Raw genomic sequence first — 115,343 nt, forward strand, 5'->3', positions numbered from 1 at the left:
TACTCACATGCGCATATTCAAGAAGTAGAACGCGCCGCAGACGACTATGCAGTGCGTCACGGTATGGGTGAATATATCCTAAAGACAAAGGAGTTCATTTTAAATCACACGAGCCTGTCTGAGAAATATAAAAAGCACATGCGCAAATTCTACCTATCTCCTGAAGAGATTTTAGAGCTAATTAATCGCTATGGGGAAACTGGTGAAACTCCAAGTAAAGAAGAACTGGCACCGCAGCCGAATAGTCATTAGATTTTTCACTAAGCAATTGAAACTACACTAAGCGAAGCCGTCCTGCGACGGCTTGACTACATCTTCTAACGTTGATTGATTTTATAAAATATAATAAGTAAAGCATTTAAGGATGAGATTCTGTTTTTCAACGGAATTGAGCTTAAAGACCTTTTACAAACTCTTCCCAAGCTTTAAACTTCTCTTCGTCCATTACTTTTTCCATTTTTACCTGACCACCTTTTTTCTTGTTGTGATCGTTCCATTTTGCAAATGTTTCTGGTTGCACTTTGTGAACTTGCACACCTTTTAAAGCTTTAGTTCTGGCTACTTTATAATTCTTATTAGCTTCTTGTAAGGACAGATCTAGCGCGTCAGCAAGTTCTTTTTCTGAAGTTTCTGTTTCTGTACCTAGATACCAAACGTGTTGAAAGTCGCCATCGATTTTCTTTGCAGAGACCGTGAATTCTTTAATACTGGTATTGAATTTTTCTTGTAGGTCTGTTATTGCCGTTTCCATTTTCAGAACAGATAATTGGCTACCTACTACGTTTAAGAAAAACTTAGTTCTACCAGTTATTTTAATTTCGGCTCTTTCTACGTCTGTAAATTTTATTGTATCACCTATTAAGTAACGCCATGCACCAGATACTGTCGATATGATTAAAGCATAATCGACCTCTGGTTCTACCTCAGCCATGGTTAGAACTGGCGCATCATTAGAAATGCTACCATCTTGCTCTACGTATTCTGGTTGAAAAGGCACAAATTCAAAATAAATACCACCATCGGTAATCAACTGCATAGAACTAGATTCTGGACGTTGTTGACAGGCTATAAAACCTTCACTAGCCAGATAGGTATCTACTATCTGTACAGGCTTTGAAAATAATTTTTCAAAACTCGAGCGATAAGGTTCAAATGCTACACCTCCAGAAGTATAAACCGACAGATTAGGCCATATTTCATGAATAGAATCTACCTTGTGATAATCCATTACTTTTCTAAGCATCATTTCTAACCATGATGGAATACCACTCAACATACCTATATCCCAATTTTTAGCTTCTTCTGCTATTCTTTGAACTCGCTCATCCCAATCGTCTATGGAAGATATTTCTTTTCCAGGTCTGTAAAATGAATCTAAAAACTCTGGAATATTACTCGCAGATATTCCACTAATTTCACCAATTGTAAACCCATTTTCTTCACTCAAATCTGTAGAACTACCTAGTGCTAGGACTTCACTCTCAAATACATCTGTGGGCAAATTGAAATTAGTCAATGCGCTTACCTGTCTGGTTCCTGCAGCTTTTATGGCCGCAATCATCTCATCTGTGACTGGAATAGTTTTAGATTTTTTACCTGTGGTACCACTAGATCTTGCAAGAAATTTTGGGATTCCTGGCCATGTAATATTGGGTTTCCCTTCTTTCATGTGTGACCACCATTGCTCGTCCATTTTATGATAGTCGTAAAACGGTACCGCTTCCGCGAAAGCGTGCTCCATATCATCTCCTTCTAGAATACTATCAAAGTCATAATACAAACCAAAGGAGGTATTCTTTGCGGTCTTTAATAAGTTTTCTAAGACCTTACGTTGCGCTGCGACATGGTCTGACGTCGCCGTAATAGTCTCGTGAAAATTTAATGCTGTCTTAATAATAGGACCTAAAAGCGCCATGGAATAGTAGTTTATTCCAAAAATAATATTTTACACCTCAGTTCTAGGTTAAGATTGTGGTAAGATTTTATGTACAAACAGTAATGGAAATTGAATTACCTGAACCTACTAAGCAAGAAATAGCAACATTTAAAGCACTTCAATTTTAATGATACTTTGTAAAGATCTTTGTAGCCTCATTATAACTGCTTTCAAAGGACATCGCGTTCACATTAGAATCTGCTTTTACAGCATTAAAATAACTCACCATTTTCTCTGTAGGCATGTTACCTGTAAGCTCATCCTTTGCCATAGGGCAACCGCCAAAACCTTGAATCGCACCATCAAAACGACGACAACCAGCTTTATAAGCAGCGTCTACTTTTTCATACCACGTAGTAGGTGTGGTATGTAAATGTGCACCAAATTCTATTTCAGGATATTTAGGAATCAAGTTAGAGAACAAATAAGTAATCGTCTCAGGATCTGAACTACCTATGGTATCAGAAAGCGATAAAATCTTAACGCCCATCTTGTATAATTTCTCTGTCCACTCTCCTACTATCTCCACATTCCATGGATCTCCATAAGGATTACCAAAGCCCATCGAGATATAAACTACTAATTCTTTATCGTGCTTTTGTGCGAGATCAATAACCTCTTGCAACAACTCCACACTTTGTGCAATTGTTTTATGAGTATTACGCATCTGGAAATTCTCTGAAATAGAGAATGGATAACCCAAATATTGAATCTCTGGATGTTCACATGCTGCTTTTGCGCCACGTAGATTTGCAATAATAGCAAGCAATTTAGATTCTGTTTTAGAAAGGTCTAGTTTTGAAAGAACCTCAGCCGTATCGACTAGTTGTGGTATTGCTTTTGGAGAAACAAAACTACCAAAATCTATGGTGTCAAAACCACATCGCAATAAGGACTGAAGGTATTGCACCTTCAAATCTGTAGGAATCATTTCTTTAATTCCTTGCATTGCGTCACGCGGACATTCTATGATTTTTACCTTTTCCATTGGGCTGCAAATATAAGGTTACGCAAAGGTTTGCGAAAATGATTTCTACCCCTTATTTAAAAGTCAAAAAGCCTCTTATAAAAAGAGGCTTTAAGATTAAAGTAAAATTTAAGGGGAAAATTACTTTTAAAATATTTTAATAAAATTCAAGTCTAACTTATCACTGTTTGTTAATCAGAATTCAAATATGAAAAATAATCATCACATAAATATCACAAAAGCACATATTTGATTACAACAACCCTTTTTAAGATATAAATAAACTCAACAAATCGGCAACATCTTCTTGTTTTTCTATATAGTATCGTGCTGCAGAATTAACACGTCCTACTTTAACAGTAACAGCATCTTCTGGTAGATCTTGGAACATAAATTCATCAGTCCAGTCATCTCCTATTGCAAATATAAAATCCTTTTCTGAACTTAATATATGATTAGTTGCTGCTTTACCTTTATGAACATTCATACTTTTTACTTCAATGACTTTGTTGCCATAAAGAACACTTAAGCCACGGTTAATACTTAATTCTTTAATAACATTAGAGAGTTCTGTTGCTCGTTGTTCACCTAAATCAGGATCTGCTTTGCGGTAGTGCCATGCTAAAGAATATTTCTTTTTTTCAATGAATGTCCCAGGAGTACGGTCCACATATTTTTGAAGAATAGGTTCGATAGTAGGAAACCAATCTATATTCATGGCCTCAGTTAGAAACCATTTGTTATCAATTACATTTTTCTTAAGAACCCCATGCTCAGCAATAAGAACTACCGGAATATCCTTAAACCATTCTCCCAAAGTATCTGCATCGCGGCCACTTATGATGACCACTTCAGTACGTGGTAAATTATTTAAACTACGTACTAAGTTTAAAATTTTCTCATCAGGAGATGCTTCATTAGGATCATTCACAAATCCTCTTAATGTCCCATCATAATCTAAAAAAAAGATTCTATTCTTAGATTCTTTATACCGGTGTAATATTTTTTCCTTGCGATTAGAATTTAACAATTTAGTCTTTACTAACTCTTCGGTTCTTTTAATTGATTTAAGCTTGTTCATAAAATCTTCTGCCCACTTCTCTACATTATAGCGTTTAAGGCGGCTTTGCATATATTTATTACGCTTTTTCTGCTCACTTACAGGCATCTCTATAGCTTCCTTAATAGTGTTTGCAATCAATTCCATATCATTAGGATTAATGAGTAACGCCTCATTCATTTCCTTTGCGGCACCTGCCATCTCACTTAGAATTAATACACCTGTCTGATCAGTGCGACAGGCAACATATTCTTTAGCAACTAAGTTCATTCCGTCTCGTATAGGTGTTATAAGTGCTACCTCACAAGAAGTATAAAGATCTATTAAATTTGTAAAAGGCATGGATCGATAAAAGTACCATATAGGTGTCCAGCTTACTGTGGCAAATTTTCCATTAATTCGCCCTACTAGCTCGTCTATTTCTTTTTTCAATCGTTTATATTGCTTTACGTTTGAACGACTAGGAACAGCTAGCATAACTAGTCTCACTTTTTCGATGTATTCAGGATATTTCTCTAGAAAACGCTCATAAGCCTTGATACGGTTTGCTATACCTTTTGTATAATCCAATCGATCTATAGAAAGAATCATTTTAGCCTCAGGAGTTTCTTCTTGATGGTGGTATAACCTACGCTGTAGCTCACTTTGTGTTGTGTCTGTTTGTTGTTGATTCGCTTTCGCGAAAGACGAAAACTTTTCATAATCGATACCCATAGGAAAAGAATCTACCGTCACCACACGATCTGCCAGAGTGATACTGTTAAAGCTAGTGGGGTAGCCCAAGATCCTACTTACCGAACTTAAAAAATGTCGCTCATAATCATAAGTATGAAATCCTATAAGATCGGCACCTAGAAGACCATTTAAAATCTGCTCACGCCATGGAATTGTTCTAAAAACTTCAAACGACGGAAATGGGATATGTAAAAAGAAACCGACAGATACATCAGGACGTTTTTCTTTTATAAGTTGAGGCAATAACATAAGCTGATAATCATGTACCCAAACGGTATCACCTTCTTCAAGATTTTCTAATACTACTTGCGCAAATTTTTCGTTTACCCTTTTGTAAGATTCCCAATAATCGTTACTAAATTTTGCGTATTCCATAAAATAATGAAACATGGGCCATATGGTATGATTGCTAAATCCATAGTAAAAACCGTCGAAGTCATCTTGAGACAATGTTACAGAGGCACATTGCTGCTCCTTAACCACCTTTTCCACAGCATCTTCCAGCTGGGAATCAACCTCTTCCTGTATAAGACCATTCCATCCTATCCATATACCATTACTCTCTTTATGGACAGATTTAAGCCCTGTAGCTAGCCCGCCTACGCTAGGAGAAGAGGAAACTTTACCATTTTCAATGTGTAATTGCAAGGGTAATCTATTAGAAACAATTAAGGTTTTTAACATAAAGATATATTCTTTAGTTTGAATTATTGATTAATCCTTAAATTTCGAGAAAATCTGTTTGTTCCAAAGAAAAATTTACGATTATTATGAATAATTTAAATTATGGTATTATAGGTAACTGTCAAAGTGCAGCCCTAATTTCTGAGAAAGGATCCATTGACTGGTGTTGCCTACCCATATTTGATTCTGCATCTGTATTTGCAAAATTATTAGATGATAAAAAGGGTGGATCTCTTAGTTTTAAATTAACTGATGATTATCGTATATCTCAAGAATACCTTTGGCAAACAAATATTTTAAGTACTACTTATGATAATGGTGTCGACGCCTTTCAAGTAATTGATTTTATGCCGCGCTATCAGCAAAAAGACGGTAGTTATTATACGCCGCCAGATATTATAAGATTTATAAGACTCTTAAAAGGAAAGCCACAATTCTCTATTCAATATGATCCACGTCTAGAATACGGTTCTAGTAAAGTATTTACCACAATTGAGGAAGAATATATCTATAGCCAGACTAAGGACGGTAAATATGATTCTTTGTTCTTATATAGTGATCTAAATTATGAGGATATTGTCAACCAGAAAACTATAACTCTAACCAGTAACGCCTATTTACTGGTGAGTTATCATGAAAAATTAAGTCAACAAAGCATAGATAGATGTTATCTAAAATTCCAGCGTACTAAAACTTACTGGATGGACTGGAGTGAAAAAACGACTAGTTACCCTATATATCAAAACGAAATTATACGCAGTGCTCTTACACTCAAGGTGCTTTCATACGAAAAATCTGGTGCTGTCCTTGCTGCGGCTACAACGAGTTTGCCAGAAACCATAGGTGAGGTAAGAAACTGGGATTACCGCTTTTGTTGGATACGTGATGCATCCATGGTAATTAAAGTAATTGCAGATCTAGGTCACCCATTAAGTGCACGTAAATTTTTACAATTTGTTATAGATACTATACCAGATAAGGATGAAAAAATTCAAATCATGTATGGAATTAATGGTGAGCGTGACCTGACAGAAAGCTTCTTAGATCATCTTGATGGCTATAAGAATTCAAAGCCTGTACGTATAGGTAATGCTGCTTATATACAGAAGCAAAATGATATTTATGGAATTTTAATGGAGGTGATTTACCGCCAGTTCGTAGAATTTGAAACCACTCTAGAAAACCGTGAAGAATTATGGACCATTATCAAAGGAATCACTAAAATAGTAGAAGAACACTGGCAAGAACCAGACAAAGGTATATGGGAATTGCGTACAGAAGATAGACATTTTACCTTTTCAAAATTACTTTGTTGGGTAGCCATAGATAGGGCTATTAAAGTAGGTGTGATATTAGGTCGTAAAGAACCTTTAGAAGACTGGAAAAAACTACGATCAGAAATCTATGAAGACATTTACCAAAATTCTTGGAGTGAAGAAGTACAAGCTTATACTCAATCTTATGGCTCAAAAGATTTAGATGCATCCACATTACTAATGGAACAGTATGGATTTATTAAAGCCACAGATTCTCGTTTTATAAGTACCGTCCAAGCAACAGAAAAAGAATTGTGCCGAGATGGATTAATGTATAGATATAAGAATCAAGATGACTTTGGAGAGCCTTCTTCCAGCTTTACTATTTGCTCATTTTGGTTTATCGATAGTCTTAATAAAATAGGGGAAACTAAGAAAGCTCGTATGTATTTTGACCAGTTGTTATCTTATAGTAATCATTTGGGGTTATTTAGTGAAGATATTGATTTTGAAACTAAAAGACTCCTAGGTAATTTCCCACAAGCTTACTCACATCTTGCTCTTATAGAAACGGCTATCAACTTTTCAAAAACCTTGAAAAATGACTAGACTAAAAATAGCCTTGAAAAAATAGTTTATCAGCAATTTAATCAAGGAATCAAAATAGCAATCGCGATACCTATAAAAACTACAATTTGTATCCATTTCATGGCTGGGGTAAACCATGTGGAAGTTTTTATAAAACTTGCTGCTTTACCAGCTATTAAAGCAAAGGTATAAAACGTGAGTAAAGAAATTAACATAAATACGCCACCTAAAACATAAATCTGAATCCAGTCTGGATAAGAGTTTGCCATTACAAATTGCGGCAACAATGCGAGAAAAAATAAAGTCACTTTAGGATTGAGCAAATTCATAGTAATTCCTACTTTGTAGAGTTTCCACAAACTTTGAGAAGAAGCTTTAGAATCACCAAACTCTATACTCGAGTCTGACTTATAAAATTTAAAAGCGAGATAAAGCAAATAAATAGCCCCAGCAATTTTTATGGAATACAGCAACCACTCATTATCTCTAATGATTACTGCAAAACCTAATGCCACAACCGATGTATGAACAATGCAACCGGTTATTAAACCACTAGCGATGGCGATTCCATATTTAGAACCACGAGCTACAGATTGTGTGAGAACAAATATATTATCTGGTCCTGGACTTATTGCGAGGAGTAAAGTTGCAAATGCAAAAGAGACAAGAGTTTCTATCACTTATTAAGCCTAATGATTATACGTACAATTGCAAAAGTGATCAGAATAAAGCTAAGGATATTTCTGAAGGTAAAAATACTTTTAGATTCAGTCTTTTTGTGATATTGATCAAATTCAGAATACTTTCCCTTAGAAATAATTTTTTCTGATTCGATAAATTTATTTTTAGCCTTTTTGCCAATATCCGTGCACGAAGGACAACCCTTTAATGCCATGGGAAATTCTTCGTTACATTTATCACAAGTTAAATAAACCATATCTCCTCTTAAATTTAAGAGTAAGTATACAAACATTTGACAGTTTCAACAAATGCCCTTAAAATTTAAATGTCAACTAATAAAAAGGGTTATCAAATTAATGAAAGCCTTGAGTACGTTATAGCAACTTAATATTTTAACCTAAAGCGTTTGTGTGACTTTATATATCCTGTCATTAGAATTTACATAAAAATTGAGAATATAAGAGTATGTTTTAGGGTTATTCAATTTCTGCTCATTCTTTATTTGTTGAGCACGATTAGATGTAGGTTTAGTAGCTTTTGAATATCCTAGTTTGCTCGTTTGTTGAACGTAATAAATAAGGATTTTTCCACCATCATCTCCTTCTTTTATTTCATCTGGTTCGCCATTCTTTTTAATCATACTAGCTGCCGTTTTACCTTTCCATTTTTTATCAACATGGTCTTCAACTGTCGCACAGCTTATTATAAAAAATGTAAAAAGGACTGGTAGTAAAAATTTAATGTTTTTCATATCTAAAAAAGTTTTATCAAAAAAAAACCTAACGAGCTTTCCTAATTAATTCTCGATTAATATCCCTAATCAAAGCAGGCCCTTCATAAACAAAACCAGTATATAGTTGCACCAAACTAGCGCCTGCATTTAGTTTATCAATCGCATCTTGTGCGGTCATGATACCACCTACTCCAATTATTGGGAAAGCACCGTTGCTTTTATCATGTAAAAAGGCGATTACCTCTGTTGCTCTTTTAGTCAGTGGCGCACCGCTCAGTCCGCCGGCTTGTTTTACTAGACTTTCTTCTGATTGTAATCCTTCTCTAGAGATGGTGGTGTTAGAAGAAATAACTCCATCTATTTTAGTATCTTCTACTATTCCAATAATATCCATCAATTGATCGTCAGTAAGATCTGGAGCGATTTTAAGGAGTATCGGTTTTCTTTGAGGCTTTTTATTATTTAAGTCTTGTAGTGTTTGAAGTATATGCGTTAATGGCTTGCGGTCTTGTAATTCTCTTAGACCTGGTGTATTAGGCGAGCTTACATTTACGGTAAAATAATCTACATGATCAAATAGTTTTTCAAAACAGATAATGTAATCATTTACTGCCTGATCATTAGGTGTAACTTTATTTTTACCGATGTTACCACCTATTAAAACATGATTAGGATGTCCTAATTTTGGATTTTTCTTTAATCGTTCCACCGCTAGGTCTACACCACCGTTATTGAAACCCATGCGATTTACTATCGCCTGATCTTTTTTCAATCTAAAAAGACGTTGCTTAGGATTACCATCTTGAGGGACTGGTGTCAGCGTTCCTATCTCTATAAATCCGAAACCTAGGTTAGAAAATTCTTTAAAAGCTTTGGCATCTTTATCAAATCCTGCAGCCATGCCCACCGGATTATCAAACTGTAAACCAAAGAGTTCTCTTTTTAAAGCAGGATGATTTTGCTTGTAACGCTTTCGCGAAAGCGTGCTAAAACCAGGTATTTTACTTAACAATTTAATGCTCTTAAAAGAAAAGTGGTGAACAGCCTCTGGATCAAAGGCAAAAAGTAACGGACGGACTAAAGATTTATACATAAGAATAAGGTTGCGCAAATTTACAATCCATTGGACTTTATTCCATATTTTTGTTACTCTTAAAAAATGACTGATATGAGTAAATATGATGTGATCGTTTTAGGTAGTGGACCTGGCGGATATGTAACAGCAATACGTGCTTCTCAACTAGGGTTAAAAACGGCAATCGTTGAAAAGGAATCTCTAGGTGGAGTATGTTTAAACTGGGGTTGTATTCCTACTAAAGCGCTTATAAAAAGTGCCGATGTATTCAATTACCTCAACCACGCTGCAGATTATGGACTTAAAGCTGATAATGTAGATAAGGATTTTACTGCTGTTGTAAAACGTAGCCGCGATGTGGCAGACGGAATGAGCAAAGGTGTGCAGTTCTTACTTAAAAAGAATAAAATAGACGTAATCATGGGTTACGGTACAGTAAAAAAAGGTAAAAAAATCGAGGTGAAAGCTGAAGATGGATCTACCTCTACTGTAGAAGGAAATCATATTATTATCGCAACTGGTGCAAAATCTCGAGTACTTCCTAACTTACCACAGGATGGTGAAAAGGTTATAGGGTATCGTGAGGCTATGACTCTTAAAGAACAACCTAAGAAATTAGTTGTTGTTGGGTCTGGAGCAATAGGTGTAGAATTTGCTTATTTCTATAACTCTATGGGAACTGATGTTACTATAGTAGAATATGTAGATCGCATCGTACCTGTAGAAGATGTAGACGTTTCTAAACAAATGGAACGCAGCTTTAAAAAAGCAGGAATTAAAATTATGACTTCTAGTGAGGTGACTAGCGTGGACACATCTGGTGATGGGGTAAAAGTTCATGTTAAGACTAAAAAAGGAGAAGAAGTTATTGAGGCAGACGTTGTTCTTAGTGCTGTAGGTATAGAAACTAACATCGCAGGAATAGGTCTAGAAGAAATAGGTATCTCTACAGATCGTGGCAAGGTACTCGTTAACCAGTGGTACCAAACTAATTTACCTGGTTACTACGCAATAGGTGATATTACTGCTGGACCAGCTCTAGCTCACGTTGCGAGTGCCGAAGGTATTCTTTGTGTTGAAAAAATAGCTGACAAGCATGTAGAACCTATCGATTATGGAAACATTCCTGGTTGTACGTATGCAACGCCAGAAATCGCAAGTGTAGGTATGACTGAGGCGCAAGCTAAGGAAGCTGGACATGAGATCAAGGTAGGTAAATTTCCATTCTCTGCATCTGGAAAAGCAAGTGCTTCTGGTGCAAAAGATGGTTTTGTAAAAGTAATTTTTGATGCTAAGTACGGTGAGTGGTTAGGATGTCACATGATAGGTGCTGGTGTTACTGACATGATTGCTGAGGCTGTCGTTGCTCGTAAACTAGAAACTACAGGACATGAGATCCTTAAAGCAATACATCCACACCCTACAATGAGTGAAGCGGTAATGGAAGCTGTAGCAGATGCTTATGATGAAGTAATTCACTTATAGTATTAAATAGTTTTTATTTAAAATAAGAAAACCCCTTTGAAACATAGTTTCAAAGGGGTTTTTCTATGCTTAAGGCTTTTTAAAACCTATAATTGAAACCAAGACTAAAGGTACTCATCTCTCCTTCTTTGGTGAATCTATTAAAATTAGTCGCACGCTGTCTAGCAAAAAGATCTTGTTGATACCTTAAATCCATGGTCCAGCTTTTACTCATTTTATATCTTAGCCCTAATTGAACATATGGATTTAAAATCACCTGACCACGAGAATCTCTATTTACGAGACTGTCTGCATTTGTATTAAAGTAAACACCAGCGCCCGCATAAAAACTCCAGCGTTTACTGAATTTAAATTCTGACTGAAAATTAACATACGGCTGAATAGCTACTGGAGTATTTACACCAGCTTCGGCTCTTAGACTCCATACCTTATTTATTTTATAATCGGCATAAAGACCTACTCCTAGACCTATCCATGCATCGTCTGTTTTATCTGAACCTGCATTATATTGAACTTGTCTTATACCACTTAAGGCCTGAAATGTGAGTCCGAAATCCCATCGAGAAGAGTTCTCTGGCAGTTGAAATAATTGATTTGACGACTCTTCATTTTCTTGTGCTTGTACAGAAGGGATACCTAAAAGCACGATGATGGCACTTAAAATCAACTTGGTTTTCATGGTGTAGTTTTTTGTAGTTAAACACAAATAAACTCCAACTATCACAATATCAAACGCTTGTTAACTATCGTTACTACTTCTTAACTTTAGGTTTTTCTTTATAAAAAACAAATGTCACCTCTTCACCTACTTGTAAATTTGAGGCTAGATCAATGATCTCGCCATTTTTTTTCATTAATTGAATCTTTGCCGTATTAGGAGGTTTTACCCCTAGATTAACTGCTTTAAGTGAAATGGTGTTAACAGGATCGATTAAAGAAAGTTCCATTTCTTTCTTTTTGGAAACTGGACTGTACGCATCAAGAATTTTATTACCATTAATAGTAAGATCTATTTGATCTCCATCTACCTCTCCGTCATCCCAAATAATTAATTTAAGATATTCATCTTTCCATAGAATGCTTAATTTCTCGCCGCCTTTTAAAGAGTTTTTTGCATAACGGTTAAACATTTTATCCATGTTTACCTTTTGTTTTACACTATCCGGTATACGCCCCATACGATTCACTTTCTTCTGAAATTTTTCAGTTCTCTTTTGAATTTTTTCAGCAGCTGTTAAAACTAACTCACCATCAAGACAGCTGGTCAGGTCGTCATAATAACTTTTAAATGTTCCATCTATCTTAGACTTTCCATTTAATTTTCTCATATCTCCAGTAAAATAAACATTACAGAAATCTTGTTCTATGATATCAGATTTTGTGTAGACTATTTCTACCTCTCTAAATTCTAATTTATTTTCTACATCATCATACTTTCCTATGATTACAGACTTAGTCTCATGCTCACCATTTAAATCGGTATAAGAATACCCATTGATTTTACCATCTACTTCTTTGAAATCTAATCTAAAAGTCATTAAAGAACTATCTGGCAATTTTAATAAGCCTAAGTACTCGTATGTCTGACCATTAACAGTACCTAAGCTGAATAAAACAATTAAGAGTAAGACTAATGATTTCATATTTTAATATATATTTGAGGTAAATATAACTAACTAAATAACTTTTTATGAAAACAAAATTAACTCTAGCTCTTATGAGCATCTTTATGATGGTAAGCAGTTTTGCATTTGCATCATTTCCAGTAGAGAGACAAGTTACAACACAAGTGGTAACACTTGAAAACGGTACTACTGTAGAAGAATCTACGGCTACTCTTACTTCCCCAGCGGCAGTTGCCTGGTCTGAGGATCAAACAGTAGCGATTCTATTATGGTTCTTCTTAGGAGGATTTGCAGGTCACCGTTGGTTCTTAAAGAGTCCATGGTACTGGAACGTATTATTTATCTTAACCTTCGGTTTCTTTGTAGTAGGATGGGTAATTGACGGTATAGAAATTATCACAGGTAGTTATCCTGGACTATAATTTTATAGTATAAAAATAAAATGCCTGCTAGATGTATTCTAGCAGGCATTTTTTATTTACAAAAAACTCTTCACAGCAAGTTCATAGCCTTTAAGACCAAAACCACTTATTACACCAGCTGCGTGTTTTGAAATATAAGATACGTGTCTAAACTGTTCTCGATCCATTACGTTAGAGATATGCACTTCTATAACCGGCGTTGTAATACCACTTACGGCATCACCTATACCTATAGACGTATGCGTATAAGCACCAGCATTTAAAATAACTGCATTAAATTCTTCTTCCTGTGCTTTATGAAGTCTGTCGATTATCTCGCCCTCTATATTAGATTGAAAATACCCCAATTCTACCTCTTTAAAATTGAATTGCAATTCTGTAAAGTAATCTTCAAAAGTCTGTGAACCGTAAATTTCAGGTTCGCGTTTGCCTAGTAAGTTTAAATTAGGACCGTTAAGAATAAGTATTTTCATAGGTATAAAGATATTGGTAATTCCGCTTTCGCGAAAGCGAGACACAAAAAAAGCCGAATCGTTATGATTCGGCTTTTCTTCATTATTTTAAAATCGACTTAGAAATGCAGTGCAAATCCTACGTTAAGCTGAAATTGATTATCATAAAAATCATCATTTAATGAATAGTTATAACGCACTCCAGGCTCAATACTAACAGTATCGCTCACAAACCATGCATAACCAGCTCCTAAACCTAAGTAAGAAGGATTCTCATCTAGATCTTCTACAGATGCTCCTGTATAGTCTAAAGTTACCGGTATCATGCTTTTTACATAATACTTTGCCCCTATTCTATAAGAAACTACAGATCTGTCAAAGTCTTCACTTCCACCACCATAACCTAAACCTGCTTTTATCGCTAGGTCATCCTTGATAAAGTAACCACCGTCTAGACCTACATTATAAGTAGACTCTCCATCGATAGAAGAAAAATAAATTCCTGTAGATCCTAAAACAGCGTTACCTGTGTTAGCTTCTACTAACCATTTCCCTTCACTAGTAGGTCCACCGTTAGAATCGTCTTGAGCGTTAGAAACTCCCATGGCAAATACTGCCGCTACTGCTGTTAAAATTAATTTTTTCATAGTTGTTGTTATTAGTTTGGGGCAAATTTATTGTGCTATTAAACTCATCTGTACTAAAGAAATCTTAACGGTTCTTAACAAATGTTAAATAAAAAAACTACTCAACTATATATCAAACTTTTATTTATAGATAAAAAGCACAAAAAAGCCGAATCGTTGAGATTCGGCTTTTAATGAATTAAGATGTTTTTCTTAGAATTTATACCCTAAAGAAACAGCTAATACTGAATTTGTGATGTCATCACCAAAAGTATCACCGTTATCTTTATATACATTATTAAGACCTATCATGTAACGCACATTTGCCGATAATCCTTCTAACGAAGTACCTTCTTTAAATTTATACGCAACACCACCACCAGCACTTAGGTCTATAGTTTCTGCATTTAAATCTTCGTCTACATTAACGCCATCTATCTCATATTTATCGCTTACTAAAAAGCCTATTTGAGGACCTGCTTCTACAGAAAAACCAGATTCTCCAATGTAGAATTTTGCTAAAACAGGGACATTAATGTAATCTAATTTTAATTTTTGCTCTACTCCACCCTCGTCAGATTGCAATCCTTGTTGAGAATAAAGAGCCTCTACTTGTAAAGCAAATGTTTCATTGAACATATACTCTCCAATTACACCTACATTAATTCCAGTTCTACCATCCAGGTCTTCTACTGCATCACCTTGAAGCTTTGCAAAATTCACACCTACTTTTGCACCAAAATCAATTTCTTGAGCATTTGAAACTCCCATTGCAAATACTACTGCTACTGCACTTAAAAATAATTTTTTCATAATTGTTTTTATTAGTTCGGTGCAAAATTAGAGGAGATTTAATCCACTGATTATTAATAAAATCACAAGCCATCTTAAAGTTTGTTAAAGGTATTTCCTACATTTTAATAGTCAGGAATTTAGCAGTTTTCCTTACAAATTAATTAACATTGTTTCTTTAACAATCTATTCACGTCTAATAATTTTTACCTTTACCATTATGAACTGGAAGCAGGCTATAAAAGACTTTTCTACATACTTAAAGCTAGAAAGAGGCCTGTCAGTTAACACCCTAAAAGCATACAGTAGAGATTTAAATAAACTAGCACACTGGCTAGAAACTAACGATGTAAAAGAATTACCTGCTGCCATTACAGTAGATACGTTACGTACCTATATTTATGAGTTGGCAAAAACAGTTCAACCACGATCGCAAGCCAGATCTATCAGTAGTTTAAAAGCATTTTTTGAATTTTTAACTCTAGAACGCTATAGAGAAGACCAGCCCATGACCTTGATAGAGGCTCCTAAAACCGGTCGCAAACTTCCAGATACTCTTAGCACGAGTGAAATAGACCTATTGATAAACAGCATCGATCGCTCTACTCTAGAAGGTGAGCGCAATCGCGCCATGTTAGAAACTCTTTATGCTTGTGGCCTGCGTGTTAGTGAATTGATTACTCTTAAAATAAGTGATCTATTTTTTAATGAAGGTTTTTTAAAAGTTACTGGTAAAGGAGATAAGCAAAGATTTGTCCCCATAGGAGAATACACCATAAAGATTATTGAGCTATACAAAAATGAAGTGCGCATTCATGTACCGGTAAAACCAGACCATACGGACACACTTTTTTTAAATAGACGTGGCGCCGGACTGACTAGAGCGATGATTTTTCAAGTCATTAAACAACAAGCTATTATGGCTGGGATTAAAAAATCTATAAGCCCACACACCTTCAGGCACAGTTTTGCAACTCACTTATTGGAAAATGGCGCTGACTTGCGCTCTATACAAATGATGTTGGGTCATGAGAGCATTACCACTACCGAGATCTATATGCATGTAGACCGTGCTCATTTATCTAAAGTGATTAATGAGCACCACCCTAGAGCCTAATTCAACTTACTTTTTTAGTTTAGATCTTCATTAACATCTCGCGTTAATGACTCTTAAGATGTACTAAAGTTTTTATAAAGTAAGGGAGATTTTTTGGAGTACGCTTTCGCGAAAGCTAACTTTATAAAAAAATCGATACAATGAAAACTCTAAAGTTTAAAAACGGCGACGAAATGGCCGCAATAGGATTAGGAACTTGGAAATCAAAACCAGGCGAGGTTAAAAAGGCGGTAATAACTGCTCTTGAGTCTGGATATAAACATATAGACTGTGCTGCCGTTTATGGAAATGAAAAAGAAATAGGAGAAGCTTTTAACGAGGTGTTTTCTAAAGGAGACATAAAAAGAGAAGATATATGGATCACATCAAAATTGTGGAATAATTCACACCTAAAAAGTGATGTAGCACCTGCCCTAGATAAAACTCTTAATGATTTACAACTGGATTATCTAGATTTATATTTAATACATTGGCCCGTTGCTTTTAAACCAGAAGTACAAGCGGCCGAAAAGCCAGATGATTATCTTACACCACAAGAGGCGCCTGTGCATGAAACATGGAATGCGATGGTAGATTTAAAGAAAAATGGTAAAGTGAAGCATATAGGAGTTTCTAACTTTTCTACTACCAAACTAGATGATCTTCTTGCAAAAACTGATGAAGCACCTGAGATGAATCAGGTAGAATTACACCCTTTATTACAACAAAATGAACTATTTGAATATTGTTCTAATAAAGGTATTCATTTAACAGGATATTCTCCACTAGGAAGTGGTGACCGCAGTGACGCGATGAAACAAGATAATGAGCCTAACATGCTGGAAAATGAAACCATCACTTCTATCGCTAGTAAACACAACGCTAGTCCTGGACAGGTGTTAATTAACTGGAGTGCAAACAGAGGTACTGCAGTTATTCCTAAATCTACTAATGAAGGACGTATAAAAGAGAATCTAGCCGCTGCAACCGTTAACTTTGATAAAGAAGATTTAAAAAACCTTGCTGATATGGATAAGCATTACCGTTATGTAACTGGTAAATTCTTTGAAGTTGCAGAGAAAGGTTATCCTAATATTTATGACGAATAGGTATTAGGTATTAGGTATTAAAAGAAATGAAATCCATTATTCAAACAAGTTGAATAATGGATTTTAATTTATAAATAATTTAAAGAGTGTGAACTAACACCGCAAAAAAACCCTTTCCTTTTTTAAGAAAAGTTGATTAAAGCTTAGTCGAAATCTGATAGATAAGAGAAGCCTGTACCATGTTAGAATTTAATCCACACATATAAAAAACCTCGATAAAATAAATTACCGAGGTTTGAAATAAAACTTAGAGTTTTTACTTAGCTATATTCACGGCTCTAGTTTCTCTTATTACCGTTACTTTAACCTGACCTGGATAAGTCATGTCTGTTTGTATTTTTTGTGAAATCTCAAATGATAATTGTGCAGCACGATCGTCATTTATTTTTTCGCTCTCTACCATAACTCTTAATTCACGACCAGCCTGAATAGCATAAGCTTTTTCCACACCTTTAAAACCAAAGGCTATATCTTCAAGATCTTTTAATCTTTGGATATAAGAATCTAGTACTTGTCTTCTCGCTCCTGGACGTGCACCACTTATCGCATCACATACTTGTATGATAGGAGAAAGCAAAGATGTCATTTCTATCTCGTCATGGTGAGCTCCTATCGCATTACATACCTCAGCTTTTTCACCATGCTTTTCAGCCAGTTTCATACCTAGTATTGCGTGAGGTGTCTCATCTTCAGTTTCTGGCACCTTACCTATATCGTGTAAAAGTCCAGCTCTTTTTGCAAGTTTTGCATTAAGGCCCAGCTCTGCAGCCATTGTACCACAAAGTTTTGCTACTTCTCTACTGTGTTGTAATAAGTTTTGTCCATAAGAAGAACGGTATTTCATACGACCTACCATTTTAATCAATTCTGGATGTAAACCATGAATACCTAAATCGATTACTGTTCTCTTACCTACCTCGGCGATTTCTTGATCGATTTGTTTTCTAGTTTTAGAAACCACTTCTTCGATACGTGCTGGGTGTATACGACCGTCCGTCACTAATTTATGTAATGATAAACGAGCAACCTCTCTACGTACCGAGTCAAAACAAGAAAGAATAATTGCATCTGGAGTATCATCTACTATAATCTCCACACCAGTAGCAGCTTCTATAGCTCTAATATTACGACCTTCACGTCCTATAATACGACCTTTAACATCGTCACTTTCTAGGTTAAATACACTTACACAGTTTTCTACTGCTTCTTCTGTACCTATACGTTGTATGGTGTTAATAATTACTTTTCTAGCTTCTTGTTGTGCAGTAAGCTTTGCCTCTTCTATAGTAGTTTGTACTATACTCATGGCTTCACTCTTTGCTTTATCTTTTAAAGACTCTACAAGTTGTTTCTTTGCGTCCTCACCAGACATACCGCTAATTACTTCAAGTTGTTTTACTTGAGAAGCGTGCATTTTATCAACCTCTTCCATGCGCTTGTACACAGACTCGCGTTTTCCTTCTACATCTTTAAGTTTACTATCTAAAGACTGATTTAATTTTTTACTCTTTGCAAGTTCATTAGAAACGTTAGACTCTTTGTCTTTTGTACGTTTCTCTGCATCTTTCATTTTTTGTTCTCTAGCCATGATTTCTTTCTCATGCTTAGATTTAAGTTCCATGAACTTTTCCTTACCTCTAAATAGCTTTTCACTAGATATTTTTTCTCCTTTAGCCTCGGCATCTTTGAGAATAGACTCTGCGTCTTTTTTTGCAGTTGCGATAAGACTCGATGCCTTACCTTTTTCAACTATTGATTTTGCTACAAAAAAGCCTATTGCTAGACCTATGATAAGTGCCACGATGGCATATATGATTGTTTCCATTGGTTATTGTGTATAAAAAAACCTGCACGAGTTAGGGTTTTGTATGAACTCCTTAAATAAAGTTTAAGGTTAACTGGCTGATCAAGGATCCGACTCATACGTTCGGCTTGCTTTTACAACCACGACTCACCTTTTTTAAAGAATATCTTGTTGAGTTCACCAAAAAATGAAACAAGTGCAGGTAGTAACTGTTTATGTTTAAAGAACGACTATGATAGCTGCTTATCCAGTAACAAGTTAAGAACGTTCAATTGTTCTTTGGCCTGTTCTACATCTGCACTATCATCTATAACTAATTGCTCGGACTTTGCTGCAAACTGAAGGGCACACATCGCGAGAAGATCTTGCTTATCTCTCACGGCATAGCTTTGCTCCAGTTGTTTAATCATGGCTTCAATACTTTTTGCTGCTTTACGCAAACCTTCTTCACGAGAAGGATCTATAGTTAGTGGATAAACCCTATCTGCTATCGATATTTTTATTTTAAGTTTATCTGCCACTGTTAAGTCAATTGGGTAATACATTGATCGATCTCTCTAATCAACGCATTTATTTTGAGCTTTGTTTTTGTTTTATAATCATCACTACCTAGCATCGCATTGGCCGTTTTAAGTGCCACATTTCTGTCTTCACTCTCTTTAAACGCCGTAATAAGCGCATTATTTTCTTTTTCAAGTTCAAAAATGCGTTGATCCTTATCACCCATTTGAGCCTTCAATCTAGTATTCTCTGATATTAAAGACTTGATCTTTAGCTCTATTTCAGAAATTTGAGAAGACAATGTAGGCATACGGACAATTTTAATGCTGTTATTACAAATCTAAGTTTCCATTTAGACAAATCAAATATTTATGGAACAAAGTTTGAAAAGCTTTGCATTAATAACATTTCTCATTATATATTTAACTCATGATTAGACTTTTTATCTGTTTCCTGACATTATTTTTATTTTCATCTCGCTATTGCGAAAGCCAAACCATCAAAAATCTCCCTCAAGATTACTTTGTTAATCCGCTGGATATAGACCTTAAACTTAGTGGTACTTTTGGTGAACTAAGATCCAACCACTTTCATAGTGGTCTAGACATTAAAACAAATCAGCGTACAGGTGCAAATGTGCATGCTGCAGCATCTGGTTATGTAAGCCGTATAAAAATAGAACGCTACGGTTATGGAAAAGCGATTTATATCACACATCCTAATGGTTACACCACAGTTTATGCCCATCTTAAAAAGTTTGCTCCGCGCATAGAAGCCTATTTAAAGAAAAAGCAATACCAGAAAGAAAGTTATACTATACAATTATACCCAACAGATTTAGAATTAAGAGTAGATCAAAATGAAATCATTGCTTACAGCGGTAATTCTGGTGGTAGTGGTGGACCACATTTACATTTTGAAATAAGAGACAGCGCAGCAAGACCTATTAATCCAATGATGATGGGAATCGAGATCCCAGACACAAAAAGACCTCTTGTTAAACAAATAAAGGCTTATCCATTAAATGAGAGTTCTACTATTAATGGAAAGAATGAAGCAAAACTTCTAAGACTTATACCTCTTAAAGGCGGTAAATTTAAAGTAGAACCTTTCAGTGCTTATGGAGAGATAGGAATAGGTGTAAATACTAGCGACCAGCAAAGTGCTGCAAATAATCAAAACGGAACTTTTCACATCGCAACTTACTTTAATGGAAGTAAGAATTTTGAGATGACCTTTGACCGTTACGCATTTAGCGAGTCCAGACACATTAATCAAATGATAGATTACGAGCATTTTAAAAACACTAAAAGCCGCATCTCTAGACTTTACATTCCTAATGAAAGTCCGTTAAGTTTATACGAACATCACATTAATAAAGGTGTTTTGCAATTATATGACACTGGGACTACTCATTCTTACAGTATTCAAATAGAAGACTATAAAAAAAATAGCGTAGAGATAAACATGGATATTAAAAATGAAGCTGCTCTAGATTCCATACCATATGTAGATAATGATCAATTAACTTTCGTTGATCACAACAGCACTTATAACCAAAGTTACGGTCCTTACTCTTTAATGATTCCTAAAGGAGCTCTTTATCAAAGCGTATTTCTAGACATATCACAAAGTGCAGATACACTTCAGGTACATAAAGATATCGTCCCATTACATAAGAACATGATCATAAGTTATGACATGAGTTCAAAGGAAAAAGACAACCTTAAACAATATTATATAAGTAGAGTAACGAGTTGGGGTGCTGTGTATCACGTTAACACGAGGAGAAAAGGTAATATTCTAAGCGCAGCCACTAGAACCATGGGTACCTATGCTATAAGTAAAGACGACACCGCTCCTACTATTAAACCTATAAACTTTAAAAACAAGCAGTGGATTACTAAAAATAAGACCTTAAGACTAAAAATAGCAGACAGAGATACTGGCGTAGATGGATATAGAGCAACTGTAAACGGTAAATTCATTTTAATGGAATACGATTATAAAACTGGAGTTATCACACACGATTTCTCAGATGGAGTCGTTACTGATTCAGAAAACGAACTGAAGGTTATTGTTACTGATAATGTAGGAAATAGCACTACATTTGAAGCCACATTTTACCGTAAAAGCTAAACAAACGATTTGAAGAACTTCTTACTATCAATAGCATTAATCGCTACCAGTTTTATATACGCTCAAAACGCAGTCATTCAAGGAGTTATTCTTGATGATAAAAACCAACCTATTGCCGAAGCTAATATTAATGTTATAGGTACTACCATAGGTACAGCCAGTGATAGAACAGGTTTTTACAGATTAGTGGTTCCTGCAAATCAAAAAATAACGATTGTTTTTTCCTCTATTTCTTTTAAACCGGCTAGGCAAGAATTTGAACTGGACGCAAAAGCTACTTTTGAGTTCAATCCTGTTTTAAACACAGCTATAGAACAGATAGGTACTGTTACTATCAACAACACTAGAACTAAAGAATTTGCTGGTATTACAAATGTAGATCCTACTGTTGTGCGAGCAATACCTGGTGTACAACCTGGTGTAGAAAATTTATTAAAATCACTACCTGGAGTATCTTCTAACAATGAACTGAGCACCCAATATGCCGTGCGTGGTGGTAATTATGATGAAAACCTAGTTTACATTAATGAAATAGAGGTCTACCGACCTTTTTTAGTACGCAGCGGACAGCAAGAAGGACTGAGTATTGTAAACGCAGATCTTGTGCGCAGTGTGGACTTTAGTGCCGGTGGTTTTCAGTCTAAATATGGAGATAAATTAAGTTCTGTACTGGACATTAATTACCGTCGCCCGACTGAATTCGGCGCAGGAATAGACGCGAGCTTTTTAGGTGTTAATGCTTATGTAGAAGGTACCGCTTTCGCGAAAGCGGCAACAGGAATACTAGGAGTAAGATATAGAAACAACAGTTTATTTGTGAATAGCCGCGAGACAGAGGCTATTACAAAACCTGTTTTTGTAGATGCACAAACCTATTTAACCTACCAGGTTAGTCCTAAATTTGAATTAAGCTTCTTAGGAAATATAGCAATCAACAGTTATGAGTTTGAACCACTGACTTCTCAGACTAACTTTGGAACCGTAGACGATGCACAATCATTAATCATCAATTATGACGGAAAAGAAGACGATCAATACGAGACTTATTTTGGTGCATTAAAAGCCAGTTATGATGTAAATAAACTTCTAAACTTACGTTTTATAACTAGCGTTTACCATACACAAGAACAAGAGCATTACGATATTTTAGGACGCTATCGCATAGGTAGACCTAATACTAACATAGGTAGTGATGACCTAGGAGAAGTTGATTTTACTCGCGCTATAGGTAGCGAGCTAGATCATGGTCGTAATGATCTAGATGCATTAATCGTAAGTGTTGAACATAAAGGGACCTTAGAATTTGATAACGGTAAAAAGGAAAATGATCAACTGGATTGGGGTTTAAAATTTAATCGAGAAGACATAAGAGATCGTTTAAGAGAATATACTGTTATAGACAGTGCTGGTTTTAACATCAGACCGCCTTCAGTGGCTGCAAACGACGAACCCTATTTCGCATATACTGCACCTTTAGATTCTTTTGAATCTGCCAGTGCAGATAACGATGTGCAAATAACAAGATTACAATCATTTGCTCAATACAGCAGCCGTGGTTATGTAGGTGATCATGAACTTTACTGGAATGCAGGTGTGCGATCGCACACCTGGAATGTAAGTGGCGCAGGAATTCAAAGCACGACACAAACGGTTATCTCACCACGTGGACAGGTAGCGATGAAACCAGCCTGGGACGACACAAATATGCTTTTCAGATTCTCAACCGGTATTTACTACCAACCACCTTTTTATAGAGAACTACGCGATCAACAAGGTGTTGTTAATCCAGATGTAAAAGCACAAAAATCGGTTCACTTTGTTTTAGGAAATGACTGGAGTTTTAACTGGACTGCTCCTAACGGAGACAAAAGACCTTTTAAATTAACAAGTGAAGCTTACTACAAAGACCTATCTGATGTGAATACCTACACGCTAGAAAACGTAAGAATACGTTACAGAGCAAATAATGATGCAGAGGCTTATGCTTATGGACTAGATGTGCGACTAGCAGGTGAATTTGTAAAAGGAACTGAAAGCTGGATATCACTCGGCTATTTAAAAACAGAAGAAAACCTAGACGGTCGTGGCTACATTGCTAGACCTACAGATCAACGACTTAAGGTCGCATTTCTATTTCAAGATTACGTACCTAACATCCCTAATTTAAAAGCATACATTAATATGGTGTACAGCTCTGGATTACCTGGTGGATCACCTAGCTATGCAGATCCATATGATTTTCAATTCCGTTTAAAGGACTATTTTAGAGCAGATCTAGGTGTACAATTTGTACTGGTAGATGACAAGAAAAAACCAAAAGCCGGCAGCTGGTTAGAAGATTTTGATGAATTTTCTATAGGTGCTCAAATTTTCAACATCTTTGATTATGAAAATAACATTTCTAATCTTTGGGTGCGCGATGTAGCTAGTAGTGCTCAATATGCAGTACCTGTTAGATTAACACCACGTGTTTTTAATTTAAGGTTAATTGCAAAGTTGTAGGAAAGAGGAAAGAGGAAATTTATGTTTTTATAGCAAAAAAAAAGCGGACTTAAGTCCGCTTTTTTGTTGTTAACCAATAAGGAAATATAATTAATTTCTTCTCGGTTCTTTAATGTAATCTTATGAATGCTTAAAATCTAACCTAAGCCTCAATACCTTCCATATACTCTTTTAATATCCCTACTACATAATCCAGTTCTTCTTTTGTATTATAAATAGAAAAGCTGAAACGTAAACTCGGTTTATTTAAATCTTCTTCTGTAAGAACACTAGTTAAAACGTGAGATCCTTTTTGAGAACCACTCTGGCAAGCGCTTCCTTTAGAACAAGCGATACCTTTTAAATCCATCGTAAATAAAAGCATTGCAGCTTTATCTGCAGGACATGGTAAACACACGTTTAATAAAGTATATGTGCTCTCTTTATGATCACCACAGTTACCGTTAAACTTAACACCAAGAACATGCTTTTCTAACTGTTCCTGAAAGTAATTCTTAAGGTCTAAAACATAAGCACGGTCTTCTTCTAGGTTATCATAAGCCATTTTTAAAGCCAAATCCATACCTACTATATTGTGCACACTTTCTGTACCTGCTCTTATACCACGTTCTTGAGAACCACCTAAAATAAGGGGTTTTAAACCTGTTCCTTTTCTTATAAAAGCAAATCCAGTTCCTTTAGGACCATGAAACTTATGAGCAGACACTGCTGTAAAATCAACAGGTAATTTACTTAAATCCATTTCATAATGACCTATAGACTGTACACAATCGCTATGAAACAACGCATTGTGCTTTTTACACAACTCTCCTACTCTATCTATATCTAACTTATTCCCTATCTCATTATTAATGTGCATTAATGAAACTAGCGTTTTCTTATCGCTAGATGCTAGCAATTGTTCTAGATCTATATAATTAGGTGTACCGCAATCTTTAAGTTTTACATGAGCTACCTCTGTACCATATTTTTCTTTACAATAATCTACTATATAAAGAACCGCATGATGCTCAATAGTAGTAGTTATAATACGTTCTACACCTAGATCACGCACACAACTATGAATAGCTAGATTATCTGCCTCTGTACCTCCAGAAGTAAAAATAATCTCTGCAGCAGTAACATTTAATTGAGCAGCAATATTCTTACGAGCATTTTCAATAAGGGACTTTGCACTACGTCCAAAACTATGGGTAGAACTAGGGTTTCCATGAACTTCTGTCATCACCTCGGTCATTCTTTGAACAACCTCCGGTCTCATTTGTGTCGTTGCCGCACTATCTAAATAAACTTCTCTCATAGCACAAAAGTAATTTTATTTACAATAAAATTTGCACTTTAGCGCTTTAATATGATTGATTACTTTTGTAAAATGAAAAAACTGCTATACCTTATAATTCCTATAGTTTTACTAGGCTGTGATGATGGAGATATCATTACTAACGACTTTGATTTTGAAGATGCGAGCGTAGAGGCTTGTGAACCAACAATCTCTTCTGGTAGTATAAATAATTTTGTTTTTTATAAAAATGAAGACACAAATTTTGAAAGCCTCGTTTTACAAATTTTAACTAGTGATGATATTCTAAATACAAATGCTACTTACGGTCCTTATGACATATCAAATACTAGTACAACCACATTTGAATACCGTAAATTCGATGCTGCGCCAGGTAATGATTATTACTGCAACAGCATACCTCCTAGTTCACCTACAGTAACTGAGGTCTTTAACGCCATAGGTGGAGAAGTAACTATAGAAACATCTACACGTAGTGATGACGATGATGATGGTATTCTAGCCGAAGATGAAGAAATCGTTTTTGATCTTAATGGAGATATTGATTTTATTGCTAGTCGAGATACCGATGAGGACGGCATACCAGACTTCATGGATATAGATGATGACGGTGATAACGTACCTACCAGCCTTGAAGGTGTCGCTTTTAATAGTGACGGGACTATAGACATAGCAAATAGTCGAGACACCGATGGTGATGGCAAATTAGACTATAAAGACGCAGACGACGATGGCGATGGAGTCGATACAAAAGACGAAAGTATAGATGGTAATCTAGACCCAACAGATGATTTTGCCATAGGTGCCACAGTACCTAATTACTTAGTATTCTCTAGCACTCCGGCAGTGGCTAACCCATTGATAGAAGAATACATCCCACATACCATAGAACGCATCACACAATTGCACATCACAATAGCAGGTCTAACCTTAACTAACGGTAACGTAGAAATCATTGAAGATGATTATGATTTTGGCAATTATATAAAAGATGCTATTATATTAACTTGTACGCCAGCATTTCCGACAGCTTCACTACCTGTTAATGCTTGTGAATTTGAGTAATGATTTAAAAATATAATCAGATCTATTTTAGAGTACTGAATTCTTATTTCCTTTAATTAAATTTATCAAGGATTAAGCATTCTGGTGTATGTATATTTCAGTAGCGCCCTTTCCATATTTTTGATAATCAGCGTCATAAAACTTGACTTGGCTATATCGTTGAAAGAGGTAATTGAGTTCTTCTTTAAGAACTCCTTGCCCTATACCATGTATAAAAACCAATTTAGGCACACGATTTTGAATAGCCCATTCTATCTTGTACCTCGCCGTATCTATTTGTAAATTGAGCTTATCATAAGCATCCATACCACGTTCTGACTTCACTAATTGATGCACATGTAGATCGATTTCTACAGCAGGAATAAAAGCTGCTTTCTTTCTAGAAACCTGTCTTGCTTTAGATTTCTTAGGTGCAGGTTCTTCTTTAGGTGTAAAACTTGACACTTTGAATGATCTGTCTAAAATCAACTCACTGGGATGGTAGGTAATTTCTATGTCATCGTCAGTTAAGATGGTTATTTGTTCCGCTTTCGCGAAAGCTACCACACCACCAAATTCATCGTCCAGAACAAGCACTCGATCGCCTTTTTTAAATGAATACATGGACTACTCTTCTTCTTCAGATAAATGATCATCTTTATGAGCAACCCAATGTGTACTAGCACGATATGCGCCGAACATGATTAAAATCACTCCAAAAACCTTAAATAATACGTTTGCGTCCTCATTTATAAAGGTATAGAGCAATAAAATTGCACCTACAAATATCACAAAACCGTTGATTAACTGCAAAAAGTTGTTTTTAATCGGCATTTTCTTTATTTAATCTAATTGTTATAACAAATTTATAAACTTATTTAAAAGGTAGTACCATTAGAAGGGATAAATTATATTTTTGTACTGTTAAAGCAGCGTTATTATGAAAAACATTATAAGCTTATTACTAGTGGGTTTTGCCTTTCAAATGGCAACCGCACAAGTATGGATTAAGGGTGATAATTTTATTTATTCCAAAGGAACAAACATCTTTGTGAAAAATAAAATTAATCTAGATACAGATTCTAAATTTTACCTTAGAGAAGAAGCACAGTTAATACAAGATGCCGATGTACCTAATGAAGGTGATGGTATTATCTCTGTCTTTCAAGAAGGAACCACTAATAGTTACAGTTACAATTACTGGTCTTCTCCAGTAAGTGACGAATCTACTGGAACTGGTAACACTGGTTTTTTAAACACACAAATTAAATATCCAACCACAGCTGCAGGGACTAATACAGACTACACTATTACTGCTGAAGATTCACAAATACTAGCCTACAGTGTTAGAGATGGAGAGTCTGATGATGCTACTATAGGTGGTAGCCCTTTAAAAATAGCTGGTAGATGGTTATACACTTATGAAAGCGGTGGTAACCCTGCAACAGGATATGCTGGATGGTCTATTTTTAATGGATCACAAAACACACCTGCCGGTCAAGGTTTTACCATGAAAGGTGTTAATGAAATCGCTGGAGGATCTGCTAACTACAATGGTGGACAACGTTATGATTTTAGAGGAAGACCTAATAACGGTACAATTGAGATACAAATAGGTAATGATAACGCAACTCTTGCCGGTAATCCTTATCCTAGCGCACTAGATTTAAAAAGATTCATACAAGTTAATGCTGAACATACCAGTGGTAATGACGTAAAAATGGATCCATGGGTTGAATTTTGGGAATCTCAAGTAGAAACCTCTCACCAGCTTACCTCTTACTTAGGTGGTTATGCAAGATACGTGCCTATGGGCTTTACTGCTGGATCTGAAAACGGTTATGATAACAGTGGTACTTATCTAGAACCTATCTTCAGAAGAACAGATAACGATGGTAATATAATAACCAGTGGTACTACAAACACTTCTGGTGTAGCAACCCCTCCAGGAACTACCACATCTAACACAGGAACTGGAATTGATGGAAGAAGAAGGTATGCCGCAATAGGCCAAGGTTTCTTTATTTCAAGAACGAATACCGCTGTTCCTTTTACTGCCTCATCTTTTGAACAAGCTGCAACTGAATTTATCACGCCTGGTAGCGTTGTACCTAGCGGATTAGGAGAAACTATAGAATTCAATAATTCTATGAGAGTCTTTCAAAAAGAAGATGGAAACACATCTGTATTTAAAGCTGCACCAGTTAATGGTAACCCATTAAGTAGTGTTGCTGCTATTCAAATACCTAAGATGATTATAAACGTAGTGCCTAACGGACTTTATGCTAGACCTCTTAACTTTGCTTTTGATGACAGTACATCACAAGCATATGACTATGCATGGGAATCTCCTATATCTGGTAGAGTTGCTACAGATGCTTATATCAAAATAGGTACTGCAGGTGAATACGGTCTCTCTTCTCAAGCATTTGATGAGAACATGGCTATTCCTATAGGTGTAGAAGTTGCGAGTTCATTTACTGCTCCTATTGATGTTGAATTTGAATTAGCTTTCTTGATCAACTTTGATCCTAATGAAGTTTATCTTCATGATAAAACAACAGGAGTTTATCATGATTTAAAAGCTGGAAACAAAACTTTATTAATTGCGCCAGGTCATTATACTGACCGTTTTGAAGTGACATTTAAAAGCACTTCTGGCACTTTAAGTAATGGACTTGTAGAAGAAACCAACTTTGATATTTTCCAAAACAATGGAAAGAAAGAGTTGACGATACTTAATCCTAACTTAGAAGATGTAGCAAACATTTCTTTATATGACCTTGCAGGAAGACAAATCTTCTCTAATAAGCCAGCATCTGCAGAAAGCAGTTATAGTTTTGAAACAGCATCACTTTCTAGCGCTATTTACATCGCAAAAGTGACTACTGTAAATAATAAAGAAGTAGCTGTTAAGGTGAGTATCTCAAATTAATATGAAATCATTTCTCATAGACGATAGCTGGATGCTACCATGTATGAGTAAACAATTAACGGGAATGGACTGTCCTGGATGTGGAATCCAGCGGTCCATTTCTTTTTTACTCAAAGGTGACATCATCGATTCCTTTTTAATGTACCCAGGCCTTTATCCAGGCATGTTTTTATTCTTCTTTCTCATCTTTGATTGGTTTAAGAATGTAAAACACGGAGAGCAAATTAAACTATGGGCTACTATACTTACTATAGGTACTATTCTCACTAGTTATTTTATCAAAATGGCAATTCATTAAAAAATATTGTAACATTGTGATTAAATAATCAACTAACTATACATATCAAATTAACCAAATTATGCAAAAATTAAATACAACTCTAGTTTATATACTATCTATAGCAGGATTCATTTGCTGTTGCTGGTTAGGTGGATTATCAGTTATACCTGCTGCTATCGCCTTTTTTATAGCAAATAAAGAATTAACGAAATACGAAGCTAACCCTGCAGAATATGCCAACGGTCCAGCTATGAAAACTGCCAAAACTGTTGCGTTGGTAATACTTATCCTATCTGCACTTAACTTCATTTACACTATCTATGGTCTTGCAACAACACCATGGGAAGAAGTAATAGCTGGTTACGAAGAAGGTTTTAAATCAAGTGGAGTAGAATTTTAAATAGAAACAATCATGCAAAAATTAAATACAACTCTAGTTTATATTCTATCAGTAATAGGATTTTTATGCTGCTGTTTTTATGGTGTAGGTACTATTGCAGCAATAATAGCTATAGTGGTAGCTAGCAAAGAATTGAATAAATACAACGCAAATCCACAACAGTTTGTGAATGGTAAAGCTATGAAAACTGCTAAAACAGTGGCTATCATTTCTCTAGTTATCTCATTAATAGGACTTGCTCTAATTGCGTGGTTCTATTTTAACCAATGTGAATTCTACACATGGTACTTAGATACATTTGGAGACCAACCAGGTGTTACAGAAGAGCAACTAGCTCCTATTTATGAAGCTATGGAAGAAGCTGGATGTATCTAAAAAATACATTATAAATATTAAAAAAGGGAAAGCTAACGCTTTCCCTTTTTTTTGTTTTGAAACTAGATATAAGATAGTTTTAGAATTCTATAGATTACGTACGATTGTGAAAACGACAACGAGAGCAAAGACAGATAACACCAGATACTTATTATTGATCCATCTTCTAAATCTATGATCACGTAGACCGGGAATCCATTCAAAAACTCCTACTAAAACTCCAAACGGTAACAACACAAATAGTAAAGGGTTGTAATTATATGCCTTTATAAAATTACCATTTAACAAAGAATGTACGGCACGTTGAGAACCACAGCCTGGACAGTCATATCCTGTCACATATTTACTAGGACATTGTGGGTAAAAGCCTACTTCTTCAGGATTATAATTTTTGAACAGAAAAAAAGCGGCACCAAATAAAATTATGGTACCGCATATAATAAGTATTTGCTTATAATTTTTGATCATTAATAACCTCCATCAGCGATAGCTCCTAGTACACCCATGAAGAAAGCTAATATGATAACCACAAGACCAGTGACGACAGCAGCTATCACCCAGTTTTTTGCGGTATTACTAGCTTTTATAGCTCCTTGAAAATCTCCTACTCTATGTTTACTTTCTACTTGAGAACTATAAATAATAGCAATAATTCCAAAAACCTGACAACATAGAATAGTAACAATAATAGATTCTGCTAACCAGGTTTTAGGTGCAGGGCCATAATTATTACCTTGATTAAACTGTTGTTGTTGAAATTGGTTTTGTGGTTGGTTAGATTGATCCATTCTATTCAAATTCTTTTAAAGTATTAATAATAATTGCAATACACTCATCTAACTGTTCTTTAGTCATTACAAGTGGTGGCGCAAATCTAATAATATTTCCGTGAGTAGGTTTTGCTAGCAATCCATTATCTCTTAACCTTAAACAAATATTCCATGCCGTCTTACTATCTTCTGTATCATTGATAACTATAGCATTTAAAAGACCTTTACCTCTTACTAGAGTTACCGTGTCTGTAGTTTCAATATACTTATTAATCTCAGCTCTAAAGTAACTACCTAATGCACGAGCATTTTGAATTAATTTTTCATCCTTAACCACTTCAAGAGCAGCCATTGCAACTGCTGCTGCAACTGGATTACCACCAAAAGTAGAACCATGCTGTCCAGGCTTAATAACATTCATCACCTCATTGTCTGCAAGTACTGCACTTACAGGGTAAGCACCACCAGATAATGCTTTACCTAATATCAACATATCAGGACGTGCATAAGTTGCCTCCTGGCGCTCACAATGCGCATCACAACTACAGTCACCACATACAGCTAGTAAACCACCAGTTCTTGCGATACCAGTTTGTATCTCATCTGCTATAAATAAAGCATTGTATTTATTACAAAGATCGCGCGATGCTCTCATGAAGTCATCATTAGGAGTAAAAACTCCGGCCTCACCCTGTATAGGCTCTACTAGAAAACCAGCTACATTTTCTTCTTGCAGTGCTTTTTCAAGAGCCGCAGTATCGTTGTAAGGTATTTTTATAAATCCAGGTGTATAAGGTCCAAAGTTCTTACGAGCATCTTCGTCATTAGAAAAAGAGATAATTGTAGTCGTACGACCATGAAAATTATTTTCACATACTATAATTTTTGCAGCATGCTCCTCTACTCCTTTTTTCTCATAAGCCCATTTACGTGCTATTTTTATAGCAGTCTCTACCGCTTCAGCACCAGTATTCATAGGTAGTACCTTATCAAACTGAAAATACTCTGTCATGTACTTTTCGTACTGACCTAATTTATCATTATGAAATGCTCTGGAAGTAAGCGTTAATGTTTGCGCTTGCTCATTCATCGCATTAACGATAGCAGGATGACAGTGTCCCTGATTCACCGCACTATAAGCACTTAAAAAATCATAGTATCGCTTTCCATCCACATCCCACACATAAACACCTTCTCCTTTTTCTAATACTACAGGTAAGGGATGGTAATTATGCGCTCCATGTTTATCTTCTAGATCTATAAAATGTTGTGCTTTACTTTCGTTATTCATGCTCATTGCAGTGCTATTTTTATCGTTTGCCGCAATTTAATCATTTCGATTACAGAATTAAAATTAAAACATCTAAGAATTTGTCAAATTCGCAAGAATCCACCCTTAACTTAAATGCCTAAAGATTCTATAAAAACAAGGAATTACGTTAATTTTACCGCCTATGTCAAAACGAAGAAGAAGAGCTCAAAAGACCTTTGAAAATGTACCAGTAGTAGATGCAGGTGCAAGAGGTAAAAGTGTTGCAAAAACAGAAGATGGAGAAGTAATTTTCCTAACAGACGCTGTCCCAGGAGATGTGGTAAACATCCAGACTTTTAAGAAAAAGAAATCTTTTTATGAAGGTCGTGTTACAGAATTTATTGAATTAAGTGACAGACGTGCGCAGCCTGTTTGTAAACACTTCAATACTTGTGGAGGTTGTAAATGGCAACACATGACTTATGAAAGTCAATTGTATTTTAAGCAAAAAGAAGTTGCAGAGAACCTGAGAAGAATAGGTCACCTAGACTTACCAGAAATGACTCCTATCGCAGGGTCCTCTGAGCAATACCACTATCGAAATAAGATGGAATTCAGCTTTTCTGCAAACCGATGGTTAACACTAGAAGAAATTCAAAGTGATGTAGAAATAGAAGATAAAAAAGCCCTAGGTTTTCATATTCCAGGAATGTGGGATAAGATTTTACACTTAGACGAGTGTCATCTACATCCTCAAATAGGAGAAGATATTAGATTGAGTGTGCACGCTTTCGCGAAAGCGGAAAACATATCCTACTTTAACCCAAGAGAAAAAACAGGAACATTAAGAACATTAATGTTACGTATGTCCTCTACTGGTGAGAACATGGTAGTGATTCAGTTTTTTCAAGATAACGAGGCACAAAGAATCGCTTTATTAGATCATTTAAAGGAAAACTTTCCACAAATAACGTCATTGCAGTACATTATAAATGAAAAAGCAAACGACACGATTTATGATCAAGATGTAATATGCTATAATGGCCGCGATCATATTTTTGAAGAAATGGAAGGTTTGCAATTTAAAATTAATGCAAAATCTTTTTATCAGACTAATAGTAAACAGGCTTATGAACTGTATAAAATAACTAGAGATTTTGCAGGCTTATCTGGAGAAGAACTGGTTTATGACCTTTATACAGGAACAGGAACTATCGCGCAATTTGTTGCTAAAAAAGCAAAGCATGTCGTAGGAATAGAAGCTATACCTGTAGCTATAGAAGATGCTAAAACAAATGCTTTACACAACGGTATAGAAAACACGACATTCTTTGCCGGTGATATGAAAGACGTATTTACTCAAGAATTTATTGACGAGCACGGACAGCCAGACATTATCATAACAGACCCACCTAGGGACGGTATGCACAAAGATGTGGTAGCACAACTTATTAAATTAAGTGCACAACGCATAGTCTATGTAAGTTGTAACAGTGCAACACAAGCACGTGATCTTGCGTTGCTAGATGAGAAATACTCCATAGTAAAGGTACAACCAGTAGATATGTTCCCACAGACACATCACGTAGAAAACGTAGTTTTACTAGAACTTAAAGGCTAGAAAATTCAAATTATGAAAAACATTTTCACAATAATAATCTTGCTCTTTATTACAGTCTCCTGTAAAAAAGAGCAAGTTGAAGTTACTAAAGACATAGAGATACTCAGCTTTTCTAGTGACGATGCATCTACATTTATTGATGAAATTGTAGCAAATGCAAATGGTAAGGTAATTTATATAGACAACTGGGCAACCTGGTGCGCACCTTGCAAAGCAGAGTTTAAAGCAGCATCACCGGCGTTACATGAAAAATTTAAGGAAGATGTAGAATTTATCTACCTCTGCCACGCAAGTAAGGAAGCTACCTATTTACCTTCTATAGAAGAGTATAATATAAAAGGAAAACATTATTTTCTTACAGACGAGCAAGGCTCTATTGTACAACAGCAGTTGAACCTAGTAGGATTCCCGACGTATACCATTTATGATAAAAAAGGAAATCAGGTACTATCTGATTATATACACAGACCTAGTCATGGACCTACCTCAGACATTTTAACAAAGTTGATCAATGACGAAGTTGTAAACCTGACTAATAGCACTCCATAATTCTATGAAAAGATTTTCTAGCGTTTTTTTAATCCTAATCGCTGCCATTTTATTTAATGGTTGTGAAAAGGATGATTTGTGTACAACAGACCAGGCAGCCACACCTAGGTTAGTTATTGAATTTAGAGATGTGCTCAACCCTCTTAATTTTAAGGCTGTAGACCAAATTCAAGTACAAGAAATAGGCAGCAGCGAGCTTGCACCACTAGATAGTGACGATTCTACGACACTTACAGATGTAGAAACCATTTCTATACCTTTACTTACAGATGGTAATAGAACGAGTTATGATTTTATCTTTACTGAAGATGGTATTGCAAATTCTGATAACATAGATTTTAATTATATACTAGAAGAAGAATATGTAAGTAGAGCTTGCGGTTTTAGAATTATATACAATAATCTTGTTGCTATTCTTACTCCAGAAACTAGCGGTACACAATGGATCAACAGGACCGTAATCGTAGAAAATAATATAACTAATGATACAGAAGACATACATGTTCAAATACTTCATTAGCATACTAGCCATATTCACTTTTTTCACAAGTAACGCTCAAGGCGAAAACGAGATAGAAAAAGACAGCATCGTTTACAAGAAATCTTATGGTTTACGCGCTGGACTCGATCTTGCCAGTTTAGTAAGAACAGCACTAGATGATGAGTACACCGGTTTTCAAGTCCTAGCAGATTATCGACTAAGCGATAGACTTTATATAGCTGGAGAAATAGGTAGTGAATCTCTAGACAGAATAAGCGAGAGCGTAGATTATGAAACATCAGGATCATTCATTAAAGCAGGTGTAGATTATAATTTCTATCAAAACTGGCTGGACATGGATAACATGATTTACGGAGGTGCAAGAATAGGGTATGCAACCATGTCACAAACCTTAAACCGATATGATTATAATATAGATAACAACTACTTCCCTGTTTTTACTAACGTTGTAGACCGAGAATTCACAGGTTTAAATATGATCTGGCTAGAAATACAACTAGGTTTAAAAGTTGAAGTATTGAACAATTTATACATGACAGCAAACTTTCAATTAAAGCGTCAGGTATCAGAAAAGACACCTGATAATTTTGACAATCTCTATGTTCCAGGATATGGAAGAACTTTTGACACTGGAAACATAGGCGTAGGTTATTCTTATGGAATCATGTATAGAATTCCATTTTTCAAAAAATAAATCACATGTTCAAAGACATAAAAAAAGCCTTTCCAGTTATGGAAAGGCTTTTTTTTTTATATAATAACTTTAAACTTACTCCTCTTCTTGAGAGCCTAACATATCATTACCCTGTAGTAAGTTATACCACTGTAATACTTTTTTAATATCACTTGCATACACACGATCTTCATCATAATCAGGTAGAACCTCGTTAAAATAACTTTCTAGTTCTTTTTTACTACCCTTATGATTAATTGCAGGACCATTAGATTCCTTTGCAGCTATCTTCTTAAACACCTCTTTTAAAGGCATTTCTTGAGAATACGTATAAATAGAAATATCCTTAAGAACACTTACATTATGACTAATTCCCACTATAGAAGTTTTGTTATCTAATAAAGATTCTACTACAAAACCACTTTTTGCTTTACTCTTTAATTGGTATAAACCTGGCTTACCTGTTATGGAAAGTATATTATCTAAATTCATATTTTTCTTTTTTAACGGTGGCAAATATATATAATTACACCTTACCTTAATTATTACTTTAAGATTTCAACATCTCTTTGTGAAATCCTTCTAGAACTACCTTCTTCCCTTTACTTCAGGAAAACGCATTCTATAATCTACATTAGTTTTTCCTTTTGAGATGTTAGATAGTTTTCCTTTTATCAATCTCTTTTTAAGACTAGAAATTTTATCTGTAAACAAAACACCTTCTATGTGATCATACTCATGTTGTATAACACGAGCAATTAACCCATTATACGTTTCTGTGTGTTCTTTAAAGTTCTCGTCTTGATAACGTATAACGATCTCTTCCTGACGAAAAACGTCTTCTCTAACGTTAGGTATACTTAAACAACCTTCATTAAAAGCCCATTCTTCACCATTTTCCTCAAGAATCTCAGCATTTATAAATGTCTTTTTAAATCCATTTAATTCCTTTGCTTCTTCTGGACTAAGGTCTGGATCTTCAGAAAACGGAGTCGTATCTACTAGAAAAAGTCTAATAGGCATTCCTACCTGCGGCGCAGCAAGACCTACTCCACTTGCATTATACATCGTTTCCCACATATTATCTAGAATCTCCTTTATTTGAGGATGTTCTGATGTAATATCTACTGCTTTCTTTCTTAAAACTGGATCGCCATAAGCGACTACTGGTAAAATCATAATAAATGATTAATTGTTAATGCTTTTTAATCTTAAAATCAAAAAGCTAATTATTTAAAACGGACTATTTCTGTCCATATAACTTTGCAATATGATCGTGGCTGCTATCTCATCAACTAACGCTTTATTCTGGCGTTGTTTCTTCTTAAGCCCACCACTAAGCATAGCTGCATGTGCCATTTTTGAGGTAAAACGCTCATCTTCACGTTCTATTTTCACATCGGGAAACAGTTCTTGTAATTGAACGGTGTACTTTCTCAACCATGGTCCTAACTCACTATCTGTATAATCCATTTGTTTAGGCTCTCCTAACACTATGGTTTCTACCTCTTCCTTTTTAAGGTATTCTTGTAAAAAAGAGGTTAAATCACGAGTAGCAACTGTGGTAAGACCAGACGCAATAATTTGCATAGGATCTGTAACCGCTATTCCAGTTCTTTTTTTACCGTAATCTATTGCTAGTAATCTTGCCATATATATTGCAAAAATAACCAAATCAATAAGGATGCCCTAATATGCCACCTTCAAAGTATCAATTCAAAGAGCTAGCTCTTATATTTGTAAAAAAAAAGAACATCATGGATCAATTGAGAAATGTTATAGAAAATGCGTGGGAAGATCGCTCCCTTTTAGAAAACAAAGTCACTAAAAGCGCTATAAGAGAAGTTGTAGACATGCTAGATCGCGGTACATTGCGCGTTGCAGAGCCTACAGAAGATGGATGGCAAGTAAATGAATGGGTTAAGAAAGCCGTTGTACTTTATTTCCCTATTCAACAAATGGAAACTATAGAATGTGCTCCATTTGAATATCATGATAAAATACCTCTTAAAACCGGCTATGCAGAAAAAGGAATACGCGTTGTACCTAATGCAGTAGCTAGACATGGAGCTTACATCTCTAAGGGTGTTATCCTAATGCCATCTTATGTAAACATAGGTGCGCACGTAGAAGAAGGTACGATGGTAGACACATGGGCTACCGTAGGTAGTTGTGCTCAAATAGGTAAAAATGTACACTTAAGTGGTGGTGTAGGAATAGGTGGTGTTTTAGAACCACTACAAGCAGCTCCAGTAATTATAGAAGACGGTGCATTTATAGGCTCTCGTTGTATAGTAGTAGAAGGTGTACACGTAGAAAAAGAAGCTGTTCTAGGTGCAAATGTTGTTCTTACTATGAGTACTAAAATAATAGACGTTACTGGTGATGAGCCTGTAGAGATGAAAGGTCGTGTGCCTGCACGTTCTGTGGTAATACCTGGTAGTTATACTAAAAAGTTTGCTGCTGGTGAGTTCCAAGTTCCTTGTGCTTTAATCATAGGTAGACGTAAAGAAAGTACTAATAAAAAGACATCTTTAAACGATGCTTTACGTGAATATAATGTAGCCGTTTAGTGCATATATTACTCATTCAATATCAAATGCTAGGTGATGTGCTTACCAGTACCATTATCGCCCAACAGCTCAAGATCACGTATCCTGATGCTCAAATCGATTACCTCATCATCGCACATGCCGATGCTCTAGTGGCACATCACCCAGCTATTGATAATTTAATAAAAGTGACTAAGTCAGATTTTGAGAAAATGAGTTTTATAATCTCGCTTTCGCGAAAGCTGAAACAAAAAAAATACGATCTTCTCATAGATGCTTATGGAAAAAATAATAGCGCTGTGCTATCTCATTTATCTAGAGCAAAACAAAGAATAGGTTATAAAAAATGGTTCTCTAGGCTTGCCTATACGGATGCCGTTAAAAACAATCCAGACACCTCTATTTATAAAACTGGGATAGCACTAGGCAGCCGTATGTTGCTTACCACACCTATAACTAACGATGTGCAATGGCATTTAAAACCTAAGATATACCTAACACCAGATGAAAAGACTGAAGGCAAACAATGGCTTTTACAATCTGGCATAGATCTTAAAAAACCACTTACTATGGTGAGTGTTTTAGGAAGTAGCGCAAATAAAACATTGCCATTTACCTCCATGGCAAAGGTGCTCGATAATTTTGTAACCCAAACAGGATCACAGTTACTTTTTAACTACATACCTAGTCAGAAAAAAGAAGCACTAGCTATATACAACGCTTGTTCTACCTCTACTCAAAAACATATTTTCATAGACGCATTTGCGCCTAGTATTAGAGATTTTTTAAAAGTATTATCACACTGCACAAGCATCATAGGTAATGAAGGTGGCGCAATTAATATGGGTAAAGCACTAGATATACCCACTTTTGCTATATTCAGCCCATGGATTAATAAAGCATCATGGAATGTTAGTGAAGACGGTAAAAAACACATCTCTGTACATCTGCAAGATTATTTACCAGAACTATATAAAGACTCATCTCCTAAGAACATGAAGTCTAGAGCCATGGAATTATACCAGCAATTTGATGCAAAATTGATGTTTCCCGATTTAAAGAAATTTGTCAGAGAGAATTATTAATTCTCTTCTATATCAATTTTACGCTCATTAATAATAACTTCTTTTTCACTATCAGATAACTGATGAAACATCCGGTTATAAATTCTTTTTGATCTTTGATCTTTATAAAAATTAAGAGCTGCTGTAATTTCATTTTTCACTTGTTGATAATAATCAAATGAGCATTGTCTACTCCATGAAATATTTATACAAACATCTCCTTTAAAATTCTTTAAAAAACGAAGGGTTTTATTTCTAATATGTTTTGTTTGGATATACTCTTCATCTATAGAAAGTAGATCCTTATCGTCTATATAAAAATTCAAATCATCACAAGCTATAATTACTTCAACTGGTCCCTTAGGTATAGTATAACCATCATTGATTACTCCTTCTTCAAAATAATATTCACTTGCCAGCGCTACAATCAAATATTGATACAATTTGAATTCGTAATCCTTATCCTTAAACAATACAAGTAATTTTTGAGCCGTATCTCGAGAACTAGTACCACCTAACATTTCATCCGTTATCTGTTGAAACTTGTGCATGGTACGTTTTTCGATATCAGGAATGGTAAGATTTACATGCTCTATACATTCATCTAAACCAACAACTCCTTGAGTAGAAATAATAACAGGATGTCTTAAAGAAGTGTAATCAACATCCTCAGGAACATCATTATTTGCAATTTGTGTTAAGAGTTTCTTATAATCTAATGCACGATTATCCAACAATAATCCTTGTTGAGAAATACTCAATTCAAAATCTTTCCAACTTTCTTTAAATTCAATGGTATTATAACCCATAGCAGCAAAACGACACTCTAGAATAAGGTCCTCGTAACTATTCGTTCTATTATTCTCGCAAGAACTAAGGAAAAACACAAAAAGAATAAAAAAATGACTCTTCATTACATTTATTTACTTTCCTTAACTATGCCATAAGGCGTGTAATCTTTCTTCTCGCCTCTTGTAGATTTTCTTATTGCTTTATTTTTATCAATAGATTCTTGATTCTTATAACCACGAGCGTGATCTAAGTGTAAACAGATAGCACTGTAGCGTATTTGCTTTGATTTAATACCTAAATTAAATAAACGCTCACCCAGTTCTCTATCCTGACCGCCATATTGCATGCGCTCATCAAATCCATTTACTTTTTTAAGATCTACCAGCCAGCCACTAGAATTATGCCCGTTCCAACTAGCGTTAGTAGGTGTCAGGTTTTCCATAATCTTTGCGGTAACAAATCCAGATGTTAGTTTTTGGTTTTTATAAGATGCAGGTAGTCCGTTACTTCTTAACCAGTCAGCATTAAAACATCTTTGCGTTGCTATATCATTTTCTGTAATATTTTGAGAAAGTTCTAATGGCAATTTATAATAACCGCCAGAGAGAAAGTAACCATGCTCACGACGCTCGTAGTGAATCTGTAAAAAATCTTCTCTTGCGATACAATCACCGTCAGACATGACCACATACTCTGCATTACAGGCAGATAATGCTTTGTTTAAGATCATACTTTTTTGAAAACCATCATCTTCATGCCATACATGTATGATTTTCTTAGAGCTTTTTTCACTATATCTTTTAATAAAATCTTTAGTCTCATCATTTGACCCATCATCTGCAATAACTATTTCAAACTGTCTAAATATTTGATGCTCATAACTCCACAAGGTTTTTTCTAACCATGGAATAGAGTTATACGTACTTATTACTACCGATATAGATGGATCTTTAATCATAAAAGGAAAATAGTATTCTGATTTTTTACAAATTTAATCATATAAGATGGGTTATTAAGATAACAAAGTTATTTTTGCTACTGTTTGATTTTTATCTTGTAGATTAGTCACCACATGCCAAAGTATCCAATAACAGCCATAATACCTGCTTATAACGAAGCGCACAACATAGTTGAAGTGCTTAAAAGTGTAAGTTTTTGTAACGAAGTCATTTTAGTAGATAGTAACAGTACTGATAATACTGTAGAACTGGGACAGCCCTATTTTGATAAATTACTTTCTAGAGAGTATATTCACAGTGCTTCTCAAAAGAACTGGGCCATACCTCAAGCAACTAACGAGTGGATTTTACTTGTAGACGCAGACGAGAGAGTTACTCCAGCCTTAAAAGAAGAAATAATCCAACTAATACCGCAGCTAGAGATTAACGGTCATGCAGGCTACTGGATGGGAAGACGCAATTTCTTTATGGGTAAACAAGTGCGTTACAGCGGCTGGAAAAACGATAAAGTCATACGCCTTTTCCAAAAATCTAAATGTAAGTACGTAGATAAACACGTACACTCTGAAATAGAGGCAAATGGTTCTTTAGGCTGGTTAGACAACAAGTTATTGCATTATAAATATGTAAACATAGATCACCATGTAAATAAATTACAGCGGTATGCCAGTTTACAAGCAAGGGACTTTGATAAAAAAGTAGGCAGGATCACCTTATTCCATGTGGTGGTTAAACCATTCTGGGGATTTTTTAAACACTACATTATCCAACTAGGTTTTCTAGATGGCTTTGTAGGTTTTACCATTGCATACTTAAGAAGTTATGGAATTTTTATGAGGTATGTAAAATTGTGGTTATTACGCAGGGGAATAGACTAAGACAGTAATTCTTCTATTTTGCTTTCAGATAACTGGTAATGGGTACAAATTTGTTCCCACTGCACTCTATTAAAGTCTTGTCCTTTATTCACTTTTTTCAATGCTACGAACTGGGTACCTAAAATAGGTGTAGGTACTTCAGGACTGGTATGATTCTGCAAAGATCTAGTACCATTTAAAATAGCCATGGCTTTAAACCAAAGGTCATCTGCCTTAGGAGCTAATTTTGTAAAAAGATCAACATTTTGCACATCCTTATGCAAGCTACCTGCAGGATATAGAACACAAAAAGCACCTACAGGCATGTTATGAGGACTCTGCACTGGTGGATCTACTATAAAAGGCCATTTACTATAAGAATTTATACGACCATCTACATAAGTCATTTTACGACACCTATTCCCTATTACCTGGTCTGGAAATTTAAGATGTTCTTCAAAAATAATCTTAAGTGTATCAGGTTGATAAATAACATCGTCATCACAAGTAATTACAGCCTTATCAGGAAATGCCTCTATACTATGAATCAATTTTCTATGAGAAAAACCATAAGTAGAATATCGTATCTCAAAAAGATCTCCCTCTAATTTTGAAAGCCTTTTAGGTATTTGATTTTTAAGATCTTCTTTGAGCCATAAAACAATCTTCTCGGGCAAATATTCTTGTTGCATCATACTGCGTATAGTAATGTGCAATGTTCTTAATCTAGTCGGTATAGAAGTTAGAGACACTATTACCGGTATTCTCTTTTCAGGATGAGCGGCTAGCTTTGATTGCGGTATAAGCACCATCTTTAGACTCGTGCTTATAGACTTAGGAATTTCAGATAACTTCATGATTTAAAAACACCTTTAATTTTCTTCTTCATGCGTTTCTTTCTATGAAAAGCTTCTTGAAACTGCTGTGTATACTTCCACATAGTCTCTATAGTAGTCTGTGGATCTTGCTTAGAAAGTAAAGCATACTCTTCTCCCATGATTTCGTACATCTCCTTTTTAGGAGATAAACGTTCAAAGTTTTTTAATCTATCCTCATATGGGATATCGTAAAATTTCATCCTATTTAAATCTACTAAAGAAAACTTATAATCTTCTCCTTCTTTCTTTATCAAGGTATTTCCTGGTGAATGATCTAAAAAATAAATACCAGCCTCATGCATGTCGTACATGAATTTTGAAAATTGCTTTAAGATATTTTCTTTATCCTGTAATTGATCATCATTTATGATCTCGCGATAGGTAAAATCATGATTTGCATAGGCACTTACATAATAACTTTCATGCAGTCCTAGAGCTGTTAATTGTTCTAGAAAAGCAATAGGTGATGGAGTACCTATACCGTGTTGCTCTAGATACTGCGCATTATAATAAGATCTCGCTGCCTTAGATTTTCTAAAAAATCGATACGCTATTTTATTAATAAAATTAGGCGTTCTAAAAGACTTTACTACCAGTTTCTCACCTTGGTACGTGACTACTTTAATCTTATTACGATCATCTCCTAACTGTTGAGTAGATTGATGAAATAGATCGAGTATTTCTTGAAACCGCTTTCGCGAAAGCGTGCCACTAACAAATTTTTCTCTACTCATTATAATATCCATCTATTTACAGACCGCAAAGAAACGGAAAAAACAATCAAATGAATAGAATTACTTAATATTGCAGTATACCAACTTCATTTATCTCTATGTCTTTAAAATGTTCTCTTGTTACCCCAACGTATAACTGGCCACAAGCACTAGAATTACTATTATTAAGTGTTAAAAGACAAAGCGTACTACCCAATGAGGTCATCATTGCAGACGATGGCTCTACGGCAGCTACACGCGAGTTAGTTGAAAAATTTCAAAAAGATTTTCCTGTACCTCTTATCCATGTCTGGCATGAAGATAATGGAAATCAAAAGCCGGCTATCATGAATAAGGCTATCGCCAGAGCAAAATATGATTACATTCTAGAAATAGATGGCGATATAGTTTTACATAAAGATTTTGTAAAAGACCATCTTTCTATGGCTGAAGAAGGTGTTTATCTATTCGGTAGTCGTGTAAATATTCAAGAAAACCATTTAGAAAAATTATTTAAGAACAAACAAATAGATTTTAACTACTTCTCAAAAGGCATTAAAAAACGCAATAGAACTTTACGTATTCCATTCATCGCAAATAGAGCCAAAACAGAAACTAAAAGATCTGGAAAATTAAGAGGTTGCAACATGTCCTTTTGGCGCAAAGATTTCATTGCTGTAAATGGTTTTAATGAAGAACTAGTAGGTTGGGGAATCGACGACAGTGAACTTATTCAACGCATGATTAACAACGGTGTTCTAGGTAAACGTATTAAACATAAAGGTATAGTCTATCACGTATATCACAAAGAGCAAGATAAAAGCCAGGTCCATTTAAATCTAGAAATAGAGAAACAAATGGAAAGCTCTGGAAATACTTATGCCCAAAAAGGTGTGGATCAATATCTTTAAACCTTTACCTTTTTTGGATAACTTGTTTACATCGCAAAGATTGATCTAGAGAACCTCCTTTAAATAATGCGATGAACATTTTTCTTTTTTTAGCACTAAAAATCCCACCTATGAAAAACTTAATAGTGTAAAAATTGAGGAGTAAACAATAAGCTAGACGACCGTGGTGTTTTTTAGTCAAATAAAGTAACGACAGTTTTTGCTCTATTTTTATATTGACATTTTTCTCTGTAGACTTGCCCTGATAATGGATGTATTGCTGGCTAGGATAATGGTATGTTTTCTCTCCTAGTCTTTTCAATAATCTTGTAGATAAATCGCTTTCTTCATAATAAAGAAACAACGCTGTATCAAAACCTCCTACAGCATCAAAAGAACTAGCTTTTACTAACATAAAACTACCTGGCACATAACCACAGGCTACAGGCTCTGTATATATTTTTTTACGTTTTGGATATTTAGAAACATTTAACCACTCTAAAAAATCCCTTTTTAATAGTTGTCTAGCAGGTGTAGCAAGATGGTCTAATGACGATATCCTATCACCATGTTCACTCATCATTTGAGGACCACATATACCAGCATCTGGAGTACTTTCCATAAATACTTTTAAATCATGTAATGTATTCTCTTGAGTAAAGACAGTATCATTATTTATGAATGCATAATACTTAGAAGGTGAGGTAAAGTTAACTCCTAACATATTCCCTGCACCAAAACCTGTATTAACCCTACTGCGATATAAGCGTATCTTATCAGACTTTAATAAATCTAAAGAGTTTTTAAGCATCTCGTAATCTTCATATCTAGATCCATTATCCACAACCACAATTTCATAAGTAACAGAGTTAGTCGTTTTTTCCAGCAACGATTTTATGGCACTTGACGTGTATGAAGCACTATTATAGTTTACATAAACACAGCTTATATCTAACATTGATCTTTAAGATTTAGCTTTCAAAGTTAACCGATCATAGTTTAACAAGAAACAATAGAATGAAGTTGACATAAAAAAGCTACTAATACAGCTAGAAAACTTAATTTTGCAAACCATGGGAAGAAGCGATAGAAGTAGAAATAGAAGAGACCAAGTAAGAGGTCGTAAACCTAGTAAGGATAAGCAAGTAGAGGTAGAATTACCTCGCGAGGCTATCAACCTAGCTGTAACGGCTCTTAAAAAAGGCCAAACTCTTATTTACCCAACAGACACCATTTATGGTTTAGGCTGCGATGCTAGTAATTACGACGCAGTAGAAAAAATATTTGAAATTAAAGAACGTGATAAATCTAAATCTTTATTAGTTCTCGTAGATAGTTTTCAAATGTTAGAATCTATCATTGAGGATGTACCAGATATGGCTTGGGAAGTTCTTAAGGTGAATAAAAAACCACTTACCATCGTATTCGACAGACCTAAAAATGTGGCAGAAAATGTAATAGCTGCAGATAACACACTAGCTGTAAGGGTAACTAACGACCCATTGTGTAGATCTATCATTAAAAAACTGCGCAAACCCATCGTTTCTACTAGTGCAAATTTGAGCGGTGAATCTTCTCCTGTTAACTTTGCAGACATACATCCAGATTTAATAGAAAGAGTAGACCATGTAATGGACCTTCCTCTAGTACACAAAAACATTAAACCATCTTCTATTATGAAGATCTCTAGTAATGGAGTCATTAAAATTATACGCGAGTAAGAATGGATCAAAAAACACATTATCCTGAAGCTATTCAAGAAAACGTTTTTAGAACTTTAAGTCAGGCAGCAGAGGAACTGGAATTACCAGCTTATGTAATAGGCGGTTATGTAAGAGATTTTTTTCTTAAACGTAGTCAGAAAAAAGACATAGATGTAGTAGCCGTAGGTAGTGGTATCACACTAGCTCGCAAAGTAGAAGAACTTTTACCACACAGCACTAAAGTAAGCGTCTTTAAAAACTATGGTACAGCCATGGTTAAAACAGACGATCTAGAATTAGAATTTGTAGGTGCAAGAAAAGAAAGTTATGATCGCGGTAGTCGCAATCCTGTGGTAGAAGACGGAAGTCTAGAAGACGATCAAAACCGTCGTGACTTTACCATTAATGCAATGGCTTTTTCTCTTAATAGAAAAAACTACGGTGCTTTATTAGATCCTTTTAATGGTATCAATGACTTAGAGAATAAGATTATACGCACACCATTAGATCCAGATATTACCTACAGTGACGACCCATTAAGAATGCTGCGCGCCATTAGATTTGCATCACAATTAGGTTTTAGAATAGAATCTAAATCTTTTGAAAGTATAAAACGCAATGCTCATAGAATTGAGATTATATCAAAAGAACGCATCGTTACAGAAATTAATAAAATCATGTTGTGTCAAGAGCCATCATTAGGCTTTTTATTACTTGAAAAGACTGGCTTGCTTAGATTAATAATGCCAGAACTCACTGCCTTAAAAGGTATTGAAGAAGTAGAAGGACAAAAACATAAAGACAATTTCTACCACACTCTAGAAGTAGTAGATAATATATCACGCAATACAGAAGATCTTTGGTTACGCTGGGCAGCATTACTTCATGACATAGGTAAAGCACCTACTAAGAGATTTAGCAAAAAAGTAGGGTGGACATTTCATGGACACGAGTTTAAGGGAGCGAAAATGGTTTTTCATCTTTTCAAAAGATTAAAAATGCCATTAAACGATAAAATGAAATTTGTGCAGCAAATGGTGCGCATGTCTTCCCGACCTATAGCCGTTATTGACGAGAGTGCTACAGACAGTGCTGTGAGAAGACTAGTACACGATGCTGGTGAACATATCGAGGATTTAATGATTCTATGTGAGGCAGACATTACTACTAAGAACCCTAGACGTTTTAAACAGTATCACGCAAACTTTCAACAGGTGCGTGATAAAATAGTTGAGGTAGAAGAACGCGATCATGTACGCAATTTTCAACCACCAGTTACTGGAGAAGAAATCATGCTAGCCTTTGACTTAAAACCTTGTAAAGAAATTGGAATAATTAAAACCTCTATTAAAGATTCTATACTCGATGGTGTCATTCCTAACGAGCACGATGCAGCATATCAATTTATGCTCGAAAAAGGAAAAAGCTTGGGTTTAACACTTAAAAAATAAATTAATTTTAAGATCTAAAAAATTTAAATCACTATCTTTAAGCGTTTTAAAACTTAAAATCATGAAAGTATCAAAAATAACATCACTTATAATATGTTTATTCATCAGTGCTTTCATGTTTGCGCAACACAATTTATTACAGGAAATACCAGTAGAAAAAGATGCGTGTGACGTTAATTTTAAATCAAGTATTACAACTAGCGATCTAGAGTTATTTGCAAAATGTATTAGCAATAAATCTTCGCTAGAAGTGGTGCAATCTACACTTCTTACAGATCAAATAGATTTTGAAAAACTACCATCTTTATTAGGTAGTGAAGAGTTTCCTACTATACAAAATATAAATCCAGATGCTTTTATAGAATTAGGAAATTATAACTCTACTTTCATAAACATGAAAACAAATAACCTAGCCTTTTTTGAAGCTAGTCGTAATTCTATATTAAGCGCAGGTTACACAGATTATACTGGAGTACCTAATTTCTAGAATTTAATAAATGTATCGCTATTGTAAAAGCAGTATTTATATCAATTTACATTGTGTCATTAAATAATATTACAACACTGTGATCTATGTCATTATAAAAATCGAGTTACAGCAATGTAACTCGATTTTTTTTGCTCAATCCTATTTCATTTTCTATCTTTAAAACTATGTATAAATGGCTCTCTTTTATTATTATTTGTTGCACATGCTCCATTAATTATGGACAGGAATTAAATAATGATGACCTTCAAGGTTTCAATCTTTTTCTCATGCCAGAGCATCAAATCAATATTACTCTGAGTCTAGATAGCAATAATATAGTTGATCCTAACACAGGTTTTTCTATAACTCCTGGAGTAAAAACCATCGATATGGTTTCTATTTATAATGAATCACAGTCCTTAGAGTCTAAACCTTATACACCTAATGCAAACACAGATTTTGGCAGATTAAGATTTAAAAAAGACCGCAAGGCTGTAAATGTGTATTTAGAAAACGATCGATTTGCTAGAAAATTTAAGTCTAGTAATCCTGCCTTTTTTGAAGCCAATAGAAACACCGCATTACACCGATCTTATAATCCGCTATCGGTTTATAATAATCGCTGGTAATAAGGCTAGAATTCTATAACTTACCACATTCTCTAATCAATAAATAAATATTATTATAAAGGTTTTTTGAAAAATTCCGCTTTCGCGAAAGCGGAATCAAACTATCTTTACACAATAAAAAAAAGCCATGAAGAAGCAAGAAATCATAGAACGTTTTATAAGTTACATCACCATCGATACGGAGTCAGACCCTAATAGTGATACGACACCTAGTAGTGAAAAGCAGTGGGATCTTGCACGCAAATTACATCAAGAGCTTATAGATATGGGAATGAGCGATGTGACTATAGATGAGAATGCTTACATAATGGCTACTCTACCTTCTAATGTTGATCATGAAACGCCTACCATAGGTTTTATCTCGCACTTTGATAGCACTCCAGATTTTACTGGTAAGGATGTAAAACCTCAAATTATAGAAGATTATGATGGAGGAGATATCCCTTTAAAAGGGTCTGATCTTGTTTTATCACCAGAATATTTTGACGATTTAAAACAATACAAAGGGCAAACGATTATTACAACAGACGGTACTACCCTACTAGCGGCAGACGATAAAGCTGGAATTACTGAAATAATGACTGCTATGAAGCACATGCTCGATAATCCAGAAATTAAACACGGTGCAATTAAAGTAGGTTTTACACCAGATGAAGAAATAGGTCGCGGCGCACATAAATTTGATGTAGAGAAATTTGGTGCAGACTGGGCTTACACAATGGATGGTAGTCAGATAGGAGAACTGGAATATGAAAATTTCAATGCTGCTGGTGCGGTAGTAACTTTTTATGGTAAAATAGTTCACCCAGGATATGCCAAAGGAAAAATGATTAACTCCATGTACGTAGCTCAGGAGTTTATCGATTCTTTGCCTAGAATGGAAACTCCAGAACATACAGAGGAATACCAAGGATTCTTTCACCTACATAATATGAAAGGAGCTGTAGAAAAATCAGAATTACAGTATATTATTAGAGATCATGATAAAGGACATTTTGAAGCACGTAAAGAGGTAATGCAAAACCTTGTAAACACTCTTAATGAGCAATATGATCGCGAGGCAGTAAGTATAGAGATTAAGGATCAATACTTCAACATGCGTGAAAAAGTAGAACCAGTAATGCATATAGTAGACGTTGCAGAGCAGGCAATGAAAGACTTAGGCATTACACCTCTTATTAAACCTATACGAGGTGGTACAGATGGATCTCAATTAAGTTACATGGGATTACCGTGTCCTAATATATTTGCTGGTGGTCATAATTTTCACGGTCCTTATGAATATGTCCCAGTAGAAAGCATGATAAAAGCTACAGAGGTAATAGTAAAAATAGCAGAATTAGTTGCTCAAGAAAAGTAAACATGATCAAATATTCATTGACCATAGTATTAACCATTGGTTTATTCACAGCAGCCATTGCTCAAGAAAAGAGCTGGCTAGATAACAATAGAAAAGTGGTAACCGATTCTACAGCAGCAGTCTTTTATCAAATTAAAGAAGCAGATGCATCTATAGGTTTAATAAAAGAGGAAACTTATTACAAGCAGAATGATCAGTTATTTTCAAAAGGTTATTTGGAAATAAGAACCGATTATAGAACTGGCACCTGGCAATGGTTTTATAGTAATGGTAATAAGATGAGGCAACATACTTATTCTAGTGATCGAATAGTAGGTTTTCAATCTGTTTATGATTCCACTGGAACCTTGCTAGAAAACTATGCCTTAAGTAAATCTAGTGAAGAAGGTGTACCATGTTATTATAAATATAAAAAAGAGCTAGATGGTAGTGTCTATATCAAAGATGGGAATGGAGTTTTTAATGGTCCATACAAAGGCGACAGTAAGGTAATAGATAGTCTGAGTGGCAATTATAAAAATCAAAAAGCTAGTGGTTTATGGAAAGCGTACAAAAACAATATCTTAGTTTATGAAGAAATATACGAAGATGGGGTTCCAAAATCTGGAAAAAGCTATCACAATGGAAAAAGTTACACGTATGATTCCTATTCTCAAAGTGCTCAACCTTTGATGAATTCTAAAAAATTCATGCGTAAGTTACAGATACACATAAGTCATTATTATGATTTAATAAAACTCAACAATAACGATTACAGCACTAATATGAGCATACTTTTTATGATCGATACAGAAGGTAATGTAAGCGATATTAAAATAAAGGATGGAATGGGTAAAGGACCTGATGAAATGGCAATTAGAGGTCTACTCAGTATGGATGTAAAATGGAAACCAGCTCAAGTAAGAGGCATACCAGTACAATCTTATGTTAGAATACCTTTTTCTATGGAGAGTAGAGAATGTGGTGATTGTTAGACCTATTAACTTTTACTACAACTTTCTTTAGTTCGTGAAAGAAAAAAAAATCATCAATAAACACAAAAAATGCCCAGTTTACATCTTTCTACTACTATAAACGCTCCCATAGAATTGGTCTTTGATCTAGCTAGAAGTATAGACTTGCACATGTTATCGCTAGAACACACAAATGAGCGTGCAGTTGCAGGAAGAATGATTGGGCTAGTAGAAAAAGGAGAAACGGTCACCTGGAGAGCAAAGCACTTAGGTTTTACTCAAGAACTGACTAGTTTAATTACAGATGTAGAACCACACAAATATTTTGCAGATCAACTAGTAAAAGGAGCTTTTAAGCATTTTAAACATGAACATTTTTTTGAACAACAAGAAGATGGCTCTACACTCATGAAGGATATATTTGATTATACCTCACCTCTAGGTGTATTAGGTAAAATAGTTGATGCTCTATTTCTGAAAAACTATATGATCAGACTGTTAGAACAAAGGAACAAAACCTTAAAAGAAGTGGCAGAAAACGGTACATGGAAAGAGTTGCCTGGAATGGAAAAGCACTTATAACTATTACAGGTATTAAATACAGCGTATAAAAAAACCCTTGATCTCTCAAGGGTTTTATAAATGAACATAAACTGTTCTTAGTTTTCTTTAGTAATCACTGTCTCAGATAATTTCTTTGTCAGCTCTACAGATATTGCAGATCTTTCAAAAGTAATTTTACCGGCACCTGTTTCAATCAAAACGGTTCCTTTTTCAGGATTAATTTGATTTACTTTACCGTGTATACCGCTAGTAGTAATTACTTTGGTACCCACTTTAAGTGATTCTGCAAAAGTTTTTTCTTCTTTACGCTTTTGTGCTTGTGGTCTCATGATCAAAAAATAGAACACTCCGATGATAAGCAGGTAAGGCGCAAAGTTTATAATGGTATTCATGTCCATAATAAAAAATCCTTATGCGTTAGGCGTACCAGCCTTAGCCTTAGGATTTACAAAACCTTTGATACGGATAGACTCAGTACCAGATTCTGTATTTGCCTTAATAGTAACTGTTTTAGTCTGTGCATTAGGTTTACCATTAGTATTAAATTTTACTAACATCGTACCTTCAGCACCAGGAGCGATAGGCTCTTTAGACCAAGTAGGAACTGTACAACCACAAGATCCTTTTGCGTTTACAACGATTAGTGGAGCACTTCCCGTGTTTGTAAACTTATATTCATGCTCAACTACTGCACCTTCTTCCACAGTACCGAAATCAAATTCAGTTTCAGCAAAAGTCATTTCTGGATAGTCACCAGCAACTTCTTTGCTTGCAGCTGCAGCAGTAAGGTTTGCTTCATCGATTGTTGCAGATTGTGCTTTTTCGTTACAGCTAGTTAAAGCCATTGTAGCTACAGCAGCTACCATCAAAACTAATTTTTTCATCATGTTTTATTTTAATAATTTCTAAAAAATGTAAAGCAAATGTAATTAAAAACATGTTTTAATCCAACGCTATTAACTTAACCTTACATTAAACCTCTACCCATTTTATGTAGCTGATCGTTTTTCTCAAATTCCTTAAGTAGATTATCTAGAATACCGTTGATAAAATTAGCACTTTTAGGAGAGCTGTAATCTTTGGCAATCTCTAGATATTCATTGATAGTAACCTTAACCGGTATGTCTGAGAAATATAAAAACTCAGCTTGTGCCATCATAATCAACACCAAATCTATTTGAGCTATACGTTCTTTATCCCAGTTAGGTGTTTTACCTTCTATACGAGCAGATAGCTCATTAATGTTTAGCAACGTCTTTCTAAAAAGATTCATTGTAAACTTTGCGTCTTCTTGATCTTTAAATAATGGTGGCAAAACAACATCTTTTGAAGGTTTAATTTTACGCATGAATTGAATCATGGTAGAATTAACTAGTGGAAAATCATCGGTCCATGTGATGTTAATGTCTTCTAGGTAATCTAAAAGCTCATCACTAGGCGCGATAATATCTTCGTAGATGTAGGTTAAGAATTTTAGATCCTTTTTAAGAGAAGGCTCTTCGTCCATAGAATAAACGACAAAAGTCTTGCTTTCTTGAATTTTAAAATAAAGGTTTTCTACGTACTTAGAATCAAGATGCCATGGATCTAGATCACGCTGTTGTAACGCCTCTTTAAGCGCCTCGCTCTCTCTTAATTGTAATAAAATTTTATTATCAATGAAGTGTCTTGACGGATTTTCTTCTACATTAGAAGAAAGCAATCTCTTTTGCTTTTTACCATGTCTTTCTACAGCCTCTTCATGAATTTTAACCAGCAGTTGTGCCATGTATAAAAACAGCGTGTATGATTGCGTCATACTAGTGTTGATAAACTTTTCAAGGTCTTTTAAATCGTCTGGATTTTGACGTTGAAAAGAAAAAACTGCTTGCATTACTTTGATGCGCAATTGTCTTCTGGTAAGCATAAGAACGTTTTATTTATTACTCTAGCGATCTATTTTTTATGATAGCTTTCGCGAAAGCGGAATTATAATAACTATTAACCTCGTTTCTACTTCTAAAAACGAGGCAAAAATACTGTTTTAAAGTGAACTAGTAAACTAGCTGCTCTTGTTTTCTAGCTGCAATACGAGCTTGTGCTATCTCTAAAGCTGCTTTATGAGTACTCACGCCAGTTTCTTTGGCACGATTCAAAATTTCTATAGTAGTCGTATAAATATTTTCAGTTTTTCTCATGATTTCAGAACGGTCATACCCTTCTAACTCTGCATAAACATTTATAATCCCACCTGCATTAATTAAAAAGTCTGGAGCATAAACAATTCCTTTGTTTTGAAGTAGCATACCATGCTTTACCTCATCTGCAAGTTGATTATTTGCGGCACCAGCAATAATAGATGCTTGTAATTTATTAATAGAAGTGTCATTTATAGTAGCTCCTAATGCACAAGGAGCATAAATATCCATTTGCTCTGCATGTAAATCGTTACCTCCATAAATAGTCACACCATATTTATCTCTAACCTCTTCTAGTCTGTCCTGATTTATATCAGAAACAACAACATCTGCGCCTTCTTGAGTTAGATATTCTACTAGAGTTTCCCCTACGTTACCTATTCCTTCTACATAGATTTTTTTATCTTCTAGTACATCGCTGCCGTACTTAAACTGTGCAGCTGCTTTCATACCCATAAAAACACCGTAAGCTGTAATAGGAGAAGGATTTCCTGCACCACCTTTTTCTTGAGATATACCAGTTACATATGGCGTAACCTCACGCACTGTATCCATATCTTCGGTAGCCATACCTACATCTTCGGCAGTGATGTAACGACCGCTTAATGAATGTACAAATTCACCAAACTTGCGCATTAACTCAGGTGTTTTTTGAGTTTTTGCATCCCCTATAATAACGGCTTTTCCACCACCTAGATTTAATCCAGTAATGGCACTCTTAAAGGTCATACCTCTAGAAAGTCTTAAAACATCATTAAGTGCCGCCCATTCATTTTCATATTGCCACATGCGCGTACCACCTAATGCTGGACCTAATACTGTATTATGAATACCGATAATGGCTTTCAGTCCTGTATCTTTGTCGTTACAAAAAACGATTTGCTCGTGACCATCAAATGACACCTGACCGAAGACAGGATCCTGACGAACTAATTTTTCTAAAGAATCAAATTCTTGAGGCATAAAAAGAAATTTATTGACTTTTAAAAGTTGTTATTAAAAAGCGTGCAAAAATAACTTGATTTTAGGGATTAGGCAATTTACCATGCTTAATTTACGAACTGATTAAAAAAATAATTTCCCATAGGGAATTTGTAAGTAAATGAAAGAACTTAAAAAACTAAATGTACTGTTTGCAAAGTACAAATGGCAATTTATAGGAGGTGTTATAGTCACCATTATATCTCGTTATTTATCCTTGTATTTACCTAAATATGTAGGTAAAATTATTAACCTTCTTAACGATTATGATAAGGGTTTAATTACGGATAAAGAAGGGATGAAAGACGATCTCATTTTATACATCTTAATTATTTTAGGATCTACCCTTCTCGCCGCGGTACTTACTTTTGTAATGAGACAGTTGATAATAGTTGTTTCCAGGCACCTAGAATACGACCTTAAAAATATAGTCTATCAACAGTACCAGCGTCTATCTCTAGGCTTTTATAAACAAAACCGTACAGGAGATTTAATGAATCGTATAAGTGAAGATGTTTCTAAAGTACGCATGTACATGGGACCTGCCATCATGTACAGTATAAACATGATTACTTTATTTGCCGTTGTTATACCTGCGATGATAGAGACTGCTCCTACTCTAGCTATTTACACGATTATACCGTTACCTATTTTATCAGTAGCGATTTACGTAATAAGTAGAGAGATCAACAAGCGAGCTACACTGGTACAACAATATTTATCAAATTTAAATACCATCTCACAAGAAGCTTTTAGTGGAATATCTGTTATTAAGGCTTATAATCTTGCTCCACAAATGAATGAGCAGTTTACACAAGTAGCTAACGACAGTAAGGATAAAAATATAGATCTAGCCCGAATACAAGCGCTATTCTTTCCGTTAATGGTACTACTTATAGGACTTAGTAATATAATGGTCATATATATAGGTGGTAACCAAGTTATAGAAGGAACTATAGATGTAGGTACGATACCAGAATTTTTAATCTATGTAAACATGCTTACCTGGCCAGTTGCCATCGTAGGGTGGGTTACTAACATGATACAGCAAGCTGAGGCTTCTCAAAAAAGAATTAACGAGTTCTTAGATATAGATCCAGCAATTAAAAATCTTAATGAGTCGCCTACACCTATTAAAGGTAATATCTCATTTAAGAATGTAAACTTTACTTATGAAGATACTAACATTCATGCTTTAAAGAATGTATCATTTGAAATAGAATCTGGAAAAACACTAGCCATTTTAGGAAAAACTGGTAGTGGTAAATCTACTATCCTAGAATTAATAGGTAGACTTTATGATATAGATAACGGCTCTCTAACCGTAGACGGTACTGAGATCAATCAGCTTAATTTAAACGACCTAAGAAACTCCATAGGTTATGTACCACAAGACGCATTCTTATTCTCTGATTCCATAGGTAAGAACATAGCATTCGGTAAAAAAGATGCCAGCCAGGAAGAGATAGAAGCTGCTGCAAAAAATGCTGTTGTACATAAGAATATAACCAACTTTACTAAGGGTTATGAAACCGTGTTAGGAGAACGAGGTATTACTTTAAGTGGTGGACAGAAACAACGCGTTTCCATCGCAAGGGCAATTATTAAAAAACCACAGATTTTATTATTCGACGACTGCTTAAGCGCCGTAGACACAGAGACCGAAGAAAAGATACTGAACAATCTTAAAAAGGTAACTAAAGATACGACTACGGTAATTGTAAGTCATCGTGTGAGTAGTGCAAAAAATGCAGATCAAATAATCGTACTAGAAGATGGTAACATTATAGAACACGGTAATCATGAATCTCTACTAGCAAATGAAGGTTATTATGCAGATCTATATGCAAATCAAATGCTACAAGAAGATTAATCATACAAAAAATATCGCATACAATTAACTATATCACAGTTGCTTATGATATTAATTATCGATTATCTTTTCTATTAGACATTTTTTTCTATTTTTGGTAAGATATAACACTACTTAAAGAACATGAGCGATCGAGATTACCAAGAGCAAGAAGAGATATTTTCAAAAGTAGTACGAGCAGGAAGACGTACCTATTTCTTTGACGTAAGAGCCACTAAGGCAGACGATTATTACTTAACTATTACTGAAAGTAAGAAATTCACTAATGATGATGGTAGTTTTCACTTTAAGAAACATAAAATCTATCTTTATAAAGAAGATTTTCAAGAATTCGGAGACACGCTCAAAGAGATCACCGACTTTATTATAGATAAAAAAGGTGGTGAAGTTATATCTGACCGCCATCAATCTGATTACAAAAGAGAAGAGGCAGCAGCACCTATCGCAACAGAGACCGCTACTGTAAACCCTACTGAAAGTTTTACCGACATCAGTTTTGATGACATATAAGTAAACAATTAAAATTATCACAAAGCCTTTCTATATGAGAGGCTTTTTTTATTTTTATATCCCACGCATTCTTTGATGCACCAAGTACGATTACCTCACGATTAAAATTACACCATGAAACAAACGATGTTGCTATTGTTGGTTCTCGCTTTCGCGAAAGCGTTACCAGCACAAACTATTGTAGATCCTACTCTAGATTATTATTTACCACAAAATGTTTCTTATAATCCAGACATTCCTACACCACAAGAAATCATAGGTTATGTACCAGGAAAATGGCATGTATCTCATGATAAATTAGCTCAATACATGATGGTGCTGGCAGATAAATCTGACCGTTTTACTATTGAAAATCGTGGCAAAACCTATGAAGACCGACCTTTATACTTACTAACAGTAACTAGTGTTGAGAATCAAAAAAACATAGAACAAATAAGAACAGACCATGTTGCTGCTACAGATAAAGATGCCGTGGACAACACAAACGCACCAATAGTCGTTTATCAAGGTTTTTCTATTCATGGAAACGAACCTAGTGGTTCTAACGCCTCTCTACTTCTAGCCTATCATCTAGCTGCTGCACAAGGTCCAGAAATAGAGGCACTTTTAAAAAACACCGTTATACTCCTAGATCCTAGTTTAAATCCTGATGGATTACAACGATTTGCTACTTGGGTTAATCAAAATAAAAGTGACAACGTAAATCCAGACACCTACGACAGAGAATACAATGAAACATGGCCTGGTGGACGTACTAATCATTACTGGTTTGATATGAATCGTGACTGGTTACCGGTTCAATTACCAGAATCGCAAGCACGCATTGAGACTTTTCATAAATGGTTACCTAATATCTTAACAGATCATCATGAAATGGGAACTAACTCCACATTCTTTTTTCAGCCTGGAATACCGTCTAGAACACATCCTTTAACTCCTGCGATGAATCAAAAACTGACTCGTGAAATAGGAAATTACCTTGCCGAAGGTTTTGATAAAATAGGATCGCTTTATTACACAGAAGAAGATTATGACGATTTCTACTACGGTAAGGGATCTACTTTTCCAGATATTAATGGTTCTATAGGTATTTTATTTGAGCAAGCCAGCTCTCGCGGTCATGCTCAAAACTCTGATAACGGAGTGCTAACCTTTCCATTTACCATAAGAAATCAATTCACAGCAGCTTTGAGCACCTTAAAAGCAGCAACTAATAAACGTAAAGAAATACTCGATTATCAAAATCAATTTTATAAAGATGCGAGGAAAGAAACTGGTAATGGTAATCTTAATTTCGATAACGGCGACGCGATCATTTTTGGTGATTACACAGATGCTGGTCGCACCGATGCGCTCGCTGAGATTTTAAAAAGGCACAAAATTAAAATCGAACCATTACATGCAGATAGAGTTATAGAAGGAAAAGCATTCAAACAAGGTTATGCTTATCGCGTTCCTAAAAATCAAAAGAATTCTAGACTAATAAAAGCCATGTTTGAAAAACGCACTAATTTTCAAGACAGCTTGTTCTATGATATTAGTGCCTGGACGTTTCCTTTGGCTTTTGATATGGATTATGTAGATGGTAAACATATTAAAATGCAGGCACCTTCAGCTGGAGCAAATAGCCGAATTAATTTAATAAGTCTATCTTCATACGCGTATCTTTTAAAATGGAATGAATTTTACACTCCTAAAGCTTTAAATCTATTGCTATCTAAAGGAATAAGAGCCAAAGTAGCCATGAAACCTTTTAATGTAAATAATACTCAGTACGATTATGGGACCATCATGATACCTGCCGAAGGTCAAACCATGACATCTGAAGAAATGGTTTCCTTATTTAAGGAAATACAATCCAAAACAGAAATCACCTTTCATAATGTAAAAACAGGCCTCACCGAAGGAATCGATTTAGGATCGCGTCAGTTTAGAGATATTAAACAACCTGAGATTGCAGTTCTTGTAGGTGAAGGTATCAACCCATCTGACGCTGGAGAGATCTGGCATTTAATGGATCAGCAATATGATATTCCTATTACAAAAATTGATCTAGCAGATATTAATCGTAAAGATTTATCTCGTTACAATACGATTATTGTCCCAACGACTTATGGCAGCCCAGAAAATGAGGTGATCGACCAATTAAAAACATGGACTCGCAATGGCGGTACTTTAATAGGTTATCGCAGTGCATTAAGATGGATGAGTAGTTCTAAATTGCTACCTCTTAAATTCAAAAAAACAGAAAACCCTGCAAACAATATCACCTTTGAGCAACGTCGTGATCACAGCGGTGCACAACGTATAGGTGGAGCTATTTTTGAAACGAAATTAGACCGCTCTCACCCTATTGCTTTTGGTTTTAAAGACGACCAGTTGCCCATGTTTAGAAACACAACTTTATTTGTAGAGCCACACAAAGACAGTTACCGCAACCCTATTAAGTATACGGACAACCCTTTAATGAGCGGCTATATTTCTGGTATAAATCTGGAGGCAGTAAAAAACACAGTACCGTTTCAGCATAATAATTATGGACGTGGTGACGTGATAGGTTTCACAGATAATACTCAGTTTAGAGCATTCTGGTACGGAACAAATAAATTATTAATGAACGCTATTTTCTTTGCTGAGCAAATGTAAATTTTAGATTCTAGCTCCATAAAAAAAATGCTTCTGAAATAATCTTTCAGAAGCATTTTTTTATGGAAAATTTCTAGTTTACGTTTGGTCCTCTATAAGGATTCATTATCCTACTCGATCGCCATTCTTTGCCTGAGCATTAGGTTGTAAAAGGATAACATCTTTATCATCTCCCACCACACCTAGAACTAGGCATTCACTCATAAAGTTGGCTATTTGCTTTTTAGGAAAATTAACCACCGCAATAACCTGTTTACCTACTAGGTCTTTTTTATCATATCGCTTAGTAATTTGTGCACTGGTCTTTTTAACACCTAAATCACCAAAATCAATTTGCAATTGATATGCTGGATTACGCGCTTCTGGAAAATCACTCACTGTCATTACCGTTCCTACACGCATGTCTACTTTTTCAAAATCACCCCAAGAGATTTCCATTAATTCATTTTTAATTTTTGTATCATTTCTGGAGAGATATATTCATCTGCTCCATAAGCATTTACTAGCAATCCTTTCTCACCTGTTTTACACTCTAGAACGTAAAGTATTGTATTATCGCCAGTACTGCTCATTCCTTCAAATCTATAAAATTTCACTACTTCTATCTCGCCTGCTTTCCATTGTTTTTTCAAATCTTTAGATTGCACTCCATCTTCTACCAGGTCAAAGTTTACTGTAAAACCTTCTTTTTGTAAGTCTTCTATCGCTTCTGAGAGCGTATTGTATCCGTTTTTCATAGTTTTTATTTTCAATTTAAATAAAACAATTCCGTTAGAAGAAGGTTTAAAATAAGTTTAGGAAAAGAAAAATGATGGTTATTGGTCTCGCTTTCGCGAAAGCGTAACAAAAATCATACTTTTACTACTAATAAATAAAAACTATCATGTCCTTAACCCCATCTACCATGCTACCGTTAGGAACAACGGCACCAGATTTTACCCTACTAGACACCGTAAGTGGTGACATGATCCACTTGCAAGATCAAAAAGGAGCAAGGGGTACGGTGGTTATGTTTATATGCAATCACTGTCCGTTTGTAATTCATGTAAATGAAGAACTGGTAAGAATAGCAAATGATTATAGGGTTACAGGTTTTAACTTTATCGCGATCTCTAGTAATGATGTCGTTAACTATCCACAAGATGGGCCAGATCGCATGAATCAACATGCTGATGAGAACGACTACCCATTTCCTTATTTATATGATGAAACGCAAGAAGTAGCGAGAGCATATAACGCCGCGTGTACACCAGATTTTTATTTATTTGACGACCGATTAAAGTTAGTATATCGAGGCCAGCTAGACGACTCTAGACCTGGAAACGGAATACCACTTACCGGCAGATCATTACGTGAATCAATGGACGCACTTTTGGGTAATAAAAAAGTTCCAGAGCCACAAAAACCAAGTATAGGTTGCAATATCAAGTGGAAATAATTGAAAGATGAAGTAGTCGCTATTTTAAACGATAAAGAGTAATTTAGCAACTTATAAAATTACCGTTTATGTTCTCACTTAAAGTGATCTGGAATCCGTTAGAAGGGCTTGATTTAGGCTTTTTTACATTGCATTTTTATAGCCTTTCTTATGTTATCGCATTTGTCTTAGGATGGTACATTATCAAACCTATCTTTAAAAGAGATGGTGTGAGTGTAGAAAAACTAGATCCGCTATTTATGTACACGGTAATAGGCTGTCTACTAGGTGCACGATTAGGCCACTATTTATTTTATGAGCCATCTACCTTTTTCTCAGACCCATTGAGAGTATTCTTACCATTTGAGACATCTCCATTTAAATGGACCGGTTTTGCAGGTATGGCGAGTCATGGAGCAGCTATAGGTATTATTATCGCTATGTTCTTTTACAGCCGCAAGCATTTAAAGAAAAACATGTTATGGATACTGGACCGTATCGTGGTACCTACAGCTATAGGAGGTACTTTTGTACGTTTAGGTAACCTTATGAATAGTGAGATAAATGGAAAGCCTAGCGGCGACTTTTTTGCTGGTTTCAAATTTGTACGCGACACGAGTGATGATAATGTGAGAGCTGCATTACAGCAAACTAAAATATTAGATACCGATAAGGCTATTGACGCACTGGTAAACAACCCTCAATATGCAGATGCATTAGAAGCTATACCTTACAAACACCCTGCACAGCTGTATGAAGCAATTTGTTATGTAGGCGTTTTTATAATTCTTTACCTAGTCTACTGGAAAACAGATAAGCGCAATAAACTAGGGTATATCTTAGGGTTATTCTTTGTATTACTATTTACAGTAAGACTACTTATTGAAACGGTAAAAGAACCACAAACAGATACCGATGCTTTTGAACTTATAGGCATGCACTTTAATACTGGTCAGCTTTTAAGTGTTCCATTTATTCTATTGGGTCTATTTCTTATGTTCCGACCAGATGGTATGTTTGAAAAGAAAAGTGATGCGTAAACTGTTTTTAAGCACATTAATCTTAACCTGTCTCTTGCACAGTTGCAAACCTGATCAAGAGGCAGAAATGAGAGCTCGTGACTGGTCTTTTAAGAACGAGGCACAAGCAGTGCTTATTAATAAAGAAAATGACACTCTACAGCAATTAAAGCTAGAACTAGCCGATACTGATTACACCATACAACTAGGTATGATGTATAGAGAACAGCTTACTGAAGATCAAGGAATGCTTTTTGTTTTTAGTGATGCTAGACCGCGATTTTTCTATATGAAAAACACAGACGTACCTCTAGACATTATCTACATAACTGCAGATAATCGCATAGACAGTTACCATACTAACGCCGTACCTAAAGACGAGACTTTATTAAAAAGTAAAGGTGACGCACAATACGTACTCGAGGTAAAAGCGGGCATGGTGGAGAAATGGAGCCTTAAAGAAGGAGATCTTTTCAAGTGGCAAGAAATCAATTAAAACTTTTCATTATCATATAAAAAAATGCCTCTCCAATTGAGAGGCATTTTTTTTGAGTTTGATGTTGTTAAGGGTTTCGCTTTCGCGAAAGAGAAACACAAATAAAGAATAATTACTACTTATACAAAACCTCTTCTTAACAACTGAAATCTGTCTTAGGATTGTGTGTTCTAAAAACATTCCTCTTAATATTATATACACTACAAATGTTATATTGAACAAATGCGCATTACAAACGCGCGCGACGTGGAGGATTCTTCAATATTCCATTTCAATGCGGTTTATTAACAAGTCATTGACAATCTTAACTTCTGGATGAAGCTCAATTTTAAAAATTGTTACATCTTTAAAGTACTTTTCCTCTATTGAATTATAATAGCTTCTTTCTACCGGTAATAAAACAGGACTGTACTCCTTGTTATGCATCAAATTTAATGTATGATAATTTAACCATTTATCTATAGGCTCATGAATTATGAAATAACTTTTTTCAAAAGATTTCATTGAAATGGGATCTAATTCATTAAAATAATTATCAGAAATAATTATGTCATTAAACTTAATCTTCATTTTATTAATAATAATGGTATCATTTAGGTTAAAAACATCTCTAGGTACAAAGCGAATAGGTCCATTTAACGATACTGAATTAGGAAACTCAAAAAAAGTCTTAATAGTTAAATGATCTTTTGGTTTGATGTTTAATCTACTAATAACTTCTTCATATACAGCATTTTTATCATTCTCTTGAGTATTACCTTTTTTAAAACAAAATAACAATACAATAAAAATGAAAAATTTTATTTTAATCATAACTTTTTATTAATTTTTGAAATTGCTTCACTTGGTCTAAATGCTGAAGGATTATCAGTACCCTTATTAAAATGAAGAAAACCTGATCTATAATCTGAACGATGCGGCAGTTCCATTTCACCTCTAAAAATATTTATTAAATCAACTGTATCTCCAGTTTGTCGTCCATTTACTGAACTTGGATCTCTCAAACCTCCAACAGCATGTCCAATAAATTCATGCTCTACTAATCTTCCAAGATTAAACATTCTTTTTGAAAAATTTCCAGTCTCTGAAACCCAACTTCCTAATGCATTTTGTCCATCAAAATCAGCTAAATCAACGTAGGCTGTTTTAGTTTCCATATTAGTTGAACCGTACCCTATAGGATTACTAACGTTAACGGTCTGACCTGCAACTGTGACAGAACTATCTTCTGATCCAATATTATAGCCAAATACTAATTTCCCTTCAGAAGTACTTCCATTCTTTAATTCCCCTGCTGGCGCTCGTGCTAGTTTGCAACTAGTACCGTACAGAGTGAAGACATAAATATAATAAATCATAGAAATCTTTAGACCTCAAAGGTTTCTTATTTTCTTTTAAAAATTATTCTATTTTATTCAAACTCGGTATTCCCTAGAAACGAGTACGAGCGTTTGCGCAGTAAATCTATAATTAATTTCATAAAAAAGGAAAGTTGTTTCTAACTTTCCTTTTCCATGATTGTGCATATCACGAGCGAGACGCTTGCGCCAGTTGGCCAACTAGGGAGGTTTTAATCGCATTTTCTAATCTGAGAATCGACTAAATGGTAACAATTTTGAGTATCCTTTTTAATAAGCCAGGCAGAAATATCTCTAAAAGAAATAACAGATTTACCTACGTAATTACTCAAATCTATATTAAAATCAGTTTTAAATAATAAATCGTTTTGTTTATTGATTACTACAAATACAACATTATTGTTAATGACGGTTGAAAGTATGGCTTTTTCCTGATAATTATTCAATTCCATCAGATTAGCAATTTTACCTTGAGTGACTAAAATGTAATCATTTTCCTTAAAATCAACATACCAATTAAACTTGTTTTTATTGTTTTGACAGGTATCCTTTTTACCAATAATGTTCTCCAATTCTTTTATCAATTGTTCGTTCTTAAAAAAAACTAGATTCGAGTGTGTTGTTGAATTTTCCTTTTGAGCATAACAGAATAAAGTACAGAAGAAAATTAATACAAATATTTTGAAATTGAATGATCTCATAATTTAAGTTTTTTTTGTGCTGGAGCATCTATTATTATGGTATTTAATTCAAAACTTACTGAGTTCTTATCAAAGTCCTTATACTCATTTATAAACGGAGAATATATTTCAAATCTAGGTTTGAAACCTAGTCTTTTTTCGAAGATTCCTGCCGAAGAAATATCCAATGGTGATGGGGCTAAAAAAGGATCAGGATGAGAATGTACATGATGTAATAATATTTTATGCCTTTTGGATAAAATATTTATGCTATACTCTGCATTTGATTCAAAAGATGTGCTGATATATTTAATATCTGAAAACCAATTTGAATAAGAGTGTTCACTGTCCGAATTATCTGTAATAAATTCAAACAAAGCTTTGTTATCTTTTACTTTAGTAGTTTCTATATTTTGTATTTCCCTAATTGTTCCCTCATCATCAATATGTGTTGTATTTTCAATTTTATCTAAAACACCTTTCTCAACATTTATTGAATTTCCTGTTTCTTTACCTTCATAATCTAAAGCAATAAGTTTATCATGCTTATCATTTGTAGCCCTAATAAATGCAATTTTACCATTATCATCTATACCATAATCATCTTGTACTACTTCAGGAGCCATCCCAGTAGGATCGGTATACATCACAGGATTATTAAACGCATAAGCATACGACGACCATTCAGGCATTTTTTCCGCCAGTGGATCAACACTCATCCATATACTTAAACTAGGGTCATAATAACGTGCTCCATAATAATACATACCGGTCTCGCTGTCCAGTTCTTTACCGTTAAATTTGAACTCGGTCTGGTAATATGATATTGAGGTTTGCTCTGCCATGGTCTCTCCAAAGGGTAAGTTAAGAAAAAACTGGTACATATTACCGTTTACGTCTGTTAACGCATTTGTGGTACCTAAATGGTAAATAGGTTTTTAAAAGCTACAACTGCTAATTTGGTTTTTTAGGAAGTTTATTTCCTTTGATTCATCTTTTACTATTGTAAAATTGAACCATGTATCATCCTCGCCTTGATAATAGTCTATTTGATCTGACTTGTACTGCTTTGAATAGACTATTGAAGCTTCTGGAACACCACTCGAAAAAGCTTTCATAGGCAACGCAACTATACGTTTACCCTTACTAACAAAAGATATAGACTCAGAATTTAAGTTCTTAAACCTATCCTCATCTTCTTTTGTTTTCAGCTTCACATAAAGCATAGTCTCATCGCGGCATATTTGATCAATTTCAAAAATTATTTCATCCTGATTCGTAGAAACAGTAAGTTTTAATGAGCTATTTTCGAATGACTGACAAGAGACAATACTAACGCTTATAGTTATGATATTTAGGCTCAAGATTAACGCTCGTACCGAACATATTCGTTGTAGTACCATATAATTTAGTTATTTCAGATAAAGTAAAAACTTGGGGTTTTACATATATACCATTTTTTGAATATAAATAAGTAATTCCATCTTGACTTCTTCCGTAAAACACAGCGGAATTGGTATTTCCAAATATCACATTCGTTTCTCCTGCTGGCGCTTGTGCTAGTTTGCAACTACTACCATTACCGTACAGAGTTATAAACATAAATATAATAAATCATAGAAATCTTTAGACTTCAAAGGTTTCTTATTTATTTTTAAATTATTCTTATCTACTCCAACTATGTACTCGATAGAAACGAGCACCAGAGGTTTTGTAAACTTGCGATAGTAGTTTTATTGATTAATTAAAAGATTCTTAATTGTCAAAGAGAACAACGCCTAAAACGAATAGAAAATAAAAAATGCCTCTCCATTACAGAGAGGCATTTGTATTTAAGATTTTTAGTACTTGTTCCGCTTTCGCGAAAGCGATACTAGTATCTATATTTAATAGTTGATATACATCCAGCTTGCAATATCTTCAGCCTCTGCATCATTAAACTTAATTACATAGAAGTAAGTCCCTACTGGAAGTAATCCATCGCCAGAGGCTACTCCTGAATTAGGAATACCTGCAAACTCTACATAGTTGTTTGCTCTAGTTTCATAAACGACAGAACCTAATCTATTGAATACTTTCATTTCAAAGTTAGGAAACTGATCTAGTCCAGGAATAGAGAACGTATCATTAATACCATCATTGTTAGGAGAGAAACCTTCTGGAACTTCTACCTCACAAGTCATAACTATTAGAGTAAATGAACCTGTTGTAAAACAAGATGGATCTTGTACGTTAGATACTCTCACATAAATAATTTCTCCCATAGACTGATAAGAGTCTGGAGTAGAAATACTATTTGTATTTGCGTCTGCATCTGCTTGAGAAAGGAAGTAAGCTACATCAAATTCTGCTGCTGATTGTGCTCCTAGAATGATAGCGTCTTGTGCTGTAAGATCAAATAACTCTAGACCGTTAATAGCACCATCTACATCATCACAAGCTTCTATATCTGCTACTGCATTAAACACAGCAGATGAATAAACGATATCCAATTCTTCCACCACATAACAACCAGAAGCAAGATCTTGTACTCTAATAAACACGGTTTCATTTGCGCTTACATCATAAACACCTGGAGATACAATAGCATTTGTAGCAGCGTCTGCATCTAATTGTGTAGGGTAAACATCTATTGAAAACAAAGTTGTGTCTAGTCCATTAAGTGTTTGTGTATATCTAGAGGTTAAATCTATCGTAGCAGAACCAGTATTTTGACATACTATAATATCATTAGGTTGTGCAGTAGCTATTTCTGACGACACTTCTATACATACCGTTTCTGTGTAAGTACAACCGAAGCTATCTGTAAATATATAATCGTAACAATTTTGCCCAGCAACAGTAGGTGTTACTGTGATAACGTTACCGTTTGTTGCAGTAATATCTGCATTTGCTCCCCATACTTGAGAAACTTCCCCAGGAGTATATCTTTCTGCATCAGGCACAATTAATGGGTTAAAATTGATACCCCATTCAAAAATATAACCATTATCACTAGATAAATTATCTACAATTCTAAGGCACCATAATCCATTAAGAGATGTTCCTGCAAATGTAGAGAAAGGATCTTCTGCAAGATAATCTCCTGCAGGTAGTGTAGTGACTGCTCCCGAAGCTTGAAAAAGAGTTTGTGTAGCACTAGGCGCCTCAGTAAAATTATAAACAAATCCTACTCCAGGAGTTAAATCGGTATCTACATCGATAGGTACACCTAAAAATGTATTTCCACCACCACCGGTTTTTACATCAATTACTGCACCGTTAGGAGCCGTTAAAGTAATATCTAAATCTCCTAAATAACTATGTTCCATATTAATAAAGAAGCCTAATAAATCTGCCGCACTGTTAAGTGTTGCTCCAGGAGCAAACCCACTTACATCTATACAAGTTTCATAAAATGTAGTACCACTATCATCTGGTAAAAATGTAACACCTGAAACTGGAGGTGCAACTTGTGATGCAAATTCAGTTGCTACCACCATTCCCGTGATATCTGTAGATTCTCCAAAACAGATAGTAGTATCTGCTGCTGCAGTTCCAGTAAAGTCTGGTGTAGTTGATACTTGTATAACAATATCTTCTAATGATCTATCTCGACAACCGTCTGGTGCAGTAGCGACGAAGTCTATTCTATAAACACCTGGATCGTTAAAAGTCTGTTGTAAAGTAGTTCCTACTGCCTCTGTACCGTCAGGAAGTCTGAATTTATATGTTGCTCCAGCAGAATCATTTGAAAATGTAGCTGAACCAGTGAAGTCTACTACTTCTCCTTGACACAATCTAAGTATACCGTCTGCATCAATAGCAGGTACAGTAACTATATCAGTTGTAATAGTTTGACACGTATCAAAACATTCTACCGCAGCTTGCCATCCAGTAGATGTACCTGATCCATTAGAAATAAAAGTAAAAGTTAAACACCCTGAGGTATTTGTAGCACTTGCTAGAAGAGTTCCTGGAGATGTTGTCCCCTGAAAAACACCTAAAAAAGGAGCTGTATTACTATCTCCATCATAAGCAAGAAGAATATCACCGAACTGTGTGTCAAAAGAATTGAAAGTTACTCGCATAGCATCTGTTTCAAAAGGAGAACAGAAAGTAATCGTAAAACTTTCACTAACAGCATAATCACCTGTGACACCACCTGAATCTGTAAAGCTACCTGAACAAGTAACAAACTCACCGTCGGTCATAGGAAAGTCTTGTGCGGTTGAGAAGGCTGTAAAAAATAATATGCCTATACAACTAAGAATAAAGTTTTTCATAAATATAGTATTGCGTTTTGGATATGGTTATAACTAACTGCAAAATAATCAAATTCGTTAACCCATTATTAAGAAATTATAATTTCTATGAACTGTTTATCAAACAAACTTACACAAATAGATAAAACACGCATTTATTCGGTAGAACGCATAAAAAAACCGCTTGATATGATCAAGCGGTTTAAATAAATTATCAAAAAGATAGATTATAGTTCTTCTTTTTCAGGTTTTGGCTCTTTAGGAGTCAATTTTCCATTTGTTTTAGTCATAGTATCAAACATCACTGGTGTTGCAATGAACACAGATGAATATGTACCTACTATTACACCGATAATTAATGCTAACATAAATCCTTGTATAGACTCACCACCGAATATAAAGATAGCAAGTAATACAATTAATGTAGTTAAAGATGTATTTAATGTACGTGATATAGTACTACTGATAGCAGAGTTAACTGTTCTTGGGAATTCCCAATTAGTACGCTCATTGATAAATTCACGTATTCTATCAAATACAACCACGGTATCATTCAGTGAATAACCAATAACTGTTAATATTGCTGCAATAAATGCCTGATCTATTTCCATGTTAAATGGTAATACTTTGTATAATACGGAGAATGCACCTAATACGATAATAACATCATGGAATACAGCAGCTACTGCACCTAATGAGAATTGCCACTTACGGAAACGTATTAAGATATAAATAAATACCACTATAAGAGATCCTAAGATCGCATAAAGTGAACCTGTTAGAATATCATCTGCAATAGAAGCACCTACCTGGAAAGAAGATCTAATACCATGCTTCTTGTTTTCGTTACTTACATCAGCAAACTGAGCTTGTGACATATCACTTGGTAAATAAGGTTTAAGAATTTGATATAATTTATCTTCTATTTCCTGACTTACTTCACTATCATCTCTATCAATACCATACTTGGTACTAATTTTCAATTGATTTCCAGAACCATAAGTTTTTGCCTCAGCACTACCGAAGATGTCTTCAGAACTTAGTTGCTTTGTAATTTCTGTTGCATTAACATCTTGAGCAAAACCTACGATTACCGTACGTCCACCAGTAAAGTCAATACCCATATTCAACTTATTAGTTGCTAGAGACACTAAACTTCCTACCACTAAGAATGCAGAAATAATATAAGCTATCTTTCTCTTTTTCAAGAAATCTATATTTACATTTCTAAACCAGTTCTTTGTAATACCAGTAGAGAATCCTATAGTTTTTCCATTGTTTACATAACCATCAACAAATAATCTTGTTATAAAGATTGCAGTAAATAATGATGTAAGAATACCTATCATTAAAGTAGTAGCAAAACCTTGAATAGGTCCTGTTCCAAATACATAAAGAATAACAGCCGTTAAGAATGTAGTAACGTTTGCATCTAGAATAGAACTTAATGCGTTGTTGAAACCATCTTTTATACTATCTGCTTGTGATTTACCTTTTGCAAGTTCTTCACGTATTCTTTCAAAAATAAGTACGTTAGCATCTACCGATATACCTATAGTTAATACAATACCTGCAATACCAGGTAAAGTAAGAACTGCTTTAAGAGATGCCAGAGCACCAAATATGAATAGTATGTTTACTAAAAGAGCGATATCTGCATATAAACCTGCACGACCGTAATAGAAGAACATCCATACTAATACTAATAAAAGAGCAATACCAAATGACCATAGTCCGCTATCAATAGCTTCTTGACCTAATGATGGTCCGATCACGTCACTTTGAATAATTTCTGCTTTTGCAGGTAATTTACCAGCTCTAAGAACTGTTGCAAGATCTTTAGCCTCATCAATTGAGAAGTTACCAGAAATTTGAGTCTGTCCACCAGAAATAGCACCGTTAGTTACGTTAGGCGCACTGTATACTGTATTATCTAAAACTACAGATACTTGAGATTGGTTTTGATAAGCTTCAGCAGTCATATCTTCCCAGATCTTAGCACCTTCACCATTCATAGACATACTTACTACAGGTAGTCCAGAGTTACCATATTGCTGGCTTGCGTCTGTAATAACACCACCAGTAAGTGGCGCTTCATTTTGAGAGTTACCTTTTAATGCATATAAGTCAATAATTTCATAACCTAAACCTTCATTAAGTACAGGAAGTCCCCATGCAAATTTCACATTGCGCTGCTCTGCAGTTAACTTACCTCTAGCTTGTGGGTCATTGATATAACTATCAATTAAGTCTTTATCTTCTGCTTTGAAAGCTGCAAGTGCTCCATTAGGAGATTGAAACATTCTACTAAAGATAGGACTCTTATCAAAGTCTGCACTAGAAGGTCCATCTGTAGAAGCATCATCTTCATTTTCTTGATTTAATAAATCACCAAGACCAGCCTCAGTAGAATCTGTAGCTACTTCAGTTTGTGCTGCAAGATCGTCAGTTGCAACATCTTCTTTTTTAGACGCCGCGCTAGCTGCAAGCTTTGCTGCCCAGTAAGTATTTGCTTCGTTTAAATAAGAAGCAATTGCATTAGGTTGGTACACATGCCAAAACTCTAATTGTGCCGCTTTAGTAAGGATGTCCTTAATACGCTTTACATCAGTCTCACCAGGTAATTCAATAAGAATACGACCAGAAGTACCTAATTGTTGTAAGTTAGGTTGTGTAGTACCGAATTTATCGATACGCTTTCTTAGTACATCAAATGCACTAGTCATGTAATCTTTAAGCTCTTCTCTAAGAATAGGCTCTACATCAGAATTACTCATGTCAAATTCGATTCCACGAGTTTGCATTTCCTGATTTGCAAAAATATCTGGAGACGCAAGTTGTGCTCCATCTATATTATTAAATTCTTCAATAAAATAGTTAAAGTAGTCATCCTGACCATCTTTAATTCTTTCATCTGCTGCATCTAGCGCTCTATTGAAATTAGGATCGGTAGAATCGTCTGCCATTCCTGTTAATAGATCACGTACAGATACTTGAAGAATTACGTTAATACCACCTTTAAGGTCAAGTCCTTTCTTAAGTTCTTGATTCTTTGCGTCAGCATAAGTTGTAAATCCGCCCCATACATCTTGTGATGCTACAGAGTCTAAATAATGTTTTTGAGCCTCGCTCTTTAATGAAGATGCGTTTACAGCACTTTCATCTACTTTAGAACTAGAATAAACATCAGCATCACCTTCTACTTTATTAGTAATAAACGTGTAGGTAAGCTGGTAAATACTAGCTATTGCAAAAATGATCGCGAAAAAACGGATCAATCCTTTATTTTGCATGTTGTTATATTTTTAGGTTAAATTTAAAAGTCGGCAAATATGAGATTTACCTTTTATATGGACAATTCATTTGTCCTTTAAAAACGAAATATTTATCATTATTAGAATGATAATCTTTCTTAGACACACATTATTACATGAATATCTAATTATGTAGAATAAACTGATTAACAACCAGACCTAAGAAATAGGGCCTGCTCGTACTTCTGGAATTTTATAAGTAGAATCATTAAAAGCAAATAAGACATTGCCTCTAACTTTTACTGCTATCGCAGTTAACTGATTACGGCTATCAATAGTAATAACAGGACTTACAAAGCCTAAAACTTGCGACCCTCTATTATAATCTTGTTTTAACTCAAAGTAACATTTGCCCTCATTATCAAATCCAGAAACAACATTTTCCTGAATTTCATAAACATCTATTTGATAATCTTTTGCGCTTTCTTTTACAGGTTCATTACCATAATCATTCAGTGCAGTTGCAACACTTGAAGCGTCTAAACTTGTAAATAATTGTTCTTTTACATTTTGAATAGCTAGATGACTATAATAAGACACTTTTAAAGACCCATTATCTAGACTAGAAATAGTTACATTTCTAGCCCCTAAACTCAATAATTGAGTCTTTACAGTTTCTATTGCTAGGTCTTTAGAAGAAGTGTTTTCACCTTGTATAAATGTAAGTAGAACCTCTTGATTAGGTACATCTACACTTTGTTGTTGTACAACAAAATAAGAGATTATAGCGATCAGTGCGCCTATGTACCATTTTACATTCACGTGCCAAATATAAAGAATTACATCTGCTTTTACACTAACCCTATTTATTTAAAGTCTAGCAGTAGCAAAAACCACATAACCTACTCATTTACAAATATTTACTTATCAATTAAAATAATATTACTTGTTCCGCTTTCGCGAAAGCGGAATACAGATAAACAAATGAAACACACATGAGCTTCTTAGAAAACACAAGGCATAAAAAAACCGCTCACATGGAGCGGTTTATATAATAATATGTATCTAATTTCTAGATAAGCGCGTTAGTAGCTTTTACACCTTCAGCACTTGCTTGCATAGCAGCTTTTTCAGCATCACTTAAGTTAATCTCTACGATCTTCTCGATACCATTTCTACCTAATACAACTGGCACACCGATACAAAGATCAGAAAGTCCATATTCACCATCTAATAAAGTACTACATGGGAATATTTTCTTCTGGTCACAAGCGATAGCCTGCACTAATCCAGATACAGCAGCACCTGGCGCATACCATGCACTTGTACCTAAAAGACCTGTAAGAGTTGCTCCACCTACTTTAGTAGCTTGAAGTACTTCTTCTAATCTTTCTTCAGATAAGAATTCACTTGCTGGCACAGAGTTACGAGTTGCAAGACGAGTTAATGGCACCATTCCTTTATCAGAGTGACCACCTATTACCATTCCATCTACGTCAGAGATCGGTGCTTCAAGAGCTTCGGCAAGACGGTATTTGAAACGAGCACTATCTAAAGCACCACCCATACCGATAATACGGTTTTTAGGTAATCCTGTTACTTTGTGTGCTAGGTAAGTCATGGTATCCATAGGATTAGAAACCACAATTAAGATAACGTCTGGAGAGTGCTTTACTAGACTTTCTGAAACAGACTTTACAATACCTGCATTAATACCTATTAATTCTTCACGAGTCATTCCTGGTTTACGTGGAATTCCTGATGTGATAACAGCGATATCGCTACCAGCAGTTTTTGAGTAATCATTTGTCGCTCCAGTAATTTTAGTATCAAAACCGTTTAATGATGCTGTTTGCATCAAGTCCATCGCTTTACCTTCGGCAAAACCTTCTTTGATATCTACTAATACTACTTCACTTGCAAAATTTTTAATTGCAATATACTCTGCACAACTAGCGCCTACTGCACCTGCTCCTACTACGGTAACTTTCATGTTATAATGATTTAATTTATAGTATAATTTAAGGCCTAAAAAGGCTCTAAGCAAAAATAAACAAAACGCCCATAATTAAAGACAAAGTAGCCTTAAAACTATGGACGTTAAGATCCCAAAAAAGGGTAATTAATGTTTAATCTGTTAAATTCTGAAAAATATAGATGCACTTGCCGTGTCATATTCCCCAAAACTATAATCTGCATTGATATTAAAAGCTCCCAAAGTCAATTTTGCACCTAATGTTCCTAAAACACCACTTACGTCGCTTTTTAATGATAAAGGATCTTCAACTGTACTAGAAACGGGAAAAATCACTGTGTTAGATCTAAAGGTGTAGGTACCTTTTAAATCTGTTGTAGAATTTCCTGAAACGTAATTAAGACCTCCATAAAAATTAAGAACTTTAAAATTTGTACTTGCTATAGCCGCAAAATTATAAGCATTAGTTTTAGTTTCTAATAACTGATCACTACCTTCTACTACAGCACCATCTTCAAAATCATAAGAGGCATCTAACCTCGTAAACGCTCCTAAAACAGAAACAGAAACTGGCAAATTATTAACACCATTTTCATCGGTAAAAAACTGTGTCAGTTCCCATTGTAAACCTACACCATAAAGACCTGTCTCTACCTCATCGGTTTCTATTTTTGGTATAAAACGAGCTTTCACCTCTAGACCAGCACCTAGACCTACTCCTACTTGAAAAAATGCTGACGGCACCACATCTAAACCTGTACTACCTATTCCTTGAGCTAGTGTAATAATGTCTTCTTGTAATAATAAATTTGAATTAGACTCTCTACTCCTTATTATTAAGGACTCATCTGGGTTATTTTCACCGAGAGCACTCGCTACTAACCTAGGTGTCGTACTACCATCACCAAAAGTTACCGAAATATTTGCTGAAGGATTACCTGTATTATTATAACTATCCTGTATGATACGTTCATACTCTAATGGATCTAGAACAAACGACTTCTTTTCATCTGGCGCAAAAGTACCTTGAGCTTTAATTTGTAATTTAAACTTTCCTGGCTTTAAAACCTTACCACTCTCGTACCACCCAGAAGCTAGATTATAAGTGAAGGCTTCAGCTGCTGGAGCCGTGTAAGAATTTGCATATTTATCTGCCGCCTCTACACCTGCAGCAAGAATATCAGAAAAGCCATTTTGCGCCTGCGATAAGCGCCCCAAACAACAAAGCACGATAATTACTATATTTCTATTCAGTTTCATATTCTTTAATTTAAACTATAACTAAATCACCCTTTAAAAAAAGTCGACCGTAAAAATACCCTTTAAAAACAAAACATAAAAAAAGCCCTCTATAAAAGAGAGCTTTTTTAAAATATCACGTACTTTATCTATGCATCAATATTTGCATAAATAGCATTTTTCTCTATAAACTCTCTACGCGGTGGCACCTCATCACCCATTAACATAGAGAACACACGGTCTGCCTCTGCAGGACTATCGATTGTAATCTGACGCAATGTTCTAAACTCAGGATTCATAGTAGTATCCCAAAGCTGATCTGCATTCATCTCACCTAATCCTTTATAACGTTGAATAGCTGCTCCACCACCGAAACTTTCTGCTATTTCATCACGATCTTTATCTGACCAAGCATAACGTTTTTTAGCACCTTTTTTCACAAGATATAATGGCGGCGTTGCTATATAAATATACCCTAGCTCTACTAACTCCTTCATGTAACGGAAGAAGAAAGTAAGAATTAAAGTTGCAATGTGAGAACCATCAATATCCGCATCACACATAATAACGATTTTATGGTAACGTAGTTTCTCAAGATTCAATGCTTTAGAATCTTCTTCAGTTCCTATAGTAACACCTAGAGCCGTATAGATATTACGAATCTCTTCATTTTCAAAAACCTTGTGCTGCATCGCTTTCTCTACATTAAGAATTTTACCTCTTAACGGCAGGATAGCTTGGAATTCACGGTCACGACCTTGTTTTGCCGTACCACCTGCAGAGTCTCCCTCAACAAGGAATACCTCACACAAAGTTGGATCAGTTTCAGAACAGTCAGAAAGTTTACCAGGTAAACCACCACCACTCATTACCGTTTTACGTTGCACCATCTCACGAGCTTTGCGCGCCGCATGACGTGCTTGAGCAGCAAGTATTACCTTTTGAACAATTATTTTTGCATCATTAGGGTGCTCTTCTAGATAACTTTCTAGCATTTGAGACACCGCTTGAGAAACAGCACTAGTCACCTCACGGTTACCTAATTTAGTTTTAGTCTGCCCTTCAAATTGTGGTTCTTGCACTTTTACAGAAACAATAGCAGTAAGTCCCTCACGGAAATCATCTCCTGCAATATCAAATTTTAATTTATCTAATAAACCAGAACCATCAGCATACTTCTTTAATGTAGAAGTAAGACCACGACGGAAACCAGCTAGATGCGTTCCTCCTTCATGCGTATTAATGTTATTCACGTAAGAATGTAGATTTTCAGAATAACTGTCGTTATAAATCATCGCTACCTCTACAGGAATACCATTTTTCTCACCTTCCATAGAAATAACATCTTCTATAATAGGCTGGCGAGTATCATCTAAGAAACGTATAAATTCTTTAAGACCTTCTTCTGACTGAAAAATTTCGGTAATATTATTTCCTTCTTCGTCTTGTCTTCTAGCATCAGTAAGGATAATTTTAATACCTTTATTTAGGAATGCAAGCTCACGCAGTCTATTTGCTAGAGTATCATAATTATACTCTGTGGTCTGTTGGAAAATAGAACGGTCTGGAGTAAAAGTTACATCAGTACCTCTTTTATCTGTATCACCTATTGCTTTAACAGGGTACATAGCCTTACCACGCTCATATTCTTGCTCCCATATTTTACCATCACGATAAACGGTTGCTTTTAAATGATCTGAAAGTGCATTTACACAACTCACACCTACACCGTGTAGTCCTCCAGAAACTTTATAAGAATCTTTATCAAACTTACCACCTGCACCGATTTTAGTCATTACCACTTGTAATGCCGACACTCCTTCTTTTTTATGAATCCCAACAGGAATACCACGACCATCGTCAGTCACAGTAATACTATTATTTTCATTTATCTGTACAGTAATATTATTACAATGTCCAGCAAGCGCTTCATCTATAGAATTATCAACCACTTCATAAACTAAGTGATGCAAACCTCTAACTCCTACATCTCCAATATACATGGATGGACGCATGCGCACATGCTCCATTCCTTCTAACGCCTGAATCTGATCTGCGCCGTAATTTTTATTATTTTCTTCGCTCATAAATACGTATGATTTTTACTGCTATATGCGTAATACACAAATATAAGAAACCACTAATGTTTATAGGCTTTAACCATTAAAATAGCAGCTTAAGTTATTAACAAATTATTAATATGCATATGGCATTAATATTGATTAATTTAGGACTACTATATTCAACACAATACACCATGAAAAATATTCAAATTATCCTCTTATTTTTTACCTGCTCATTTTTCTCATTTGCACAAAATGATAGTGACCTAAGCTTCTCTCAATTAGACAAAAGCCCACTAGATGTGGTCATGTACCGCGATGCAAATAAAGCCGCTGTGGCTAGAGTAATTTATAGTCGCCCATCTAAACGTGATAGAGAGATTTTTGGAAACCTTGTTCCTTATGATCAGGTATGGAGAACTGGCGCAAATGAAGCCACTGAAATAGCTTTTTATAAAGATGTAAAAATTAATAACGAACTAGTAAAGGCAGGAACTTACTCCATGTACACCATCCCGAGTGAAAACGACTGGAAATTTATACTCAACACAGACACGACACAATCTGGGCTAGAATATGACGCTACTAAAAATCTAGTTACTACCACTATGGATGTACTACCATCACCACAAGAAATAGAGTCGTTTTCTATAAGCTTTGTAGAGCAAAACAATGGAGGTATGTTATTCTTAGGATGGGACGATACTATCGCTAGCGTACCTTTTACCGTGGTAAATCCTTAAGGTATATTTAAATACTTATGCGTTTGCAAAGAGACTTGCCATTCTGGATTTTCCATTACAAATTCAGTAATATACGGTATCATTTTTTCACGCACCGACCATTCTGGCTGTAAAAAAAGCTTGCATGTAGAAGATACTTTTTCAGATTCCGCTTTCGCGAAAGCGAGATCATGACGATTAAACACGATCACTTTAAGCTCATGTGCTGCTTCATAAACTTCCGGAAGTGGCATTTTTGCTTTTTTAGGAGATAAACAAATCCAGTCCCAATGACCAGAAAGCGGATAAGCACCACTAGTTTCAATATGAACATCTAGCGAGGAGTTTTTTAAACCTATTGTAAGAGGTTCCATATTCCATGTAAGCGGTTCTCCACCTGTTACCACAATAGTTTTACTATACTTAGATGCATTTGCTACGATCTGATCCACACCTGTAGGTGGATGCTTTTCTGGATCCCAGCTCTCTTTTACATCGCACCAGTGACACCCCACATCACAACCACCTACTCTAATAAAGTAAGCCGCGCGACCAGTGTGATATCCTTCACCTTGGATGGTGTAAAATTCCTCCATTAAAGGTAACATTGTACCTTTTTCAACCTGTTGCTGTATTGTTTTCTCTAGCATCTTGCAAAGATACGGTAGCTTTTACATTATTTATAACAGTGTAACATATGATAAAGTAATACATTTGTAAAAAATATAATCTCTCAACTATATTTTATCCAATTACTTAACCATACTCACTCTATATTCTTTTCATGAAAAAGTTCTTTTATTTACTTATAATAATCTCTAGCCAGATTATTACAGCCCAAGTAGGTGTCAATACATCAACACCTGACGATGGATCTGCATTACAAATAGACAGTACAACAGGCAGTTTTGTACCTCCTAGAATGGATACTGCAGCAATGAATTTGATCCCTACACCTCTAGAAGGTTCAATTGTATTTAATACAGATACAAAATCCTTACACATCTATAAGAACTCAAATTGGAAAAATCAGGCAACTCCTACTATTCCACAAATCACATTATATAAAAGTTTTAACGGAACTGAAGATATAGGAACCGATTCAAATTTTCATCAATTCCCAATAGGAAATGAGCCTGGAGAAATTCTATCTTCAGATCCAACACATTTTGATGTTTTATCTGACGGAAAAATTAGAATACTAAAATCTGGAACTTATCAAATAAGTGGAGGAATCTCCTTGCGTAATGTTAATAGTGGTGATCATAAATACATATTAGGTGTTTTTATAGACTCTAGTCGCAAAGGATACTTGTGTCGTGGATATGCTAACATACCTGGAAGTAATGATTACTGGGGTGCTTCTGGGGTATTTCAATTTAAGATCACAGCTGGTCAAGTACTCGACTTACGTTTTTACCTAACTAATAGCGACACAGTTGAGCCATTAGACTTTTGCGACATAGGAATTTTAAGAGTTTCTGATTAAACCATACCATTTTAAAGACCTTATAAGAACAGTTCTGCTTTATTACAGAACTGTTTTTTTATACCCATATTTTTAAATTACTTTTGAGGAAATACTTTTTTCATGTCCCAAAAAGATGAATTTTTCAAATATATAACTGACGGTTATAACCCAAAAGGCGACTCTATCGTTATGGGTGCCGCTATGCTAGATGGTGAAACTTTAACAAATGCACATGTAAAGATCCCCTTAAAAACCATGAACCGTCATGGGTTGATAGCAGGTGCCACAGGTACTGGAAAAACCAAAACACTACAAATAATAGCTGAACAACTATCCCAACAAGGTGTCCCAACTTTATTAATGGATATAAAAGGCGACCTCTCTGGTATCGCTGCAGAGAGTCCTGGACATGAAAAAATAGATGAGCGTCACGAGAAAATAGGCCTGGATTTCAAAAAAAGAAAATCGCCTGTAGAGATCATGACCATTTCTGAGCAAGAAGGAATTAAAATGAGAGCTACCGTGAGCGAATTCGGCCCGGTACTTTTATCAAGAATTCTCGATGTTACAGAAACTCAGGCTGGTATTATATCAGTCGTTTTTAAATACTGTGATGATAATAAGTTACCTCTACTAGATTTAGATGATTTAAAAAAGGTTTTACAATATGCTACTGGAGCAGGTAAAGAAGAATTTCAAGAAGAATATGGACGTATATCTACATCTTCTACAGGAGCAATTCTCAGAAAACTTATTGAGCTAGAACAACAAGGCGCACAACGATTTTTTGGTGAACGTAGTTTTGATGTTAAAGATCTAGTAAGAAAAGATCGCGATGGTAATGGATATGTAAACGTAATAAGACTTACCGACATACAGGACAGACCTAAGCTTTTCTCAACTTTCATGTTGAGCCTACTTGCCGAAATATACTCCACATTCCCTGAGCAAGGAGATAGTGATAAACCAGAGCTTATCCTATTTATAGACGAAGCTCATTTAATCTTTGACAACGCTAGTAAAGCACTACTAAGTCAGATAGAGAGTATTGTAAAATTAATACGCTCTAAAGGTATAGGCCTTTATTTTGTTACTCAAAACCCAACAGATATACCTGAGGGCGTACTTAGTCAACTGGGACTTAAGATACAGCATGCTTTGAGAGCATTCACAGCAAAGGACAGAAAGGCAATTAAACTTACTGCTCAAAATTATCCTGAAACTGATTATTACGACACTGCCGAAATACTTACCTCGCTAGGTATAGGAGAAGCTTTAATAAGCGCCCTAGATGAAAAAGGAAGACCTAGCCCTCTAGCCGCTACATTATTACGTGCTCCAGAAAGCCGCATGGACGTTCTTACCGATAGGGAATTAAGCGATTTAATAGCCGATTCTGAACTTACTGATAAATATAATGAAGAAATAGATCGAGAAAGTGCTGAAGAAATTCTACAGAAAAAAATAGAAGAGGCAAATGAAGAAGAGATCAAAGAAAAGGCTGCAAAAGAAAAAGCAAAAGCTCGTAAATCTTCTACTTCTAGAACTAGCACCAGACAAAACCCTATCCTAAAAGTATTAACCAGCGCTTCTTTTATAAGAGGAGTAATGGGAATTTTAGGTAAAGCGTTAAAATAATTTAAGAGTTAAAATACTAATAAGAACTGTAAAATAAATAATGCAAAACTCGTGTAGTTTCTCTAGCAATTGTAATTTTACATCTTTAAATAAAAATATGAAAAAAGTAATAGCATTAATTGCCGTAATAGTCGTACTAGCTAGTTGCTCTAAAGATCAAGATCCATTTGAATGGAATAAAGATCGTGTAGGTCACCTGACTAAAGACATGAAAGTATTTCAATTAGATAGCATTTATGCTAATGATAGTATTGTAAGAGCAGTTAAGGGAGATGAATTTAGTAATGGTGCTAATCAAATAGAGATTTTTGAAAAAGGCGGAGCGCATTTATTAACTCTTACTCCTAGTGAAGCTTTAGATAGCACAGCTACTATTGAAAACATAATCATACGTGATGAGCGTTTTACCACTATAAAAGGTATTACTAAAAACAGTACTTATAAAGAGATAAGTACGGCATATAAAATAAGCAGCGTAGATAACATGATCGACGATGCCGTAATATGGGTTAATGATGAAAATTTTTATTTCACCATATCTAAAGACGATTTACCTACAGATGTGAAATTTGACATCAGCGCTTCAGTTGAGAAAACGATGATTCCTCAGGATACTAAACCACTTTATATGTTTGTATCCTGGTAATTTAAATACTCATGAAAAAAACACTTCAAAAAGCCATACCTAAACTGTATGGCTTTTATTTTAATACGATTCACCTATTCTCTAAAGAAAAGGCAGCAAACCTAGCTCTTAAAGTATTCAGTATACCAAGAAGAGGTAAAATTGCAGAACATCAAAAAGAATTCCTTAGCACCGCGAGGACACAAAAAATAGCCTTTGAAGATGGTTTATTTGAGGTTTACCATTGGAAAGGTAATGGTCCAACTGTCTTGTTAAACCATGGCTGGGAATCTAACGCCTTCAGGTGGAAGTACCTTATTGAACCCTTACAGAAATTAGACTATAATATCATAGCAATAGACGCACCTGCTCACGGCGCTTCTGATGGTGAATTATTTACCGCTGTAAAGTATTCTAAAGTTATTACAACAGTCATTGATTTATATGAGCCCAAAATAGTAATCGCCCATAGTGTAGGCGCCATGGCTACTATTTATCAAGAGTCAAATCATCCTCATGATTTTATAGAGAAATTAGTTTTACTAGGCAGCCCTAATAAGCTAGAGGTCATCATGCGCGGCTATCAAAATATAACTAGTTTCAACAATTCTGTTTATGGTAGTCTAAATAACCTGCTCAAGAATACTTTTGGCTTTCTTATAGAAGACTTTGTAGCTGCAGATTTTGCAGAGAAAATTAAAATTCCTTCGTTGATTGTTCATAATCCGCAAGATGTAATTGTACCCTATGAAGCAATGGATGAAATAGCTGCAAAAATGCCTAATTCGAGCACGTATACGTCTCAAACAGGTGGTCACAGTTTATACACACCAGAAGTAATTGAAGAGGTATTAAAGTTTTTAGCCAGACCTTAATTATATGTTTATTAAGCTATCGTTATTGATTGCTAATCGAATTAATCATAAATTCATTAAAATAAAACTAACTGCATTTATTATATCCAGATAAAATATTAAAAGAGTAAAGAAGAGCTAATAATTACATTAAGAAATAACTGACACCTATGAATGATCAGATTCCTACTACTAAGATACGCCAGCTATTCATCCTATTAATTATAATGGGGATTCTGTTCTTGATAGGCATGGAGCTACTTCCTTATTTAGGAGGTGTTCTTGGTGCCATTACTTTATTCATTTTACTAGCACCACTTCAAGAAAAACTTGAAAAAAAGAAATGGAAACCTGCCCTGGCAGCGACGCTTCTCATGTTTTTATCTTTTGTGATCATCTTACTACCTATCGCAGGAATAGGATTAATGCTTACTTCTAAGGTAAAGACGGCTATCCAGAACAGTACCGAAATCACCAATACTATAAAATCAGAGATTTCTAAAGCTGAAGAACTGGTAGGAATGAATATTTCTGAGAACATTAATTCTAGCGAGGTAAGCACGTGGATATCCCAAAATATTCAAGATCTAGCTAACTCTGGTCTTACTGTAACCATCTCTGTCGGGATTATGTTCTTTTTATTGTACTTTATGTTAACCGAGCGTAAGAAATGGCTAGCAACTGCCTTAGTTTATTTACCTCTTAAAGAAGAAAACACAAAGAATATAGGTAAAGAGAGTATAGACTTGGTAAAATCAAACGCCATAGGTATTCCACTAGTAGCTTTACTTCAAGGTGTTGTAGCGTTAATAGGTTATTTCATATTCGGCGTGGATAATCCATTCTTTTGGTTTGTCATTACCATTATAGGTAGTATGATACCATTTGTAGGAACAGCGTTAGGAATATTACCTGTATGTATTTTATTATTCTCACAAGGAGACACTACTGCCGCAATAGGAATATTGATTTACGGCGCCATAGTTGTAGGATCCACAGATAATCTTTTCAGGCTGGTAGTACAAAAACGACTGGCAGATGTTCATCCACTAGTAACACTTATAGGCGTAGTAGTCGGTGTGCCTCTATTCGGTTTTATAGGGCTTATCTTTGGACCTTTATTAGTAAGTTTATTTTTACTATTGGTAAAAATTTATAAAAACGAATATGGCAAACAAGGTAAGAAGATATAGTCTTGTTAATTGAGTAGATTTATTTTTTAAGATTCCGTATTTTTAACCCAAATTAAAATTGAATGAGCAAAGCATTTAAACTTCAAGATAAAATAGACGAAACTTACATTGAACAACGCAAATTGTTCATTTGGGGAATGGTAGATGATAAAACGGCTAGACACTGTGTAGATAGATTATTATACCTAGATTCTTTAAGTAATGAAGAAATCACTTTTGTAATCAATAGTCCAGGTGGTTATGTAACTGCTGGTTTTTCTATTTATGACACGATGCAAGAAATTAAAAGCCCAGTAAGCACTGTATGTAGTGGTCTTGCTGCATCTATGGGTTCTTTACTTCTTTCTGGTGGTACTAAAGGACGTCGCATGATACAAAAACACGGTCGTGTAATGATACACCAACCTAGTGGTGGTGCTCGTGGTACCAGTGCAGACATTGAAATCACTGCAAATGAGATTCTTAAAACTAAAGAATTAAGTGCTCAAATTCTTGCAGACAACTGTGGACAGACTTTTGAAAAAGTGATGAAAGATTTTAACCGTGATTACTGGCTAGGAGCTGACGAGGCACTTGCTTACGGAATTGTGGATGGTATTTTATAAATAACATAACACATTTATTCAAAAAGCCAGCTTGTCTTTAAGCTGGCTTTTTAATTTTATAAAAATGGTTAGAGATTACTTAAACGCTTACTTTAGAACAATTTCATTTATCTTTTTAATCTTGTTCGGTATTTATGTAATACTTACTATTGGCTCAGAAGAATACTTAAAATCATTTGTCACCTCTTTTTCATACACCTTACTACCAGTTGTAGTAGGTAATATTCCCATCGCCTGGCTTTATTATTACATCCATAAAAAATCAACTCAATGAAACTAACTCCTTTTCACCTCGCGATTCCAGTTAAAGAAATCACCACCACACGTGCGTTTTATCGCGATACATTAGGCTGTAAAGAAGGACGTAGTTCAGACCATTGGGTAGACTTTGATTTTTTTGGTCATCAACTGGTTATACATGTGACAGAAGAGGCTCAAAAAGCAGCCATTAATGCCGTAGATGGCAAGGCCGTTCCTGTTCCACATTTTGGTGTCGTTCTAGAATGGGATATTTTTCACGCTTTCGCGAAAGCGGTAAAAGAAAAAGGCATCCAGTTTATAATTGAGCCGTACATAAGATTTGAAGGACTACCAGGCGAGCAAGCCACGATGTTCTTTCAAGACCCAAGCGGAAATTCACTAGAGTTTAAGTCCTTTAAAGACTTTGATCAAATATTTGCATCATGAGACTATTCAGAAAAAAAATAAATTTACCTGACGAAGATTACACACTAGAAACCGTAGAACAGACTACCGTCGCAGATGTGGATAAAGCGATAGAAAAAGAAGAAAGTATTACTTCTACTATTGCAAATTCTGGCTTTTTGAAAAAATATGCAAAGCTAGGTAAGATCATGTTTATGATGATTAAAGATTACCGCAAAGGTATTTATACAAACATCCCATGGTTTACCATTGCTGCTATTACTACAGGATTATTATATGTATTTAGCCCCATAGACCTTATCCCAGATTTCATTCCAGGATTAGGATTTATAGACGACCTAACTGTACTTTCTTTTGTAACCGGATGGATCGAGACCGACTTACATAGATATCTAGACTGGAAACTTAAGGAAGATTCTTATTTAGAAGAGTGAAAAAGTGTCAATTGCAATGCGATCATTATTTAATTTTTATTTTCTCCAATAATTCAAAAACAATTTCTTTTGAATTATTCAAAGGAATTAGAAACTTTCCGTTAGAATCAATGATTCCATATTGGTTAGAATCTTCGACAAATGCAAGTGATTGCAAAAACGGACTGCTTTTTAGTTTATAAAATGATTGATCAGGAGACTCTTTATTCTGATTATGAAACATTGTAAAGGAATCAAACCTATAATCTGTTAATTGCTTTCCAGTAGAATCAAAAACAGCCCATTTACTATCCTTTTTAAATCCTATAATTCCCTCGAATTCTCTTATAAAATTAGTATGTTGAAAAGGGATTAAAATCTTTCCTTGTAAATCAATTAATCCCCATTTATTATTAAGTCTTGCAGCGGCTGCATTCAAGTGGGGAAACCTTAGAATTTCATAGTCGCCCTCAAATATAAGCTCCCCATTAATGTTTATGAAACCTACTTTTCCATTTTCTTTTCTAATTACGGTAAATTCATTAGTATAAAAAGGACTTACCATCCGAAATTCAGGAGCGATCACCTCTATTCCTTTCCTGTTTATAAAACCGTATAAATTGTCAGCACGAATTTTTGCTTTATTAAAATAGTATTCCCCAAATGCAGTATATTTTAAATCAGTTATAAAACTTCCATCTGTCTTTACTAAGGCATAGTGGCTGTCTTTTCCAACTAAAAGAGTATCTTGTCCTAGCTTTTTAAAAGAACTGAATTCTGGCTCCAGAATTACATCGCCATTCAAATCATAAATACCATATACTTGTGTGGGATTATAGGAAACACCATAACGTCCTTTATTTATTTTTCCAAACTTTCTTTTACTAACTAAAAGTTTATTTTTTGAAAGATTTATACTTTTAAAATGTAGAGGTAAAATCAATCTGTCATTTTTACCTACTACACCATAAATATCATCCCAAAAATATTCGCCTTTATTTCTGACTTTGTAAAGCGAATCATTCAGTATGTAAACCTTGTGGTATTTAATAGGTATCACAATATTATTTTTCCTATCAATTACACCTACTTTTTTATTTAAATAGACAACACCATTACCTTTATAAAAATCTTTGGCATAATTATATTGAGGGGTTATAACCACACTATCTCCTAATTTGTAGCCATATACACCTTGTTCTTGAAAAGACTTCAAATCTTGTGATAAACAACTTATACCGCTAAAACAGAACAGGAAAATTATTAGACATTTAGTCATTAGTTTATATCTAAGTATCTATTAATACCATTTACATAGAAGAGTAAACCAATTCTCCATTACTATAAGTAGCACTAACTTTCAAATTAGGAACTTGTTCTATAGCAACGTCCATTAAATCTTGATCGAGCATAATAAAGTCAGCTGCTTTACCTATTTCAAGACTTCCTTTTTCATTTTCTTCAAAATTAGAATAAGCTGCCCAAATGGTCATACCTCTTAATGCTTCTTCCCTAGAAAGAGCCTGATCTGCACGGAAACTATTTTCTGGATAACCACTAGTGTCTTTTCTCGCTACTGCCGCATAAAAGGTCAAAAACGGATTTACCTGCTCCACAGGGTAATCAGTACCAAGAGCTAACATATTAGACATACCTAATAGCTTCTTATAAGCATAAGCTCCTTGAATGCGCTCTTCTCCTACTCTATCTTGCGCCCAATACATATCGCTAGTAGCATGAGTAGGCTGCACCGATGGAAGTATATTTTCTGTATCAAAAAAATCAAAATCTACTGGATCAACGATTTGCGCGTGTTCTACTCTCCATCTTCTGTCTTTTTTATCACTAAGTAATTCTTTATAGTTTTTTAAAACTACATAATTTGCACTATCACCTATCGCGTGTGTGTTCATCTGGTAGTCAGTAGCTGCGATACGCTCTGCAATACCTCTAAAATCTTTTACACTGCTTAATAACGCTCCATAATGATCGTGTTTATCTGAATAGGATTCTTTCATTGCAGCACCGCGACTACCTAGAGCGCCGTCCGCATAGAACTTTACAGATCTTACATTTAGACGATTTGTTTTTACGATTCCTTTCTCAAGATAGTAATCAAGGTTTTCTGGTGTGTTAGAAATCATCGCATAGATCTTCATTTTTAAAGCCCCATCTTGTTGTAAACTATCGATAAGTTCTATAGTAGAACGCATTAAACCAGCGTCATCTACCGTAGTAATTCCATAACCGAAGTTGATCTCCTGAGCATCCATTAAAGATTTAATAGACTCTTCAGTAGTTTCTGCAGGGAAAACCGCTTCTACAAGTTCCATAGGATTGTCCACTAAAATTCCAGTCAACTTTCCATCTTTAATTTCAATAGCTCCACCGTATGGATCTGTAGTGGTAGTAATACCAGCTAACTTCAAAGCGGCATCGTTTGCAATCATCGCATGACCATCTATTCTTGTTAAGGCAACTGGAATGTCTGGAAATAATTCATTGAGCTTTTCATTAGTAGGAAATTCTTTTACATCCCAATCATTTTGATCCCAACCACGACCGATAATAAAACTCTTGCTATTCTTCTCTTGAAAATTCACAACCTCTTGTATCACCTCATCATAGCTAGACGTACCGACTAGATCTACACGCTGTAATTGCTGTCCTAGACCATAAAAATGACAGTGCGCATCTATTAAACCAGGATAAACAAACTTACCAGAGGCATCTATAGTTTTTGCAGCCTTTAAGTTTTGAGCTTTTAAATCTTCCTGACTACCTACAAAAACAACTTTACCATCTTTTACTGCCATAGCAGTTGCCGTGGAGAAGTCCTTATTTACAGTATAAATTTGAGCATTTTCAATTATGAGGTCTGCTGTGTTTTGTTCTTTCTCTTGACAAGAAATAATCAACACAAGCGCTAGTAAGGAGAGAATTTTTTTCATGATGTGAAAATAAGTCACAGAAACTATTAAAACAATTAATTATGATAGCTTGTGCATTGATACATGCGGACATAAAACTCCTTTCCTTAAAAAAGGAAAAGTGGGCAAAAGGAACGGTAGTGAGTTTGGGTCGGAAAGGTTTTGCGGTATTGGAATGTAGAGCAATTTAAAATTAATCGATAAGTTCCAACATCTTTCAACCACTCCTGATTGCATCCCAGCTATCGCTGCGAGGCCAATCTGTCCTCGCCTATTCTTAGGCGAGGAGTTTTTAATTATCACGTTTTATCTCTTAGTAAGAATCAAAAGTACTGGATATTTAATATGGTATAAAACAGGCTCTAAAGCAACCTTTCGCAGCACCTTTATCTCAGTTATAGAGTTTATTTCAAATTTAATATTTTCACTTTTATCGACTGGCACACCATTAATTACAAGTAAATAATCATCATTTAAATCTTGGTATTTATCAAGTATAGAATCTAATTCAATGAATTGAAATTGCACTCTTCTTTTAAAATAGATCTTCTTATCCTTCTGTATTTCAAATTTCACATTATTAGAATCAACATACAATCTATCAAAATTGACTTTTATAGAATCTAAATACACTTCATAACCTTTATTCTGTTTATTGATTAGTTTACGTTTTTCAAACTTCATTGGAGAACAGGATGATAATAAAGCTAATAGAATAATCAAGACAGATAATTTCATATTAAAATGTTTGATTATAATATTATAAAAACGAAAAACTCACTCAAAAGTTAATTGAGTGAGTTCTGTAATTGAATTAGTTTACTAGTTTTTAATTATTCCGCTTTCGCGAAAGCGGAATTAAAACAATTTTAAAAATCAAATTTATAAACTGCTCCACCCATAATCTGTAAATTTTGAACTGGGTAATCTAAGTAATATTCATAGTTACCACCTGTAAGATTCTGACCTCTTAAAAAGGCAGTTAATTTAGGATTGATTTTATAGTTAACGTCTAGGTTAAGGTCTACAAAAGAATCAAGAGTCTCTGCTCCTACTCCATTTCTGAAGGCCTCTCTCTCCCCAACGAAGTAAAGTGTTGCTCCTACATTCCATTTTTCATTAATCTCATAATTCCCCACAAGATCTGCAGTGAATTCTGGTAAATGAGAAGCTACGTTATTAAAAGCATCTCCTTCTGAAACGTCATAACTAAAACCAGTCGCATTTAAACTAAGATTAAATGCTGTATTTACATCGTAGCTTAATGTTGCACCATAAAGTGTTGTATTTAAATCTGCGTATTGTGTGTAGAACACGTTGCCATATTCATAAGCTTCTAGACCTGTAGTTGTGGTTGCTCCTGCTCCTTTATTATAAAAAGACTTGCTCTCTTCTATCTTATAACCACCAAATACTTTGTACCCAAAGTTTTCAGATATTTTACCTTTAAAACCTAACTGAGCATCTAATAACCTACTGGTAGGTATCACATCTATCGCTGGTGCTAGGAATACATTCTCTCCAGCAAACTGTTGTAAAGAATTCATATCTAATCCACCACCTAAAGTGACATAAGGAATGAATTTTTCTTCTACTACGATATAACTTGCTACCACATCTGGATAAACATACACATCACTTTCTGATGCCTCGCTATTATTAAGGTAATTCACCGTCGCACCTAATTTTACTTTATAATTATCTCCATAAAGGTTGATCGATGGATTTAACCCTGCTTTTAGGTAAGTATACTTGTCTGCTGCTGGAATTAAACCTTGTGTATCAAAACTACCACTCAAGTAATCTAGTTCTACACCTAGTGCAACCTCTGTATCTAAAATATCAAAACCTAATTGAGGTTGTGCATTAAAGCGTATCTCACTACCGTCATTACTCGATGTAGTACCTGTAAAGTTTACATCTACGCCTTTAAAAACACCGTCAAAGAAATTTACTTTACCGCCTAAAGCATAAGATAGATAGTTAAAAGCTACGTCTGTATCTTCTGTCAATAGGTTAAGTCCGTTTTCATAATCTCCATACCAGTTTGCTGTCTGATATCTAGCACCTGCTGTGATTCCCCAATTCATGTCTCTGGTACGTTTTCCATAAGAAACATCTAGTGACGTGTCTGAGAAAGAATCGTCTGCAATGGCTTCGTCTATACCACCTTGAGAAGAGTTGTGATTAAAGAAAACCCCTAGATCACTATCTCTATCTAACTCGAAGTTAGCCGCAAATTCACCTAAAACATTAATGTAATTACCTAATCCTAAACGTGCATAGTTTTTAAAGTACTTAGCCTTTTGAGTAGGTTTTAATCTGGACAGACCAGTTTTTGCCGGAGTAAATGTACTGGCTACAGGTATAGAGAAAATACTATAAGTAACCGGTTTCTTTTTCACCTTAGTTGTATCACTAAAACTTGGGTTACTTTTTACTTTAAAAGCATCGCTTATGGTAGGATCATAGGCTTTTACCACCGTAATCGTACCACCGTTTAAACGATCTTCCTCTTCTTCTGTAGTTTGTGCTGTAGCGATAGTGGCCGTTAACGCAACTATAGCTAATGAAATATATTTTATATTGAAATTCATTGTTTGCTAGTTTTGACTTGTCGGTACGACAGATGAATTTGTTTTTGCAGCTTCATTTTTAATATTATTCAGCTCGCTTTGTGCATTTGCTACTACTTCTGGATATTGAGTAAAATTAGAAATCACAGCGTCAAGAATAGTAGTTGCATTAAGAGTTTGATTTAAGGCAGCATAACTTTTTGCCATAACCACAAGACCTTTGGCACTCCATAACTTATAACCACCATAGTTCTTACTTAAACCATTAACCGTAGCTATAGTTGCATCGTGATTTCCTTCTTTATTCTCAAAGTAGGCTTTATAATAAGTAGCCTCTGCAGCAAGACTACCAGTTGCTGTCTGTCTTACTTTTTCATAACCTGCTTTTGCAGCTGTTTCATCACCTTGTTTCCATGAAGAACGTGCGATAATGATTTCGGCATCAGACTTTACATTATTCTCGATACTAGAATCACTTAATACTTTATTTGCATAAGTAACTGCCTCAGCATATTTCTCCGTTTCATAATAAGCCTTCATTAAGTTAGACTGTGCATAAATGATATTCTGAGGAAAATCTGCCAGTTGTTCTAATTGTTTCATAACAGGAATAGCTTTTACATAATCCTTAGTCCCTAAATGAATTTCACTTAACCTAGCTAGTGCTTGTTCTGTAAACTCACTTCTTTCTTTGGCAGTTACAAATTCATAATGAGATATGCTTTCTGATTTCTTATTTTGAGAGAATAAGGATTGTGCTAGATAGAAATGAGCTTTTAAAGCATGTTTACCGTTAGGGAATTGCTTTAAATATTTAGCCATTTCTCTTGCAGTACCATTCATATCACCTTGAATAAATGGCTGTTCTGCACTTTCATAAGCCGTGTCATCTAGTTCGTTATCTGTTACCTCAACTCCATCTAGACCTCTTACCCATACGGCATAATCGTTAGTACGACCTTGATCTATATATACCTGTCTCGCACTACTTATAGCCTGTACTGCTTGTGGAGTACCTGCATATTTAATTGCTACTTGTTTAAACACCGTTAAAGAAGCTTCTAGGTTACCATCATTGTATAATTGTAGTCCTTTACGCATCATTGCCTGAGAGGTGTAACTACTATTAGGATATTCTGCAATTAACTTATCATAAGTACTAATACCTTTAGAAACCTGATTGGTATTTATATAGGTGTTACCTAATTCATACATCACGTCATCTCTATATTTTGAAGTTTTAAATCTGGTAACAAAACCTTCTAAGTCTTCAATCTTACGGTCATTTTTCTGTACAAATCCATAAGAAATAGCCTTTTGAAACGCTGCGTAGTCAGAGTTAAAACCATTCATCTCAATGGCTTTATTATAGGCCTCCATTCCAGGCCAGTATTTTTTAGTCACAAAATTTGCATCACCTATTCTTAAGTAAGCATCATTTAACCTAATACGATCTTTACTTGCGTCAGACTGATTTGTATAAGCTGTAAAAGAAGAAATTGCCGCATCGTACTTTTTCAATTTAAATTCTGTATAACCCATATCATAATTATACAAATCATCTTCTTCTATGGCAGTACTCATTGTATTTGCTGCATTAAAATTAGAATAAGCACCTGTAAAATCATTAAGCTGGTACATACTTTCTGCCTTCCAGAAAGTTGCTTTTTTCTTAAGTTCAGGGTCTGTAATATAATCTATCGCTTTACCTAAATTTACTAGAGCATTTTGATATTCTCCAGCTGTAAATAAATTAAGACCGTAGTATAAAGCTACTTTTCCATAAACTGCCTCGTTCCCTTTTATTCTTCCGTCTTCTAATAAGTTAATTGCCTCTTTATAATTCTTTGAAGTAAAATAAGAGTCTATAAGAAATTCATTCATCTCTTCACTCTTATCAGTTGCAGGATATTTTTCTAAATAAGAAAGAATAACTGCCGGTACACTTTCGTAAGGATTCCCATTTTCATAACTAAGCTTTGCATAGTTATAAGAAGCATCTTGCGCTATTTGAGCATCCAGATCCATCTCGCTGGCTTTCTTAAAAGCATTTAAAGCATCTTCATTACGGTCTAGTTTAATGTAGCTTTGTCCTAAATGATAATAAGCATTTTGAGCAGTAGCATTCTCACCATCAATAATTTTATTAAAAGTCTCTACCGCTTTTTCAAAGTTACCTTGCTTATAGTAAGCATAACCTAATTGATAAAAATCATTATTATTCCACTTACCACGTACACCTTCATACTTTTCTAGATAAGGCAGCGCCTCTGTATAATTTTCTTTATTAAAAAGAGACTGTCCTATGATACGGTTTAATTCTGATTGTTCCTTGCGGTTAGATTTAGCCAGTTGTTTTTTTGCTAGCTCTATTGCTTTATCAAAGTTTCCTAATTTGTAATTTAGGTCTGCTTGATAATAGGAAAGTTTCTCATCTGTCTCTGGAGATTCTCCCACCTCATCAAAAAGATCGCTAGCTTCTTGCAGCTCATCACCTTCATAAGCTATGTAACCTAGATAATATTTTGCTTTACTACCGTATTCCGGATCATCACTTACGCGGTTTAAGAAAGGTTTTGCCTCATCATACTTTTTAGACTGCACAAGAGTATAACCTGTATTAAAGTAATAACGGTTAGCTTGCTTTCGCGAAAGCGTGCTCTTATCCACCTTTTTATACCATATCGCAGCTTTTCTATAATCACCATTATCAAAATAGTAATTTGCTACATCGATAACAGCAGAGTTTTTCTTTGTAGATGTAGGATATTCTTCTACAAAGTTTTCTACTAGTGCGTCTGCATTACGCTGGTTTAAACGTACAGCGCAGTTTGCGATGTAATAAGATGCATTCCCTTTAATCACCTCATCACTAGAGGTATCGAGAACTTTTTCAAACAGTCTTTGCGAGGCCAGATACTGGTCTTCTTGATAAAGATCTATCGCCTGGTTGTAAATAGCCAGGTCGTCGGTAAATATTTTGGACTGTTGTGCGTTAGTTATACCAGTGATACTGATTAAAAACAACAGCGCCATTGTTAGTTTTCTCATAATAAGAAGGATTCTAATTGTTAGAGTAAAATTATGATTTCCTAGACTAGAACGTCTTAAAACCTCATTAATTATTCATAATCTTATCCACATCTTGATTAACTTTACATCAAATATTATTATCCATGTCAGATCACGTTTTATCATTAAGCAAAGTAGATGTCTTCCAGAAAGATAACCTCATCCTAAAAAATGTGAATCTGGAAATAGGAAAAGGAGAATTTGTATACCTTATAGGTAAGACCGGTAGCGGTAAAAGTTCTTTAATGAAAACCCTTTATGGCGATATACCGCTTAAAAAAGGCGAAGGAACTATAGTAGACTATGATTTATCTAGCTTGCGCAACAAAGAGATCCCTCACCTGAGACGTAAGCTAGGCGTGGTTTTTCAGGATTTTAAATTATTAACCGATCGTACGATAAACGACAATTTAAAATTTGTCCTTAAAGCAACTGGCTGGAAAGGCAAGAAAGAAATGATGACACGTATCGAGGTAGTACTGGATAAAGTAGGCATGAAGACTAAGGGTTTTAAATACCCACACGAACTTTCTGGAGGTGAGCAACAACGTATTGCGATAGCAAGAGCATTACTTAACGAGCCAGAACTTATCATTGCAGACGAGCCTACAGGAAATCTAGACCCACAAACCAGTGTGGAAATCATGGAAGTTCTTCAACAAATTAATAAAAACGGAAATACCATTCTCATGGCAACCCATGATTATGCATTAATTCTTAAATACCCATCTAAAACACTTAAATGTGATGATGGAGAAATTTTTGAAGTAGTTCAAAAAGCGGTGTAATACAGCTATTTTTCATGTCAGAAAACAAGAAACCTTTCTTCAGTATCATCATACCTACTTTTAATGTAGAAAAGGTTCTCGATAATGCCGTTAACAGCATCAAAACACAGTCCTCACAAGACTATGAGATCATAATAATAGATGGCGGTTCTACTGACAAAACTCTACAACTGATAGAATCACATAAAGACGACACTGTTTTATTGCGTTCTATATCTGAAAAAGATCGCGGTATTTATGACGCTATGAATAAGGGTATAAAAATGGCTCAAGGTCGTTTTTTATACTTTTTAGGAGCCGACGATTACCTCCTTGATAAAGACGTACTGAGTGATATAAAAAAACACATACTACTCCATCCTGTAGATGTTATTTATGGAAATGTAAATAGCCCTAAACTTGGGAATCATTATGCTGGTAAATTTACAGATACAGCTATTTTTCATAAAAACATATCGCACCAAGCTATTTTCTTTAAAAGAGATGTTTTTGAGTTTATTGGAATCTATGATTTAACTTACCACGTCCATGCAGACTGGGTACATAACATTACTTGGTTCTTTCATAAAACCATAAAACATGGATTCATCGATAGAGATATAGCCTATTTTAGCGACGGTGGTTATAGCGCTGTAAAAAAAGATCATACCTTTAGAAAAGATATTTTTAAACTGTATTATAAAAATGCTAGGAATAGAAATTCTATCATAAAGACACTTCTCTTAATTACCAAAGGAGTTTACACTAGATTGAGTAGATGAAAAACAATAGATTCATAACTATTATACCGCTTTATAACAAAGAAGCCGCTATAGAAAGATCTATTACATCTATTCTAGCACAAACTATTGCAACTGATTTATTAATAATTAACGATGGATCTACAGACGCTAGTTTATCCATTGCAAGCGAGTTTAAGAGTGAATCTATAATTATCATATCACAAGAAAATCAAGGAGTAAGCAATGCCAGAAATAAAGGCATTTCATATGCAAAATCTCACAATTATGATTACATTCTATTTCTAGATGCAGATGATTATTGGGAAACGAACCATGTAGAAGAGATAAATAAGTGCATTTTAAAGTTTCCTAACGCTACGGTGTTTGCTAACAATTATAAAATAAAGAAAAGCGCTACTACCTTTGAAGCAACTCTATTCTCTAATTTAGAAACTGATACTTCTAGAGAACTAGATGATTTTTTCACCTACAACTATCTTAATTCTATATTATTCTCTTCCAGTTTTGGATTTAAAACTAGCATTACCTCACTTTATGATGAAGAGATAACACATTCTGAAGATATTGATTTTTATCTAAAACTAGGTTTAAGTGAAAAGATCGTATTTAACCCTACAGTTACTGTCATAAAAGATGAAACTGCAGTGAATAGATCTCATCTCATAAATTTAGAAAACAGAACTTATACTGATTTTGATATCTATGAAAAATTTACGCCTCAATACAAAGGCTTAAAGAAATTTCTAGACATCAATAGATATGCACTTGCGATAGAATTTATTATGGCAAATCAAAATAAAGAAGCCCAACAATTAGTTAGTAAAATGGATCGTTCTAACTTAACGACAAAACAACAGAAGTTACTCCAACTAAGCAGCTGGCAATTAAAATTATTAAAGAGAATACATCACAGACTATCTAATACTGGATTAAGAATTAGAACCGGTCGCTAGATAAAAATCATCTTTTTCTCTTATGTAATCAGATTCTTCAAATTCATGAGAAGCAAGAACCAGGCACATCGCACCGCTGGAGAAATCAGCGAGCTCTCGCCATACCATGGTAGATATTAATAAACCTTTATCCGGTTTATTTAATGTTATTGTTTCTTTTACTTTACCGTTATCTAATTCTACCGTAAAACTACCAGAAACAGCGATTAATAATTCCAGACATTCTTTATGTGCATGACCACCACGATGGGAATCACTAGGCACGTCATACAAATAATAAACACGTTCTATCTTATAAGGAATCGTGTCTTTTTCTAGTACCGCGAGATTACCACGAGGGTCCGTAATCTTAGGAATGTCTATAATCTTATAATCCATAATCAAATATACTATTGTTTACCATCATTCTCACGAGGTCTTCTAAAACCACTCACATAATCATTTGTTCCTTTTTGAAACACCTTCATTTTATACCATAAAACACGTAAAGAACTTTCATAATCTTTGCGCCACAAAAAGAAGACATATTTAAAAGAATAAAGAAACGCAGTAATTGCATTTCTCCTGCCTGCTAGGGCACCACTTGCATATATAACTTCATCAGAGGATGGGTCATTTGCGGTACTCAACTCATCATGAACTACTATAGCTTCTGGTACGAGCATGATAGTCCCATTTTGAGATAGAACATCTTCACTTACGATACACTCCTCTCCCATTTTAAATTGTGCCCCTAAACCAAATCTAGTATTAAATCTAAAATTTTTATCTCTCCACATGGCTGTATTAAAAATCATCTCGATAGAGTGAATATGAGATAATTCTTTTTTAGAAGTCACTAATTTATCTTTTTTAGAATACACTCTCTTATCCACTCCATTAGGAGTTACTATTTTAAACACAAATAAATTAACCATTTTATAAGTATTTAGCTTTTCTACTATCACACCTATCGCTTCTGGTAGAATTTGCACATCATCATCCAGAATCCACGCAAATGCACTTTTACAATTACTTAAAGCGAGATTTCTACTTCTAGAAAGTCCAAAATCGCTGTCATTAAAAACACGTATATTAGAATAATCAGATTTTAATACTACCGTTTTAGACTGATTTACGATAATAATTTGATGCTTAATAGCCGATAAAGAGCACTGAAACATCAATTCTAGAAAAGACAAATCTGCTCTATTCATAGTAGCGATACAAATTTCTATGTCATTTGATGTGTATGTAGGCAACTGCTTATCTTTACCTCAAATATACTTCTATATGCGCATATTGCTGGTGGGTGAATACAGTGGTTTTCATAATTCTCTTAAACATGGTCTACAAAAACTAGGTCATGAAGTAAACATTGTGGGCGATGGTGATGGTTTTAAACGTTTCCCTGTAGATATAGAAGTAGGTAGTACGTATTTTGAACAAAGCTGGTTACATCGCAAAATAAAAGTAGGCTGGTGGAAATTAACAGGCTATAATCTAGAAGATAGGTTGAAATTAGCACGCTTTCGCGAAAGCGAGAACCTTCTAAAGAACTACGACATAGTACAGTTTATCAATTCTAACCCATTTGGGTGCGAGCCGGCTGTAGAACGTATCATGCTGGATTTTCTAATTAAAAATAATGCAAAATCCTTTTTAATAGCCTGCGGTGACGACTATGAATATGCTCGTTTTCTTACAGAAGAACATGAGGGTTACAATATTTTAGACTCGGTACATAGAGGGGATTTTCAGAAAAAGCAATTGTTTCACGCGTATAAATATCTAGGTGATGGTTACCGAGATAATTACTACAAAGTACTAGAAGCTTCTCAAAATATAATACCTAGTAATGTAGATTATGCGATGGCTTTAAAACAGCAGGATAAGGCAACATCTATAATCCCTGCAGCTATCAACCATTCAAAATTTCAATTAGAATTAAATACAGATCTCTCACAAATTCAAATATTTATGGGAATCAATAGAGGTAATTATTGGAAAAAGGGAATCAACTACTTTGAAGAAGCTTTGGAAATCATAAAAAAGAAATACGGCAATAAAGTCTTTATTACAATAGCAGAAAATCTACCCTATCAGGAATATATTGCCAAATATAAAAATGCTCATATTTTACTAGATCAAGTATTGTGTTATGACCAAGGCTACAATGCGCTAGAAGCTATGGCACAGGGAAAAGTCGTTTTTTCTGGCGGTAGTTCTATTTATTTAAAAGCGCATGATCTAGCCTCTGTCCCTGTAATGGATGCTAGACCAGATGTAGAATATTTAGTAAATCAAATATCTATTCTCATTGATAACCCACGAGACATTCTTGAAATTGGAAAGGCCGCTAGAAAACATATTCTAGACCATCACGACAGTCTTAAGATAGCGCGAGCATATCAACAACATTACCTTAATATCGGATAAGTACAAAAATAAATTTACCGATTTTAAATAAAAAGAAGTAACTTTGAGGCGTGGAGAACTGGAAAGATATACGTGTACCCTATGAAGTTATGGATTTACTTCTCAAAATAGATGAGAAGAAAGCCAGATTAGATCTATATAGACCATTTTCTAGTCCAGTAGTACACAGTATTAAAGAGAGTCTGACTCTAGAATGGACGTACAACTCAAATAGTATAGAAGGTAATACACTAACACTTCAAGAAACGAGAATGGTTCTAGAAGATGGATTAACGGTAAGCGGTAAGTCATTAAATGAATACTTTGAAGCTGTAAATCATCATGAAGCGATAGATTATGTAGAAAATCTGGTACAACCTGATTATGTTTTTAGAGAACGAGATATTCTCAATGTTCATGAACTGGTTATGGATCGTATCGATAAAGAGTTTGCTGGCCGCATACGTAATGCAGGTGTAAGAATAAGCGGCGCAAACTTTGTCCCTCCTAACGCAAGAAAAGTTTCTGATTTTATAGAAGAACTTATTACTTGGGTTAATGAAGAAGATCTAGATATGCATCCTGTCATAAAAGCGACTATTTTCCATCATCGTTTTGTATGGATACATCCATTCTTTGATGGTAATGGCCGTACGGCTAGGTTAGTTTTTAACTTACTATTTTTAAAAGAAGGTTATCCACCAGCAATTATATTAAAGGTAGATCGTAAAAAATATTACACTGCGCTTAATGACGCAAATAATGGAAATTTAGAAAAACTATTCTTCTTAGTAGGAAGAGCGGTAATGCGTTCCTTAGACATTTATTTAAGTAATCTAGACGACACAGCTGGAGACTATGCACCTATTTCTAAAATAGTCAATGAACCATCTATCTCTTATAGTCAGGAATATGTGAGCTTGCTCGCTCGTCAAGGCAAAATAGACGCGTATAAAGAAGGACGCGTATGGTACACTACAGAAAAAGCAGTAACCGACTATATCTCTAATAGGAAGAGAAAAAGAAAACTTGATTGAATTTTTTGAGTCTTTGGGTCTTTGGGTCTTTGGGTGAAGCTAAAAAGGCTCTAAAAATCAAATTGATGTTTAGAGCCTTTTTTTATATAAAATACGAGTTCGAGTTCGAGTTAAAATTTACTTTATCTATTTTTCCACTGAATGTCTATACCAGCAAAATCTTGAGCTGTTTGTTCCTTAGCTTGTTTAGGAATTACACATTCAAATTCTAAAGCTACTTCTAGACCATCATCTAGATAGAATAACATAGTTTCTTCTCCTTCATAATCACAAATTACTACGGCATGAATTTCATGCACAGCAAAATATTCGTCTTTAATTTCTTGAGGCTCTACAAATTCAAAGTAATGTAAAACTTGTGCTCCCTTAAAATAATCTATTTGCTGTAAGTAAAGATCTTTTTCCATGCGACAAAGGTAAGATTAAAGGAATTAAAAAAGCCAGTTCATAAGAACTGGCTTTTTTAAAATAATTTCAAATCTTAAGGCTGTTTGATCAAAATCATATTTTCAGGAACTGAATATTCATGAATACAATTGCTTGTCGAGCCATTGTATTCACTATTACCCATTCTTCCTCGATTAAAATATAATGTCCCTAGAGTCTGTTGCCCACTAACACTATTAGAAGTGGTTTTATATGTAATATTAAAACTATTCGTAAAAGGTAATTTACAACTATTATCAAAAGACTCCCTATAAACACTCGATATTTGAGTATAACCATAATCAGATATGGATGAAGCTGTTGTCTTGTAAATATTAGTCACTTCCATTTGACTTAAAGTGCTCCAGAAGCCTGGATCTGACTCTTTAACAAGCACACCGTTTTCATAAACTTTATACTCTATGCTTAATTTATCAACAAATATCTGAGATGAAATAAATTTTACACGTGTTTTTTTAGCTATGATAATTTCAATCTCAATACCATTATCAGAGTATTTCCATAAACCAACGAACTTGTTTAGATCGTTGTGGATATCCTTATAATAATCTCCAGCTTGAGCTTCACTAGATGGGAGTCCAACTTTTTTAAGTGTTCTTAAATCGTATATTGTATTATACGAAGTATTTGAAAGTAAGATTAATCCTAATATAAATAAGAAAAGTTTTTTCATAATTAATTTTTAATTTGTTATTTGAATCCAATCAATTACAGTTCCATCATCATTTAAACTTGCTTTGAACAAAATTAAACTATCATTTAATTCGTAATAATCCATAACAAATGAAATATTCGCTTCATATAAATTTTGATATATTAAAGTATTTCTGTCATCATTTGTGATTAAATACTCTCTTGTCAAATTAAGCTGATTGATATAATCGTTTTTTGTGTTTTGGATTACACTCGCAGCGAAATTAGCGTGTAAAAAATCTGCTTTAGTATATTGAGGAAACTCTTCGTCAGGGCTTGACAAATCAATAAGTTTACTCAACGCTTCTACCTTGTCTTTTATACGTAAAGCGTATACCCTTGTTGATGCTAAAGGGAACGTAGTAACACCAAAAGATCCAACTAAGATACTTGTTGTTTCCATTGAATTTGTATTAAACAATCTCTCATTTTGTTCAAAGAAACTTAAGTGAGCATAAAAATCTCCACCACTAAAAGTAGGCTCTAATATTCCATTATGAACATGATTTCTAGATGTCGTTCCCTCCATTGTCACAGGGCCAAAATCTAAACCTAATAAATTAATATTAGATAATGGAACTGATCGATCCATTAATGTTCCATCCCGATTAAAACCTGAAATCCACTCTGTACCTAACTCAGTATTTATATTTTCAAAATTAGTAACCCAATTACTAAGTTCAGCTGACATATTAGGGTCGCTAGATAGGTTTTGTAAAGATTCTAAGTGGTTTGTAACAATTGGTTGTGTAGCATAATTAAAACCACCACTTGACACATTACCAAAATACCATGGCGAACCTACAACTCCATTATTTGTGTAATTACTCCCAGATAAATTATTTGCTCCACCACCACTTGAGCCATGAGCTGGCAAAAATGATGTTTCTAAGTAAATGTATTGTTCTGAACATACCCAATGTTCTTCCATAGGGCCATTCATTAAACAATCGCAAGTTTCATCTGCGTAAACAATGGAAAATGTTGCCCAACCACAAACTGTTGCATTTACCCAGTTCTTAGTAAAAGAAGAAAAATCTTCATGAATTTCTTTAAATCTAATTTTAGTAGAATTATTTCCTTCAGCAGCGTATTCTACTAGGTAATTTTTAAAACTGCCTAAACTATCTACTACAATAATATTCCTCAAAGCTTCACTATTATCTAAATTTATAGTGGAAAAAGTATAAGCCCTAATCGTATTGGTGCTATCTGCTATCTCTATATATTTTGAATCCAAAACTTTGTAAGTTCCTAGACTATCGATATTAGAAATCTTTTAAAAATTAGTATTCAAGGCTGTTAGTGCATTATATAAACTTTTATTATTTAATAAATCATCCTTATTTTTTAATTTTACTTCAAACGGAAAGCTTTGGTTTTTATTATTGTAATTGTATACCTCATCTTTCTCACAAGAAGAAAAAGCAAAAATTATTCCAGCGAGAAATAATAATTTATAAATATTTTTCATTTAGTTTTTTTGGTTGAGCAAATCTGAAAAAAAAAAAACTCTACCAGATAAAATTATAAATGTTAAATTAATGTTATAAAAAAAGCCAGTTCATAAGAACTGGCTTTAAAATTATAATCCATCTAACAGTTAATTACACCGTACGATTTACATCAAACGCTTCTAGCAATTGTGCCACACGTTGAACAAACTGCCCACCTAGTGCACCATTTACTACTCTGTGGTCATAACTATGAGATAAGAACATCTTCATTCTTATACCGATAAAGTCACCTTCTGGTGTTTCAACAACAGCAGGTACTTTTCTTATCGCACCTAGAGCAAGAATACCTACCTGTGGCTGATTGATAATAGGTGTTCCTAATACAGATCCAAAAGTACCTACATTAGTTACCGTATACGTACCGCCTTGAGTATCGTCTGGTTTTAGTTTACCATTTCTAGATCTGTTTGCCAGGTCGTTTACCGACTTTGCCATACCTACTAGATTTAATTGGTCTGCATTTTTTATAACAGGCACAATTAAATTACCATCTGGTAAGGCCGCAGCCATACCTAAGTTTATATTTTTACGCTTAATGATTTTATCACCATCTAGAGCGATATTCATCATCGGGAATTCTTTTAAAGCCTGTGCAACTGCTTCCATAAAAATAGGTGTAAAGGTCAGGTTCTCACCTTCTCTTTGTTTAAAACCATCTTTATGTTTCTTTCTCCAGTTCCAAATATTAGTCACATCACACTCAATAAAACTTTGAACGTGCGCACTAGTCTGTACTGATGCCACCATGTGATGAGCAATCAGTTTACCCATACGTGACATCTCAATAATTTCATCTTCTCCATTTACAGACACTGGAGCGGCCTTTGCAGCTGGTTTAGAAACCGCCGCAGCTACAGGAGCAGCTGTCTTTGCAGGAGCAGCAGTTTTACCTGCTTTCTTATCTGCAACATATTGTAAAATGTCGTTTTTAGTAACACGACCATCCTTACCTGTACCAAAAATTCCTTCTAACTCTGTAAGAGATATATTTTCTTCTTTTGCGATATTCTTTACAAGTGGAGAGTAAAAAGAATCACTATCTGTATAGTCTACATTTTCTGTAACCTGAGAGATTTGCTTTTCTACTTCAGTCGCAGCAGCTTTTACCTCTTTAGTTTCAGCAACAGTAGTTTCTGGAGCAGCAGTAGTCGCTCCACTATCATCACCGTCAGTTTCTATAATTGCAATAGTCTGGCCTACTTGTACCACATCATCTACTTGAAATAAAATCTCAACAAGAGTTCCATCTACCTCACTAGGCACTTCACTATCCACCTTATCTGTCGCTATTTCTAAAACAGGCTCGTCCATTTCTATGGTGTCGCCTACATTTTTAAGCCAAGAAGTTATTGTAGCCTCTGCTACAGATTCTCCCATTTTAGGTAATTTCAGTTCAAATTTTGCCATAACTAATAAGGTACTATTACGTTTTAATTATTTTGCAAAAGTACTAATTAAACAGTTTACAATTGCGGATTATTCATTGATATGGGAATATTTTAAGAATCACTTATCGATTTTGCAGTGTTTACAAAGATCTATTACACAATTTTCATTATTCCACGTGATTTACTGCTATCACTGCCTATATAGAAGGTTTTATTCTGATTTAGAAATCTATAAGTTCCTTCTGTATTTTTAGACATATAATTTATCATTTCTTCAAATTTCAGAGAACTCAAATCCCAAAGCACACTCTTATTCAGCATATTGCAAGATTCAAGCAATTCTATAGACGCTGTAGACTCTGCATTTTTTATTTGAAGATCAGCATCTTCGGTAACGAGTATAAATTCTTTTTCTTCTTGGACAGTTTCGGTAGTTTTTGTGCCTTTCATGACTATCATACTACTTATTAAAAGATCAATTGCCTTTTTTACTATGATAGATTGTTTAAAATACTTATCGTAAAATAACCCCATGGCTCCATAAAATCTTTTTAAATAGATTTTATCTTTTACCGTACTTTCTCCTTTAAAATGAATCACTTTCTGGTCACCTAGATAATAATTATCATATCCTTTTTGAAGTGCCGTGTAACTTAAATCGATGTCTTCTCCATACATAAAATAACGCTCGTCAAAACCACCGCAATCTTCATAAACATCTTTCTTACAAAACATAAAAGCACCTACTAGCACCTCTACTTTGCCTCTTTCATTTTGACCAACTTCATTAAAGTAATAGTTACTGTCGTTGCCCAGCATTTTTTGTCTCGCTACTTTAGGTGTAGGAACATGTCTTTTACTTTCTGGCAAATATTTACCGGTTCCATCAATAAGCTGGGTTCCTAAAAAGCCTGCTTTGGGTTCCGCTTTCGCGAAAGCTAAACACTCTTCAAAAACATTCTCTCCTACTATCGTATCTGGATTTAAAATACACAAATATTCCCCTAGAGTTTGCTCTACAGTGAGGTTATTCCCTTTAGAAAAGCCATGATTCTCTTTATGCGCTATCACTTTTATACGATCGCCATAAACAGAGGCTAACATCTCGAGGCTGTGATCTGTAGAATTATTATCTGCCACGATAATCTCTGCATCTAGATTTTTAACAGCTCGCATCACACTATAAACACACAGCTCAAGAAAAGCTGCTGCGTTATAATTAAGTATGACTATGGATAATTGCATGAATTAGTTTTTTAATGAATTCTCATAAGGAACACGATGTAAGATACTTCTTCCTAGCGTTACCTCATCGGCAAACTCTAACTCATCTCCTACGGCTATTCCTCTCGCGATGGTAGATGTATTCACCTCTAGTCCATCGAGTTGTTTGAAGATATAAAAGTTAGTAGTATCACCTTCTATTGTTGGACTCAGTGCAAAAATAATCTCGGTAACTCCATCGTTTTTTACACGATCTACGAGTGATCTTACTTTAAGATCTTGTGGACCTATTCCATCCATAGGACTTATTTTACCTCCTAAAACATGGTACAAACCACGATACTGACTCGTGTTTTCTATAGCCATGACGTCTCGTATATCTTCTACCACACAAACGATGGACTGATCGCGGTTGTGACTGGCACAAATCTCACAAATCTCTACATCACTTACATTATGGCATTTTTTACAAAAATTAAGATCGTGTCGCATTTTTAATAACGCATCAGATAGCGCATCTGTATTATGCTCTGGCTGGCGCATTAAATGCAAGACCAGTCGCAATGCCGTGCGTTTACCTATACCAGGTAATTGCGATACTTGATCTACCGCTTCTTCTAATATTTTTGAGGAAAAATTCATGATAAATGAATCATAGCAAAAACAGCATAATTAATCATGTCTTGATAGTTTGCATCGATACCTTCTGACACTAGTGTAGCACCTTCATTATCTTCAATTTGCTTTACTCTCAATAATTTTTGCAGTATTAAATCAGTTAATGAACTTACTCGCATATCTCTCCATGCCTCACCATAATCATGGTTTTTATCCATCATTAATTGTTTAGTAATCGCTACATGATGGTCGTACAGTGCAACAGCCTCTTCTAGTTCTAGATCTGGTTGCTCTACCACACCTTTTTCTAGTTGTATAAGTGCCATTATGGAATAATTAATAATGCCTATAAATTCGCTTTCCTGCCCTTCGTCCACCTTTGTTTCTGCAAGAGTTTGAAGACCTCTTATGCGCTGTGCTTTTATAAAAATCTGATCTGTAAGTGATGGCAAGCGTAAAATGCGCCATGCACTACCATAATCCTTCATTTTATTAGAAAACAAATCACGACATCGTGTGATAACTGCATCATATTGCTGGCTAGTTTGCGACATAAGGGCTATAAATTTTGCGTAAATTTCGCATTTAAAACTCAATTAACCATATTTCATGGCGACTATAAATTGCGCGGGCACTCTTATCGACCTTTCTACACCTCATACCATGGGAATTGTGAACTGTACACCAGATTCTTTTTATGATGGTGGTAAACTTAAAAACGACGCTGCTATTTTAAACCAAGTAGAAACCATGCTAGATGCAGGTGCTACATTTATAGATGTCGGTGGCTACAGTTCTAGACCAGATGGTACGGACATTTCTGTAGAAGAAGAGTTATCTAGAGTTCTCCCAGTTCTTGATTTGATAACAGCTCGATTTTCTATAAAAGGTTTAAGTTGTGACAGCTTTCGCGAAAGCGTGATAGAAAAAGTAATTAATCACGGAGCGACTATCGTGAACGATATAAGCGCTGGTCTTTTATCTGAAAATATGTTACAAACTGTGGGAAAAGCCAAAATCCCTTACATCATGATGCACATGCGTGGTACTCCACAAACCATGAAAACCATGACCGATTATGGTAATATGGTGGTAGAAATAAATCGTTATTTTTCTGAACGTGTTGCTGCTGCAAGAGCTTGTGGAATTGATGACCTAATTATAGATCCTGGTTTTGGTTTTGCAAAATCTACCCAACAAAATTTTGAATTGCTTTCTGATCTAGATTTTTTAAAAGCTCACAGACTACCTATTCTAGCTGGAATATCTCGTAAATCAATGATTTACAAAACCTTAAACAGCACCGCACAAGAATCATTAAATGGAACAACAGCTTTAAACATGGTGAGTTTAATGAAAGGTGCAAAAATTTTACGCGTCCACGATGTTAAAGAAGCGATGGAAACTATAGCGTTGTATAACCAGTTAACGATAAATTAATTATATTTTAGCTACATGGAACTTCCTGGGTTTAGAATAATCGATTTAATAGACATACTGCTAGTGGCAGCTGTGGTCTTCTACTTATACCGACTGGTTAAAGGTACCGCGGCGCTCAATATTTTTATTGGGATTTTTATTATCTACTTGATTTATCAATTAACGGTTTTCATGAAAATGGAAATGTTAAGTCAGGCATTAGGCGCTGTTACTGGTGCTGGAGTGGTAGCTTTGATAGTTGTTTTTCAACAGGAAATAAGGCGCTTTCTTTTAATGCTAGGTTCTACAAAATTCACTTCTCGCAGGCGCTTTTTTAAACAACTACGCATTTTTCAAGAAGAACAGGACAACAATCAAATGGTTGTTGATGAAATAGTAAAGGCTTGTAAAAAAATGAGCTCTACTAAAACTGGCGCATTAATAGGTATCAAAAGAGATGGTTCTCTTGAATTTGTTAAAAACACTGGAGACGATCAAGACATTTTAGTAAACTCTTCTATCATACAAAGCATTTTTTATAAAAACAGTACACTACACGATGGTGCGATGATAGTAGAGGGAAATAAGATTACAGCAACACGAGTGATTTTACCTGTATCTGAAAACAGAAAAATACCTCAGCGTTTTGGGTTGCGTCACAGAGCAGCTTTAGGTTTAACGGAAAGAAGTAGTGCTATCGCATTAATAGTAAGTGAAGAAACAGGTCAAATATCGCTAGTTCATGAAGGCGAATTTGAATCTTATACCGACACAGATGAACTGGCTGCCAAAATCAAATCTCACCTCGCTTAATGGAACGTAATTGTAAAAACTGTAAAAAGTTACTTTATGCCCAACAAAATTACTGCTCCCATTGTGGTTCTAAATGGGTGGAATATAGATTAACACCTCGTAAAATAACAGCCGAATTATCTAATCGTTACTTAGGAACTGACAATGTATTTCTAGTCACAATTTTGGGCTTACTGCGCTATCCTGAAGATGTAATAAATGGCTATATAAATGGCCAACGCAAGAAATATGTAAATCCTATTAACTTTTATTTAATCAGTTTATCCTTAGTAGGTTTACAAATTTTTCTATTAAGGAATTTTGCACCAGACACTCTAGGAATTGATATTACCGAAATAACAAATGTTCAAAATAATACCGGTCAAAGCTTAGAAAATTTTACCAATTTTTTTTATGACTACATAGGCGCTTTTACTACATTTTTCTTACCAGCCTATGCGTTATCAGGTTATATAGTCTTCTTAGATATTAGAAAATACAATCTTACTGAGCACTTAATTTTATACGTTTATGTATTTGGCCTTGTTAATATCGTAACGTTTCTGGCAACGCCACTTATGATTGGTTTTGACATTCCTTATCAAATGGTATCACTAGCACTGACACCTTTTATTTTTTTACAAGTAGCCTGGTATTATAAAAGATGCTTTAAACTAGATACACAACAAACTATTTTAAAAGGGCTGCTTGCAATTATCGTATTCAACGTGATCTCTGCTGTTTTAATGATCATTGTAATTATTATAGCAGTTGCTCTCTTATTCTTCTTCAACTCAGACCTACTCAATACAACTGCTGCTCATTAAAAACCTATGGAAAGAAATTGTAAAAACTGCTCTCAAATGATATACCTGGAACAGAATTTCTGTTCGCATTGTGGTGCAAAATGGTTGGAAAATCGCATTACCATGAAGCAAGTCGGTAATGATTTTGCTGACATGTATTTAGGTATAGACACCAAATTTGTACGTACGTTTCTTGATCTTTTTAGAAAACCAGAAGCTGTCATATTAGGTTATATGAATGGACGCCGTGTTAACTACATGGATGCGATGAGGTATTTATTACTAGCTCTTTTTTTAACTGGTATTTACACTTTTGTTTTAAAGAACACAGGAGCTTTTGACCAAATACTAGCATCCCAACAAGAGGCTTACTCGCAAATGAATTACAGTCCTGAGCAAATGGAAATGACCAATAAGTTTAATGACGAATTTGGGAAATACGCATTTGATTTTCAAGGATTCTTCTTATTACTCACTATTCCTTTTCTAGCATTAATAGCTAGAATTACCTTTTGGGGAAAACGCTATTTTAATTTTACAGAACAGATGGTTTTCTATATGTATGCATATGGCCACTCTGTAATTGTGACAACTCCTTTTACCATTTTAACCGTACTTATTTTCCCTCAGGCGGTAATGTACGTAGGGTTTGTTGGATTTCCCTTACTGATTATTTACGTTATATATTGTTACAAAAGGTGTTTTAAACTAAATAATCAATCTATAATTTTAAAAGCTCTCATCTCTGTTATAGTAAGTATAACACTTATGATAGTTGCAGGTATTATACTTGGAATACTGGGTATATTAATAGGTCTAGTCCTAAAAGCAACTGGTGTAGTCTAAGCCACTTCTTGCTGTAGAAATTGTACTTCATAAAGATTTTTGTAGTAACCATTTTCTTTTTGAAGCAACTGGCTGTGCGATCCTATTTCTACTATCTCTCCTGCATCCATCACGATAATTTTATCTGCTTTTTTGATGGTTGCGAGTCTATGAGCAATTACTATAGAAGTGCGTCCTTTGGTTATAATGTCTGTCGCATCCTGTATCAACTGCTCGCTGTAAGCGTCTACAGAGCTTGTCGCCTCGTCTAAAATTAAGATACTAGGATTAGAAACATAAGCTCTTAAAAACGCTATTAACTGTCGCTGTCCAGAACTAAGCATCACTCCTCTTTCTTTTACATTATAATGATACCCATTAGGTAACGTCATTATAAAATCATGCACCCCTATTTTTTGAGCTGCCTTGATTACATCGTCTTCTGTTATATCTGGATTCTGTAGTGTAATATTATTCAAAATAGTATCTGCAAACAAGAATACGTCTTGTAGCACCACTGCTATTTGTGATCTAAGAGATGATAATTGGTACGCTTTCGCGGAAGCGGAATCTATCAAAATCTCTCCACTATTAATTTCATAAAAACGAGAAAGAAGATTTATAATAGTAGATTTTCCCGCACCTGTAGCACCTACAATAGCAACGGTCTCACCAGAGGCAACGGCAAAACTAAGGTTCTTTAAAACAAGCTCGTTATCTACATAACTAAAGTCTACATCTTTAAACTCTATATCACCTTTAAGATGTGCAGCAACTAGATCACCTTGATCTTCTATTTGAGATTCTGTATCTAGAATACCAAAAACACGATTTGCGGCCACCATACCCATTTGTAGCGTATTAAACTTATCTGCTATCTGGCGTAATGGTCTAAATAATTTTTGTGACAAATCAATAAACATGACTATAGTACCTATTTCTACAGCCATAGTTGTAGCCTCTGCACCTAGATTCATAACCACACCTATATACACTATAAGACCTATTGTTATACTAGAAGCCATCTCTGCAATAGGAAAGAAAATGGAATTGTACCATACTGTTTTTACCCACGCATTTCTATGTTTATCATTAATCTCTTTAAACTGCTCGTACTCTACTTTCTCACGATTAAAAATTTGTACGATTTTCATACCAGTAACTCGCTCTTGTACAAAAGAGTTCAAATTACTTACTTGGGTGCGCACTTCTTCAAAAGCCACTTTCATTGCTTTTTGAAACACGCGAGTAGCATACAATATAAAAGGCATCACTATCAACGCTATTAATGTCAACTTCCAACTAGAATAGGCCATGAAGCCAAGAACAACCACCATTTTCAACAAATCAGAAATGATAACAAATAGACCCTGAGAAAAAATACTTGCTATAGTTTCTATATCGCTTACCGCTCTAGTAACTAATTTACCTACGGCGCTTTTATCAAAATACTGCATCTTAAAACCCATCATGTGGGTAAAGAGTTTTACACGCAAATCTCGTATTACCTGCTGTCCTAACCAGTTAGCATAATAAATAAAACTGAGCTGTAGCAAAACATCAATGATTAAAACGGCTATCATCATTCCTATAACAGTCACAAAACCATCAAACTGACGAGGTATAATATGCTCATCTATAGAAACCTTAATTAAATAAGGCATTGCTATAGCGACTATTGCAATAAGGATAGCACTTAATGCTACAAAATAATAGGTAAGCTTATAAGGCTTAGTGTAAGAAAGTAGTCTTCTAAAAAGAGACAAGTTAAATGCATTACCTGTTGTAGATGCCATATTTATTTAAGTAAATGTTCTATAACAGAACGTAATTCTTTTTCCTTTTGTGTACCGATTACATATTGCTTATCGGCTGTTTTAATGTGTAGACCTATTGATCCTTTTACATTATATACTGTTCCATAAGAAGTCCAAAGTCTAATACCCCAGCCTCCTATAAAACCATAATCAATGACCTGAGCCTTATCTAGATCTCTCCAATAAAATTCTTTTTTTACAAACGGACTATAGAGCACTGTGATTTTCTCATGGGTAATAACCGTGGTCATTTTAAGTGTTAAAAATAAAACCAAAATGACAACAGGTAAAATACTTGGGATAATTTTATCAATAGCAAGTTGATTTAAAAGATCTTCTGACGAGTTAAACTGTAAAATAGGAATAAGAAACAAGCTTATAACAATTAACCACAACCACCACTGATCAAATTTTTGAGTTTCTTTATAAAGGATTTTTTCCATTATAAAAACAGTTCTTCAGGATAATGAATTTGTGTAAGAAATAAACCTGCTGCTGGCGCACTTGCCCCTGCATTGCTTCTATTTTTTGAAGCAATAATTTTATGCATGTCCTCTACCGTTTTTTTACCGTAACCTACATCTAGCAATGTCCCTACTACTGCCCTTACCATGTTACGCAAAAATCTATTTGCCGTAATATGAAAAATCACCTTGTGTTCTTTAAATTCAAAACGCGCTTCTGTCAGGTCACAAATAAATGTATTCACGTCTGTATTAGTTCTTGAAAAACACTCAAAATCTTTATATTCTAGAAGAATATCTGCTGCTTTTTGCATCAACTCAAAATCTGGTTTTCTAAATAACACATAAGCCTGATTTACATCAAATGGATTAGGCCTCAACAAAAAATGATATTCATAAGAACGTTTATAAGCATGGAATCGTGCATGTGCTTTGTCGGTAACTGGTTTTATGTCATAAACAGCTATATCTTTAGGCAACCATCTATTGAGACGGTATACTAAATGCTCGATATCGATCTCTCCATCATAAATAAAATGAGCGACCATATATGCAGCATGTACACCAGCATCTGTTCTTCCTGCTCCTTGAATGGCTATTTTCTCACGCAACATTTTTTGCAAACCATCTTCTAGCACTTCTTGCACCGTAATACTTTGAGGCTGTCGTTGCCAGCCGTGATAAGCTGTGCCATCATAGGCTAGTTCTATAAAATAACGTGGTTTATCTTGCATCGCTACAAAGATAAGAGGAATGAATATGAAATTGATTCTGAAATCCCATGAGAATTCAAATTAACGGTAGCTATTTGCTTATTAAATTTGCGATATGAAAATATTACTCCTTTCTGACACGCACAGTCATATAGATGATTTTATAATTAAATACATAAAACAAGCTGATGAGGTGTGGCATGCTGGCGATATAGGAGATCTAAACGTTACCGATCAAATTGCTGCATTAAAACCACTGCGTGCTGTTTATGGAAATATAGACGACGATAAAGCAAGAATGCAGTTTCCTTTAAACAATAGATTTATTTGTGAAGGGATGGATATATGGATCACTCACATAGGTGGTTACCCTGGGAGGTATAATCCTAAAATACGAGAAGAGTTGTATGCAAATCCGCCGCAGGTTTTTATATGTGGCCATAGTCATATTTTAAAAGTGATCATGGATAAAAAGATTCAATGCTTACACATGAATCCTGGTGCTATAGGAATGCATGGTTTTCATAAAAAACGTACCATGTTGCGATTTGAAATAAATAATGGAAAGATTTCAAATCTAGAAGTTATAGAAAAAGATCGATAATGGAATTAAGCAAAAAAACTGGAAGCAAAGCTTCCAGTTTTTCACACAAACCAACTTTAAAATATTACCCCTAATTTTCGTTTTGGCTGGTTGTGTGTTTCAATAAAAAACTCTTTTCATAATTCAATTCTTGTTAAAAAACACAAGGTTGGAATCAACAAAAATCTTACAGAAATAAAGTTAACTTAATGCTTTTATAATTTTCACCCTATTACATAACTGTAGGTGATTATTAAATAACTGTTACATCTCTAGATCGAGTGTTACAGTTGTTCCATTACTAGCATGATGGATTCTAAGCGCCTTTTCAGGGTCGTATCCTAAAAATGATAAGCGTTCTCGGACGAGTTGTGTCCCTTTTGATATATGACGCTTGTTTTTAGAAAGACTCACATTTCCTATACCATTATCGCTTATTACACAACGATAATGATCTTCATCTATTCTTGAGAATTCTATTTCTAAAATAGGAGATTCTATTCTAGATGGAAATGCATGTACAAATACATTTTCTACAAATGGCTGCAACACCATATTAGGTATACTCGTTTGCGATAATGACAGTTCTTTATCGACATTAAAAAGAATAGAAATACGATCATCAAAACGTGCATTTTCTAATTCAGTATAACTCTTCAAGTATGCTATTTCTTCTTCTAGAGTTATAAACTGTTTGTCACTATTATTTAAATTGGCTCTCATTAACCCTGCAAAAGTCCCTAAGTATTTCATTGCACGATCGTTCTCACTATTACTAATAAAATACTGTACTGAATTAAGTGAATTAAAAACAAAATGCGGATTCATTTGCGATAATAGTGCCTCTAATTTTACTTCTTCTACACGCTTAGTAATAGTTTCTCTCTCTTCTGAAAGTTGTTTTGCACCTTTTCGCTTTAAGCTAAAGTAGGTGTATAAAATTCCTATAACGATACTAAAAAACAAAATTATAAACCAAGAGCTTTGATAAAACGGATCGTTAACAGTAAAATTAATTATAGATTTTTGAAACATAGCACCAGTAGATGCGTCTTCTATCTTTACTTGAATATCATAAAAAGAAGGCTGTAAATAAGGCAAATCAATTACAGCTCCTTTTATGGAAATCCAGTCTTCGTCCTCTTTAATTCGATAACTGTACTGTAATTTTTCAGGAAATGGATGTTGATTGGTAGCAAGTGTTAACTGTATGGAGTTTTGATCATAATCCAGACTGGACTGTTTTATTCTCAATGGTTGCACTACACCATTCACTTTAAAGTCTATAATTTTTAAACTTTCCACTCTATTAGGCTTATCTAAAATATCTAATAACGCTATTTTAAACAGCCCGTGATCACTACCTAAAAACAAAGTATCATTTTTTACCATACCACTGGTTACTTTATGATCTAAGCCTTGTTCTTTATCTATAAAAATCTCTTTATCATCTTTGTACAACACCACACCTTTTGAGGTGCCTATGACAACCCAATCATGAAATGAGCTTAGAAAAGTGATCGTATTACCATATGTAGAATTACGGCTGATCTTTTTAACACGAAAAAGTATCGTGTCTTCCACTATAAAAACGTCGCCATCTTCATTAGAGATTGCTA

Annotated in this window: 119 protein-coding genes and 1 other RNA gene (2 of these 120 cut by a window edge); 53 read left to right on the plus strand and 67 right to left on the minus strand. The window is 34.8% G+C overall.

What is annotated here, in order from left to right; genetic code table 11:
* On the plus strand, positions 1-252 hold the final stretch of the coding sequence (locus ABJF08_RS10160; RefSeq protein WP_348116051.1) for a hypothetical protein. 351 nt of this gene lie to the left of the window's left edge; 252 of the gene's 603 nt are visible here — the last part of the coding sequence; its start codon lies beyond the left edge, outside the window; it ends in the stop codon at positions 250-252.
* Positions 253-394: 142 nt separating this feature from the next.
* On the opposite strand, the gene ABJF08_RS10165 is transcribed toward ABJF08_RS10160, so the two are convergent.
* The 3 genes from ABJF08_RS10165 to ABJF08_RS10175 form a co-directional block, all read right to left on the minus strand.
* Complete coding sequence (locus ABJF08_RS10165) at positions 395-1,915, minus strand: GH3 auxin-responsive promoter family protein (RefSeq protein WP_348116052.1); 1,521 nt, start codon at positions 1,913-1,915, stop codon at positions 395-397.
* 145 nt (positions 1,916-2,060) lie between these two features.
* A complete protein-coding gene (locus tag ABJF08_RS10170; RefSeq protein WP_348116053.1) occupies positions 2,061-2,924 on the minus strand; it encodes a hydroxymethylglutaryl-CoA lyase in 864 nt (287 codons plus the stop codon).
* Between the two features lie 247 nt (positions 2,925-3,171).
* Positions 3,172-5,382: a bifunctional alpha,alpha-trehalose-phosphate synthase (UDP-forming)/trehalose-phosphatase gene (locus tag ABJF08_RS10175; RefSeq protein WP_348116054.1), complete on the minus strand. Its 2,211-nt coding sequence runs from the start codon at positions 5,380-5,382 to the stop codon at positions 3,172-3,174.
* Between the two features lie 86 nt (positions 5,383-5,468).
* On the opposite strand from ABJF08_RS10175, the gene ABJF08_RS10180 reads away from it, so the two are divergent.
* Positions 5,469-7,247, plus strand: coding sequence for a glycoside hydrolase family 15 protein (locus tag ABJF08_RS10180; protein WP_348116055.1), 1,779 nt, complete (start codon positions 5,469-5,471; stop codon positions 7,245-7,247).
* A 41-nt stretch (positions 7,248-7,288) separates the two neighbouring features.
* On the opposite strand, the gene ABJF08_RS10185 is transcribed toward ABJF08_RS10180, so the two are convergent.
* The 3 genes from ABJF08_RS10185 to ABJF08_RS10195 all read right to left on the minus strand — a co-directional run bounded on the left by ABJF08_RS10185 (position 7,289) and on the right by ABJF08_RS10195 (position 9,733).
* Entirely contained in the window at positions 7,289-7,906 is a 618-nt protein-coding gene (locus ABJF08_RS10185) for a LysE family translocator (RefSeq protein ID WP_348116056.1), read from the minus strand.
* Positions 7,907-8,304: 398 nt separating this feature from the next.
* Positions 8,305-8,658, minus strand: a complete 354-nt coding sequence (locus ABJF08_RS10190) for a hypothetical protein (protein ID WP_348116057.1) — start codon at positions 8,656-8,658, stop codon at positions 8,305-8,307.
* Positions 8,659-8,686: 28 nt separating this feature from the next.
* Positions 8,687-9,733 (minus strand): quinone-dependent dihydroorotate dehydrogenase, encoded by a 1,047-nt coding sequence (locus tag ABJF08_RS10195; RefSeq protein WP_348116059.1) that lies wholly within the window; start codon positions 9,731-9,733, stop codon positions 8,687-8,689.
* A 75-nt stretch (positions 9,734-9,808) separates the two neighbouring features.
* Here ABJF08_RS10195 and lpdA point away from each other — a divergent pair, with 75 nt between their 5' ends.
* On the plus strand, positions 9,809-11,200 hold the full coding sequence (gene lpdA / locus ABJF08_RS10200) for a dihydrolipoyl dehydrogenase (RefSeq protein ID WP_348116060.1): 1,392 nt from the start codon (positions 9,809-9,811) through the stop codon (positions 11,198-11,200).
* Positions 11,201-11,279: 79 nt separating this feature from the next.
* On the opposite strand, the gene ABJF08_RS10205 is transcribed toward lpdA, so the two are convergent.
* Positions 11,280-11,879 carry an outer membrane beta-barrel protein gene (locus ABJF08_RS10205; RefSeq protein ID WP_348116062.1) on the minus strand — a complete coding sequence of 200 codons (600 nt, stop codon included), beginning with the start codon at positions 11,877-11,879 and terminating at the stop codon, positions 11,280-11,282.
* 73 nt (positions 11,880-11,952) lie between these two features.
* Positions 11,953-12,843: a hypothetical protein gene (locus tag ABJF08_RS10210; protein ID WP_348116063.1), complete on the minus strand. Its 891-nt coding sequence runs from the start codon at positions 12,841-12,843 to the stop codon at positions 11,953-11,955.
* 47 nt (positions 12,844-12,890) lie between these two features.
* Between ABJF08_RS10210 and ABJF08_RS10215 the strand changes: the two genes are divergently transcribed.
* Entirely contained in the window at positions 12,891-13,247 is a 357-nt protein-coding gene (locus tag ABJF08_RS10215) for a TM2 domain-containing protein (protein ID WP_348116064.1), read from the plus strand.
* 56 nt (positions 13,248-13,303) lie between these two features.
* On the opposite strand, the gene aroQ is transcribed toward ABJF08_RS10215, so the two are convergent.
* The 3 genes from aroQ to ABJF08_RS10230 form a co-directional block, all read right to left on the minus strand.
* Positions 13,304-13,720 (minus strand): type II 3-dehydroquinate dehydratase, encoded by a 417-nt coding sequence (gene aroQ / locus ABJF08_RS10220; protein ID WP_348116065.1) that lies wholly within the window; start codon positions 13,718-13,720, stop codon positions 13,304-13,306.
* 98 nt (positions 13,721-13,818) lie between these two features.
* Positions 13,819-14,346 (minus strand): hypothetical protein, encoded by a 528-nt coding sequence (locus ABJF08_RS10225; RefSeq protein WP_348116067.1) that lies wholly within the window; start codon positions 14,344-14,346, stop codon positions 13,819-13,821.
* Positions 14,347-14,538: 192 nt separating this feature from the next.
* Positions 14,539-15,138: a porin family protein gene (locus ABJF08_RS10230; protein ID WP_348116068.1), complete on the minus strand. Its 600-nt coding sequence runs from the start codon at positions 15,136-15,138 to the stop codon at positions 14,539-14,541.
* Positions 15,139-15,337: 199 nt separating this feature from the next.
* Here ABJF08_RS10230 and xerD point away from each other — a divergent pair, with 199 nt between their 5' ends.
* On the plus strand, positions 15,338-16,234 hold the full coding sequence (gene xerD / locus ABJF08_RS10235) for a site-specific tyrosine recombinase XerD (RefSeq protein WP_348116070.1): 897 nt from the start codon (positions 15,338-15,340) through the stop codon (positions 16,232-16,234).
* A 140-nt stretch (positions 16,235-16,374) separates the two neighbouring features.
* A complete protein-coding gene (locus ABJF08_RS10240; protein WP_348116071.1) occupies positions 16,375-17,322 on the plus strand; it encodes an aldo/keto reductase in 948 nt (315 codons plus the stop codon).
* A gap of 256 nt (positions 17,323-17,578) precedes the next feature.
* Here the strand turns inward: ABJF08_RS10240 and rny are convergent, their stop codons facing one another.
* The 4 genes from rny to ABJF08_RS10260 form a co-directional block, all read right to left on the minus strand.
* Positions 17,579-19,147, minus strand: coding sequence for a ribonuclease Y (gene rny / locus ABJF08_RS10245; protein WP_348116073.1), 1,569 nt, complete (start codon positions 19,145-19,147; stop codon positions 17,579-17,581).
* Between the two features lie 45 nt (positions 19,148-19,192).
* A non-coding RNA gene (ssrS, locus tag ABJF08_RS10250) (6S RNA) lies at positions 19,193-19,303 on the minus strand.
* Between the two features lie 53 nt (positions 19,304-19,356).
* Positions 19,357-19,647, minus strand: coding sequence for a cell division protein ZapA (locus tag ABJF08_RS10255; protein WP_170034627.1), 291 nt, complete (start codon positions 19,645-19,647; stop codon positions 19,357-19,359).
* A gap of 2 nt (positions 19,648-19,649) precedes the next feature.
* Positions 19,650-19,937, minus strand: a complete 288-nt coding sequence (locus ABJF08_RS10260) for a hypothetical protein (RefSeq protein ID WP_348116075.1) — start codon at positions 19,935-19,937, stop codon at positions 19,650-19,652.
* A 119-nt stretch (positions 19,938-20,056) separates the two neighbouring features.
* Here ABJF08_RS10260 and ABJF08_RS10265 point away from each other — a divergent pair, with 119 nt between their 5' ends.
* Positions 20,057-21,766, plus strand: a complete 1,710-nt coding sequence (locus tag ABJF08_RS10265; protein WP_348116076.1) for a M23 family metallopeptidase — start codon at positions 20,057-20,059, stop codon at positions 21,764-21,766.
* 9 nt (positions 21,767-21,775) lie between these two features.
* Positions 21,776-24,268: a TonB-dependent receptor gene (locus ABJF08_RS10270; RefSeq protein ID WP_348116077.1), complete on the plus strand. Its 2,493-nt coding sequence runs from the start codon at positions 21,776-21,778 to the stop codon at positions 24,266-24,268.
* A gap of 142 nt (positions 24,269-24,410) precedes the next feature.
* Here ABJF08_RS10270 and ABJF08_RS10275 read toward each other — a convergent pair whose 3' ends face one another.
* Entirely contained in the window at positions 24,411-25,568 is a 1,158-nt protein-coding gene (locus ABJF08_RS10275; protein ID WP_348116078.1) for a cysteine desulfurase family protein, read from the minus strand.
* 72 nt (positions 25,569-25,640) lie between these two features.
* Here ABJF08_RS10275 and ABJF08_RS10280 point away from each other — a divergent pair, with 72 nt between their 5' ends.
* A complete protein-coding gene (locus tag ABJF08_RS10280) occupies positions 25,641-26,633 on the plus strand; it encodes a hypothetical protein (RefSeq protein WP_348116079.1) in 993 nt (330 codons plus the stop codon).
* Between the two features lie 72 nt (positions 26,634-26,705).
* Here the strand turns inward: ABJF08_RS10280 and ABJF08_RS10285 are convergent, their stop codons facing one another.
* Both ABJF08_RS10285 and ABJF08_RS10290 read right to left on the minus strand, forming a co-directional pair.
* A complete protein-coding gene (locus ABJF08_RS10285) occupies positions 26,706-27,236 on the minus strand; it encodes a Smr/MutS family protein (RefSeq protein WP_348116080.1) in 531 nt (176 codons plus the stop codon).
* Positions 27,237-27,239: 3 nt separating this feature from the next.
* A complete protein-coding gene (locus ABJF08_RS10290) occupies positions 27,240-27,446 on the minus strand; it encodes a hypothetical protein (protein ID WP_348116082.1) in 207 nt (68 codons plus the stop codon).
* Positions 27,447-27,552: 106 nt separating this feature from the next.
* On the opposite strand from ABJF08_RS10290, the gene ABJF08_RS10295 reads away from it, so the two are divergent.
* The 4 genes from ABJF08_RS10295 to ABJF08_RS10310 all read left to right on the plus strand — a co-directional run bounded on the left by ABJF08_RS10295 (position 27,553) and on the right by ABJF08_RS10310 (position 30,602).
* Positions 27,553-29,547, plus strand: a complete 1,995-nt coding sequence (locus ABJF08_RS10295; RefSeq protein WP_348116083.1) for a T9SS type A sorting domain-containing protein — start codon at positions 27,553-27,555, stop codon at positions 29,545-29,547.
* 1 nt (position 29,548) lies between these two features.
* Positions 29,549-29,845: a DUF2752 domain-containing protein gene (locus ABJF08_RS10300; protein ID WP_348116085.1), complete on the plus strand. Its 297-nt coding sequence runs from the start codon at positions 29,549-29,551 to the stop codon at positions 29,843-29,845.
* 61 nt (positions 29,846-29,906) lie between these two features.
* Positions 29,907-30,227 (plus strand): CCC motif membrane protein, encoded by a 321-nt coding sequence (locus ABJF08_RS10305; protein WP_348116086.1) that lies wholly within the window; start codon positions 29,907-29,909, stop codon positions 30,225-30,227.
* A gap of 12 nt (positions 30,228-30,239) precedes the next feature.
* Positions 30,240-30,602 (plus strand): CCC motif membrane protein, encoded by a 363-nt coding sequence (locus tag ABJF08_RS10310; protein WP_348116089.1) that lies wholly within the window; start codon positions 30,240-30,242, stop codon positions 30,600-30,602.
* An 87-nt stretch (positions 30,603-30,689) separates the two neighbouring features.
* Here the strand turns inward: ABJF08_RS10310 and ABJF08_RS10315 are convergent, their stop codons facing one another.
* The 3 genes from ABJF08_RS10315 to rocD are packed head-to-tail and all read right to left on the minus strand — an operon-like array spanning position 30,690 to position 32,669.
* Positions 30,690-31,070, minus strand: a complete 381-nt coding sequence (locus ABJF08_RS10315; protein ID WP_348116090.1) for a DUF2752 domain-containing protein — start codon at positions 31,068-31,070, stop codon at positions 30,690-30,692.
* Positions 31,070-31,390 (minus strand): CD225/dispanin family protein, encoded by a 321-nt coding sequence (locus ABJF08_RS10320; protein ID WP_348116092.1) that lies wholly within the window; start codon positions 31,388-31,390, stop codon positions 31,070-31,072. Before ABJF08_RS10320 ends, ABJF08_RS10315 begins: the two co-directional genes overlap by 1 nt.
* Before the next feature lies 1 nt (position 31,391).
* Positions 31,392-32,669, minus strand: a complete 1,278-nt coding sequence (gene rocD / locus ABJF08_RS10325; RefSeq protein ID WP_348116093.1) for an ornithine--oxo-acid transaminase — start codon at positions 32,667-32,669, stop codon at positions 31,392-31,394.
* Positions 32,670-32,826: 157 nt separating this feature from the next.
* Here rocD and rlmD point away from each other — a divergent pair, with 157 nt between their 5' ends.
* From rlmD to ABJF08_RS10345, 4 genes are read left to right on the plus strand one after another with little or no spacing between them, the layout of a single operon-like run.
* Entirely contained in the window at positions 32,827-34,245 is a 1,419-nt protein-coding gene (rlmD, locus tag ABJF08_RS10330; RefSeq protein ID WP_348116095.1) for a 23S rRNA (uracil(1939)-C(5))-methyltransferase RlmD, read from the plus strand.
* 12 nt (positions 34,246-34,257) lie between these two features.
* Complete coding sequence (locus ABJF08_RS10335; RefSeq protein WP_348116096.1) at positions 34,258-34,794, plus strand: TlpA disulfide reductase family protein; 537 nt, start codon at positions 34,258-34,260, stop codon at positions 34,792-34,794.
* A gap of 4 nt (positions 34,795-34,798) precedes the next feature.
* Positions 34,799-35,314 carry a DUF6452 family protein gene (locus ABJF08_RS10340; RefSeq protein ID WP_348116097.1) on the plus strand — a complete coding sequence of 172 codons (516 nt, stop codon included), beginning with the start codon at positions 34,799-34,801 and terminating at the stop codon, positions 35,312-35,314.
* Complete coding sequence (locus tag ABJF08_RS10345) at positions 35,277-35,990, plus strand: DUF6048 family protein (protein WP_348116098.1); 714 nt, start codon at positions 35,277-35,279, stop codon at positions 35,988-35,990. Before ABJF08_RS10340 ends, ABJF08_RS10345 begins: the two co-directional genes overlap by 38 nt.
* 75 nt (positions 35,991-36,065) lie before the next feature.
* Here ABJF08_RS10345 and ABJF08_RS10350 read toward each other — a convergent pair whose 3' ends face one another.
* From ABJF08_RS10350 to ruvX, 3 genes are all read right to left on the minus strand, one after another.
* Positions 36,066-36,461 carry a DUF5606 domain-containing protein gene (locus ABJF08_RS10350; protein ID WP_348116099.1) on the minus strand — a complete coding sequence of 132 codons (396 nt, stop codon included), beginning with the start codon at positions 36,459-36,461 and terminating at the stop codon, positions 36,066-36,068.
* A gap of 96 nt (positions 36,462-36,557) precedes the next feature.
* Positions 36,558-37,148 carry a peptide deformylase gene (gene def, locus ABJF08_RS10355; RefSeq protein WP_348116100.1) on the minus strand — a complete coding sequence of 197 codons (591 nt, stop codon included), beginning with the start codon at positions 37,146-37,148 and terminating at the stop codon, positions 36,558-36,560.
* Positions 37,149-37,202: 54 nt separating this feature from the next.
* Positions 37,203-37,622 carry a Holliday junction resolvase RuvX gene (ruvX, locus tag ABJF08_RS10360; RefSeq protein WP_348116102.1) on the minus strand — a complete coding sequence of 140 codons (420 nt, stop codon included), beginning with the start codon at positions 37,620-37,622 and terminating at the stop codon, positions 37,203-37,205.
* A 104-nt stretch (positions 37,623-37,726) separates the two neighbouring features.
* Between ruvX and ABJF08_RS10365 the strand changes: the two genes are divergently transcribed.
* Both ABJF08_RS10365 and ABJF08_RS10370 read left to right on the plus strand, forming a co-directional pair.
* Complete coding sequence (locus ABJF08_RS10365; protein WP_348116260.1) at positions 37,727-38,542, plus strand: 2,3,4,5-tetrahydropyridine-2,6-dicarboxylate N-succinyltransferase; 816 nt, start codon at positions 37,727-37,729, stop codon at positions 38,540-38,542.
* Complete coding sequence (locus ABJF08_RS10370; protein WP_348116104.1) at positions 38,542-39,606, plus strand: glycosyltransferase family 9 protein; 1,065 nt, start codon at positions 38,542-38,544, stop codon at positions 39,604-39,606. The genes ABJF08_RS10365 and ABJF08_RS10370 overlap by 1 nt, the downstream gene beginning before the upstream one ends.
* Here the strand turns inward: ABJF08_RS10370 and ABJF08_RS10375 are convergent.
* The gene (locus ABJF08_RS10375; protein WP_348116105.1) at positions 39,603-40,499 is read right to left on the minus strand and encodes a hypothetical protein; all 897 of its coding nucleotides are present in this window, start codon (positions 40,497-40,499) and stop codon (positions 39,603-39,605) included. The two genes, ABJF08_RS10370 and ABJF08_RS10375, sit on opposite strands and share 4 nt — an antisense overlap.
* A 5-nt stretch (positions 40,500-40,504) precedes the next feature.
* Entirely contained in the window at positions 40,505-41,335 is an 831-nt protein-coding gene (locus ABJF08_RS10380) for a glycosyltransferase family 2 protein (RefSeq protein WP_348116106.1), read from the minus strand.
* A 114-nt stretch (positions 41,336-41,449) separates the two neighbouring features.
* Between ABJF08_RS10380 and ABJF08_RS10385 the strand changes: the two genes are divergently transcribed.
* The gene (locus ABJF08_RS10385; protein WP_348116107.1) at positions 41,450-42,214 is read left to right on the plus strand and encodes a glycosyltransferase family 2 protein; all 765 of its coding nucleotides are present in this window, start codon (positions 41,450-41,452) and stop codon (positions 42,212-42,214) included.
* On the opposite strand, the gene ABJF08_RS10390 is transcribed toward ABJF08_RS10385, so the two are convergent.
* Entirely contained in the window at positions 42,211-43,050 is an 840-nt protein-coding gene (locus ABJF08_RS10390) for a glycosyltransferase family A protein (RefSeq protein ID WP_348116109.1), read from the minus strand. The genes ABJF08_RS10385 and ABJF08_RS10390 overlap by 4 nt on opposite strands.
* Positions 43,047-43,805 (minus strand): lipopolysaccharide kinase InaA family protein, encoded by a 759-nt coding sequence (locus ABJF08_RS10395; RefSeq protein WP_348116110.1) that lies wholly within the window; start codon positions 43,803-43,805, stop codon positions 43,047-43,049. The genes ABJF08_RS10390 and ABJF08_RS10395 overlap by 4 nt, the downstream gene beginning before the upstream one ends.
* A gap of 98 nt (positions 43,806-43,903) precedes the next feature.
* Here ABJF08_RS10395 and ABJF08_RS10400 point away from each other — a divergent pair, with 98 nt between their 5' ends.
* On the plus strand, positions 43,904-44,695 hold the full coding sequence (locus ABJF08_RS10400; RefSeq protein WP_348116112.1) for a glycosyltransferase family 2 protein: 792 nt from the start codon (positions 43,904-43,906) through the stop codon (positions 44,693-44,695).
* Between the two features lie 4 nt (positions 44,696-44,699).
* On the opposite strand, the gene ABJF08_RS10405 is transcribed toward ABJF08_RS10400, so the two are convergent.
* On the minus strand, positions 44,700-45,632 hold the full coding sequence (locus ABJF08_RS10405) for a glycosyltransferase family 2 protein (RefSeq protein WP_348116113.1): 933 nt from the start codon (positions 45,630-45,632) through the stop codon (positions 44,700-44,702).
* Between the two features lie 115 nt (positions 45,633-45,747).
* Here ABJF08_RS10405 and ABJF08_RS10410 point away from each other — a divergent pair, with 115 nt between their 5' ends.
* The 7 genes from ABJF08_RS10410 to ABJF08_RS10440 all read left to right on the plus strand — a co-directional run bounded on the left by ABJF08_RS10410 (position 45,748) and on the right by ABJF08_RS10440 (position 51,821).
* Positions 45,748-46,395, plus strand: a complete 648-nt coding sequence (locus ABJF08_RS10410) for an L-threonylcarbamoyladenylate synthase (protein ID WP_348116115.1) — start codon at positions 45,748-45,750, stop codon at positions 46,393-46,395.
* Between the two features lie 2 nt (positions 46,396-46,397).
* Positions 46,398-47,828 (plus strand): HD domain-containing protein, encoded by a 1,431-nt coding sequence (locus tag ABJF08_RS10415; protein ID WP_348116116.1) that lies wholly within the window; start codon positions 46,398-46,400, stop codon positions 47,826-47,828.
* Positions 47,829-47,889: 61 nt separating this feature from the next.
* Positions 47,890-48,315, plus strand: a complete 426-nt coding sequence (locus ABJF08_RS10420) for a hypothetical protein (RefSeq protein WP_348116118.1) — start codon at positions 47,890-47,892, stop codon at positions 48,313-48,315.
* Between the two features lie 167 nt (positions 48,316-48,482).
* A complete protein-coding gene (locus ABJF08_RS10425) occupies positions 48,483-48,926 on the plus strand; it encodes a hypothetical protein (RefSeq protein ID WP_348116120.1) in 444 nt (147 codons plus the stop codon).
* A gap of 127 nt (positions 48,927-49,053) precedes the next feature.
* Entirely contained in the window at positions 49,054-50,286 is a 1,233-nt protein-coding gene (pepT, locus tag ABJF08_RS10430) for a peptidase T (protein ID WP_348116121.1), read from the plus strand.
* A 2-nt stretch (positions 50,287-50,288) separates the two neighbouring features.
* Complete coding sequence (locus ABJF08_RS10435) at positions 50,289-51,260, plus strand: hypothetical protein (protein WP_348116122.1); 972 nt, start codon at positions 50,289-50,291, stop codon at positions 51,258-51,260.
* Between the two features lie 69 nt (positions 51,261-51,329).
* A complete protein-coding gene (locus ABJF08_RS10440) occupies positions 51,330-51,821 on the plus strand; it encodes an SRPBCC family protein (RefSeq protein ID WP_348116124.1) in 492 nt (163 codons plus the stop codon).
* Positions 51,822-51,898: 77 nt separating this feature from the next.
* On the opposite strand, the gene yajC is transcribed toward ABJF08_RS10440, so the two are convergent.
* The 4 genes from yajC to ABJF08_RS10460 all read right to left on the minus strand — a co-directional run bounded on the left by yajC (position 51,899) and on the right by ABJF08_RS10460 (position 54,943).
* Complete coding sequence (yajC, locus tag ABJF08_RS10445) at positions 51,899-52,195, minus strand: preprotein translocase subunit YajC (RefSeq protein ID WP_317044703.1); 297 nt, start codon at positions 52,193-52,195, stop codon at positions 51,899-51,901.
* 18 nt (positions 52,196-52,213) lie between these two features.
* The gene (locus ABJF08_RS10450) at positions 52,214-52,687 is read right to left on the minus strand and encodes a DUF1573 domain-containing protein (protein WP_348116126.1); all 474 of its coding nucleotides are present in this window, start codon (positions 52,685-52,687) and stop codon (positions 52,214-52,216) included.
* Positions 52,688-52,770: 83 nt separating this feature from the next.
* On the minus strand, positions 52,771-53,709 hold the full coding sequence (gene nusB / locus ABJF08_RS10455; protein WP_348116127.1) for a transcription antitermination factor NusB: 939 nt from the start codon (positions 53,707-53,709) through the stop codon (positions 52,771-52,773).
* Between the two features lie 127 nt (positions 53,710-53,836).
* Positions 53,837-54,943 (minus strand): Glu/Leu/Phe/Val dehydrogenase, encoded by a 1,107-nt coding sequence (locus ABJF08_RS10460; RefSeq protein ID WP_104516098.1) that lies wholly within the window; start codon positions 54,941-54,943, stop codon positions 53,837-53,839.
* Between the two features lie 139 nt (positions 54,944-55,082).
* Between ABJF08_RS10460 and ABJF08_RS10465 the strand changes: the two genes are divergently transcribed.
* From ABJF08_RS10465 to ABJF08_RS10475, 3 genes are all read left to right on the plus strand, one after another.
* Positions 55,083-56,834 (plus strand): ABC transporter ATP-binding protein, encoded by a 1,752-nt coding sequence (locus ABJF08_RS10465; protein ID WP_348116128.1) that lies wholly within the window; start codon positions 55,083-55,085, stop codon positions 56,832-56,834.
* Positions 56,835-56,957: 123 nt separating this feature from the next.
* Positions 56,958-57,344, plus strand: a complete 387-nt coding sequence (locus ABJF08_RS10470) for a PUR family DNA/RNA-binding protein (RefSeq protein ID WP_348116129.1) — start codon at positions 56,958-56,960, stop codon at positions 57,342-57,344.
* A gap of 114 nt (positions 57,345-57,458) precedes the next feature.
* Positions 57,459-59,990 (plus strand): M14 family metallopeptidase, encoded by a 2,532-nt coding sequence (locus ABJF08_RS10475; protein ID WP_348116130.1) that lies wholly within the window; start codon positions 57,459-57,461, stop codon positions 59,988-59,990.
* Between the two features lie 105 nt (positions 59,991-60,095).
* Here the strand turns inward: ABJF08_RS10475 and ABJF08_RS10480 are convergent, their stop codons facing one another.
* Positions 60,096-60,428, minus strand: coding sequence for a tRNA-binding protein (locus ABJF08_RS10480; protein WP_348116132.1), 333 nt, complete (start codon positions 60,426-60,428; stop codon positions 60,096-60,098).
* On the minus strand, positions 60,428-60,727 hold the full coding sequence (locus ABJF08_RS10485; protein ID WP_348116134.1) for a phosphoribosylpyrophosphate synthetase: 300 nt from the start codon (positions 60,725-60,727) through the stop codon (positions 60,428-60,430). Before ABJF08_RS10485 ends, ABJF08_RS10480 begins: the two co-directional genes overlap by 1 nt.
* A 146-nt stretch (positions 60,728-60,873) precedes the next feature.
* Here ABJF08_RS10485 and ABJF08_RS10490 point away from each other — a divergent pair, with 146 nt between their 5' ends.
* The 3 genes from ABJF08_RS10490 (at position 60,874) to ABJF08_RS10500 (ending at position 62,922) form a co-directional block, all read left to right on the plus strand.
* Positions 60,874-61,428 (plus strand): thioredoxin family protein, encoded by a 555-nt coding sequence (locus tag ABJF08_RS10490; protein WP_104516092.1) that lies wholly within the window; start codon positions 60,874-60,876, stop codon positions 61,426-61,428.
* Positions 61,429-61,496: 68 nt separating this feature from the next.
* Positions 61,497-62,447 carry a prolipoprotein diacylglyceryl transferase gene (lgt, locus tag ABJF08_RS10495; protein WP_348116135.1) on the plus strand — a complete coding sequence of 317 codons (951 nt, stop codon included), beginning with the start codon at positions 61,497-61,499 and terminating at the stop codon, positions 62,445-62,447.
* A complete protein-coding gene (locus tag ABJF08_RS10500; RefSeq protein ID WP_348116137.1) occupies positions 62,440-62,922 on the plus strand; it encodes a DUF192 domain-containing protein in 483 nt (160 codons plus the stop codon). Before lgt ends, ABJF08_RS10500 begins: the two co-directional genes overlap by 8 nt.
* 258 nt (positions 62,923-63,180) lie before the next feature.
* On the opposite strand, the gene ABJF08_RS10505 is transcribed toward ABJF08_RS10500, so the two are convergent.
* The 12 genes from ABJF08_RS10505 to gyrB form a co-directional block, all read right to left on the minus strand.
* On the minus strand, positions 63,181-63,735 hold the full coding sequence (locus ABJF08_RS10505; protein WP_348116138.1) for a hypothetical protein: 555 nt from the start codon (positions 63,733-63,735) through the stop codon (positions 63,181-63,183).
* A complete protein-coding gene (locus tag ABJF08_RS10510; RefSeq protein ID WP_348116139.1) occupies positions 63,732-64,280 on the minus strand; it encodes a hypothetical protein in 549 nt (182 codons plus the stop codon). Before ABJF08_RS10510 ends, ABJF08_RS10505 begins: the two co-directional genes overlap by 4 nt.
* 212 nt (positions 64,281-64,492) lie before the next feature.
* A complete protein-coding gene (locus ABJF08_RS10515; RefSeq protein ID WP_348116140.1) occupies positions 64,493-64,981 on the minus strand; it encodes a hypothetical protein in 489 nt (162 codons plus the stop codon).
* On the minus strand, positions 64,978-65,844 hold the full coding sequence (locus ABJF08_RS10520) for an RHS repeat-associated core domain-containing protein (protein WP_348116141.1): 867 nt from the start codon (positions 65,842-65,844) through the stop codon (positions 64,978-64,980). The genes ABJF08_RS10515 and ABJF08_RS10520 overlap by 4 nt, the downstream gene beginning before the upstream one ends.
* A gap of 54 nt (positions 65,845-65,898) precedes the next feature.
* Positions 65,899-66,177 carry a hypothetical protein gene (locus tag ABJF08_RS10525; RefSeq protein ID WP_348116142.1) on the minus strand — a complete coding sequence of 93 codons (279 nt, stop codon included), beginning with the start codon at positions 66,175-66,177 and terminating at the stop codon, positions 65,899-65,901.
* 115 nt (positions 66,178-66,292) lie between these two features.
* Complete coding sequence (locus tag ABJF08_RS10530) at positions 66,293-66,562, minus strand: hypothetical protein (RefSeq protein ID WP_348116144.1); 270 nt, start codon at positions 66,560-66,562, stop codon at positions 66,293-66,295.
* 284 nt (positions 66,563-66,846) lie between these two features.
* The gene (locus ABJF08_RS10535; RefSeq protein WP_348116145.1) at positions 66,847-69,225 is read right to left on the minus strand and encodes a gliding motility-associated C-terminal domain-containing protein; all 2,379 of its coding nucleotides are present in this window, start codon (positions 69,223-69,225) and stop codon (positions 66,847-66,849) included.
* Between the two features lie 206 nt (positions 69,226-69,431).
* Complete coding sequence (gene secDF / locus ABJF08_RS10540) at positions 69,432-72,497, minus strand: protein translocase subunit SecDF (RefSeq protein WP_348116146.1); 3,066 nt, start codon at positions 72,495-72,497, stop codon at positions 69,432-69,434.
* Between the two features lie 180 nt (positions 72,498-72,677).
* A complete protein-coding gene (locus tag ABJF08_RS10545) occupies positions 72,678-73,280 on the minus strand; it encodes a hypothetical protein (protein WP_348116147.1) in 603 nt (200 codons plus the stop codon).
* Between the two features lie 250 nt (positions 73,281-73,530).
* Positions 73,531-74,451 carry a malate dehydrogenase gene (mdh, locus tag ABJF08_RS10550; RefSeq protein ID WP_348116148.1) on the minus strand — a complete coding sequence of 307 codons (921 nt, stop codon included), beginning with the start codon at positions 74,449-74,451 and terminating at the stop codon, positions 73,531-73,533.
* 144 nt (positions 74,452-74,595) lie between these two features.
* Positions 74,596-75,693 (minus strand): DUF6588 family protein, encoded by a 1,098-nt coding sequence (locus tag ABJF08_RS10555; protein ID WP_348116149.1) that lies wholly within the window; start codon positions 75,691-75,693, stop codon positions 74,596-74,598.
* A gap of 128 nt (positions 75,694-75,821) precedes the next feature.
* Complete coding sequence (gyrB, locus tag ABJF08_RS10560; protein WP_348116150.1) at positions 75,822-77,759, minus strand: DNA topoisomerase (ATP-hydrolyzing) subunit B; 1,938 nt, start codon at positions 77,757-77,759, stop codon at positions 75,822-75,824.
* Between the two features lie 170 nt (positions 77,760-77,929).
* Here gyrB and ABJF08_RS10565 point away from each other — a divergent pair, with 170 nt between their 5' ends.
* On the plus strand, positions 77,930-78,478 hold the full coding sequence (locus ABJF08_RS10565; protein ID WP_348116152.1) for a DUF2911 domain-containing protein: 549 nt from the start codon (positions 77,930-77,932) through the stop codon (positions 78,476-78,478).
* Here ABJF08_RS10565 and ABJF08_RS10570 read toward each other — a convergent pair.
* Complete coding sequence (locus ABJF08_RS10570; RefSeq protein WP_348116153.1) at positions 78,475-79,107, minus strand: 7-carboxy-7-deazaguanine synthase QueE; 633 nt, start codon at positions 79,105-79,107, stop codon at positions 78,475-78,477. The genes ABJF08_RS10565 and ABJF08_RS10570 overlap by 4 nt on opposite strands.
* A gap of 134 nt (positions 79,108-79,241) precedes the next feature.
* Between ABJF08_RS10570 and ABJF08_RS10575 the strand changes: the two genes are divergently transcribed.
* The 8 genes from ABJF08_RS10575 to ABJF08_RS10610 all read left to right on the plus strand — a co-directional run bounded on the left by ABJF08_RS10575 (position 79,242) and on the right by ABJF08_RS10610 (position 85,943).
* Positions 79,242-79,946, plus strand: coding sequence for a hypothetical protein (locus tag ABJF08_RS10575; RefSeq protein ID WP_348116155.1), 705 nt, complete (start codon positions 79,242-79,244; stop codon positions 79,944-79,946).
* A 102-nt stretch (positions 79,947-80,048) separates the two neighbouring features.
* Positions 80,049-81,566 carry a helicase HerA-like domain-containing protein gene (locus tag ABJF08_RS10580; protein WP_348116156.1) on the plus strand — a complete coding sequence of 506 codons (1,518 nt, stop codon included), beginning with the start codon at positions 80,049-80,051 and terminating at the stop codon, positions 81,564-81,566.
* Between the two features lie 97 nt (positions 81,567-81,663).
* Positions 81,664-82,212, plus strand: a complete 549-nt coding sequence (locus ABJF08_RS10585) for a hypothetical protein (RefSeq protein ID WP_348116157.1) — start codon at positions 81,664-81,666, stop codon at positions 82,210-82,212.
* 11 nt (positions 82,213-82,223) lie between these two features.
* Positions 82,224-83,066 carry an alpha/beta hydrolase gene (locus tag ABJF08_RS10590; RefSeq protein WP_348116158.1) on the plus strand — a complete coding sequence of 281 codons (843 nt, stop codon included), beginning with the start codon at positions 82,224-82,226 and terminating at the stop codon, positions 83,064-83,066.
* Between the two features lie 149 nt (positions 83,067-83,215).
* Positions 83,216-84,238, plus strand: a complete 1,023-nt coding sequence (locus tag ABJF08_RS10595; protein WP_348116159.1) for an AI-2E family transporter — start codon at positions 83,216-83,218, stop codon at positions 84,236-84,238.
* Between the two features lie 62 nt (positions 84,239-84,300).
* Entirely contained in the window at positions 84,301-84,843 is a 543-nt protein-coding gene (locus ABJF08_RS10600) for an ATP-dependent Clp protease proteolytic subunit (RefSeq protein WP_104516071.1), read from the plus strand.
* 270 nt (positions 84,844-85,113) lie between these two features.
* Complete coding sequence (locus ABJF08_RS10605) at positions 85,114-85,530, plus strand: VOC family protein (RefSeq protein ID WP_348116160.1); 417 nt, start codon at positions 85,114-85,116, stop codon at positions 85,528-85,530.
* Entirely contained in the window at positions 85,527-85,943 is a 417-nt protein-coding gene (locus tag ABJF08_RS10610; protein ID WP_348116161.1) for a YkvA family protein, read from the plus strand. Before ABJF08_RS10605 ends, ABJF08_RS10610 begins: the two co-directional genes overlap by 4 nt.
* A gap of 25 nt (positions 85,944-85,968) precedes the next feature.
* Here the strand turns inward: ABJF08_RS10610 and ABJF08_RS10615 are convergent, their stop codons facing one another.
* The 5 genes from ABJF08_RS10615 to ABJF08_RS10635 form a co-directional block, all read right to left on the minus strand.
* On the minus strand, positions 85,969-87,138 hold the full coding sequence (locus tag ABJF08_RS10615) for a WG repeat-containing protein (protein WP_348116162.1): 1,170 nt from the start codon (positions 87,136-87,138) through the stop codon (positions 85,969-85,971).
* A gap of 94 nt (positions 87,139-87,232) precedes the next feature.
* Positions 87,233-88,873, minus strand: coding sequence for an amidohydrolase (locus ABJF08_RS10620; RefSeq protein WP_348116163.1), 1,641 nt, complete (start codon positions 88,871-88,873; stop codon positions 87,233-87,235).
* Positions 88,874-89,158: 285 nt separating this feature from the next.
* On the minus strand, positions 89,159-89,590 hold the full coding sequence (locus tag ABJF08_RS10625) for a hypothetical protein (protein WP_348116165.1): 432 nt from the start codon (positions 89,588-89,590) through the stop codon (positions 89,159-89,161).
* Positions 89,591-89,721: 131 nt separating this feature from the next.
* Positions 89,722-91,449, minus strand: coding sequence for a hypothetical protein (locus tag ABJF08_RS10630; protein ID WP_348116166.1), 1,728 nt, complete (start codon positions 91,447-91,449; stop codon positions 89,722-89,724).
* Positions 91,450-91,455: 6 nt separating this feature from the next.
* Positions 91,456-94,479: a tetratricopeptide repeat protein gene (locus ABJF08_RS10635; protein WP_348116169.1), complete on the minus strand. Its 3,024-nt coding sequence runs from the start codon at positions 94,477-94,479 to the stop codon at positions 91,456-91,458.
* Between the two features lie 125 nt (positions 94,480-94,604).
* Between ABJF08_RS10635 and ABJF08_RS10640 the strand changes: the two genes are divergently transcribed.
* From ABJF08_RS10640 to ABJF08_RS10650, 3 genes are read left to right on the plus strand one after another with little or no spacing between them, the layout of a single operon-like run.
* On the plus strand, positions 94,605-95,288 hold the full coding sequence (locus ABJF08_RS10640) for an ATP-binding cassette domain-containing protein (RefSeq protein WP_348116172.1): 684 nt from the start codon (positions 94,605-94,607) through the stop codon (positions 95,286-95,288).
* 14 nt (positions 95,289-95,302) lie between these two features.
* Positions 95,303-96,049: a glycosyltransferase family 2 protein gene (locus tag ABJF08_RS10645; RefSeq protein ID WP_348116174.1), complete on the plus strand. Its 747-nt coding sequence runs from the start codon at positions 95,303-95,305 to the stop codon at positions 96,047-96,049.
* The gene (locus tag ABJF08_RS10650; RefSeq protein ID WP_348116175.1) at positions 96,046-96,984 is read left to right on the plus strand and encodes a glycosyltransferase family A protein; all 939 of its coding nucleotides are present in this window, start codon (positions 96,046-96,048) and stop codon (positions 96,982-96,984) included. The genes ABJF08_RS10645 and ABJF08_RS10650 overlap by 4 nt, the downstream gene beginning before the upstream one ends.
* On the opposite strand, the gene ABJF08_RS10655 is transcribed toward ABJF08_RS10650, so the two are convergent.
* Positions 96,961-97,362 carry an FdtA/QdtA family cupin domain-containing protein gene (locus ABJF08_RS10655; protein WP_348116176.1) on the minus strand — a complete coding sequence of 134 codons (402 nt, stop codon included), beginning with the start codon at positions 97,360-97,362 and terminating at the stop codon, positions 96,961-96,963. The genes ABJF08_RS10650 and ABJF08_RS10655 overlap by 24 nt on opposite strands.
* An 11-nt stretch (positions 97,363-97,373) precedes the next feature.
* On the minus strand, positions 97,374-98,225 hold the full coding sequence (locus tag ABJF08_RS10660) for a glycosyltransferase (RefSeq protein WP_348116177.1): 852 nt from the start codon (positions 98,223-98,225) through the stop codon (positions 97,374-97,376).
* A gap of 31 nt (positions 98,226-98,256) precedes the next feature.
* Between ABJF08_RS10660 and ABJF08_RS10665 the strand changes: the two genes are divergently transcribed.
* Both ABJF08_RS10665 and ABJF08_RS10670 read left to right on the plus strand, forming a co-directional pair.
* Positions 98,257-99,402, plus strand: a complete 1,146-nt coding sequence (locus ABJF08_RS10665; RefSeq protein WP_348116179.1) for a glycosyltransferase family 1 protein — start codon at positions 98,257-98,259, stop codon at positions 99,400-99,402.
* A gap of 50 nt (positions 99,403-99,452) precedes the next feature.
* On the plus strand, positions 99,453-100,418 hold the full coding sequence (locus tag ABJF08_RS10670; protein ID WP_348116181.1) for a Fic family protein: 966 nt from the start codon (positions 99,453-99,455) through the stop codon (positions 100,416-100,418).
* 122 nt (positions 100,419-100,540) lie between these two features.
* Here ABJF08_RS10670 and ABJF08_RS10675 read toward each other — a convergent pair whose 3' ends face one another.
* The 8 genes from ABJF08_RS10675 to ABJF08_RS10710 all read right to left on the minus strand — a co-directional run bounded on the left by ABJF08_RS10675 (position 100,541) and on the right by ABJF08_RS10710 (position 106,859).
* Positions 100,541-100,825, minus strand: coding sequence for a hypothetical protein (locus tag ABJF08_RS10675; RefSeq protein WP_348116184.1), 285 nt, complete (start codon positions 100,823-100,825; stop codon positions 100,541-100,543).
* A gap of 74 nt (positions 100,826-100,899) precedes the next feature.
* On the minus strand, positions 100,900-101,538 hold the full coding sequence (locus tag ABJF08_RS10680; protein WP_348116185.1) for a DUF6705 family protein: 639 nt from the start codon (positions 101,536-101,538) through the stop codon (positions 100,900-100,902).
* Positions 101,539-101,547: 9 nt separating this feature from the next.
* The gene (locus ABJF08_RS10685) at positions 101,548-102,798 is read right to left on the minus strand and encodes a hypothetical protein (RefSeq protein ID WP_348116186.1); all 1,251 of its coding nucleotides are present in this window, start codon (positions 102,796-102,798) and stop codon (positions 101,548-101,550) included.
* A gap of 39 nt (positions 102,799-102,837) precedes the next feature.
* Complete coding sequence (locus ABJF08_RS10690; protein WP_348116187.1) at positions 102,838-103,032, minus strand: hypothetical protein; 195 nt, start codon at positions 103,030-103,032, stop codon at positions 102,838-102,840.
* A 133-nt stretch (positions 103,033-103,165) separates the two neighbouring features.
* Positions 103,166-104,482 (minus strand): dihydrolipoamide acetyltransferase family protein, encoded by a 1,317-nt coding sequence (locus tag ABJF08_RS10695; protein ID WP_348116189.1) that lies wholly within the window; start codon positions 104,480-104,482, stop codon positions 103,166-103,168.
* Positions 104,483-104,616: 134 nt separating this feature from the next.
* Positions 104,617-105,708 (minus strand): glycosyltransferase family 2 protein, encoded by a 1,092-nt coding sequence (locus ABJF08_RS10700; protein ID WP_348116190.1) that lies wholly within the window; start codon positions 105,706-105,708, stop codon positions 104,617-104,619.
* 3 nt (positions 105,709-105,711) lie between these two features.
* Entirely contained in the window at positions 105,712-106,329 is a 618-nt protein-coding gene (recR, locus tag ABJF08_RS10705) for a recombination mediator RecR (protein ID WP_104516052.1), read from the minus strand.
* A complete protein-coding gene (locus tag ABJF08_RS10710) occupies positions 106,326-106,859 on the minus strand; it encodes a DUF1599 domain-containing protein (protein ID WP_348116191.1) in 534 nt (177 codons plus the stop codon). The genes recR and ABJF08_RS10710 overlap by 4 nt, the downstream gene beginning before the upstream one ends.
* A gap of 55 nt (positions 106,860-106,914) precedes the next feature.
* Between ABJF08_RS10710 and folP the strand changes: the two genes are divergently transcribed.
* Genes folP through ABJF08_RS10730 form a run of 4 tightly spaced genes read left to right on the plus strand, consistent with a single transcriptional unit; the run spans position 106,915 to position 110,168 of the window.
* A complete protein-coding gene (gene folP, locus ABJF08_RS10715; protein WP_348116194.1) occupies positions 106,915-107,745 on the plus strand; it encodes a dihydropteroate synthase in 831 nt (276 codons plus the stop codon).
* Between the two features lie 15 nt (positions 107,746-107,760).
* The gene (cdaA, locus tag ABJF08_RS10720; protein ID WP_348116195.1) at positions 107,761-108,537 is read left to right on the plus strand and encodes a diadenylate cyclase CdaA; all 777 of its coding nucleotides are present in this window, start codon (positions 107,761-107,763) and stop codon (positions 108,535-108,537) included.
* On the plus strand, positions 108,537-109,343 hold the full coding sequence (locus ABJF08_RS10725; protein WP_348116198.1) for a DUF3667 domain-containing protein: 807 nt from the start codon (positions 108,537-108,539) through the stop codon (positions 109,341-109,343). Before cdaA ends, ABJF08_RS10725 begins: the two co-directional genes overlap by 1 nt.
* Positions 109,344-109,379: 36 nt before the next feature.
* Positions 109,380-110,168 carry a DUF3667 domain-containing protein gene (locus tag ABJF08_RS10730; RefSeq protein WP_348116199.1) on the plus strand — a complete coding sequence of 263 codons (789 nt, stop codon included), beginning with the start codon at positions 109,380-109,382 and terminating at the stop codon, positions 110,166-110,168.
* Here ABJF08_RS10730 and ABJF08_RS10735 read toward each other — a convergent pair.
* From ABJF08_RS10735 to truA, 3 genes are read right to left on the minus strand one after another with little or no spacing between them, the layout of a single operon-like run.
* The gene (locus ABJF08_RS10735) at positions 110,165-111,943 is read right to left on the minus strand and encodes an ABC transporter ATP-binding protein (protein ID WP_348116201.1); all 1,779 of its coding nucleotides are present in this window, start codon (positions 111,941-111,943) and stop codon (positions 110,165-110,167) included. The genes ABJF08_RS10730 and ABJF08_RS10735 overlap by 4 nt on opposite strands.
* A 2-nt stretch (positions 111,944-111,945) precedes the next feature.
* The gene (locus ABJF08_RS10740) at positions 111,946-112,407 is read right to left on the minus strand and encodes a hypothetical protein (protein ID WP_348116202.1); all 462 of its coding nucleotides are present in this window, start codon (positions 112,405-112,407) and stop codon (positions 111,946-111,948) included.
* Positions 112,407-113,162, minus strand: a complete 756-nt coding sequence (gene truA, locus ABJF08_RS10745) for a tRNA pseudouridine(38-40) synthase TruA (protein WP_348116203.1) — start codon at positions 113,160-113,162, stop codon at positions 112,407-112,409. The genes ABJF08_RS10740 and truA overlap by 1 nt, the downstream gene beginning before the upstream one ends.
* A gap of 94 nt (positions 113,163-113,256) precedes the next feature.
* Between truA and ABJF08_RS10750 the strand changes: the two genes are divergently transcribed.
* Complete coding sequence (locus ABJF08_RS10750) at positions 113,257-113,745, plus strand: metallophosphoesterase family protein (RefSeq protein ID WP_348116205.1); 489 nt, start codon at positions 113,257-113,259, stop codon at positions 113,743-113,745.
* 243 nt (positions 113,746-113,988) lie between these two features.
* On the opposite strand, the gene ABJF08_RS10755 is transcribed toward ABJF08_RS10750, so the two are convergent.
* Positions 113,989-115,343: the end of a histidine kinase gene (locus tag ABJF08_RS10755; protein WP_348116206.1), read on the minus strand. It continues 1,594 nt past the right edge of the window; the window shows 1,355 of its 2,949 coding nt (coding positions 1,595-2,949); its start codon lies beyond the right edge, outside the window; the stop codon is at positions 113,989-113,991.

Origin of the sequence: Nonlabens sp. (genome assembly GCF_039941875.1) — a bacterium.
In the GTDB taxonomy this organism is placed as follows: Bacteria; Bacteroidota; Bacteroidia; order Flavobacteriales; family Flavobacteriaceae; genus Nonlabens.

Excerpts from the sequence above, each read along its gene's own strand:
- ABJF08_RS10415 (WP_348116116.1), top strand. The coding sequence starts at position 46,398 with ATGGATCAAAAAACACATTATCCTGAAGCTATTCAAGAAAACGTTTTT.
- ABJF08_RS10530 (WP_348116144.1), bottom strand. The coding sequence starts at position 66,562 with ATGTTTATAACTCTGTACGGTAATGGTAGTAGTTGCAAACTAGCACAA.
- ABJF08_RS10600 (WP_104516071.1), top strand. The coding sequence starts at position 84,301 with ATGAGCAAAGCATTTAAACTTCAAGATAAAATAGACGAAACTTACATT.
- ABJF08_RS10565 (WP_348116152.1), top strand. The coding sequence starts at position 77,930 with ATGAAAAATATTCAAATTATCCTCTTATTTTTTACCTGCTCATTTTTC.
- def (WP_348116100.1), bottom strand. The coding sequence starts at position 37,148 with ATGATTTTACCAGTAGTCGCTTATGGCGATCCAGTTTTAAGAAAGAAA.
- ABJF08_RS10285 (WP_348116080.1), bottom strand. The coding sequence starts at position 27,236 with ATGTATTCATTTAAAAAAGGCGATCGAGTGCTTGTTCTGGACGATGAA.
- ABJF08_RS10605 (WP_348116160.1), top strand. The coding sequence starts at position 85,114 with ATGAAACTAACTCCTTTTCACCTCGCGATTCCAGTTAAAGAAATCACC.
- ABJF08_RS10340 (WP_348116097.1), top strand. The coding sequence starts at position 34,799 with ATGAAAAGATTTTCTAGCGTTTTTTTAATCCTAATCGCTGCCATTTTA.
- ABJF08_RS10555 (WP_348116149.1), bottom strand. The coding sequence starts at position 75,693 with ATGAAACTGAATAGAAATATAGTAATTATCGTGCTTTGTTGTTTGGGG.
- ABJF08_RS10620 (WP_348116163.1), bottom strand. The coding sequence starts at position 88,873 with ATGAAAAAAATTCTCTCCTTACTAGCGCTTGTGTTGATTATTTCTTGT.
- ABJF08_RS10650 (WP_348116175.1), top strand. The coding sequence starts at position 96,046 with ATGAAAAACAATAGATTCATAACTATTATACCGCTTTATAACAAAGAA.
- ABJF08_RS10585 (WP_348116157.1), top strand. The coding sequence starts at position 81,664 with ATGAAAAAAGTAATAGCATTAATTGCCGTAATAGTCGTACTAGCTAGT.
- ABJF08_RS10390 (WP_348116109.1), bottom strand. The coding sequence starts at position 43,050 with ATGAAGTTATCTGAAATTCCTAAGTCTATAAGCACGAGTCTAAAGATG.
- ABJF08_RS10730 (WP_348116199.1), top strand. The coding sequence starts at position 109,380 with ATGATATACCTGGAACAGAATTTCTGTTCGCATTGTGGTGCAAAATGG.
- ABJF08_RS10280 (WP_348116079.1), top strand. The coding sequence starts at position 25,641 with ATGAAAAAACTGCTATACCTTATAATTCCTATAGTTTTACTAGGCTGT.
- aroQ (WP_348116065.1), bottom strand. The coding sequence starts at position 13,720 with ATGAAAATACTTATTCTTAACGGTCCTAATTTAAACTTACTAGGCAAA.
- ABJF08_RS10470 (WP_348116129.1), top strand. The coding sequence starts at position 56,958 with ATGAGCGATCGAGATTACCAAGAGCAAGAAGAGATATTTTCAAAAGTA.
- ABJF08_RS10480 (WP_348116132.1), bottom strand. The coding sequence starts at position 60,428 with ATGGAAATCTCTTGGGGTGATTTTGAAAAAGTAGACATGCGTGTAGGA.
- lpdA (WP_348116060.1), top strand. The coding sequence starts at position 9,809 with ATGAGTAAATATGATGTGATCGTTTTAGGTAGTGGACCTGGCGGATAT.
- ABJF08_RS10595 (WP_348116159.1), top strand. The coding sequence starts at position 83,216 with ATGAATGATCAGATTCCTACTACTAAGATACGCCAGCTATTCATCCTA.
- ABJF08_RS10215 (WP_348116064.1), top strand. The coding sequence starts at position 12,891 with ATGAAAACAAAATTAACTCTAGCTCTTATGAGCATCTTTATGATGGTA.
- ABJF08_RS10205 (WP_348116062.1), bottom strand. The coding sequence starts at position 11,879 with ATGAAAACCAAGTTGATTTTAAGTGCCATCATCGTGCTTTTAGGTATC.
- ABJF08_RS10375 (WP_348116105.1), bottom strand. The coding sequence starts at position 40,499 with ATGAAGAGTCATTTTTTTATTCTTTTTGTGTTTTTCCTTAGTTCTTGC.
- ABJF08_RS10710 (WP_348116191.1), bottom strand. The coding sequence starts at position 106,859 with ATGTCGCAAACTAGCCAGCAATATGATGCAGTTATCACACGATGTCGT.
- ABJF08_RS10320 (WP_348116092.1), bottom strand. The coding sequence starts at position 31,390 with ATGGATCAATCTAACCAACCACAAAACCAATTTCAACAACAACAGTTT.
- truA (WP_348116203.1), bottom strand. The coding sequence starts at position 113,162 with ATGCAAGATAAACCACGTTATTTTATAGAACTAGCCTATGATGGCACA.
- ABJF08_RS10405 (WP_348116113.1), bottom strand. The coding sequence starts at position 45,632 with ATGTTAGATATAAGCTGTGTTTATGTAAACTATAATAGTGCTTCATAC.
- ABJF08_RS10310 (WP_348116089.1), top strand. The coding sequence starts at position 30,240 with ATGCAAAAATTAAATACAACTCTAGTTTATATTCTATCAGTAATAGGA.
- nusB (WP_348116127.1), bottom strand. The coding sequence starts at position 53,709 with ATGCTTACCAGAAGACAATTGCGCATCAAAGTAATGCAAGCAGTTTTT.
- ABJF08_RS10535 (WP_348116145.1), bottom strand. The coding sequence starts at position 69,225 with ATGAAAAACTTTATTCTTAGTTGTATAGGCATATTATTTTTTACAGCC.
- folP (WP_348116194.1), top strand. The coding sequence starts at position 106,915 with ATGGCGACTATAAATTGCGCGGGCACTCTTATCGACCTTTCTACACCT.
- ABJF08_RS10665 (WP_348116179.1), top strand. The coding sequence starts at position 98,257 with ATGCGCATATTGCTGGTGGGTGAATACAGTGGTTTTCATAATTCTCTT.
- ABJF08_RS10570 (WP_348116153.1), bottom strand. The coding sequence starts at position 79,107 with ATGCTAGAGAAAACAATACAGCAACAGGTTGAAAAAGGTACAATGTTA.
- ABJF08_RS10520 (WP_348116141.1), bottom strand. The coding sequence starts at position 65,844 with ATGTACCAGTTTTTTCTTAACTTACCCTTTGGAGAGACCATGGCAGAG.
- lgt (WP_348116135.1), top strand. The coding sequence starts at position 61,497 with ATGTTCTCACTTAAAGTGATCTGGAATCCGTTAGAAGGGCTTGATTTA.
- ABJF08_RS10460 (WP_104516098.1), bottom strand. The coding sequence starts at position 54,943 with ATGCCTCAAGAATTTGATTCTTTAGAAAAATTAGTTCGTCAGGATCCT.
- yajC (WP_317044703.1), bottom strand. The coding sequence starts at position 52,195 with ATGAATACCATTATAAACTTTGCGCCTTACCTGCTTATCATCGGAGTG.
- ABJF08_RS10345 (WP_348116098.1), top strand. The coding sequence starts at position 35,277 with ATGATACAGAAGACATACATGTTCAAATACTTCATTAGCATACTAGCC.
- ABJF08_RS10740 (WP_348116202.1), bottom strand. The coding sequence starts at position 112,407 with ATGGAAAAAATCCTTTATAAAGAAACTCAAAAATTTGATCAGTGGTGG.
- ABJF08_RS10180 (WP_348116055.1), top strand. The coding sequence starts at position 5,469 with ATGAATAATTTAAATTATGGTATTATAGGTAACTGTCAAAGTGCAGCC.
- ABJF08_RS10475 (WP_348116130.1), top strand. The coding sequence starts at position 57,459 with ATGAAACAAACGATGTTGCTATTGTTGGTTCTCGCTTTCGCGAAAGCG.
- ABJF08_RS10295 (WP_348116083.1), top strand. The coding sequence starts at position 27,553 with ATGAAAAACATTATAAGCTTATTACTAGTGGGTTTTGCCTTTCAAATG.
- ABJF08_RS10400 (WP_348116112.1), top strand. The coding sequence starts at position 43,904 with ATGTCTTTAAAATGTTCTCTTGTTACCCCAACGTATAACTGGCCACAA.
- pepT (WP_348116121.1), top strand. The coding sequence starts at position 49,054 with ATGAAGAAGCAAGAAATCATAGAACGTTTTATAAGTTACATCACCATC.
- rocD (WP_348116093.1), bottom strand. The coding sequence starts at position 32,669 with ATGAGCATGAATAACGAAAGTAAAGCACAACATTTTATAGATCTAGAA.
- ABJF08_RS10465 (WP_348116128.1), top strand. The coding sequence starts at position 55,083 with ATGAAAGAACTTAAAAAACTAAATGTACTGTTTGCAAAGTACAAATGG.
- ABJF08_RS10290 (WP_348116082.1), bottom strand. The coding sequence starts at position 27,446 with ATGCCGATTAAAAACAACTTTTTGCAGTTAATCAACGGTTTTGTGATA.
- ABJF08_RS10170 (WP_348116053.1), bottom strand. The coding sequence starts at position 2,924 with ATGGAAAAGGTAAAAATCATAGAATGTCCGCGTGACGCAATGCAAGGA.
- ABJF08_RS10175 (WP_348116054.1), bottom strand. The coding sequence starts at position 5,382 with ATGTTAAAAACCTTAATTGTTTCTAATAGATTACCCTTGCAATTACAC.
- ABJF08_RS10490 (WP_104516092.1), top strand. The coding sequence starts at position 60,874 with ATGTCCTTAACCCCATCTACCATGCTACCGTTAGGAACAACGGCACCA.
- ABJF08_RS10265 (WP_348116076.1), top strand. The coding sequence starts at position 20,057 with ATGATTAGACTTTTTATCTGTTTCCTGACATTATTTTTATTTTCATCT.
- ABJF08_RS10645 (WP_348116174.1), top strand. The coding sequence starts at position 95,303 with ATGTCAGAAAACAAGAAACCTTTCTTCAGTATCATCATACCTACTTTT.
- ABJF08_RS10700 (WP_348116190.1), bottom strand. The coding sequence starts at position 105,708 with ATGCAATTATCCATAGTCATACTTAATTATAACGCAGCAGCTTTTCTT.
- ABJF08_RS10395 (WP_348116110.1), bottom strand. The coding sequence starts at position 43,805 with ATGAGTAGAGAAAAATTTGTTAGTGGCACGCTTTCGCGAAAGCGGTTT.
- ABJF08_RS10625 (WP_348116165.1), bottom strand. The coding sequence starts at position 89,590 with ATGAAATTATCTGTCTTGATTATTCTATTAGCTTTATTATCATCCTGT.
- ABJF08_RS10500 (WP_348116137.1), top strand. The coding sequence starts at position 62,440 with ATGCGTAAACTGTTTTTAAGCACATTAATCTTAACCTGTCTCTTGCAC.
- ABJF08_RS10680 (WP_348116185.1), bottom strand. The coding sequence starts at position 101,538 with ATGAAAAAACTTTTCTTATTTATATTAGGATTAATCTTACTTTCAAAT.
- ruvX (WP_348116102.1), bottom strand. The coding sequence starts at position 37,622 with ATGGCAAGATTACTAGCAATAGATTACGGTAAAAAAAGAACTGGAATA.
- ABJF08_RS10410 (WP_348116115.1), top strand. The coding sequence starts at position 45,748 with ATGGGAAGAAGCGATAGAAGTAGAAATAGAAGAGACCAAGTAAGAGGT.
- ABJF08_RS10190 (WP_348116057.1), bottom strand. The coding sequence starts at position 8,658 with ATGAAAAACATTAAATTTTTACTACCAGTCCTTTTTACATTTTTTATA.
- secDF (WP_348116146.1), bottom strand. The coding sequence starts at position 72,497 with ATGCAAAATAAAGGATTGATCCGTTTTTTCGCGATCATTTTTGCAATA.
- ABJF08_RS10260 (WP_348116075.1), bottom strand. The coding sequence starts at position 19,937 with ATGCCTACATTGTCTTCTCAAATTTCTGAAATAGAGCTAAAGATCAAG.
- ABJF08_RS10240 (WP_348116071.1), top strand. The coding sequence starts at position 16,375 with ATGAAAACTCTAAAGTTTAAAAACGGCGACGAAATGGCCGCAATAGGA.
- ABJF08_RS10750 (WP_348116205.1), top strand. The coding sequence starts at position 113,257 with ATGAAAATATTACTCCTTTCTGACACGCACAGTCATATAGATGATTTT.
- ABJF08_RS10300 (WP_348116085.1), top strand. The coding sequence starts at position 29,549 with ATGAAATCATTTCTCATAGACGATAGCTGGATGCTACCATGTATGAGT.
- cdaA (WP_348116195.1), top strand. The coding sequence starts at position 107,761 with ATGGAACTTCCTGGGTTTAGAATAATCGATTTAATAGACATACTGCTA.
- ABJF08_RS10350 (WP_348116099.1), bottom strand. The coding sequence starts at position 36,461 with ATGAATTTAGATAATATACTTTCCATAACAGGTAAGCCAGGTTTATAC.
- ABJF08_RS10505 (WP_348116138.1), bottom strand. The coding sequence starts at position 63,735 with ATGATTAAAATAAAATTTTTCATTTTTATTGTATTGTTATTTTGTTTT.
- ABJF08_RS10735 (WP_348116201.1), bottom strand. The coding sequence starts at position 111,943 with ATGGCATCTACAACAGGTAATGCATTTAACTTGTCTCTTTTTAGAAGA.
- ABJF08_RS10435 (WP_348116122.1), top strand. The coding sequence starts at position 50,289 with ATGATCAAATATTCATTGACCATAGTATTAACCATTGGTTTATTCACA.
- ABJF08_RS10690 (WP_348116187.1), bottom strand. The coding sequence starts at position 103,032 with ATGAAAAATATTTATAAATTATTATTTCTCGCTGGAATAATTTTTGCT.
- ABJF08_RS10640 (WP_348116172.1), top strand. The coding sequence starts at position 94,605 with ATGTCAGATCACGTTTTATCATTAAGCAAAGTAGATGTCTTCCAGAAA.
- ABJF08_RS10165 (WP_348116052.1), bottom strand. The coding sequence starts at position 1,915 with ATGGCGCTTTTAGGTCCTATTATTAAGACAGCATTAAATTTTCACGAG.
- ABJF08_RS10230 (WP_348116068.1), bottom strand. The coding sequence starts at position 15,138 with ATGAAAAAATTATTTTTAAGTGCAGTAGCAGTAGTATTTGCAATGGGA.
- ABJF08_RS10655 (WP_348116176.1), bottom strand. The coding sequence starts at position 97,362 with ATGGATTATAAGATTATAGACATTCCTAAGATTACGGACCCTCGTGGT.
- gyrB (WP_348116150.1), bottom strand. The coding sequence starts at position 77,759 with ATGAGCGAAGAAAATAATAAAAATTACGGCGCAGATCAGATTCAGGCG.
- ABJF08_RS10515 (WP_348116140.1), bottom strand. The coding sequence starts at position 64,981 with ATGAGATCATTCAATTTCAAAATATTTGTATTAATTTTCTTCTGTACT.
- mdh (WP_348116148.1), bottom strand. The coding sequence starts at position 74,451 with ATGAAAGTTACCGTAGTAGGAGCAGGTGCAGTAGGCGCTAGTTGTGCA.
- xerD (WP_348116070.1), top strand. The coding sequence starts at position 15,338 with ATGAACTGGAAGCAGGCTATAAAAGACTTTTCTACATACTTAAAGCTA.
- ABJF08_RS10630 (WP_348116166.1), bottom strand. The coding sequence starts at position 91,449 with ATGAATTTCAATATAAAATATATTTCATTAGCTATAGTTGCGTTAACG.
- ABJF08_RS10425 (WP_348116120.1), top strand. The coding sequence starts at position 48,483 with ATGTATAAATGGCTCTCTTTTATTATTATTTGTTGCACATGCTCCATT.
- ABJF08_RS10385 (WP_348116107.1), top strand. The coding sequence starts at position 41,450 with ATGCCAAAGTATCCAATAACAGCCATAATACCTGCTTATAACGAAGCG.
- ABJF08_RS10635 (WP_348116169.1), bottom strand. The coding sequence starts at position 94,479 with ATGAGAAAACTAACAATGGCGCTGTTGTTTTTAATCAGTATCACTGGT.
- ABJF08_RS10315 (WP_348116090.1), bottom strand. The coding sequence starts at position 31,070 with ATGATCAAAAATTATAAGCAAATACTTATTATATGCGGTACCATAATT.
- ABJF08_RS10365 (WP_348116260.1), top strand. The coding sequence starts at position 37,727 with ATGGATCAATTGAGAAATGTTATAGAAAATGCGTGGGAAGATCGCTCC.
- ABJF08_RS10420 (WP_348116118.1), top strand. The coding sequence starts at position 47,890 with ATGAAAGTATCAAAAATAACATCACTTATAATATGTTTATTCATCAGT.
- rlmD (WP_348116095.1), top strand. The coding sequence starts at position 32,827 with ATGTCAAAACGAAGAAGAAGAGCTCAAAAGACCTTTGAAAATGTACCA.
- recR (WP_104516052.1), bottom strand. The coding sequence starts at position 106,329 with ATGAATTTTTCCTCAAAAATATTAGAAGAAGCGGTAGATCAAGTATCG.
- ABJF08_RS10590 (WP_348116158.1), top strand. The coding sequence starts at position 82,224 with ATGAAAAAAACACTTCAAAAAGCCATACCTAAACTGTATGGCTTTTAT.
- ABJF08_RS10450 (WP_348116126.1), bottom strand. The coding sequence starts at position 52,687 with ATGAAAAAATTAGTTTTGATGGTAGCTGCTGTAGCTACAATGGCTTTA.
- ABJF08_RS10335 (WP_348116096.1), top strand. The coding sequence starts at position 34,258 with ATGAAAAACATTTTCACAATAATAATCTTGCTCTTTATTACAGTCTCC.
- rny (WP_348116073.1), bottom strand. The coding sequence starts at position 19,147 with ATGGAAACAATCATATATGCCATCGTGGCACTTATCATAGGTCTAGCA.
- ABJF08_RS10210 (WP_348116063.1), bottom strand. The coding sequence starts at position 12,843 with ATGAAATCATTAGTCTTACTCTTAATTGTTTTATTCAGCTTAGGTACT.
- ABJF08_RS10575 (WP_348116155.1), top strand. The coding sequence starts at position 79,242 with ATGAAAAAGTTCTTTTATTTACTTATAATAATCTCTAGCCAGATTATT.
- ABJF08_RS10380 (WP_348116106.1), bottom strand. The coding sequence starts at position 41,335 with ATGATTAAAGATCCATCTATATCGGTAGTAATAAGTACGTATAACTCT.
- ABJF08_RS10610 (WP_348116161.1), top strand. The coding sequence starts at position 85,527 with ATGAGACTATTCAGAAAAAAAATAAATTTACCTGACGAAGATTACACA.
- ABJF08_RS10225 (WP_348116067.1), bottom strand. The coding sequence starts at position 14,346 with ATGAAAAAATTAATTTTAACAGCAGTAGCGGCAGTATTTGCCATGGGA.
- ABJF08_RS10675 (WP_348116184.1), bottom strand. The coding sequence starts at position 100,825 with ATGGAAAAAGATCTTTACTTACAGCAAATAGATTATTTTAAGGGAGCA.
- ABJF08_RS10510 (WP_348116139.1), bottom strand. The coding sequence starts at position 64,280 with ATGATTTATTATATTTATGTCTTCACTCTGTACGGTACTAGTTGCAAA.
- ABJF08_RS10275 (WP_348116078.1), bottom strand. The coding sequence starts at position 25,568 with ATGAGAGAAGTTTATTTAGATAGTGCGGCAACGACACAAATGAGACCG.
- ABJF08_RS10195 (WP_348116059.1), bottom strand. The coding sequence starts at position 9,733 with ATGTATAAATCTTTAGTCCGTCCGTTACTTTTTGCCTTTGATCCAGAG.
- ABJF08_RS10580 (WP_348116156.1), top strand. The coding sequence starts at position 80,049 with ATGTCCCAAAAAGATGAATTTTTCAAATATATAACTGACGGTTATAAC.
- ABJF08_RS10725 (WP_348116198.1), top strand. The coding sequence starts at position 108,537 with ATGGAACGTAATTGTAAAAACTGTAAAAAGTTACTTTATGCCCAACAA.
- ABJF08_RS10485 (WP_348116134.1), bottom strand. The coding sequence starts at position 60,727 with ATGAAAAACGGATACAATACGCTCTCAGAAGCGATAGAAGACTTACAA.
- ABJF08_RS10440 (WP_348116124.1), top strand. The coding sequence starts at position 51,330 with ATGCCCAGTTTACATCTTTCTACTACTATAAACGCTCCCATAGAATTG.
- ABJF08_RS10305 (WP_348116086.1), top strand. The coding sequence starts at position 29,907 with ATGCAAAAATTAAATACAACTCTAGTTTATATACTATCTATAGCAGGA.
- ABJF08_RS10695 (WP_348116189.1), bottom strand. The coding sequence starts at position 104,482 with ATGGCAAAATTTGAACTGAAATTACCTAAAATGGGAGAATCTGTAGCA.